Consider the following 94,398-nt stretch of genomic DNA (forward strand, 5'->3'; position numbering starts at 1 on the left):
CGCCGCGACGGACATGGCAAGGGCCAGGCGGGATCTCTTGAGCATGGGACGAGACCATACTCCGTTCAACGAAGCATGGTCAATCCAGGCAGTGCCGTCGCTGCCGCAGCGGCACGAACGCGGCGGCCGTCGTCAGCAGGACGAGGATGCCCGCGTAGGCGAGGTGCTGCCGGCCGAGCTGCTGGACGTGAAAGGCCAGCTCGCCGAGGACCACGAGCAGATAGATCCCCGACGCCATCGCCCACCGGTGGTCGCGCGCCAGGTAGCCGCCCGTCACCGCCAGCCCGAGCGCCACCGCCTCCACGGCCATCCTGCTCAGGCTGATCGGGTGCTCCGTCCCCTCCGCCATCCACGCGGGGCCCGCCCACGCGACCGGTACGACCGCCGCCCACCACCACCACGACCTGGCCCGCGCCGGCCGCCGCAGCGACGCCAGCACCACCAGGCCGATCAGCACGATCGCGTAGCCGGCGGCCACCAGGAACGGATCGCTGTCCTGGAACAGCGCCCGCCCGGAGAGCCCGCCCGGGTGCACCGGCAGCACGGTCACGTCGAACCACTGCCGGCCCGAGGCGAGCGCGACCGCCTTCACGGCGGTGAGCAGCGTGAGCGCGAAGGCCGTACGCAGCCGTCCGCGCAGGATCGCGAGCAGCGCCGACGCCGACAGCAGCGTCCACAGCGGCAGCTCGCGCGCGTACGGGAGCAACGCGGCCAGGTTCGCCACCGCGACGGCCGTGACGCCCAGATGCAGGCCGTCCTCCCAGGCGCTGCCGGTCGCCTGGTGCGTGACGCGGCTGCGTAAGCCGCCCGTCAGCAGGCCCCACGCCTCCCGGAGCACGGGCATCCTCCTGCCGGGGGCGGCGTCCTCCAGCAGCACGTCCAGCAGCTCGTCGCCGTGCGCCCGCCGGTAGGGGCGCGGGTAGGCCAGCAGCAGCCTGCGGTAACGCCGTTCGAGCGGGTCGCCGGGCGCCGTCATGCGCCGGACGGGCGCAGGACCAGGGCGGCCGCCTCCTGCATCCGCCTGGCCTCGGCCTCCACCAGCGCCTGGCCCTCGTCGGTGATCCTGAAGTAGCGCCGGTTGCGGCCGTTGACGGTCTCCTCGCGGTCCACGGCGATCACGCCCCGCTCGTTGAGCCGCTCCAGGATGCCGTAGAGCGTGCCGACGGACGGCTGGACCCGCCCGCGCGACAGCTCCTTGATCGACTTGCTGATCGCGTGTCCGTGCAGCGGGCCCGCACGCAGGGCCGTGAGCACGAAGTACATCGGCTCGCTGACTTCAGAGGTTCCCCTGGGCATGGGGCGACATTATTCCGTTCAACGGAGCGTCCGCAACGCCCAGGGGATCCGCCTGGCCTACCGGCAGCGCGCCCCATTGAGGTGGAACACCTCGGGCGCCGCATTCGGACCGGAGGTGTGCGTGCCGTTGAACCCGAACGTCACCTGCTGTCCGGGCTTGATCTTGCCGTTCCAGCTCAGCGCCTTGGCCGTCACCACCGGGCCCGACTGCGACAACGTCGCGCCCCAGACGTGCCCGGCCTCCTGACCGGCCGGGAACGCCCAGCGCAGGGTCCAGCCGTCCACCGCCTGCTTGCCGGTGTTCTCGATCACGACCTGCGCGGTGAACCCGCCCGGCCACGTGCCGTGCGCCGTGTACGAGACCCGGCAGTCCGAACGCTCGCCCCTGTCGGCAAGGAAGGCCGAGACCCAGGCCAGCGGCGAGTTCCAGTTGATGGTCAGCTCGTTCGTCGACCACGACTCGATGTGGTCGATGTAGCAGAACTGCGGCTTGCAGCCCTGCAGCAGGCGCTGGGCGACGGGGTCCTGGATGGCGGAGTTCGGGCCGCCGGCCAGCGTGCCGCGCGGCGGGTTCGGCAGGGCGGGGTCGAGCTGGTGGGCGTACCAGCGGCTGTGCTGGTTCTTGGAGGCGACCTCGCCATAGCCGGTCACGTACGACTGGTTGAGCGCGTTGCGGCCCAGGATGTAGTCCATGCCCTCGCGGACGGCCGCGCGGTACTTCTCCTGCCCGGTCAGGTCATAGGCGGTGGCCACGACGACCAGGTTGTTCAGCACCAGGTTGTTGGAGCCCCAGTCGTAGTCCGGCGGGTTGTAGGCCAGCCCGTACGGGTGCGCCCGCTGGATCGCCAGATACTTCTCGGCCCCCTCGACCACCGACTGCCGCACCCGCGCCCGGTCCGGCAGCGCGTTGGGCACCGTCGCCAGCTCCAGGCGGCCGAGCTGGGCCGTGTTGCCCCAGTCGAAGCCGCGATCGCGCCAGATGTCGCCGGTGTGGTGCGGCGAGGCCAGGACGAAGTCCTTGAACTCCTTCTCGCCGGTCGTGATGTAGAGCTCGGCCGCCGCCCAGTAGAACTCGTCGCTGACGTCGGCGTCGTTGTAGGCGCCGCCGCCGGTGCCGTCGGCAGGGTCGGCGTACCTGGCGGGCTCGGCCTTGGCCGCCGCCCACGCCTTGCGGGCCGCCGTCAGGTTCCGCGCCGCGAACGCGGCGTCGTACGGCGCGAACAGCCGGGCCGCCTGCGCCGCCGTCGCGGCCAGGTTCAGCGTCGCCGCCGTGGACGGCGGGTGCAGCTCGCGCGGCTGCGGATCGAGGTGCGGCAGCAGCGGCAGCCCGGTCCAGGCCCGGTCGTGGATCTTGTGGTGGGCCATGCCGGCCAGCGGCTTGCCGTCCGGCACCTGCATGCTCAGCAGGAACTCCTGCTCCCAGCGGGCCTCGTCCAGGATGTCGGGGCGGCCGTTGCCGCTCTCCGGGATCGCGAGCTGGCCGTCCTTGAAGGCCGCCCGGTCGCGCTCGTAGGCGGACATGAGCTGGTGGACGGAGATGCCGCCGTTGACGACGTACTTGCCGTGGTCGCCGGCGTCGTACCAGCCGCCCTTGACGTCGAGCGAGTAGTCGCAGACGCCCGGTTGGCAGGGGACGCTCACGTCGCCCTGGTTGGGCGCGACGCCGAGGTGGCCGGCCGGGCGGGCGTAGCCGGGGCGCAGGCTGCCCAGGATCTCGATGCCGCTGCGCTGGGTGTAGTAGAACTTCAGCGCGTCGGTCGGGAGCTGGTCGTAGAGGTCGGCGGCGATGTCGAACGGGCGGCTCGTCTCGCCGTCGGCGGTGATCGTGTAGCCCTCACCGGCCTTGCGGTAGGAGCCGAAGTCGAGCGTGTGGACGTTCTGGCCGGAGCTGGCGTCCACACCCCTGGGGGTGGTCCTGCCCTTGGCGACGGTCTCGTTGGCGGCGTTCTTGAGCTCCCAGTCCAGCGCGGCCGTGGCGGCGGTGACCACGGTGGCCTTCTTGGGGCCCGAGGGCAGGTAGCCGAGCATGTTCACGCGGACGCGGGGCCCGGTGTCCGGCTCGTAGACCTCGGGTTCCGCGCCGCCCTTCAGCGACACGTCGTCCATGCAGAACCTCCAGGGCTCGGCGCTGCCCCCGAGCTGGAACGCGACCTGCGCGTTCGGCAGCGACACGGGGGCGGTGAAGGTGTAGGAGTAGTCGTTGCCGGAGACGCTCATCTCGGGGGCGGCCGACAGATACTGCGTCCACGGGTCCACGGGGAGCTGGATCAGGGCGCGGCCGACCTTGGCGGGGGTGGCGGTGGCGAAGAACCCGAAGGCGTAGGTCTCGCCCTCGACCAGCGGGAGGTCGTTCTGGCCGATGATGACGTCCCACGGGTTGGCGGTGCCGCCGGGGATGTCGGCGCACAGGCGGCCGTCCTGGACGGTGGGCGTCACGTTTCCGGTGCTCCACCAGGGGGCGGTGCCGGTGTCGAAGGTGCCGTTCACGATCTGCTCGGGTCCCTCGTCGGCGGCGCGGGCGGACGTCGCGGGGGACAGGGCGACCATGGTGAGGAGGGCCAGTAAGGCGGCCCGGCATCGGGGCATGGAGGTCCTTTGGGGGAGGATTGGGAGCGCTCCCAATCCTGATGGGCCGGTAGGGCCGCGTCAACGGGGCCGCACCAACCATGATTCAGAACGGTGAAACTTTCACGCGCCCACTCACTCGGGCTCCCTGCCGTCCCCGACAGTGAACGCCGGGCCGTCCCCTGCGTAGACCCAGATCTGACGCTGACGTGTCTCTTACGCCCTTGAGAGATCCACTTGTCCTGGCCTCGGGTACGGGTGCCGTGATCACATTCAGGAGGCACCGGAGATGGCCGATTTTCCCATCGTCGTCGGGATCAACCGCACCCAGGACGGGTCCATCGCCGTCGCGGTCGGCGACGCGGGCATGTACAGCCTGCAGAAGGAGCGCATCACCCGGCGCAAGCACCACTGGGGCCGGCTCGGCGACCTGCCCGACCGCTACCTGCCCGCGATGCCGCTGCTCAAGGAGCCGGTGGACCTCGTGGTCGAGGGATACTCCTCCGACGCCGAGATCGAGAACCTGGAGGACTACCACGAGGAGCTGCGCGAGAGCCTGAGCCTCAAGGAGGACGCCCGGATCGTCCAGGTCTCGCACCACCTGAGCCATCTCTACAGCGCCTTCCACCCGTCGCCGTTCGAGCAGGCGGCCGGACTGGTCGTGGACAACCAGGGCAGCCCGGTCCGGCGTTTCACCGAGCCGTTCACGCCGCCGCCCGGCGCCTCCGGCGACCTGCTGGAGGTCGCCTCCTTCTACCGGTGCACCCGTGACGGCGTCGAATGCCTGGCCAAGCAGCTCTGGCACGGCGACTGGGCCGACCCGGCCGGGCTCGGCTGCTTCTACGCCCTGCTCACCAAGGCGCTCTGGCCCGAGGGCGAGGGCAACGAGGGCAAGGTCATGGGCCTGGCCCCGTACGGCGACCCGGACGCGCTCGGTCTGCCGGAGCTCGACGTGCGCGGGCACGAGGTGCTGATCCCGCCCGCGTGGACCGAGCTGTTCGCCCGGCGCGAGGACTTCCTCTACGAGCCGGGCGGCGAGCCGTTCCGCCGCGCGGCGAACCTGGCCGCCGCCGGCCAGCGCGCCTTCGAGCACGCCCTGGCCGCCCTCGCGGACTGGCTGCACGCCAGGACCGGCCTGGACAGGCTGGCCTTCGCCGGCGGCACGGCGCTCAACTGCTCGGCCAACGGCCTGCTCATCAGGCGGGGGCCGTTCCGCGAGGTGTTCGTGCCGCCGAGCCCGCACGACGGCGGCACCGCGATCGGCTGCGCGCTCTACGGGCTGGAGGCCGTCCTCGGCGTCCGCGGCCGGTGGCGCTGGCGCGACGACTTCCTCGGCCCCGACCCCGACGAGAGCGAGATCACCGCGGCCGTCGGCAGCCTGCCGGACGGCCTGGTCGCCGAGCAGCCGGATGACCTGATCGCGGCGATGGTGGCGCTGCTGGAGGACGGCCGGGTCGTGGGCCTGCACCAGGGCCGCAGCGAGTCCGGGCCGCGCGCGCTCGGCAACCGCAGCATCATCGGCGACCCGCGCAGGCCCGACATCCAGGACTACATCAACTACGAGGTCAAGGGCCGCGAGTGGTTCCGGCCGCTGGCCCCGCTGGTGCTCGCCGAGCACGCCCAGCGCTTCTTCGACGTGGACCGGCCCGCCCCGTTCATGCAGTACGCCACCGAGGTCCGCCCCGAGTGCCGCGAGCTGCTGCCCGGGATCACGCACGTGGACGGCACCGCCCGGCTGCAGACGGTGGAGCCCGAGCGCACGCCGTTCCTGCACGCGCTGCTCACCCGCTGGTACGCGCGGACCGGCCTGCCCGTGCTGATCAACACCTCGCTGAACGGCCCCGGCCGGCCGCTCACCGAGACGCCCGAGCACTCGATCGACACGCTGCGCACCACCGGCATGCACGCGCTGGTGATGCCGCCGTACCTGATCAGGAAGACGGACTGAGCGGCGGCTCGCCGAGGCGGTCGAGCACGTTCGCGGTGATGCGCGCGACCGCCGCCGAGCCGTCCAGCCCGCGCGGCCAGTCGGTGGTCGCGCCGGTGAACACAGTGCCGGTGAACGCGGTGCCCACCCTGGTGTGCAGGCCCATGGTGGCGGCCCTGTTGCCGAGCCCCCAGCCGGCCGCCGCGCAGTCGCCCACCGCCAGGATGGTGAACCCGCCCGGCGTGCCGTCCTCCCCGGTCGGCACGCGGGGCGGCCTGGCGGCCCGGTCGAACGCGGCCCCGTCGCACTCGTAGCCCACCAGGCACTCCTCCAGCCCGAACACGTCGCCGTCGCGCAGCCCCGTGCCCGCGTACACCCAGTGGTCGGCGTGCTGGACGCGGAAGCCGACCGGCTCGGGATGCTCGTCGCGGTCGCGCTCGCCGCCGTTGCGGAAGCTGACGCCGGTCAGCTCGTTCTCCGGGGGGCCGTGCTCGTGCCAGAAGCCGGTCCGCTCGAAGGTGACCGCGTCCCGGAAGGCGATCCGCCACCAGCAGGTGTTGCCGCCGAAGAAGGCCACGTTCCGCCCGGCCGCCACGTGCCGGGACACGGCGGCGCGCATGGCGTCGCTCCAGTACTCGTCGTGCCCCGCGCTCACCAGCAGCCGGTACGGCGCCAGCAGCTCCTCGCCGTCCCGGTGCAGGTCGAGGTCCGTGCAGTAGTCCACCGGGTAGCCGCGCCGGGCCAGCCAGGCCACGAAGCGGCCGTCCCAGTGGACGAACGTCTGGCGGGGCGTCGGGTCGTACGGGTCGAAGTTCGTCACGTCGTAGGGGGTGGCGCCGGTGCCGCCGCCCGGCCGGTGCAGCGACACCCCCGGAGCCCCCGGGACATCCCCAGGCTGTGGATGGTCGTACAGGCACCAGCCGCCCGAGACGTTGTAGGCGTGGTAGGTGAACAGCGGCAGCTTGTAGAGGATCCGGGCGGACGGGGCCGCCGGGCGCACCACGAAGAGCGCCTTCGCCTCCCGCCCGTCGGGCGTCGTACGGTCAGGGTCGGTGCGGTCGCCGTCGTCGTCGCCCTCGACCAGCACCGCCACGTACACCCCGGGCTCGGCCGGGGCGGGCAGCTCATGGCCCGGCCAGGCCGGCAGCGGCTCGCCACGGGCGCCGGTCCCGTCGCGGCCCCAGTCGTGCGCGGGCAGGTGCGGCGGCGCGTCCGCGCCGGGCAGCCACGGCGACTTCGCCGACAACGTCAGCCCGTCGCCGCACCGGTGGAACTCCACCCGGAAGCGCGGCGCGTCCGTCGCCGCCCGCAAGGTCAGCGTCCCGCCCGCACGAGGGCTCGGCTGCTCCACGTATCCCCTGATCACATCGCCAGGACTACCCGGTCGTACGACACGAAATAGCAGGTCAGCGTATGTATTGGGTTTGACGTCCCGCGGCGGGTAGCGTCGGCCGCATGCGTGCGTACCTGGTCACACTCACGCTCTCGGCCGTGCTCTCCGCCGCGTGCGGCGGCCCGGCCGCGCCCACCGCTGGGCCCGCCGCCGCGCCCGAGGCGGCGCCGCCCGCCTCGCCGGCCCCCACGCCCGCGGCGGCCCCGTTGCGGGGCAAGACGGTCGTCCTCGACCCCGGGCACAACGGCGGCAACGCCTCCCACCCGGTCGAGATCAACCGCCCGGTGGACGTCATCAACGGCACCAAGCCGTGCAACACGACCGGCACCCAGACCGACGCCGGCTACCCCGAGCACGCCTTCACCTGGGACCTCGCCGGCCGGCTCAAGCCGATGCTCGAACGCATGGGCGCCAAGGTCGTGCTCACCCGGCCCAACGACAAGGGCGTCGGCCCCTGCGTCACCGAGCGGGCGGCCATCGGCAACGAGGCGCGGGCGGACGCCGTGCTGTCCATCCACGGCGACGGGGCCGCGCCGCAGGGGCACGGCTTTCATGTGATCATGCCGGGCCTGCTGCCCGGCCACAACGAGGAGGTGATCGAGCCGTCGCGGCGGCTCGGCCACGCCGTACGCGACGCCTACCGCGCCGGCACCGGCATCCCGTACGCGAACTACGTCGGCAAGGACGGCCTGCAGACCCGTACGGACCTCGGCGGTCTCAACCTGTCGACCCGGCCGGCGGTCTTCATCGAGTGCGGCAACATGCGCAACCCGGGCGACGCCCGCAAGATGTCCAGCCCCGCTTTCAGGCAGCGCATGGCGACCTCACTTGCCACCGGCCTGCGCGACTTCCTGACCTGAACGGCCGCGTCAGACCTCGTGGGAGAGCGGTTCGCCGCCCACCACGCAGGCGATGTCGTCGAGTTGCACGCTGAGCAGGGTGCCGTTCATGCCGAGCACGAGCACGAGGTCGCGCCGTGAGGGGTGGGCCAGCATGACCCGGCCGACGACTCCGTTGTCCAAGACCACGGTGGGGCGGCCTGCCGCATAGTCCATGCCCTCGTGACTCCTCTCCGAGAGGGACCGGCCCCCGCCGGACCCTTCTCCCCCCAGCATGCACAGGCGAACGCCGTCACCGCATCGGCCATCCGGACCAATTTCTCGCCGGACTTCCTGACTTGGACTTCGGACCGAAGAAAGTCCGGCTGGTTGAGTAGGATGGCGATCACGTTGCCGCGTGGCTAAGGAGACGGCCTTCCGTGACCGACTTAGAACGCCTTCCGCCTGGTGTCGACCCGACGGTGCCCAGCTCGGCCCGCGTGTACGACTATCTCCTGGGCGGCAAGGACAACCTCGCCGTCGATCGCGAGGTCGCCGACAAGCTCCTCGCGGTCGCCCCCGACACCCGGCTCGTCGCGCGGGCCAGCCGCCACTTCCAGATCGAGGCCGTCCGCCATCTCGCCGGGCAGGGCATACGGCAGTTCCTCGACCTGGGCACCGGCATCCCGACCTCGCCCAGCATCCACGAGACCGTACGCCAGGTGCACCCCGCCTGCCGCGTGGTCTACGTCGACAACGACCCCGTGGTGCGCCTGCACGCGCAGGTGCTGCTGGCCGACGCGCCCGGCCTCGCCGCCGTCCAGGCCGACCTGCGCCGGCCCGCCGACATCCTCGACGATCCGCAGGTCACCGAGCTGATCGACTTCGACCGGCCGGTGTGCGTGGTGATGGTGGGCGTGCTGCACTTCATCATGGACGAGGAGGACCCGGCCGGCATCGTGGCCACCTTCAGGGACCGCATGGCGCCGGGCAGCCACCTGGTGCTCTCCCACGCGCTGGCGGAGAGCGACCCCCAGGCCGTCGGCCGGCTGCGCGCGTCCACCGACGGCACCTCGGCCCAGGCCGGGTTCCGCACCCGTGAGGAGGTGCTGTCGCTGTTCGAGGGGTTCGAGCTCATCGGGCCGGGGCTGGTGCCGGTCCACGAGTGGCGACTGGGCCCGGACGATCAGGAGGTCCCGCTCATCGACGGGGTGCCCCGCCTGCTCATCGCGGCCGGGGTGGGCCGGGTCAAAGCCTGATCCCCGCGACGATCCCGCTGAGCTGAGGGAGGATCGGCTCGGAGGCCATCACGGTGACGGCGACGCCCTCGCGCTCGACCCAGCCGACGTAGTTGCCGTGGCCGAGCGCGCCGTCGCCCTCCTTGAGCAGCACCTTACGACCGCCGATCTCTGCCTTCACCACGTCCCCCGAGAACGTGCCGAGCTGGAGCGGGGCCTTCAGCGCGTTCAGGCCGCGCAGGCCGGGGTCGCAGACCACGCGCACCCACAGCGAGCGGTGCTTGCGGTCCACGTCGTCGCGGTCGTCGGACCAGCGGTAGCCGTACTCGGTGAGGCCGTCGTGGCGGCTCACGGAGACCTCGCCGTACGCGAAGCCGCGCGGCAGGGCCTTGACGCGGACGCCTCTGATCGCGGTGGACCTCCTGGCCGGCCGGTCGATCGTCGAGTTCTTCGCGCGCTTGACCTCCGTCTTGGACGGCGTCGGGCAGGAGGGGCGTGTGGCCGCCCCGGCGGCGGGGGCGGCGAGCACGGTGGCGGCGAGCACGGCGGCGGACAGGGCCGCGAGGTGCCGGAATCTGTTCATGCCCGGGTTGGATGCCCTGCTGATCACAAAAGTTCAGTACGTCTTGAGCTCGATGTCGGTCGCGAACTTGTCGGTCATCTTCATCATCCAAGCGAGGAGGAAGCGGTACTTGAACATCCAGTTCCGCATCCGGATCCGCGACGGGCTCCCGGGTGCGAGGAAGGGGCCGGCGTTGCCGTTCTCGGAGATCTTGGCGTACGGGCGGAAGACGCGCTCGTACGCGTCGAACGCCGCACGGTGGTCGCCGCCCGCCGCCGCCAGCTCGCCCGCCAGCACGTACGCGCCCACGACGGCCAGGCCGGTGCCGAAACCGCCCAGCGTGTTGCCGTACGCCGCGTCCCCCAGCAGCACCACCCGGCCCCTGCTGTAGCGGTCCACGCGGACCTGGCTGATCGAGTCCAGGTACACACCGGGCGCGCGCCGCACCGCCGCCAGCACCTCCGGCACCCGCCAGCCCATGCCCGCGTACGCCCGCGCCAGGATGTCCTTCTGCTGCTCGGCGTCGTAACGGTCGTAGTCGAGCGGCTCGGAGGCGAAGACGAAGAACGCCGGCGCCTTCGGCCCGCCGACGGCCGCCATCCTGCCCGGCTCGTTGTACATCCGCCCGACCGGGCCGAAGTCCTGGTCGAGGTCGGCCAGGGCGTAGTAGTGGCCGAGGAAACGCACGCAGCCGGACTCGGGGCCGAAGGCGAGGCGGCGGACGTTGGAGTGGATGCCGTCCGCGCCCACCACCAGGTCGAACGTGCGGGGCGCGGCGCGCTCGAACGTCACGTGCACGCCGTCCGGGGTCTCGGTCAGCGAGGTGATCGAGTCGCCGAAGACGTACTCGCAGGCGGAGGCGGTGCGGTCGTGGAGGAGCCGGGCCAGGTCGCCGCGCTTGATCTCCAGCTCGCCGCCGGTGAACTCGCCGGGCATGACCGCGAGCGTGCGGCCTTCGGCGTCGATCAGATGCTGGTCGCTGCCGCCGGTCTGGAGCGCGCGTACGTCGTCCAAAATGCCCATCCTGGACAGGACCGTGCGGTGGGTCTCGCCCTTGAAGTCCACCGCCTGGCCGCCGGGGCGCGGCGCCGGGGCCTTCTCGACGACGGTGACGGCGCAGCCGTACCTGATCAGCCAGTGGGCGAGCGCGGGGCCGGCGATGCCGGCGCCGGAGATGAGAATGTTCAGGTTCTTCATGTCCAGTAGCCTCGCGACCTGCGCTGACAACCCGGCGACAATCGGCTGACAGCCCTCGGCCCCGCTGTCAGCCCGGGTTCGGGCCGCTCAGAGCGTCCAGGGCTGCCGCGTGGTCCATGGCGGCGCCCTTGGCGTACGCGGCCGCGAAGCCGTCCGGACCGAGGACGGCGGAGGCGCGGGCGGCGGTGGCGGCCACGTCTGGGTCGCCCGCGACGGCGATCCCCCGGAGCGCCGCCCCCACCCCGAGCAACATCCCCGCCCGCGCGGCGTCCTCGGCCGTGGGGCGGGGGGTGCGGTGCAGGGCGTGGCCGGCCAGGCCCTCGGCGACGGCGGCGAGGTCGGCGGTCATCGGGGAGCCGAGCGCGGCGGCCAGCGCCTCGCCGTGCCCGCGCGCCGCCTCCGCCGCGTCCCCCCGCGCCTCCGCGAGCCGCCCGAGCGCCGTCAGCACCTGCGACCTGATCCCGGGCGTGGTGAAGGCCCAGCTCCCCTGCAAGATCTCCAGCGCGGCCCCCAGCCGCCCGGCCACCTCCCCGACCCAGTCGACCCCGTCCCTGGCAGGACCGCCCCCCGCCACGTCACCTGTCGGCGGGAGGTGGGTGTGCTCGATGCGGGTGATCTCGCCGAGGCGCAGGTGGATCGGGGCCATCAGGCCGGGCCGGCCCGTACGGCGGGTCAGCTCCGCCGCACGTTCGCAGTCGGCGCGCGCGCCCCCCAGGTCGTCCGCGCGGCAGCGGGCCTCGGCGCGCCGGCAGAGGACGTCCACCAGCTCCTCCGCCGCGCCGAGCTCCTCCAGCAGCCCCACCGCGTCCTGCCAGAGGCGCATGGCCCGCGCCCGGTCGCCGCGCCAGCTCGTGATCAGCGCCAGCCAGTCGAGCGCCTGCGCCTTCCCCCAGCGCTCGCCCACCGCGCCGAAGTCGGTCAGCACGCTCTCCAGCTCCCGCTCGGCGGCCCCGATCCTGCCCCGCAGCACCAGGACGAGCGCTTCGCTCAGCCGGCCCAGCGCCCGGCTCCACGGGTCGGTGGAGAGGAGCCGCACCTGGTGCTCGCCGTCGCCGTCCGGCGGCCCGGCGACCATGCCCCACAGCGCGGGCCCCAGCCGGCAGCGCATCGGCCGCCCGAGCGACCCGGCGGCGGCCCGCGCCCGTTCCCAGTGCGGCGATCCGGCGTCGGGCACCGCGTGCAGCACGGTGAGGACGTACTCCTCGGCCAGTTCGGCGGGCGGATCGGCCCCCAGCGTGTCGAGCAGGCGGGCCGCGGGCGCGATGGCCTGGCCGCGCCGCCCGCTCAGCCACCAGTACATCGCCAGCGCCGCCACCAGCCGCCCCGCCGTCGCGGGGTCGTGCTCCACGCTCCAGCGCAGCGCCGCCCGCAGGTTGGCGTCGTCGGCCGACAGCCGGGCCAGCCAGTCGAGCTGTTCGGCCCGGTAGAGGTGGTCGTCGGCGCGCCGGGCCAGCTCCAGGAACCAGGCGGCGTGGGCGCGGCGCAGCCGTTCCTCCTCGCCCGCCTCGGCCAGCCGGTCGGCGCAGAACAGCCGGATCGTCTCCAGCATGTGGTAGCGCTCGCCGTCGGTCTCCACGAACGACTTGTCCACCAGGCCGGCCAGCGGTTCGGCGGCGTCCGCGCCGCAGACGCCCTCGACCGCCTCCAGCCGCGCGCCGCCCGCGAACACCGCGAACCGCCGGGCCAGCTCCCGCTCCTCCTCGGCGAGCAGGCTCCAGCTCCACTCGACGACGCCGTGCAGCGTCCGGTGGCGGGCGGCCGCGGTGCGGTCGCCGCGCGACAGCAGCGCGAAGCGGCCGTGCTCGGCCAGGCGGGCGGCGATCTCGGCGACGCCGAACGTACGCGTCCGGGCCGCGGCCAGCTCGATCGCCAGCGGCAGGCCGTCGAGCGCGGCGCAGATCCCGCGTACCGCGTCGAGGTTGTCAGGGCCGAGCGCGAAGCCCTGGCGGACGGCCGCGGCCCGGTCGGCGAACAGCCGGACGGCGGGCGTGGCCGGCAGCGGGGCGAGCGGGACGAGGTGCTCGCCGGTGATGTTCAGCGGCTCCCTGCTGGTGGCGAGCACGGTCAGGCGGGGGCAGGAGGTGAGCAGCCGGCGGGCCAGCGCGGCGGCCCCGGCGACGACATGCTCGCAGTTGTCCAGGACGAGGGTCAGCTCCTGCTCCGACAGCGCGGCCACCACGCGCTCGGCGGCGTCGCCCGCCCCTCCGGCCTCCGGGGCGCGCAGCGCGGGCTCGCGCAGCCCGAGCGCCCCGAGTACGGCCGCCGCCACCTGCCCGCCGGGCGCGGGATCGAGGTCCCCGTCCACGAGGGAGAGGTCCACGAAGCAGACCTCGCGCCGGGCGTCCGTGGTGGCCTCGACGGCGAGACGGGTCTTGCCGGTGCCGCCCGGGCCGACGATCGTCACCAGCCTTGCCTCCGCCAGGGAGCGGATCCTGGCCAGCTCCTCCTCCCGGCCCACGAAGCTGGTGAACGGCGTCGGCGGCCGGGTCCGGGTCACCGCGGCTCCGGTGGTGGAGCCGCGCAGGATCTCCAGGTGCAGGGCGGCCAGCTCGGCCGACGGGTCCGCGCCCAGCTCGTCGGCGAGCAGCCGCCGCGTCTCGTCGTACACGGCCAGCGCCTCGGCCTGCCGTCCGGCGGCGTGCAGGGCGCGCATGAGCAGCCCGCGCGCCCGCTCGCGCAGCGGGTGCGCGGCCACCAGCTCCCGCAGCGCCGCCACCGGGCTGGCCTCCGGCAGCGCCAGCTCGGCGGCCAGCAGGTCCTCCCGCGCCGACAGGCGCAGCTCCTCCAGCCTTCGTGCCTGCCCGGCGGCGAACGGCGCGTCGGAGACGTCGGCGAGCGCCGGGCCCCGCCACAGCTCCAGTGCGTCCCCGAGGACCGCCGCCGCCTGCGCCGACAGCCCGTGGGCGAGCAGCCGCCGCCCCTCCTGGGCGAGGCGTTGGAAGCGGTGGGCGTCGACGTCCTCCCGCTCGACGGCCAGCCGGTAGCCGGCCCCGTGGAACTCGATCAGATGGCCGGGCAGGACCCGCCGCAGGCGGGAGACCTGGGCCTGGACGGCGTTGGCGGCGCCGGCGGGCGGGTCGTCGCCGTACTGGCCGTCGATGAGGCGTTCGACGCTCACCGTGCGGCCGGCGTCGAGGAGCAGCAGGGCGAGCAGGGCACGCGGGCGCGGGCCGCCGACGGCGACCTCCCGGCCGGCCGCGTCGCGGACCACGAGCGGGCCCAGGATGCCGAACTGCACGTCCCGATTGTCGCCCATGCCGGTCGTACGAGGGTCAGCCCGGTGAGGCCGCCGTCGCGCGGCGTACCCAGGTGGCGAGCCAGATCGTGCCGAGGGCCGCGTACACGGTGAGCAGCGCGAGCGTCGGCGTCCCGGCCACCGCCGCGACGACGGCCGCCACCGCCAGCAGGAAGGTCCAGACGTACAGGGTGGCGCGGCCGTTCGGCGCGCCCGTGTGCGCCGCCTCCTGCACCGGCGTCACCAGGGCCATGACCGCCGCGCCCGCCATGCCCAGCGCCTCCGCGCCCAGGACGACGCCGAGCGCGAGCGTCGCGGCGCCGGCGGCGAGCAGCGCGCAGCAGAAGCCCGCCACCCTGGCCTCCGCCCCCTCGAACAGCAGCCGGGTCGCCCTCGCGCGAGCCAGCCGCAGCACCGTCACCGTCTCGAAGACCCAGGCCACCCAGTGCATCAGGGCGATGAGCACGAACACCGCGACCAGCGGCGGGACCGCCGGCAGCAGGAACAGCAGCCGCGCGCCGCCCCGGTGCCGCCGCCGCAGCTCCGACAGCTTGCGCTGCAGCGGGTTGCGCTGCTTCAGCGCCTCGACCAGCAGATCCCTGGCCGGGCCGAAACCGGGATCGAGGTGCAGCACCTCGCGGAAGTGCCCGGCCGCGGCCTTCGGATCGCCGAAGGCCAGCGCCGCCCGGCCGGCCGCCAGGTGAGCGGTGGTGCTCTCCGGATCGAGCCGGAGCGCGTACGCGGCCGTCGTGCGGGCCGGCTCGGCCTCGCCGAGACAGGTGTGCGCGATCGACAGCAGCGAGGCCAGATCCACGTCCTCGGGATCGACGGCCAGCCCGCTGCGGGCCGCGTCCGCCATCCGCCGCCAGCGGCCCGCGCCGGAGTGGGCGCGGGCCAGCAGCTCCCACACCGCCGCCTGCTCGGGGTCGTGCGCGAGCGCCGTCTCCGCGGCCCGCACCGCTTCGTCCGCCCGGCCCGAGCGGTGGTGCACCTGGCCGGCGACGTAGTGCGGGAACCAGTGGCCGGGAGCCAGCCGGACGCCCTCGCGCGCCTCCTCGGCGGCCTCCCCGGCCTTGCCCTGGCCTATGAGGGCGAGGGCCAGCAGGCAATGGGCGGTCTCCTGCTCCGGCTCGGCGGCGAGGACGCCGCGCAGCTCCCGCTCGGCGTCGGCGGGGCGGCTCAGCCTCAGCAGCGTCCGCGCCCGCTCCAGGGACTCGGCCGTCCTCACCACTTGGCCTTGACCCAGGGCAGCAGATCGTCCCAGGCGCCGGACTCGTTGGAGTGCAGGACGTAGTTGCGGGCCGTCGCCATCCACTCCCGTACGGCGGTGGGGCGGGCGGCCTTGGCGGCGGCCAGCAGGTCCATGGTGGTCATCGGGATCGGGTGGCCGGCCCGCATCGACTCGTGCAGCTTCACCTCCACCGCGCGGTCCACGATGCCCTTCAGATCCGCGCCCACCATGTGCTCGGTGGCCCGCGCCACCGCGTCGAAGTCCAGCTCGGCCAGCGGCTTGTCGCGGCAGAGGATGCGCAGGATCGCGGCGCGGGCGCCCGCGTCCGGCGGCGGCACGAACACGAGCTGGTCGAAGCGGCCGGGGCGGCGGAAGGCCACGTCGATGTACCAGGGGGCGTTCGTGGCGGCGAGGACGAGCACGCCCTCGTTGGCGTTCTGGTCCACGCCGTCCAGCTCGGCCAGGAACTGGTTGACGATCTGCCGGTTGTGGGTGTTGCGGGCGTCGGAGCGGCGGGCGGCGAGGGCGTCCACCTCGTCGAAGAACAGCACGCACGGGCGGTTGCGGCGGGCGAGGTCGAACGTGGCGCGCAGGTTGCGCTCGCTGGAGCCGATGTACATGTCCAGGATGTCGGCCAGGCCGACGTTGATGAACGCCGCTCCCAGCTCGCCGGCCGCCGCCCTGGCCAGATGGGTCTTGCCCGCGCCTGGCGGGCCGTACAGCAGGACGCCGCCGCCGGCGCGCTTGCCGTAGGCGGCGAAGAGCTCGGGCTGCTGGAGGGGGAGGAGGAGCTTGACGCGCAGGGACTCCTTGACCGCGTCCATGCCGGCGACATCGGCGAACGTCGCCCGCGCTCTCTCCACCTCCGCCGCCCCGTCCCCCTGCCCACCAGCACCGGGATGCCTCCACTGCTCCCCTGCCGCCCCCGACGGTCCTGAGGGGGAGGAGGCGGACGGTCCTACGGGGGAGGAGGCGGAGGGGCCTGCGGGAGAGTGGGCGGGCCTTCCTGCGGGGGAGGGAGCGGAGGGTCCTGCGGGAGAGGGGGCCGGCGGGGCCGGGGCTGCGGGCGGAGAGGCCGGCCCTGGCCCCGGCGAAGAGGCCGCGGGTGCGGCGGGGAGGGCTAGGGCGGAGGCGATCTCTGGGTCGGCGGCTGCTGGGTCGCGGGTGACGGCGTCGTAGTAGCGGTAGGCGGCGCGGCCGAAGTCGCCCTCGCCGAGCAGGGCGCGGGCCGCGACGACGCCCAGACGCGGCGGGTAGCCGGGCGTCGCGAGGAACGGCTCCAGCGCCGTCAGCGCCTCGCCGTACGCGCCCCGCCGTACGAAGGCCTCCGCGAGCACCGCCGTCACGTCCGGGTCCCGGGGGGCGAGCATGAGCGCGGCCCGAAGCTCCGCCTCGGCCTCGGCGAGGTGCCCCTTGGCCAGCAGTTGCTCGCCGAGGTGCCGCCGGAGCGGAAGATTGTCCGGGGACAGGCGCGCCGCCTCCCGGAGCGCCTGGAGGCCGGCGTCTTCGAGCACAGTCCCGGTCCCTTCTGTCGCAGAAACATCACTTTTGTACGGGACTAGGCAGGCTATCGAAGTCAGCCGGAGCGGCGGGTCCGCTTCCCGCGAGGCTGTGGAAAACCACAGGTCGATCCGGGCATCCGCATCATTCCGCCGCCATGGGCCGAATCCGTAGCGTTCCCGGACATGATCGGAAAGTTGATCGACGTCCCACGCCGGGCCGTGGCGGGCCTCTGCGCGGCACTGGTGCTGGCGTGCGCCGTCCTGCTGGCCGCCATGACGGACAGCACGATGCAGCCACTGCCCGCCTCCGCCCCGTCCGGCGAGTTCAGCGCCGCGCGGGCCCGTACCCACCTGGAGCGCTTCGCCACCGAGCCGCGTCCCATCGGCGGCGCCGCCGCCGAGCGGGCCAGGAACTACCTGGTGGCCCAGTTGCGCGCCGCCGGGCTGGACGTCGAGGTGCAGCGGGCCGTGGGCGCGAACGCCTCCACCGGGCTCGCCTCGTTCGGGCTGGTGCGCAACATCGTCGCCACCCGGCGCGGCGACGACCCGACGGGCACGGTCGTGATCGCCGCCCACTACGACTCGGCGGCGATGGGCCCCGGGGTCTCGGACGACGCCGCCGCCGTGGCCGCCATGCTGGAGACCGTACGGGCGCTCGGCGACGCGCCGCTCCGCAACGACCTCGTGCTGCTCATGAGCGACGGCGAGGAGGACGGCGTGCTCGGCGCGCAGGCGTTCGCCAGGGAGCATCCGCTCGGCCGGGCCGGCGGCGTGCTGCTGAACTGGGAGGCGAGAGGCGTCTCCGGGCCGTCGCTGCTGTTCGAGACCTCGCGGGACAGCGCCGGGCTGGTGGAGGCGTACGCGTCCGCCGCGCCGCGCCCGCGCGGCGACTCCACGATGGCGGCGCTGTACCGGCTGCTCCCCAACAACACCGACTTCACCCCGCTCACGGCGGCCGGCTTCCAGGGGCTGAACTTCGCCTACATCGAGCGCTCCTCGCACTACCACACGGCCGGCGACTCCCTCGCCAACCTGGACCCGGGCAGCCTGCAGCACCACGGCTCCACCATGCTGGCGCTGACCCGCGCGCTCGGCGCGGCCGACCTGCCCGCGTTGCGCACCGACCACGACGCCACCTACTTCCGCCTCTTCGGCGTCCTGATCACCTATCCGGACGCGCTGGTGTGGCCGCTCGCCGGGCTCGCCGTCGCGGTGGTCGCGGGGCTCGCGGTCGTGGCCCGGCGCAGGCGGCTGCTCAGCGTGCCGCGGCTGGTCGTGGCGGCGGTGTCGGGGCTGGTGCCGCTCGTGGTGTCCGCGCTGCTGGCGCAGGGGCTGTGGGAGCTGCTGGTGGCCTGGCGGCCCGCGTACGACGGGATGGGCGGGCTGCTGCACCGGCCGGACGCCTTCCGCGCGGCCGTGGTGGCGCAGAGCGGGCTCGCGGTGCTCGCCTGGTATCTGCTCCTGCGGCGGCGGCTCGGCCCGGCCGCGCTGGCGGTCGGCGGGCTCGCCTGGCCGGCGGCGCTCGGCGTGCTGTGCGCCGCCGTGGCGCCGGGGGCGTCGTTCGTGTTCGCGGTGCCCGTGCTGTTCTGCGCCCTCGGCGGGCTCGTGGCGCTCCTGGTGGGCCGGCCGCTCGCCGGGGCGGCGGCGCTGACGCTCGGCGCGGTGCCGGCCGCGATGCTGCTGTCCGGGCTGGCCCGGGTCGTCCTCGACGGGATGGGGCTGGCGCTCGGCGGAGCGGCCGCGCTGGTGACGGCGCTGCTCGCACTCCTGCTCCTGCCCCTCGCCGAGCTGCCCCTGCGCGAGCCGGGCCGGTCCACAGGGCGTCGGTACGGGCGGGGCGCGCCGGTCCGGGGGTTGCGTCCGGCGCTGACGGTCCTGATCGTTCCCGTGCTGATCGCCGCCGGTCTCGCCGACGACCGCTTCGACGCGCGCAACCCCGGGCGCACCCACCTGGCGTACGTCATGGACGCCGGCACCCGCACCGCGAGCTGGGTCAGCGCCGATCCGCAGCCACCGGCCTGGACCAGGAGGTACGTCACCGCCCGCGACACCACGGCACTGCCCCCCGGCTACGCGCGCGGCACCACGCTCTGGACCGGCCCCGCCCCCAGGATGGACCGGCCCGCCGAGCCCCGCCTGACGGTGCTGCGCCGCGACGGCGAGACGATCGAGCTGCGCGTGAGCGCGGGCCGGGCCGCCCGTTCGCTCACGCTCAGGATCGAACGTCCGATCACCGAGGCGACGGCGGTCACGGCCGGCGCGGCCCCGGTGACCGTCCGCGTCGCCGGCGCGCGGGCGAACACCTGGCCGGGCGAGGTCCGCTTCCGCGGCCTGCCGGACGCGGGGGCCCGGATCACCCTGCGCGTCCAGGGCGCGGACAAGGTACGGATCACCGCGATCGCCGAGACGGACGGCCTGGCCGCCGTGCCCGGCTTCGTGCCCCGGCCGCCGGAGCTGGTGCCGGCCACCCGGGAGGACGGCGAGCTGATCGCGATCACCCGTACCTATGTCGTCTGACCGGCCCCGGCCGGGTCAGGAGCAGGCGGCGTTCTGCGGGTTGCCCGCCGGGCCGTTGGCGGTGAAGCCGACCACCACGGACGCGCCGGGCGCGAGCGTACGGGCGTAGTCGGGCCCCTTGGCCGTCCACGTCGTGCCGGACTGGGTGACGACCGCGTTCCAGCCGTTGACCAGCGTGACGCCCGACGGGTACGTCCAGGTGGCGCTCCAGGCGCTCATCGGCGAGGAGCCGGTGTTCTTGACGGTGACCTCGCCCTGGAAGCCGCCCTGCCAGGAGTTCACCTGCCGGTAGGCGACGGTGCACGAGCCGGGCGGCACCACGGTCGGCGTGCTCGACGGCGTGCCCGACGGCGTGCTCGTGGGGCCGCCGACCGGCGGGATCAGGTACGGCTGCAGGATGTCCTGCTTGGCCTGGTTGATGGTGGTCCAGTCGTCGTTGACGATGCCGCCGGTGTCACCGGAGTTCGGGTTCCACGACCAGTACGTGAACGACATCCCGTTGACCCCGGTGCCCATGTACTTCATGAGCTCCTGGAGCCAGATCTTGTCGACGTTCGAGGCCAGCGTGGTGCCGAACTCGCCCAGCATGATCGGGGCGATGTTCTGCCTGTAGAGGTAACCCCAATATTTGTCCCAGATGGCGGGCATGTTCGCCGGGTAGGAAGGGTCGTCGAACCAGCTCTGGTGGTAGACCGAGGTGGCGTACTCGTGGGGTGAGTAGACCAGGCGGTTGGCCACGTTCAGCCGCACCGGGAACTGGCCGGCCTTGGACAGGTTGCCGCCCCACCAGCCGCAGTCCTCGTCGTTGCTCGGGTCGCCGTCCCAGATGTTGGGCTCGCCGCCGCTCGGGCAGCTGACGCCCTCGACGAAGATCAGCCAGTTGGGGTTGACGGACAGGACGGCGTTCCCCGCCCGCTCGGCGGCGAGCCGCCAGTCGCGGGCCTGGTCGCCGCAGCCCCAGCAGGCGCCGGTGGCGTTCGGGTTGGTGCCCTGCGCGTGGGGCTCGTTGTGCAGGTCGGCGCCGATGACCGTGGGATTGCCCGCGTAGTGCTGGGCGAGGGCCTTCCAGTCGTTGATCCAGGTGGTCTCCGGGGTGGCGGGGACGTACCAGAGGGGTGACTGGCCGGCCGAGGTCGGGCGGTGGCGGTCGAGGATGATCCGCATGCCCTTGGTGCCCGCGTAGTCCACGACCTTGTCCAGGATCTGCATCGGCGACAGGCCGATCAGGTCGGGGTTCACGTAGTCGTTGATGCCGGTGGCCGCGGCCCCGGGCTTCAGCGCGTCGTTGGAGTAAGGCACCCGCAACGTGTTGTAGCCGAGCCGGGCCATCAGGTCGATCTGGCTCTTCCACGGATTGCTCGACCACAGGCCGTGGAAGGTCTTGTTGTCGGTCTCCATCCCGAACCAGTTGATGCCGGTCAGGCGCACGGTCGCGCCCGTACTGTCGACGATCTTGTTGCCGCTGGTGCGGAGATAGCCGGTGCCTGTGCCGGCGGCCGCTCCGGCGGGAGCTGCCGTGGCCAACGCGACCGTCACCGCCGCGCCCGCCACGAGCGCGGCCAGGGCGGACGCCGCCACCTTGGACAAGTGCATGGGGGTGCCCTTTCGAGGAGGGGAACGCGGGCGTCATGCTCGCCACCGTCCTCGCCGACCGTCAATGCGCAGACCCGCCACCCTGGCCCTGACCTGCGCGGATGCGTGAAACTTTCACTTGGCCGGCGGCGGCGCCACCGGTCGGCGTGATCAACCCCACCTGCGATGTCCGACCAGCCGCCGGGGGTGCGACACTGAACGCATGGTGGATGACGAGCATCGCCCCCTGATGCCGAACATGCGGCTGGACGAGTTGCTGTCGGAGCTCCAAGTACGGCTCAACGCCGTGCTCGCCACCCGCGACCGCGTGCACGCCCTGCTGGAGGCGGTCGTGTCGGTGGGCAGCGACCTCGACCTGGAGACCGTGCTGCGCACCATCGTCGAGACCGCGACCAAGCTGGTGGACGCCAGCTTCGGCGCGCTCGGCGTGGTCGGGCAGGAACAGACCCTCCTGCAGTTCATCCCCGTGGGGCTGAGCGACGAGGAGATCGCGGCCATCGAGCACTGGCCCCACGGGCTGGGCCTGCTCGGCCTGCTGATCAAGGACGCCCGGCCGCTGCGGCTGGGCCGGATCTCCGACCACCCCGAGTCCTACGGCTTCCCGCCCGGCCACCCGCCGATGGGCACCTTCCTCGGGGTGCCCATCCGGGTCCGGGACGAGGTGTTCGGCAACCTCTACCTGACGGAGAAGCGCGGCGGCGGCGAGTTCGACGAGGAGGACGAGGCCATCGTGATCGCGCTGGCCACGGCCGCCGGCGTCGCCGTCGAGAACGCCCGGCTCTACGAGGAGTCGCGCCGCCGCGAGGCGTGGCTGGAGGCGTCCACCGAGGTGACCACCCGGCTGCTGTCGGGCGGCGGCACCCGCGAGGTGCTGACCATGGTGGCGGCGCGGGCCCGGCAGATGACCGACGCCGACCTGGTCCGGATCCTGCTGCCCGACCCGACGGGCGAGCGGCTGCTGGTCGAGTTCGCCGAGGGCACGGCCGAGGGCGAGCTGACCGAGATGTCGTACGCTCTCGACGCGACGGCGGCCGGCGAGGTCTTCCGCGAGGGGCGGACGCTCCACTCGCCCGAGCCGCTCGACGCCGACTCCCGGCTGCGCGAGCTCGGCTACGGCCCGGAGCTGCTGCTGCCGCTCGGCGCCGGCGACTCGGTACGCGGCGTGCTGGCCCTCGCCAAGTGCGTCGGCCGCATGCCGTTCAGCGCGGGCGACATGCGGGCGCTGGAGGCGTTCGGAGGGCAGGCGGCGATCGCGCTGGAGCTGGCCGACACCCGCCGCGACGCCGAGCGGCTGAGCCTGCTGGAGGACCGCGACCGCATCGCGAAGGACCTGCACGACGTGGTCATCCAGCGGTTGTTCGCCACGGCCATGACGCTGATGAGCACGGTCCGGCTGGTCGAGCACCCGGAGGCGTCCGGCCGCCTCCAGCACGCGATCGACGAGCTGGACGAGACCATCAGGCAGATCCGTTCGACCATCTTCGCCCTCCAGAACGTCAGGGAGAGCGCGGCCCCGAGCCTGCGCGCCCAGATCGTGGAGCTGGTGGAGGGCGCGCGGGGTCACCTCGGCTTCATGCCGGGGCTGCGCATGGAGGGCCAGCTCGACGCCAGGATCTCCGACGACCTCGCCGAGCAGCTGCTCGCCGTCCTGCGCGAGGCGCTGTCGAACGTGGTCCGCCACGCCAAGGCCACCAGGGCCGACGTGGCGGTGGAGGTGACGGGCGACCAGCTCGCGCTGTCGGTCCGCGACAACGGCGTGGGCCTGCCGTCCGGCGGCCGGCGCAGCGGCCTGCGCAACCTGGAGGAGCGCGCGACGCGGCTCGGGGGCTCGTTCACGGCCGGGCCGGGGGAGCAGGGCGGCGCCGTGATCAGATGGAGTGTGCCCCTGTGATCCGGCGTCCGGTGATGTGCTCCAGGCTGACCCGGATGTAGTGGTCGAGATCGCCCGGCACCCAGGGGTCGAGCGGCAGCTCGGCCAGCCGGGCCGTCTCGGCGGGGTCGGTGATCGCGCTCGCGTGCCCGACGACGCTCACCGACCAGCCGGTACGCAGCACGGGATCGTAGTCGTCCACCTCGAACGCGACCACCGCCCGCCGGGTGGCCGCCGCCAGCTTGGAGCCGACGCCGGTGCGGATGACGATGCCGTCGCCGTCGAGGCAGAACGCGACCGGCTGCACCGCGGGCAGCGCCCGGTCGGTGAAGACGATCCGCCCGATGGGCGTCGAGGTGAGCAGGCGCAGGCACTCCTCGTCGGTGAGCACCTGGAGTCCGGACGAATCGAGTCGCATGCCTGCCAGCATCGCCGCCGGACCGGGCGGATGCTTAGGGACGAAAGTCCCTTCATCTCCGCCGTTCCGCCAGGACCTGACGCGGGGGGCGGGTCGGTTAGAGGCGGCGTTCGGTGCGGAGGCGGGCTGCCAGGGCCGCGGCCTGGGTGCGGCGCTGCATGTTGAGCTTGGACAGCAGGTTGGAGACGTAGTTCTTGACCGTCTTCTCGGCCAGGAACAGCCGCTCGCCGATCTGCCGGTTGGTCAGCCCCTCGCCGATGAGGTCGAGGATGTGCCGCTCCTGCTCCGACAGCGCCGCGAGCGGATCCTTCCTGGCCGCCTGCTCGCGCAGCCGCTGCAGCATGGCCGCCGTGGTCTGCGGGTCGAGCAGCGACTGCCCGGAGGCGACCGTGCGCACCGCGCCGACCAGGTCGGAGCCGTGGATCTGCTTGAGCACGTAGCCGGAGGCGCCGGCCATCACGGCGTCGAACAGCGCGTCGTCGTCGGCGAACGACGTCAGCATCAGGCACGCCAGCCCCGGCACCCGCGAGCGGACCTCGCGGCACACGTCGACGCCGTTGCCGTCGGGCAGGCGTACGTCGAGCACGGCGACGTCCGGCTTGAGGGCGGGGATGCGCGCGATCGCGGACTCGGCGGTGCCGGCCTCGCCGATGACCTCGATGTCGTCCTCGGAGTCGAGCAGGGCGGCCACGCCCCTGCGCACGACTTCGTGATCGTCGACAAGGAACACGTGAATCATGCCTCCACGCTAGCCGCCGACCGGCCCCCTCAGGTAGTGACCTAGGTCCCGGATCGGGATCCGGGGGTCACCGCCGCGAGCTGACCCAGCTCCCGCTTGAGTATCTTGCCCGTGGGGCTCGTCGGCAGTTCGGCCACGAACGTGATGTGCCGGGGATACTTGTACGCCGCCACCCGCTCCCGTACGAACCCGCGCAGCTCCACCCCGCTCACCGGCGTCCGCACCGCGACCACGGCCGCGATCTCCTCGCCCAGCTCCGGGTGCGGCACGCCGAGCACGGCCGCCTGCCGCACCGCCGGGTGCTCGTACAGCACCTCCTCGACCTCGCGCGGGTAGACGGTGTAGCCGCCCCTGATGATGACGTCACGGCGGCGGTCCACCAGGAAGAAGAAGCCGTCGTCGTCCACCCGGCCGAGGTCGCCGGTGTGGAACCAGCCGTCGCGCAGCGCCTCGGCGGTGGCGGCGGGGTCGTTCCAGTAGCCCTTCATGACGTTGGGGCCGCGTACCACGATCTCGCCGATCTCGCCCCGGGGCAGCTCGCGGCCGTCCTCGCCGACCACCTTCATCTCCACGTCCCTGATCGGGCGGCCGATCGAGCCGGGGCGGCGGCCGGGCCCGCCCCGGTTCGCGGCGGCGACGGGCGAGGTCTCGCTCAGCCCGTAGCCCTCGACGATGCGGCAGCCGACGCGGGTCTCGTACGCGCGCAGCACGTCGAGAGGCAGCGCCGCCCCGCCCGAGGTGCAGACCCGCAGCATCGACAGGTCGGACACGCCGGGGTGGTCGAGCAGCGCGATGAACATGGTCGGCACGCCCTGGAACACCGTCACCCCGTCGCGCCTGATGACCTCCAGCGCCCGGCCCGGCTCGAAGCGCGGCAGCAGCGTCAGCCGCGCGCCCGCGTGCACGGTGGCGTTGAGCGAGCAGGTCTGGCCGTAGGTGTGGTAGAGCGGCAGCGCGCCGAGCACCACGTCGTCCACGCCGAGCGCGTGCATGCGGGCCACGGCCTCGGCGTTGCCGGCCAGGTTGGCGTGGGTGAGCTCGACGCCCTTGGGCCGGCCGGTGGTGCCGGAGGTGTAGTGGAGGACGGCCGTGTCGTCGGCGCGCGTGCCGGCAGGCACCCGCTCGGGGGGCACGGCCCGCAGCAGCCGCGGCAGCTCGCCGGGCACCACGAAGAAGCAGTCGGCCGCGGTGCCCGCCGTCCCCACCTCGGCGGTCTCGGCGAAGGCGTGCCAGGCGAGCAGCAGCCGCGCCCCGCAGTCGCCCAGGTAGGCGGCGATCTCGCGGCGCCGGAGCAGCGGGTCCAGCGGGACCACGACGGCCCCGGCCCGCAGCACGCCGTAGTAGACGACGCCGAACTCCGGCACGTTCGGCAGCATGACGGCGACCCGGTCGCCACGGCCGATCCCGCGGCGGAGCAGCAGCCCGGCCAGGCGGGCGCTCAGCTCGTCCAGCGCGCCGTAGGTCAGCGCCGCCCCGTCCAGCGTGAGAACCGCTCGGCCGCCGAGCCGCCCGGCGGCGTGGTGGAGCCGGTCAGCGAGGTTCATGGGAGGACCGTACGTCGGCTCGCCGCCGCCCCTCATCGGTCACGGCGGCCAGTCTTTCCCGGCCGTCGTTGGTGGGAACCGCGTCCTGCAGCGCGATCGCGACGAGCAGCTCGACGAGGTCGTTGATCGAGCGCAGGCTGCGCCCGGTGCGTTGCTGGATGCGGCGCATCCGGTATTGGGCGGTGTTGGGGTGGATTTGGAGGCGTTCGGCGGCGGTGCGCAGGTTGAGGTCGGCGGCGGCGAACGCCCGGATCGTCGCGGTCAGCACGCCGCCGCGCGCCCGGTCCTCCTCCAGCAGCGCCGTGATGCGCGGGTCCACCAGGTGGCGGGCGGTGTCGTCGGCCCGCAGCGCCAGGTACTGGAACGGGGTGAGCCTGGGCAGCGCCGCGACCCCGCCCTCCTCGGCCACGAAGTCCAGCACCGCCCTCGCCTCCTGGTACGCCTGCGGGATCCGCGCCGGCCCGGCCACCGGCGTGCTGACCCCCAGGGCGAGCCTGATGCCCTCGCCGGCGAGGCTCCCGACCACGGCCTGCAGCCGGTCGCACAGCTCCCCGGGCTCGGCGCCCGGCCCGAGCACGGGCACCGCCACGATCTCCGACTGGCGCACGACCGACAGCGTGCGGGCCCCGTTGCCGACGGTCCTCGCGAGGGCGGCGCAGGCCGCGTGCCGGGCCTCGGCGTCCCTGTTGAGCCCGGCGGCCTCCGTGACGGGGGCCTCGACCAGCATCGCGACCGCGACGAGCAGCGGCGTGCGCGCGTCGGGCGCGAGGCCGTGCGCCTGGGCGGCGGCCAGCTCCCTGCCGCGCGTGGGGGTGCCGCCGGCCAGCAGGGTCTCCAGCAGGCCGCGGCTCTCCCGTACGGACTCAGCGGCGGCGTACTGCTGGAACTCCATGTAGGCGTACGCGGCCTGCGTGCTCGCGAAGTCGCAGTAGCGCATCTGGGCGACCGCCAGCGACAGCGCCGCCTCCCGCCCGGCGGGTGTCGGGCCGGCCCGCTCGACCAGCGACTCCCAGAAGAGGCGCTGGCCGATCCGGTAGGCGTTGATGTAGTCGGCGAGCGGCACCCCGGCGCGGGCGCGGCGCATCGCCGCCCGCCGGACGAAGGCGATGTCGGCCGCCGTGACGGGCCGCTCCTCCAGCAGCACGGCGAGCTTGGCGCGGTAGTGCCGGACGACCTGGTCGCGTACGTCGGCGTGGAAGTCGCCGCCCTGCGCCGCGTACGTGGGCACCTCGGCCCGGATCGCCGCCGCTCCGGCGTCGGCCAGGTCATGGACGTTGTCCAGCAGCTCGGCGAGGATCCGCGCGCGCTGCGCGCGGACGGCCTCGGTGCCAGTGAGCGTTTCTGTGCTGAAACGACCGGACATGCCGGGATGATCCATGCCCGTGGCCGGGCGGTCAACGGGTCGTGACCGGGATGAGACCGTCGCTGTGCTCCGCGGACAACATGCCGGGGACATCTTGGGTCACCGTGCCCAATGCGGCCCCTGACGAGCGGATCCTACGCTGAGCGAACGCGTCAGAACAATGTTCTCCAGGAGGCCGGATGCTGGAGGTGCGCGATCTCACCGTCCGCTTCGGCGGCATCACCGCGCTGCACGGCGTGAGCTTCGCGGTGGCGCGCGGCGAGATGGTGGGGCTCATCGGGCCCAACGGCGCCGGCAAGACCACGCTGTTCAACTGCCTGACCCGCCGCTACGAGGCCGACTCGGGCGTCATCGCCTACGAGGGGACGGACCTGCGGACGGTGGCCCCGCACGCGATCGTGCGGCTCGGCATCGCGAGGACCTTCCAGAACCTCGGCCTGTTCCCGCGCATGTCCGTCCGCGACAACGTGCTGGCCGGCGCGCACCACCGGGGGCGCGCCGGTTTCCTGACCGCCGGGCTCCGGCTGCCCGGCGTGCGGCGCGAGGAGCGCGAGCTGCGCCACGACGCCGACGCCGTCCTCGACCGGCTCGGCCTGACCGGGGTGGCCGGGCATCCGGCGAGCGGGCTGCCGTTCGGCACGCTCAAGCGGGTCGAGCTGGCCCGCGCGCTGGTCGCCCGCCCCCGGCTGCTGCTCCTCGACGAGCCGGTCAACGGGCTGAACGCGGCCGAGGTGGCCGAGTTCGCCGGCACCCTCCGCGAGCTCAAGGACGCCTACGACCTCACCGTGGTCGTGGTCGAGCACCACATGGGCTTCGTGATGGGCGTCTGCCGGCGCATCGTCTGCCTGGACTTCGGCCGCAAGATCGCCGAGGGGTCGCCGGCCGAGGTGCAGCGCGATCCCGGCGTCATCGAGGCGTACCTGGGGACGGCCGTATGAGCTTCCTGGTGGTGGAGGGCCTGGTCGTCGGCTACGGCGAGGCCCGCGTGCTGCACGGCGTGGACCTCAGCGTGGCCGAGGGCGAGATCTGCGCCATCCTCGGCCCGAACGGCGCGGGCAAGACCACGCTGCTGCGCGCCCTGTCCGGCATGGTACGGGCGCGCGGCGTGATCAGGCTCGGCGGGACCGCGCTGACCGGCCGCCCGCCCGACGCGGTGGCCCGGCTGGGCGTGGCGCACGTGCCCGAGGGACGCGGCACGTTCATGCCGCTGACGGTCGAGGAGAACCTGCGGCTCGGCGCGTTCGTCCGGCGCGGCGGACGCGAAGTCGAAGACGACCTCGACCGCGTCTGCTCCTGGTTCCCGCCGCTGCGCGACCGGCTCGGGCAGGTCGCGGGCAGCCTGAGCGGCGGCGAGCAGCAGATGCTCGCGCTCGGCCGGGCGCTCATGCTGCGGCCCAAGGTGCTCCTGCTCGACGAGCCGTCGCTGGGCCTCGCGCCGCTGGTCACCCGGGAGCTGTTCCGCATCGTCCAGGCCATCAACCAAGAGGAGCGGACCACCGTGGTCGTCGTGGAGCAGAACGCCCACCTCGCGCTCGGCGTCGCGCGGCAGGCGCACGTCCTGGAGACCGGGCGCATCGTGCTGTCCGGCACGGCCGAGCGGATCAGGGCGGACGAGCAGGTCGCGCAGTCCTACCTCGGATACCGGGTGTAGCCGATGGCCGGGTTCCTGCAGCAGGTCGTGGAAGGGCTCGGGGCGGGCGCGGTGTACGCCAGCCTGGCGCTCGCCCTGGTGCTGATCTACCAGTTCACCGGGATCGTCAACTTCGCCCAGGGCGAGCTGGCCATGTTCTCCGCCTATGTGGCCTGGCAGGCCATGGCGGCGGGGCTGCCGTTCTGGGCGGCGCTGGCGCTCACGCTGGCGGTGTCGTTCGCGGGCGGGATGCTCATCGAGCGGATCGTGATCAGGCTGGTCGAGGGCGCTCCCGAGCTGACCCTGGTGATCGTCACCGTCGGGCTGTTCATCTTCGTCAACGCCGCCGCCGGCTGGATCTGGACGTTCCTCATCAAGGACTTCCCGAACCCGTTCCCGCGCGGCGCGCTGGAGGTCGGCGGGGTGAGCGTCGGCTTCTCGACGCTGGGCGTGCTCGGCGTCGTGGCGCTGGTCATGGGCCTGCTGTACCTGCTGTTCCAGCACACCAAGATCGGGCTCGGCATGCGGGCCGTGGCAGCGAACCCCGACTCGGCCCGCCTGGTCGGCATCCGCGTGGGCCGCACGCTCGCGCTCGGCTGGGGCCTCGCCGCCACCGTCGGCGCGGTGTCCGGCGTGCTGGTCGCGCCGCTGCTGTTCCTGGAGCCCAACATGATGGGCGGGGTCCTCATCTACGCGTTCGCGGCGGCCACGCTCGGCGGGTTCGACAGCCCGGCGGGCGCGGTCGCCGGAGGCGTGATCGTCGGCGTGGCGGAGACGCTGGCCGGGGCGTACGTGCCCGCCGTCGGCTCCGACCTCAAGATCGGGGTGCCCCTGGCGATCATCCTCGGCGTGCTCCTGGTACGGCCACGCGGGCTGTTCGGCCGAGCGGTGGTGGAACGCGCATGACCCAGGTCGAGGACGCCGGCGTGGACGCGCGCCCCGAGCGCCGCCGCCCCCGATGGACCCCCACCGGGCGGCGCCGGGCGGCGGTGGCCGCGCTGCTGGCCGCCGCGCTCTACGCGCCGTTCCAGCTCGTCCCCTTCCACGTCTTCCAGCTCACGATGGTCCTGGTGTACGCGGTCGCGCTGCTCGGGCTGAACCTGCTCGTCGGGCACGCCGGGCAGATCTCGCTCGGGCACGGGGCGTTCTTCGCCGTGGGCGCGTACACGGCGGCGGTCCTGACGCACGGGCCCGGCCTGCCGTACCCGCTGACGTTGCCGGCCGCGGCGGTCGTGGCGTTCCTGCTGGGGCTGGCGTTCGGGGTGCCCGCGGTACGGCTGCGCGGGCTCTACCTGGCGCTCGTCACGCTGGCCATGGCGATCTTCCTGGTGCCGCTGCTCAAGCGGTTCGAGGGCGTCACCGGCGGCTCGATGGGGCTGACGCTGCCCAAGCCGGGCCCGCCGGCCTGGAGCGGCCTCGCCGAGGACCAGTGGCTGTACTTCCTCGCGCTCGCGGTCGCCGTGGCCTCGTTCGCGCTGGTGGGCAGCCTGCTGCGGTCGCGGGTGGGGCGGGCGCTGCACGCGCTGCGCGACGACGAGGGCGCGGCCGAGGTCATGGGGGTGCGGCTGCCCGCGTACAAGACGCTGGCCTTCGCGTGGAGCGCGATGTTCGCCGGCGTGGCCGGCTGCGTCTACACGTGGGTGATCGGGTTCGTCTCGCCGGACTCGTTCACCGTCAACCTGTCCATCACCCTGCTCGCCGGCCTGGTCGTCGGCGGGCTCGGCTCGACGGCCGGGCCGGTGCTCGGCGCGCTGTTCGTGATGTTCGTCCCCAGCATCGCGCAGGACCTCAACGAGGCCGCGCCGGGCGTCATCCTCGGCCTGCTGATCATCGCGGTGATGTACGTGGCTCCCACGGGCCTCGCCGGGCTGGCCGGCCGCCTGATCAGGAAAATCCCCCGGAAGGAGTGAGAGGGATGCGTGTATCTGCGATCGGCTGCGCGGCGCTGCTCCTGGTCGCCGTCGGCGCCTGCGGGGGGCGCGAGAGCGGCGGCGAGGCAGGGACGGCCGCCTCCGGCCAGTGCCAGGGCCAGCAGACGACCGGCATCACCGACAAGAGCATCAAGCTGGGCGGCATCTACCCGCTGTCCGGCCCGGCCTCGGCCTACGGGGACATCCCCAAGGGCATCAAGGCGTACTTCGACTACGTCAACGCCGAGAAGGGCGGCATCGGCGGGCGCACGGTCGAGTTCATCGTGCGCGACGACGGCTACCAGCCGCCGAAGGCCGTCGAGGAGGCCCGCAGGCTGGTGGAGCAGGACCAGGTCTTCGCCCTGTTCCAGACGCTCGGCACCCCCTCCACCACCGCCACCTGGGACTACACCAACCAGCGCAAGGTGCCGCAGGTCTTCGTCGCGACCGGCGCGTCCAAGTGGGGCACCGACGGCGCGCACCCGTGGACCATCGGCTGGCAGCCGAACTACGTCTCCGAGGCCCGCGTCTACGCGCAGTACCTGAAGGCCGAGAAGCCGTCGGCCAAGATCGCGGTGCTCTACCAGAACGACGACTTCGGCAAGGACCTGCTCGGCGGCTTCAAGAAGGCCATCGAGGGCACCCAGCTCACGATCGTCGCCGAGCAGAGCTACGAGGTCACCGACCCCAGCATTGACCCCCAGATGCGCAACCTCGCCGGCTCGAAGGCCGAGGTGTTCCTCGACATCACCACGCCGAAGTTCGGCTCGCAGGCGCTGGCCGCCGACGTCAGGAACACCGGCTGGAACCCGCTGCACATCATCAACAACGTCGCCGCCTCGATCACCGTGCTCAAGCCGGTCGGCTTCGACAACGTGCAGGGCGTCGTGTCCAGCTCGTACTACAAGGACCCGAACGACCCGACCTGGGCGACCGACGCCGAGATGACGCTCTACAAGCAGAAGGTCAAGCAGTACGCGCCCGGAGCCGACCCGAACATCCCCTACCTGACCTTCGGCTGGGCCGTCGCCAACAGCTTCCACAAGGCGATGGACGCGGCCAAGTGCCCGACCAGGGAAGGGCTGCGGGATTCGGTGCGCGACCTGCGGAACGTCCCGATCGACATGCTGCTGCCCGGCGTGACGCTCAGCACCGGGCAGGGGGACGCGTTCCCGATCGAGTCGATGCAGTTGATGACGTTCAAGGGGCAGCGGTGGGAGCTGTTCGGGCAGGTCATCGACACGCGCAAGGAGTTCGGGCCGCTGACCGGCTGACCGCCCGCCGCCGTCCACACCCTGTGGACGGCGGCCTTCACACGGTGATGGTGCCCATCCGCACCAGCCGATCGACGGCCTCCTCGATCGCTTCCAGCGCCTCGTAGCGGGGCCGGTGGCCGAGCAGCCGCTCCGCCTTCGCCATGCTGCAGTGCGGGCTGTACATGATGTGGTCGTACGTGACCGCCGCGTCCTCCTCGGACACCGTGGCCCGCCACTGCTCCCACGGCAGGTAGGTCAGCCGCGCCTCCCGCCCGAACCACCCGGCCACCGCCTCGGCGTAGCCGCGCAGCGTGAGCGCGCCCGCCGCCACCGAGTGGAAGCTCTCGCCGACCGACGCCGACGGCGTGGCCAGCGCGTCCATGAACAGCCTGGCCACGTCGTCGGCGTGCACGTGCTGCACGGTCTCCATGCCGAAGTTGGGGAGCGCCAGCTCCTCCCCGTCGGCCAGGGTCTGGAAGACGGCCGGGTTGACGTTGCCCGCCGGGTTGACCGGCACCCAGCCGGGCCCGGTGATGTGGCCGGGATGGACGATCGTGGCGGGGAACCCGTCGCGGTGCGCCCGCTCCAGCAGGTATGCCTCGATCGCGGCCTTGCGTTTGCCGTACTCGCCGAGCGGACGCTTCGGCCGGTCCTCGGTCGTCGGCACCCGCGCGCTCGGGCCGTGCGTCCAGATCGTCCCGCAGTGCAGGAAGTGCCGGACCCGCCCGGTCAGCGCCTCGGCCAGGTGGCGGGCGCTCGCCTCCTCGAAGCAGATGAGGTCGATGACCGCGTCGCCCTCCAGGTCGGCGATCCGCCGCCCGAACGTGCCGTCCGCGTCCTCCGCGTCCCGGTCCGCCGAGACGGCGGTGACCCGCCGCCAGGCGCCGTGCGGGGTGTAGGGCTCCCGCTTGCCCCTGCTCACCGCCACGACGTCGTGGCCCGCGTCCACCAGCCTGGGGACGAGATAGGTGCCGATATGGCCGCTCGCGCCGATCACCACTACACGCATGGACGCAGCGTAACCCGGAAGCGAAGGGACTCAACGCGGGCTCGACGCCGGCTCAACACCGCGCGACCTACCTTCACCTCGGAGGCGGAATCCGGCCCCATTCATCAGCAGAAAGGCCGACATCATGCGACACGCAAGCTTCGCCCTCGCCCTCGCCACCACCGGCCTGGCCCTCGCCACGGCCGCGCCGGCCCTCGCCGCGCCGGCCGCGCAGAGCGCGGCTTCGACCGCCACGACCGTGTCTGCCATGGCGAGCTGGCGCACCCTCCGGCACGAGGCGCTGCCCCCGCAGAAGGGCTACTTCTCCACCCACACCTGGAACCGGCCCGCGGGCGCCCGGGTGATGCAGGTCAAGGCCCGCTGCTGGGGCAACGACTCGAACCTGAAGGTCAACCTCTGGTTCCTGCGCAAGTGGGGCGCAGGCGAGAAGATCGCCAAGTCCGGCAGGTGGCGGTGCAACGGCAAGTACGGCATCGTGCGCATCAGCAACGCCGGGCACTCGCTCTACTGGGCGACCTTCTCGCTGAGCAAGAAGCACACCGTCGAGTACTGGGTGCAGTACTACAAGTAGCGCGCGCGGGGCTACCAGGCGACCGGCAGCGAGGACAGCCCGTACACGACGCTGAACGAGCGGAACACCGGCTCGGCGCCGTCGGCCACCCGCAGCCCCGGGAAACGCTGGAACAGCGCGGGGAAGGCCATCTTCAGCTCCATCCTGGCGAGCGGCGCCCCCAGGCAGTGGTGGATGCCGTGCCCGAACGCGAGATGGCCGTGGTCGCCGCGCGTCAGGTCGAACCGGTCGGCGTCCGGCACCGCACCGGAGTCCCTGTTGGCCGTGGGCAGGGAGCAGATCACCAGGTCGCCGGCCGCGATGACGGTGTCGCCGAGCCGGGTCTCCGTGGCGGCGACCTTGGTGGTGCCGGAGTGGACGATGCTGAGCCAGCGCAGCAGCTCCTCCACCGTCGCCTCGATCCGCTCGGGCTCCTTGCGCAGCAGGTCGAGCTGTTCCGGGTGGCGGAGCAGCGCCAGCGTGCCGAGCGAGAGCATGTTGGAGGTCGTCTCGTGCCCGGCGAACAGCAGCAGGCTGCCGATGCCGATCAGCTCGTCCTTGGTGAGGTCGTCGCCGTGCTCGCGGACCAGCATGCCGAGCAGGTCCTCGCCGGGGTCGGCCTGGATGCGGCCGACCAGGTCCTCCATGTACGCCCGCCCCTGGAACTGCAGCGCCACCCGCTCCTCGGCGGGCACCGTCACGTCGAGCATCCGGCTGGTGCGCTCCTGGAACCCGGCGCGGTCCTCGTACGGCACGCCGAGCAGCTCGCAGATCACCAGCGACGGGATCGGCAGCGCGAACGCCGGCACCAGGTCGACGCCGGCCCCGGCGGCCTCCATGGCGTCCAGGTGCTCGTCGATGATGGCCTTGACGCGGGGCTCCATGCGCCGCATGCGCCGGAGCGTGAACTCGGGGGTCAGCATGCGCCGCAGCCGGGTGTGCTCCGGCGGGTCCTGGCCGAGCAGGTTGCCCGCGTTGATCTTGGCGAGCTGCTCGGGGGTCATCTCCGGGGCTCCGGGCAGCCGCGCGATGGTCTGCTTGGCGATCGGGAACCGCTCGGCGTCGCCCAGGACCTCGCGGACGTAGGCGTGCCGGCTGACCAGCCAGGCGTCGGCGCCGAACGCGGTCTTGATCCGGGTGACGCCCGATTCCTCGCGGGCCGCGGCGAGGTCCGGCGCGGGGTCGAACTGCGCGCGCCGCATGTGCAGCGGCATCACCGAGGACTCGGACATGGGTACCCCTGAATGATCGGCGTTGGTGTGCCGTAACCGTAACAACGCGGGAGGGGTGCCTCTAGTGTGATCTTCAATCAGTTATGGGTTCGTACCGCGCTTGATCACCTTTCCGCGATCCAGGGCCCCCGCGGGCGCCTTGACGGTGGCGACGGGACGCCAGGAGCATGCCCGTAACTTCCGAGGACGATTGGGGACGGTGGAGATGGAGAAGGCGGGCGTGCCCGAGCAGGTGCCCGTGCTGGTCGCCGGAGGCGGGCCCGTCGGCCTGGCGACCGCCGTGGAGCTGGCGCACCACGGCGTGCGGAGCCTGGTGGTCGAGCCGCGGGAGACGGTGTCGTGGCTGCGCCCACGCGCCAAGACCACCTCCGCCCGGACGATGGAGCTGCTGCGCCGCTGGGGCCTCGCCGAGACGTTACGCGCCCGCGCCCCGCTCGCGGTGTCCTGGTCGGACCAGGCGGTGTTCGTCAACAGCCTGCTCGGCCGCGAGATCGCCAGGATCGGCGGCTGCTTCGGCCTCGACCTGGTCGGCTCCGACCTCGCCGCCGAGCCGGGGCAGCAGGCCCCCCAGCCGCTGGTCGAGGAGATCCTGCGGGAGGCGGCCGGCGACGCGCTGCTCACCGGCTGGCAGGTGGCCGGGCTGACCGAGGACGGCGACGGGGTCACCGTGCGGATCGTGTCGGGCGAGGGCGAGGAGCGCGAGGTCAGGGCCGCGTACGTGGTCGGCTGCGACGGCCCGCGCAGCGTCACCAGGGCCGCCATCGGCGCCCGCTACGAGGGCCGCCAGGACGCCCGCCCCAACTTCAACATCGTCTTCCGCGCCCCCGGCCTCGCCGAGCGCGTCCCGCACGGCCCCGCCGTCCACTACTGGGTGCTCAACCCCGCCCAGCCCGGCCTGACCGGCCGCCTCGACCTGAAGGACACCTGGTGGTGCATCGCCCAGGGCGTACGGGCCGAGGACGCCGACCCGGTGCGGCTCGTCCGCAACCTGGCCGGCGACGACGACCTGGAGGTCGAGATCCTCGCGACCGACCCGTGGACCGCCCGCATGCTGCTGGCCGACCGTTACGCGACGGCGCGCGTGTTCCTGGCCGGTGACGCCGCCCACCAGAACCCGCCCTACGGCGGCCACGGCTTCAACACCGGCATCGGCGACGCGGTCAACATCGGCTGGAAGCTCGCCGCCGTGCTGAACGGCTGGGCGCCGGCCGCGTTGCTGGGCACGTACGAGGCCGAGCGCCGCCCGATCGCCGCCGACACCATCGAGGCAGCCGCAGCGAACATGGCCACCCTCGCCCCCGAGCTCGCCGACCCGGCGCTGATGGGCGACGAGACCGAGTTCGAGAAGGTGCGCCCGGCGGTGGCCGAGGCCGTGCTGCGCACGAAGCACAGCGAGTTCCACAGCCTGGACCTGGTGCTCGGCTACGTCTACACGGGCTCGCCGATCGTCGCCGACGGCGCCGGCGAACGCCTCCCGCACCGCTGGCTCGCCCCCGGCGTCTCCCTTTACGACCGCCTCGGCCGCGGCTTCACCCTCCTCGGCGACCCGGACGCGCCCGGCGTCAAGACCCTGGAGGCCGAGGCCCGCGACCTCGGCGTCCCCCTGGAGGTCGTCCCGCTCCCGGGCGAACCCCTGACCCTGGTCCGCCCCGACCAGCACGTGGCCTGGCGCGGCGACACCCCGGAAGGCGTGCTCGGCCGCGCGCTGGCCATGAGCTGACCGTCAGGCGCGGCTCGCGGTGCCCGCCCCGAACCATCTCCCGGCCGCCTCGGCCAGCCCGTCGGCGCCCGCCCACGCCACGTAGCCGTCGGGCCTGATCAGCAGCGCGTCGGCGGGCGGTCGCACGCCGGCGGCGTGGACGACCTCGATCCAGTCGTCGTCGCCCGTCAGGCCGTCCGTGCCGCCGCCGAGGTCGAGCAGCACCGGACGGCCGCTCCGCAGCAGCTCGGCCACCCGCCGCCCGTCCGCCAGCTCCAGGTCGGGCACGAAGCCGCCGGCCGGCGGACGGGCGTCCGGGGCTCCGGGGGCGTAGCGCACGCCGGAGTCGTACAGCAGCCCGGCCAGGTGGCGGACCGGCTCCTCGAAGGCGAACACCTCGCCGAGCAGCTCGCGCAGCGCGTCGCCGTCCTCGCCAGCCAGGAACACCCGGCCCGCACGGTAGCGCTCCGCCAGCCGGGCCTGCGCGACGGTGGTCGACAACCAGATCGGCTCGCCGAGCGGCAGCTCGCGGCCGAGGTGCCGGCGCAGTGCCGTCTGGAACATCTCCAGGGTCACCGGACCGCGGGGCGGCGCGCCGCGCTCGCGGACCCCGGCGACGAGCACGCCCTGCTGGAGCGAGGTCAGCAGGACGCGGCCGTGGCGGGTGCGGTTCCAGCCGGGCTCCATGCCCGCCGGCGCGATCTCCTCCAGCGGCCTGGCACCGGTCTTGAAGTGGCCGATGATCAGCCTTTCCTCGTCGGTGTCGCCGGGGAAGCCGATGCCGGCGGCCTCGCGTACGCGGCTGTGGCCGCCGTCGCAGCCGACGGCGTACCGGGCGCGCAGCTCGCCCTGGCCGGTGGTCAGTGTCACCCCTTCCGCGTCCTGGGCGAGCGCGAGCACCTCGCATCCGCGCCTGATGTCGGCTCCGAGCTCCAGCGCCCGCTCGGTGAGCAGCCGTTCGAGGCGTGGCTGCTGGATGACCAGGACGCGCAGGGGGATGTCCGGAACCCCCTCGAAGCGCAGCGGCACGGACGCGAACGGGAAGCCGGGCGCGGGCCCCGCGTACGGGCTGCCGGCGCTGAAGCGCTCCAGCAGGCCGCGGTGGTCAAGGGTCTCGACGATCTGCCCCACCAGGCCGTTGGCCTTGGGCAGGTCGCCGATCCCCGGGTTCTTGTCCAGCACGATGGGGCGGACGCCGGCCAGGCTCAGCTCGCACGCGAGCATGAGCCCCACGGGTCCCGCCCCCACGATCAGCACGTTCTCCATGTTTGTCAGGCTAGATTGACAGAATCGTGGCTGTCAATCTAGCCTGACAAGCGTGGACGTCACAGAGTTGTCCGAGCGCATCAGATCGAACGACCCGGCCATGGGCCTGCGGGCGGTCGGCGCGCTGCACCGGCTGGCCGAGCAGGTCGAGGCGGTGTCGGTGGCGCTGGCCAGGGAGCAGGGCTGGACCTGGGAGCAGATCGGCGACGCGCTCGGCATGTCACGACAGTCGGTGCACGCCAAATACGGAAAGTGAGGCATCCAGGATGTTCGGCTGGGAGAAGAGCGCCTTCGGGGTGATCGTGAAGGCGGCCGTCCAGGAGGCGAGGGAGCGCGGCGACCGGCGCATGGGCACCGAGCACCTGCTGCTCGGCCTGCTCCACCACGAGCCCGTCGCGCGGGCGCTGGACGTGGACGTGACCAGGGCCCGCGCCGCACTCGGCGACCTCGACCGCGAGGCGCTGGGGATGCTCGGCGTGGACGTCGGCGCGGACCTGTCGGCGAGGCCGCGCAAGCACCCGCCGCTCGGGGGCGGCTCGCTCACCTCCAACGCGCGCGCCGTGGTCGACCGGGCGGTCAAGGGCACGACGATGCGCAGCAGGAGCGAGGCGCCGAGGATCATGGCGCTCGCCCTGCTCGACCGCGAGCGGCCGGACCCGGTCGCGCAGCTCATCGACAGGCTCGGCATCGACCGAGTGGCCGCCCGCGCCCGCCTCACCTGACCGGGATCCGGCACGCACAGGACTGGAAAGCCGTTCAGTGGGAAGAGCGGCAGGAGCACTGGGTGACTCCTGTGGCATCGACAGCGCTTAAAGGGATCAGGAAGGGCCCGGCGGGGACGCGGCGCACGTCTCCCCGCCGGGCCCTTCCGCTGCGCGCCCCGCCCCTCTGTAACGGTATGAACACTGACAGTTACTATGTGTCAGGTTCATGCGTATAAGCATCACACATCCCAGGGGGCTGGACATGGACGAGAACAGGGCCGACACCTCACAACTCGACTTCGACGACGAGGCGACGCTGTTCCAGGCGCAGGACGACCCGTTCGCCGCCGCCGCGGTGGACCTCGCGGTCGAGACCGAGCTGCTGCGGGAGGACGACCTCGCCGACCGCGCCGCCGCCGAGGCCGAGTGGCTGGCGGCACGGCACGAGAGCGAGCGCCGCATCGCCGAGCTGGACGCCCGGGACCAGGACCGCGTACGCCACCTCCAGGGCGAGCTGCGCGCCACCGGCGCCGAGGTGTGGCCCGTCGCCCGCTGGTGGGGCTTCGAGATCCACCTCAACGAGGTGGCCGCCTCCCGCGCCGCCGAGCTGGCGTCCCTGATCGGGGAGACCTCGGGCGCGGTGCTCGGCGGCTGGCTGGCCCCGATCGTCGAGTGGTCGGCCAGGAACAAGGCCCGCTGGATCGGCTCGGTCGCCCGCCCGTACGGCGCCCGCCTGGTCTCGCCGTGGACCGCGCCGGCCTCGCTCGTCCCGGCCCGCCCGGCCGCCGTGGCGGCCGGCGACGCGCGCCTGTGGTGGGCGGTCCACGAGCCCGGCGAGGGCTGGAGCGAGGACCAGCGCTTCGTCGACCACTTCACCGCCACCGGCGCGGCCCTCGCCGAGTACCGCGACCGGCTCTACGTCGCCCACCGTGGCAGCGACGGCGACGCCGCCCTGTGGTGGGCCGTCTACGACGCCGAGCAGGGCTGGAGCGAGGACCAGCGCTTCCCCAAGCACTTCAGCGCGAAGGCCCCGGCGCTCGCCGTGTACGACGGCCAGCTCTACTGCGTGCACCGCGGCGCCGGCCAGGACACCGCCCTGTGGTGGTCCCGCTGGGACGGCGCCAAGTGGAGCCCGGACGCCAAGCTGCCCGACCACTTCACCGTGAGCAGCCCGGCCCTCGCCGCCTACGACGGCAAGCTGTGGTGCGTGCACCGCGGCGCGCACGACGACCGCCTGTGGTGGACCGTCTGGGACGGCAGCAGGTGGAGCGCGGACAACTGCTTCCCCGACCACGCCAGCCGGTCCAACCCGGCGCTGGCCGTCTTCCGCGGTCAGCTCCACTGCGTGCACCGCGGCGCGGGCGAGGACACGGCGCTCTGGTGGACCCGCTGGGACGGCTCCTCCTGGAGCCGCGACGAGCGGCTGCCCGACCACTTCTCGGCGGAGGGCCCGGCCCTCACCGTCTACAAGGACCGCCTCTACGTCGTGCACCGTGGCGCGGCCGACCAGAGCCTCTGGTGGGCCTCCTTCGACGGCGCGAGCTGGAGCGCCGACGAGCGGCTGCCCGGCCACCTCAGCGCCGAGGCCCCGGCCGCCATCGCCTTCCGCGACAGGAACGCCACCCGCGACCAGCTCGTGGTGCTGCACCGCGGCAGCCGCTGACCGGCAGGAGGGGCGCCGGACCGGCGCCCCTCGTCCCTCCTCACCAGCCCGCGAGCTGGTCCACGAACCACTCCACCAGCGTCCGCGACACCGCCCCGTGGGGGGTGTTGCCGCTGTCGCAGCAGTACGCGTCGAGGAACGTCTCGTCCTTCTGCAGCTGCCGCAGGTCGGTGTAGAGCTCCGACGGCCACGTCAGCGGGTCGCGCGCCAGCGCGATCGCGCTCACCGACGGCACGAAGCAGGTGCCGCGGAAGCGGTCCTCGATCGGCAGCCCCATCGCGTCCGCGACCCGGCCGAAGGCGTCCATGGTGCCGCCCGGCGCCCCGTCGAAGGCCGCCACGTACGAGGTCGCGCTCGTCCACACCGGCTCGCCGAAGCCGATCGCGCCGACGTTGCGCAGCTCGCCCTGGTCCGGCTGGATCCTCGCGACCAGCCGCAGCGGGCCCTCGCCCAGGTCCAGCACCGGCGTGCCCGGCCGCAGGTCAGGCCCGCGCCCCTCCCCGGAGCCGTTGGCGAGGCCCAGCTTGTAAGGCCGCATCGGGAACCAGCCGATCCGGCGCAGGTCCGCCAGCAGTTCCTTGCGCAGCGGGCTGGAGTCGGTGACCCGGCCCGAATAGCTGGTGCCGGGCAGCCAGCCCCACAGGAGCTGCTGCGCCGCCGGGCTGCGGATCAGCTCGGCCTGCCCGGCCCCGTCGGGGCGCGGCTGGATCGTCTCGTGGAGGTAGGCGAGCTGCTGGAGCACCAGCGGGATCCACGCCCCGAGGTGGGGGGTGTCGTAGGAGAAGTACTTGTCGGTCTGGTGGTCCACGCCCTCGCTCTCCATGCGGGCCAGCGCGTACCTGGTGATCATGCCGCCGGCGCCGACGCCGCCCACGATCAGCGGCGTGTCGCCCCGCCGCGTCTCCAGCACGCGCCGCAGGCAGGTCACCGCGACGGCCGCGTTCGCCTGCACGTACGCCTGCCGCTGGTCGAAGCCCAGCAGGATGACGTCGAGCCCCATCTCGAGCAGCTGGTCGAGCAGCCCGGGGACGCCCGGCTCGTACGGCGTGTTGAAATGCCGCCACATGCCCGCCAGGTCGCTCGGGCCGTAGTTGAAGCCGTCAGCGAAGATCAGCGGCCGGACCGGCGCGGTGCGCCCCTTCACCAGGTGGACGTGGGCCCGGCCGGTCGCCACGAGGCCGCGGTGGGGTTTGTCCGCCACCAGCTCCCATACGAGGTCGGGCTCGGCCGCTTCACCCTCGCGCACCGGCGGGGTGGCGAACCAGACCCCCGGGTCGCCGAGCACGCTCGCGATGCGCTCGATCTGCTCCGGGGCCAGGCTGCTCTCGACGGTACTGGTCTTGCTCTCGACGTCGATCCTCGGTTCCTGTGCCATGGTGATCCCCTCCTTACGCGATCACTCACAGTAATCGAAGCAGGTGGGAGAGGTGGTGGCGGCGCGCGTGCGCCCGCCAAGCGCGGTTCACCGGAGTGTCAGGAAACGGCGCTTCGCCGAGTTTGCTGATGAACGCCGGGTAGGGACGCGATGAACCAGATGAGCAGGAACGATGATGTTCCTGCCGTTACGGAGGTGAAAGTGATGGCACTTCCCGCCAGGCGGCACAGAGCACCAGCGCAGTGGGGCGACCCGAGCTGGCCGGCCCGCTCATGGGACCCCTTCACGGAGTTCCAGCAGCTCTGGGACCAGATGGGCCGGCTGTTCGAGCAGGGCGCCGAGATCGACACCGCCGCCTGGCGGCCGGTCGCCGAGACCGAGGAGACGTCGGAGGCGTACATGGTCCGCGCGGAGCTCCCCGGGCTGCGGCGGGACGAGATCAACGTCGAGGTCGAGGGCAACGAGCTCCGCGTCTCTGGCGAGGTCTCCGAGGAGGAGCGTGGGCCCAAGCTGAAGCGGCGCACCGGCGCGTTCGTGTACCGGACGATCCTGCCGTCCGACGCCGACCTCGACAAGGTCGGCTGCGAGCTCAGCGACGGCGTGCTGACGGTACGCGTGCCCAAGACCGAGCAGGGCCGCTCGCGCCGCATCTCGATCAAGGGCTGACCGGGCGAGGCGGTCATGGCCGGGACCCAGGCGTTCTGGATCGACGCGGCCCACGAGGGCGCGCAGACCCGCTACGGGGAGCAGTTGCGCAGGTGGCGGCAGTTGTTCGCGGCGGTCGAAGGGGAGCCGGGCGCGTCCGGCGTCACCTTGGACCCGCTGCGCTTCGCGCTCGGCGCGTGGGAGGCCGCCATGCGCCCGATCACGGACCTGCCCTACGTACGCTGCCATCCGCGCGTGCTCGACGCGGCCTGCCACCGTCCCGAGGAGGCGCGCGGCCCGCTGGCCGTGGTCGAGCTGGCCGTGCCGACGCCGGTGCCGCTGCCCGCCGGCTGGCACACCTGGCACCGGCCGGACGGTGACGAGGGCGCGTACGCGGCGCCGCCGTACGAGCGGCCGACCGCGCTGACCACGCTGGAGCTGCGGACGCCGCTCTCGCCCGACCGGCTGCCCACGCCCACCCACGCCCGCGCCGCGGGCCTGCCCAATCTGGACGACGCCCAGGCGTCGCTGGAGGCGCTGGTGGCCGAGCTGAACGCGGTCGTCGCGCCCTTCCTGCACGCCCTGGAACAAGACCCGAGGTGAACCCCCATGAACAGACCCGCAGGCGACCCCGACGACGAGTTCTTCGCGCCCGTGTTGCGCCAGCCGCCGCCTCCCGAGGCCGAGTCGGCGACAGGGAAGGTGAGCGACACCGGCGTGCCCGGCGTCTCCGGAGGCGGACACGGCGACCCGGTGGAGGCGCCGCCGCCGCGCAGCGCGCTCGGCTACCGGCTGCTCGCCGTCGCCCTGGCCCTGCTGGCCGGGGTGGTGCTGGCCGTGTGGGCGCTGCTGGCCGGCAACCCGGCGCTGGCGATCGTGCCGGCCGTGGTGGCGCTGGCGGCGGCGGTGTACCTGGTGGTGTTCGGCGTGCGCAGGGCGCGCTCGGACGGCGGACCGCCCACGTTCGGCTGACCATGGGCAGGGCAGGGGGCCCTGCCGGAGCGAGAAGGAGACCCGACCATGAAGAACGAGCGAAGGGGCGCCGCCGGCACCCAGCTCATCGACCGGGAGTGCGTGCGCGCGCTGCTGGAGTCCGACCGGGACGACGCGACGCTGGTCTACGTACGCGGCGAGTGCGTGGTGCTGCCCGACGCCGAGGTGGACGAGGCGCACCGGGGGCTGGTGATCGCCCGCCGTGACGAGCTGCTGGCCAGGATGCCCGGCGAGAAACCGACCGACGAGGTGCTCGACAGCCTGGCGCACCGGCTGGACAACATCGTCCGCGATCTGGGCGCCTGACGTCTGGTGCCGCGCCCCCTGCCGGGGTTTGATCGAAGCACCCACGACCAGGGAGGCGGATCATGGCATTCCAGCTCATCGTGCTCTACAACCACCCCGAGAGCGCCGAGGACTTCGACAAGCACTACGACGGCACGCACGCCCCGCTCGCCGCGCGGCTGCCGGGGCTGCGGTCCTACACGGCGCTGCGGCCCGCGGGGGACCGGCCGCCCTACCATCTCGTCGCGGTCCTGACCTTCGACGACGAGGCGGCGTTCAACGCGGCGATGGCCAGTGAGGAGGGCCAGGCGACGGCGGCCGACCTGGCGAACTTCGCCGGCGCCGGCGTCGAGATGCTGATGGGGCCCGCGGGCACGATCGTCTGAGCCCGGCGCGGGTGAGGGCGGCCCGCGCGGCCGCCCCGACGCCCGCGCCCCGGGAAGAAAAGAGCCGGGGTAAGCATCACCTGTCCGTCGGGCTACTCCGCCGAACGTGTTCGGATGAATACGTTCGGTGACGAGGAGCCGGCGATTGCGAGGGATGATGCCTGCGGACCCCACCCCACAGCGGCTGAGCCTGGACACCAGGGCCGCCCGCACCCTGGCCACGACCACCAAGACCCGCCCCCAGATGCAGGCGATCACCTCCAGGTGGCTGCTGCGCATGCTGCCGTGGGTGGACGTGCGCGGCGGCACCTACCGGGTCAACCGCCGCCTCACCCACCGGGTGGGGCGCGGGCGGGTGAGCGTGGTGCGGGAGGGGGCCGGCGACGTCCGCGTCATCCCCGAGACGCTGGCCGAGCTGCGGGCGCTGCGCGGCTACGACGACCTCGACGTGCTGGCCGCGCTCGCCGCCACGTTCACGCCGCGCGAGGTCGCGCCCGGAGAGGTGATCGTGGCGGCCGGCACGCCGGTCACCGAGACCTACATCGTCGCCCACGGCCGCCTGGAGAAGCAGGCCGTCGGCAAATACGGCGCCACCGAGGCACTCGGCGTCGTCACCGACGGCGACCAGTTCGGCGACGAGGCACTCGGCCAGGACGACCCCCGCTGGTCGTGCACGGTCAAGGCGGCCACCGCCGGCACGATCCTGGTCTCGCCGTGGGCCGCCTTCCAGCGCGTCCTCGCCCGCGCCCCCGGCCTGCGCGCCCACCTCGACCGCTATCTCGACAGCACCCGCAGGCCCGTCAACAAGCGCGGCGAGGCGGCGGTCGAGATCGCCGCCGGCCACGTCGGCGAGCCGGTCATCGGCGGCACCTTCGTCGACTACGAGCTCCACCCCCGCGAGTACGAACTGAGCGTGTCCCAGACCGTCCTCCGCGTCCACACCCGCGTGGCCGACCTCTACAGCCACCCGATGAACCAGCTTGAGGAGCAGCTCAGGCTCACGGTCCACGAGATCCGCGAGCGCCAGGAGTGGGAGCTGCTCAACAACCCCGACTTCGGCCTGCTCCACAACGCCGCCTACGACCAGCGCCTGTCCACCTGGTCAGGGCCGCCCACCCCCGACGACCTGGACGACCTCATCAGCATGCGCCGCAAGACCCGCCTGCTGCTGGCCCACCCCAAGGCGATCGCCGCCTTCTTCCGCGAGTGCAACAGGCGCGGCCTGGTGCCGGGCAGCGCCGAGGTCAACGGGCACGAGGTCCCGGCCTGGCGGGGCATCCCGATCTTCCCCTGCGGCAAGATCCCCGTGAGCGCGCAGCAGACCACCTCGATCATCGCCATGCGGGTGGGCGAGGACGACCAGGGCGTGGTGGGCCTCCACCAGACCGGGCTGCCGGAGGAGCACGAGCCCGGCCTCAACGTGCGCTTCATGGGCATCGACGACAAGGCCGTCATGTCCTATCTCGTCAGCGCCTACTACTCGGCCGCGATCCTGGTGCCCGACGCGATCGGGATCCTGGAGAACGCCGCCGTCGCCGCGCCGCGCTCCTGACCCTCCCCTCCTCTTCCCCCTGGTCCCGTTCGTCCGCGAGGAGCGTCATGCCCGCCGACCGGCTCCCTGTCCTGCCCACCGGCCTCGGAACGTCCGCGCTCAGCCTGCGCACCGCCGCTCCCGTCCCCCTGCGGGAGGAGGGCGACGGGCACGAGTCCGGCCCCGCGCGGCCGTCCCCGCACGTCAGCCTGGCCCCGCTGCCCTACCGCGAGCGGCCCTGGGGCGACGGCTCCTACCCGCCCCTGCTGTGCCCCGAGACCGTCCGCGTCGACGACGGCCTCGGCGCGGAGGTCGACCGGCGGCTGCTCGCCTGGGCCGAGCGGGTGGGCCTGCACGAGGGGCGGCTGGAGGAGTTCGGCCGCACCGGCTTCGGCCGGCTCGCCATGCTGACCCACCCCGACACCGACGACCCCGACCTGCTGCTGGTCGCCGCCCAGATGAACGCCGCCTGGTGGGCGGCCGACGACTACTACGCCGACGAGAGCGACCTCGGCGCCACCCCGACCGAGCTGCCGCCCCGCCTGGCGCTGGTGATGTCCGCCATGGACCCGCCGCCGCCGGCCGGCGACTACACCCGGCAGCTCGAGGAGACGATCACGGCCGACCCCGTGCTGGTGGCGCTCCGCTCGGCCACCTCCCACCTGAGCAGGCATGCCCTGCCCTCGCAGGTGATGCGGGCGTGCGGCGTCACGTTCCAGATGTACGTGAGCTGGTGCGCCTACGCCGCCTGGCGCTACCTGAAGACGCCGCCGCCGGTCTGGCGCTACCTCGCCGCCCGCCAGCACGACAGCTTCTACACCTCGATGACCCTCATCGACGTCGCCGGGGGCTACCACCTGCCCGCCGACCTGTTCCACGACCGCCGCTTCCACACCGCGCTCATGCAGGCGGGCACCGCCAGCGTGCTGGTCAACGACCTGCACTCGGTGGCCAGGGAGGCGGCCGACGAACTGCCCGACAGCAACGTGATCCTGCTCATCGCCGCCGAGGAGGGCTGCTCGGTCGAGGAGGCGACCGAGCGGGCCGTACACCTGCACAACGACTTCGTCCGAGGATTCGAGGCCGGCCGGCAGGCGCTGGCCGGCGTGCCGTCGCCGGAGCTCAAGCGGTTCCTGCGCGGCGCGCAGGCGTGGATGGCCGGATGCCTCGAATGGCACGGCAGCAGCGCCCGCTACCAGTCATGACCGTCAGCAGAAAGGACTTCGCCCGCGTGACCACCACGAACGCGCACAACTCCGTGCTCGGCAGCCAATACCAGCGATCCGTCGCCGACTACTGGAACGCCGAGCGCAACCCCGTCAATCTCCGGCTGGGCGAGGTCGACGGCCTCTATCACCACCACTACGGCATCGGCCACGTCGACTGGTCGGTGCTGGAGGGTCCCGAGGAGACCCGCGAGCAGCGCCTCGTGGCCGAGCTGCACCGGCTGGAGACCCAGCAGGCCGAGACCCTGGTCGGCCACCTCGGCGCGCTGGGCGCCGGCGACCGCGTCATGGACGCGGGCTCGGGCCGGGGCGGCTCCAGCTTCCTCGCCAACCTGCGCCACGGCTGCCAGGTCGACGGCGTGTCGATCTCCGAGGAGCAGGTGTCCTTCGCCAACGAGCAGGCCCGGCAGCGCGGCGTCGCCGACCAGGTGCGCTTCCACTTCCGCAACATGCTCGACACCGGCTTCGAGACCGGCGCCTACTCCGCGATCTGGAACAACGAGAGCACCATGTACGTCGAGCTCTCGCTGCTGTTCGCCGAGCACGCCCGGCTGCTGCGCCGCGGCGGGCGCTACGTCTGCATCACCGGCTGCTACAACGACGCCTACGGCCTGCCGTCCCGGGCCATCAGCCAGATCAACGCCCACTACATCTGCGACATCCACTCCCGCAGCACCTACTTCAAGGAGCTGGTGGCCAACCGGCTCGTGCCGTGCAGCGTCATCGACATGACGGCGGCCACCATCCCCTACTGGGAGCTGCGGGCCCAGAGCCACCTGGCGACCGGCATCGAGCAGGCGTTCCTGGACGCCTACCAGAACGGCAGCTTCCAGTACCTGCTCATCGCCGCCGACCGCGTCTGAGCCTTCCCCCACCGGCCGGGCCGCCCACGTGGGCGGCCCGGCCTCCCCTACTTCTGCTCCTGCATGGTGGCGGTGACGACGTTCTCCTTGCCGTCCCGCAGGTACGTGATCCGCACCTGCTGCCCCACCGTGAACCCGCGGACCTGCCCCACGACCGTGTCCCCGCCGGCGACCGGCGTGTTGCCGATCCTCGTGATGAGGTCGCCCTGCTTGAGCCCGGCCTTGGCCGCCGGGCTGCCCTCGGTCACCTGGCGGATCAGCGCGCCGGGCACGTCGCCGGTCGCGTCGGTGACGCTCACGCCGAGGAAGGCGTGGCTCACCTTGCCCTTGCTGATGAGCTGCTCGGACACCTGCTTGGCGGTGTTCACCGGGATGGCGAAGCCGAGGTTGACGCCTTGAGCGGAGACCGCGCTGTTGATGCCGATCAGCTCGCCGGCCGCGTTGACCAGGGCGCCGCCGGAGTTGCCCGGGTTGATCGCGGCGTCGGTCTGGATCATGCCGCCGAGCGTGGTCGTCCTGCTCTGCTGCTGTTGCTGCCCCCAGGGGAACTGCTGACCGCCGCCGCCGTCGCCGGCGGTGACCGTACGGTCGAGCGCGCTGACGATGCCGGCGGTCACCGTGCCGTCCAGGCCGAGCGGGCTGCCGACGGCCAGCACGTCGTCGCCCACCCTGAGTTGGTCGCTGTCCCCGAGCGTGGCCTTGGCCAGGCCCGACACGCCTTCGGCCCGGATGACCGCGAGGTCCGTCGCCGGGTCGGTGCCGACCACCTTGGCCTTGGCCGTCCTGCCGTCGTTGAACTTGACGGTCAGCGCGCCGCCCTGCCCGTCCACGACGTGGTTGTTGGTGAGGATCAGCCCGTCCTCCGACAGCACCACGCCGGAGCCCTCGGCCGACTGGCCCTGGATCATCACCACCGACGGCTGCACCTTCGCCGCCACCTCGGCCACCGTGAGCTGGTCGGCCACGGTGCGGAAGGCCGGGCTCGGCGCGCTCGCCGTGGCGACGGCGACCGGGCGGTCCGCCCCGGCCAGGTACGCCCCCACCGCCCCGCCGCCGAGCGCCGACGCCCCGAGCGCGGTCACGGCCGCCAGCGCCAGCCCCGCGATGGCCTTGCGGCTCAGCGCGAACACCGGCTTGCGCGACGACGGCGGAGGCGGCGGCGGCAGCGCCGGGCCCACCGGCTCCTTCCTGGGGAACCCGCCCACCGAGGGCGGCGTGTCACCGAACTGGGTCCAGCCGCCGGCGGCCTGCTCGCGGGGGTCGTTCGCGTCCATGTGTCATCTCCTAGCGTCCCGATGACACAAGACTGATCAATGCCCGGTAAGAGCTGGTTAAGGGAAAGATTGGGTCGCTTGTCGCGCCCTGATGCCGGCCTTATCGCCGCTGGCCGGGCGTAGGGGGAGAGGCCGGAAATTTGTCGAAATTTCCGGCAGGAGGCGCCGCGTCAGCCGGCTTCGAGCACGAAGAACAGGAAGCTCAGGAACCGCAGGCCGGGCCGGTCGCGGAACTCCTCGGGGAACACCTCGCGGGCCTCCGGCACGGCGGGCGGCTCGCTGATGACGCTGATGCGGAAGCCCGCCGCGGTGAAGGCCTCGGTCATCGCGTGCAGCGGCCGGTCCCAGAAGCTCAGCGTGGTGGTCTGCCCGCCCATGACCCATTCTTCGGTCCGGTTACGGACCTCGAAGTACTTGGGCTTCTCCCCGGCCGCCTGCTGCATGAGCGTGATGACGAAAGGATGGTCGACCGAGACCAGCAGCCGCCCGCCGGGCTTCAGCACGCGCCTGATCTCGGCCAGCGTCGGTCCCCAGTCCTCCAGGTAGTGCAGCACCAGGGAGGCGACGACGTCGTCGAACGTGTCGTCGGGGAAGGGCAGCGGGCCGGCCAGGTCGACGACCCGCAGATCCGCGTCGGCGCCGAGCCGCCGCCGGGCCAGCTCCAGCATCCCGGCGCTCGCGTCGACGCCGGTCACGACGGCGCCTCGCTCGCGCAGCTCGGCGAACAGGGGGCCCGCGCCGCAGCCGGCGTCGAGGATGCGTCGGCCGGTCACGTCCCCGGCGAGCTCCAGCATCGCGGGCCGCTCGTAGTAGGCGTTCACGAGGCTGGTCTCGTTCTCGGCCGTGTAGCCCTCGGCGATCGGGTCGTAGTCGTAGGAAGTCTTGACAGACATCCGGCCATTCTGACCCATCCGTCACGAAGCCGCTCAGGCTTCGGTGAGGGTTCTCTCCGGGGCGTTGGCCTGCTGGAGAGCGGCGATCACGGCCTGCTCCACCGTCTCGTGCACGTGCAGGACGGTGTTCGCCTGGGTCAGCTCCATCAACCCGGCGATCTTGGGATGCGGCGCGGCCAGATGCAGCACGCCGCCGTGCTGTCGGGCGAAGGCGTGGGTGTTGAGCAGCACCCGCAGCCCCGCGCTGGCGAGGAAGGTGACCTCGCTGAGATCGACCACCACGTGTTCGCCCGGCGCGCGCCGGTTGCGTTGGATGTAGAGGTCGAACGCGCGAGCCGTGGCGGAGTCGATCTCCCCCGCGACGGAGATCACGCACACGCCCGGCAGATTCTGCACGGCGAACGTGAGATCCAGCATGCAATGCCCACCGATCGGAATTCGAGTGCGAATTCTCAGAGAACAGGGACAAGGCGTGGCCCGCCTTTACCGCACGATAGCCGGGTGCCGCCCGACTTAGAAGATGCGGCTGTCGAATTCTTACCCTGCCGGAGGGGAATGACATGCGCTAGTGTAAGGCTTGTAATTGCTCTACAACGGTTACAGGGGAGAGCGCCCGTGGACATCCCGATCGCCGGTTACGCCACCGGGGTGGCGGTGGCGAACGACCTGGTCAGCACCTCGCCGACGGTGCGGGGCGCGGCCGGGGACGCGCTGCCCCGCCCGGCCGCGCTGGCGGGCCTCCTGGCCGGGCACGGCCTCGTCCTCGACGCCCCGCCGCCGGACGACGCCGCACTCCACGAGGTGCACCTGCTGCGCCGCGAGACCCGCGGCGTCATCGAGACCGAGACCGAGGAGCAGGCCGTGGCCGGGGCCATGGTGCTGGCCGGGCGCGCGGGCCGCTCCCCAGTCCTGCGGCGCGACGACGCCGGCGCCTGGCAGTGGCACGTGCCCACCGCGCCGGGCGCTCCGCTGGCCGCCGAGCTGGCCGCCGTGATCGGCATCGGCCTGCTCGGCGCGGTGCGCACGCTCGGCCACTCCCGCTTCCGCCCGTGCGCCGCGCCCGGCTGCCGGGGCGTGTTCGTGGACGTCAGCAGGGCGGGGCGGCGGGCGTACTGCATGCCCGACCGGTGCGGCAACCGGGTCAACGTCGCCGGTCACCGCGCCCGCCTGCGGAGCGCGAACTGATGGCCGCGCTGGAAGGGGCGGTCCGGCTGCCGGACGGCCTCCCCGTACGGGGCCGCGGCCTGCGCCGCCCGCTCCCGCCGGGCCCGCGGCCCGACTTCGGGCTCTACCTCGGCTCCGACCGGCTCCGCCGCCGCCACGACGCCGCGCTGACCTGGCCGCACGAGTGGATCGACTGGCCCGACTTCCTGCTGCCGCGCGACCGGGACCTCGCCGTACGCCGCATCGGGGAGCTGCGCGAGCGGGCGCGGGCGGGCCAGGCGGTCGAGGTGGCCTGCGGAGGCGGCGTCGGGCGCACCGGCACCGTGCTCGCCTGCCTGGCGGTGCTGTCCGGCCTCGACCCGGCCGCCGCGCTCGCCTGGACCCGGGAGCACCACCACCCCCGCGCGGTCGAGACCCCCTGGCAGCGCCGGTGGGTCGCCCGCTTTCCCCTATGATGCCGAGCGACCTCACGAAAGGCGATCTCACGAAAGGTCATCGCCCGTGACGCACTCCGACGCCGTCATCCGCCCGGCCGTCCCCGCCGACCTGGCGGCCGTGACCGCGATCAACGCCCACTACGTCGCCAACACCGTCATCACCTTCGAGGAGACCCCGCCCACGGTGGCGGACTGGCAGGCGAGGCTCGCCGACCTGACGGCCCGCGGCTTCCCCTTCCTCGTCGCCGACGTCGGCGGCGAGGTGGCCGGCTACGCCTACGCGGGACCCTGGCGGCCCAAGCCCGCCTACCGGCACACCGTGGAGGACAGCATCTACCTGGCTCCAGGCCACTCCGGGCGCGGCCTCGGCGGCGCGCTGCTGGGCGCGCTGATCGACGGCGCCACGGCGGCCGGGCTGCGCCGGATGATCGCCGTCATCGCCGACGCGGGCGACGACCGCTCGATCGCCCTGCACCGCAGGCACGGTTTCACCGAGGCCGGGCGGCTGACCGAGGTCGGATTCAAACTCGGCCGCTGGGTGGACACGACGCTGATGGAACGTCCGCTGACCTGAGGTTTCTTCGGCGGCTGGCGGGTAGCCGGACTCCATACGAGCGGATGGAGCAGACAGATGCGTTCGTCGTTCCGGTTGGGCCGCATCGGCGGGGTCGTGGTCGGGCTCAACGTCAGCGTGCTGGTGATCGTGGTGATCCTGGTGGCCGGGCTGTCACTGGGGCAGTTCCCGCAGACCTTCCCGGGATACCCCACGGTGGCGTACGTGCTGGCCGGCGTGGGCGCCGCCGTCCTCTTCATGGCCTCGCTGCTCGCCCACGAGCTGGCGCACGCCCTGGTCGCCCAGCGCAACGGCATCGAGGTGCCGCGGATCACGCTGTGGCTGCTCGGCGGCGTGGCCGAGCTGCGGAACGAGCCCCGCACGCCGGGCGCCGACCTGCGGATCGCGGTCGTGGGGCCGGTGACCAGCTTCGTGTGCGCGGTGGTGTTCGGGGCGCTGGCGCTGGTGACCGGCGCCGTGCCGCTGGTGGCCGGCATGTTCGGCTACCTGGCCGCGGTCAACGTGCTCCTCGCCGTCTTCAACCTGATCCCGGCCGCGCCGCTGGACGGCGGGCGGGTGCTGCGGGCCGCGCTCTGGTCCCGCTGGGGCGACCGGGTACGCGCCGCCGTCACCGCCGCCCGCGCCGGCCGCGTCTTCGGCTACGTGCTCATCGCGCTCGGCTTCCTCCAGGTCGTCTCGGGGCTGGGCTTCCAGGGGCTGTGGCTCGTCCTCATCGGCCTGTTCCTGGTGAACGCGGCGAGCGCCGAGGAGCAGCAGGCCCAGCTCGGCGCGACGCTGCACGGGGTGCTGGTCGGCGAGGTCATGTCGGCCAGGCCCGTCACCGCCTCGCCGGACGAGACCGTCGCCGGGCTCATCGACCGGCTGGTGATGAGCCGGCGGCTGTCGACGTACCCGCTGGTGGCGGCCGACGGGCGCTTCCTCGGGCTGGTGACGCTCAACCGGCTGCGCCAGGTGCGGCCGGAGGCGCGGGAGACCACCCGGCTCGCCGACATCGCCTGCCCGCCCGACCAGGTGCCGAAGGCGGTCCCCGACGAGCCGCTGCTCGGCCTGCTGCCGCGGATGAACGGCGCCGCCGACGGCCGCGCCGTGGTGCTGGGCCCGTCCGGGCAGCTTCTCGGGCTGCTCACGCCGAGCGACATCAGCCGGGCGATCCAGACCGCCGGCCTGCACCACCACGACCCCTATCCGCACCCGCGCGGCGCCGACCTCGCCGTTCCGCCGCAGCGCCTGCCCGAGCCCGAGCCCAAGCCCGGGGAACGCGCGCAACGCCGCACCGAGGTCTGACCCCCGGTCACGGCCGTCGTACGCCGAGCGCCGGTGCCGCCGAGGACGGCAGCGGCAGCACCGCGTGTATCCGGTAGCCGCCGTCCTCGCGGAGCCCCGCGTCCATGGCGCCGCGGAAGAGCGCCACCCGCTCCCTGATGCCGGTCAGCCCGTCGCCGGCCGGCACCGGGTCGGGCCGGCCGTCGCGCGGCCACTCGCCGGTGATCTCCAGGCGCAGCTCGGCGTCGCCGTGCGTGACCCGGACCAGGGCCTGGGTGGGGCCGGCGTGCCTGAGCACGTTCGCGAGCGCGTCCTGGGCGATGCGGTAGGCGGACAGGTCCAGGCCCGCGGGCAGGGGCCGGGGCGTGCCCTCGATCCGCAGCGCCACGTCCAGGCCCGCCGAGCGCAGGTGCGCGACCAGCTCGGCCAGCCGGTCGAGGGTGGGCTGGGGGGCCGTCCCGCCGGCGTCGGGGGCCGTGCGCAGCAGGTCCAGCGTGCGGTGCAGCTCCTCCACCGCGCCGCGCCCGGTCTCCTCGATCAGGGCCAGCGCCTCGCGCTCCTGCCGCAGCTCGTGGGGCAGGAGCAGCCGTACGCCGCCGGCCTGGAGCACCATGACGCTGACGTTGTGGGCGACGAGGTCGTACAGCTCGCGGGCGATCGTGGCGCGCTCCCGCGCCACCGCCGTCACGTCGGGGGGTTCAGGAGCGGCCGGCGGCTCGTCGTGGGCGCGCCGGCGGCGGACCGTCACGCCCGCGATCCCGGCGACGAGGGCCAGCGCGCCGGCGACCAGGTGCTCCCCGACCGCCGCCGGTTCGGCGAGCACCAGCCCCGACAGGAACAGCGCGCCCATCCCGACCCCGGCCAGCCCCCGCGTGCCGCCCGCCGGGGCCTTGCTGAGCACGGTGAACAGCAGCAGCAGCGCGGTGTGCCACTGCCAGGCCACCGGCGGCCGGCCGGCCAGCAGGTACGCCACCAGGCTGATCCCGGTGAACACGCCCATCACCGCGACCGGCCGGCGCCGCCGCACCAGCACCAGGGCCGCGGCCGGCACCGCCCCCACCGCCCAGAGCGCGGGGACCGCCCCGCCGGCGGCCCGCAGCTCCTCGGCGAGCGCCAGCAGGCCGATCACGGCGGCCGGCAGCCAGTCGATCGGCTCCGGCCACGTCGTGGTGCGGTGATCACGGGAAACGTCGGGCATGGAGCGCAGCCTAGGAGCGGGAGGTGGGGCGGTCATCAGCCCAGCGCCGCACGCGGGGTCCCCCTCCGGGGTGATTCGCGGGCGGCGGCCGGCCCCGCTGAACCGCCGCCGCCCGCTTTCCGTACCTCGTGGTGAGAACGCCGAGCGGGGAGGTCGGGACGTTGCGGCACCGGATCACGAGCGCGGCCGGCGGGCTGCTGCTGTCGATGGCCATGATCGCCGGCCCGGCGGACGCCCACGGCGCGCTGGAGAGCCCGCTCAGCAGGGCCGCGGCCTGCGGCGGGACGGACACGTACGCCGCCTGCCGGGCCGCCGCCAAGGTCGCGGGCTCGGTCCTGCCCGGCGAATGGGACAACCTCAGGGTGGCGAACGTCGCGGGCAGGGACCGCCGGGTCATCCCGGACGGCAGGCTGTGCAGCGGCGGCCTGCCGGGCTTCCGGGGGCTGGACCTCGCCCGCAAGGACTGGCCCGCCACCAAGCTGCGGCCCGGCGCCGGCTTCACCTTCCGCTACCGGGGCACGATCCCGCACAAGGGCACCTTCCGCCTGTACGTCACCAAGCCCGGCTACGACCCGGCCGAGCCGCTGCGCTGGTCGTCACTGGAGCGCGAGCCGTTCCTCACGGTCACCGACCCGAAGCTCGCCGACGGTTCGTACGCCTTTAAGGGCAAGCTCCCCACCGGCCGGACCGGCCGCCACCTGATCTATACGATCTGGCAGAACTCCGACACGCCGGACACCTACTACTCCTGCTCCGACGTCGTCTTCACCGCCGCCGTCCGCAAGGGCAACGCTCCCGCGCTCCAGCCGCCGGCCCAGGGCCCGGCCGCGCCGGTCGGCGTCCCGTGGCAGCTCGGCGTGGGTGTCCTGCTGACCGCCGGGGTGGGAGCGGCCGCCTTCGTGGGCCTCCGGGCCGGTCGCCGCCGCGGATGACCGGAAGCCGTCTGATCACACTCGCCTCACGTTGTATTAACTTAGGCTTGCCTTAGTCGTACGACGTTGGGAGGCGACCATCAGCCGCGCGCAGCACACCCTCTACGGCCCGGCCACCACCTCCGTCCTCGCCGCGTTGCCCGCCCGCCCCGAGCCCGCCGACCTCGACGCGCTCCTGGCGGAGGGCGGGCCGGTGCTGACGGAGTCGGCCGCCGACGGCCAGACCGAGGTGACGTTCGTGACCACCGGGGACCGGGCCCCGCTCTCGCTCTGGATCCAGGGCGTCCGCCAGGCGCTCCCGCAGCGCATGCGCCGCCTCGGCGCCGACGGCCGGGGCCGCCAGGTGTGGGCCTACGGCGCCCGGTTCCCGTCCGACAGCACGCTCACCTACTGCTACGTCGAGCGCGATCCGCTCGCCAGGCTCGGCCCGCTCCGCCGGGCCCGGCTGGCCGCCTCGGCCGCCGCCCGCGACGAGCTGATCGAGACCCTGCTGTCGCGCTCCTTCCCCGACCCGGCCGCCCCGCGCCGCGTGCCGAACGTGCTCGGCCTGCTCGGCCGGCAGAAGGCGCCGATCCCCGCGACGGTCAGTGACTGGGTGACGCCGCTGGCCCTGCCCGGCGCGCCCGGCCAGGACTGGCGCCACCGCCCGGTCCGCCTCGGCCGCCTGGTGACCGAGCGCCCGGGGACGGGCCCGCTGTCCCGCCCGGTCACCGTCTACCGTCCGCCCCGCCGGGGCGAGGCCGGTGACCTGCCGCTGGTGGTGGTCTTCGACGGCGAGGCGTTCGCCTGGCTGGCCGGCGAGCTGGACGAGGCCATCGCGCGGGGCCGGATGCCCGCCTTCCTCGTCGCCTACGTGCACAACCTGTCCAGGCGGCGCCGGATCGAGGAGCTGTCCGGCGACCCCGGCCTCGTCGCGGCGCTCGTGTCGGAGATCGTGCCCTGGCTGCGGGCCCGCTACGACGCGGCGGCCGACCCGGCCCGGGTGATCGTGGCGGGGGCCGGGCTCGGCGGGCTGGCCGCCGCCCGCCTGGCGCACCAGCGTCCCGACCTGTTCGGCGCGGCGCTGGTGATGTCCGGCTCGCTCTGGTGGGAGCCGCGCGGGCGCGCCGGCCGTCCGGCCGGGCTCGACCTGCTGGCCCGCCTGGCCCGCGAGCGCCGCCACCGCTGGCCGGTCCGCCTGTGGATGAGCTACGGCACCCTGGAGGCCGACGTCGGCGACCGCCGGCTGACCCTGCTCGGCGCCGTCGAGCGCTTCGCCCGCGCGGCCCGGCCGCACGTGGACGAGCTGACGGTGCGTGAGTTCCCTGGCGGCCACGACACGCCGTGCTGGCGGCCGGCGCTCCGCGACGGGCTGCGCCATCTCACGGCCCGCTGGAGGTCCTTCTAGACTCCTCTGGCATGACCGTGATCGACGAACAGGGCCGTCCTGAGCCCCCCATCGCCGCCGGCGAGACCGCGACCCTCCTCGGCTACCTCGACTACCAGCGCTCCACCCTCGCCTGGAAGTGCTCGGGCCTGGACGAGGCCGGCCTGCGGGCCACCGTCGGCGTCTCGTCGATGACCCTCGGCGGGCTGCTCAAGCACATGTCCTACGTGGAGGACCACTGGTTCTCCCGCGCCCTGCACGGCAACGACCCGCAGCCGCCGTGGGACACCGTGGACTGGTCGGCCGACCGCGACTGGGACTGGAACTCGGCCGCCGCCGACTCCCCGGAGCAGCTGCACGCGATGTGGCAGGGCTTCGTGGCCCGCTCCCGTGAGCTGACCGAGAAGGCCCTGGCCGACGGCGGCCCCGACCGCCTGGCCAAACGGGGCTGGCCCGACGGCACGACCCCGTCACTCCGCTGGATCCTCTGCCACATGATCGAGGAGTACGCCCGCCACAACGGCCACGCCGACCTCATCCGCGAGTCCGTGGACGGCGTCACCGGAGAGTGAGCGCACCGGCCGGCGGGGTGGTCAGAGCAACTGGTCGTGGCGGGCGTCGGCCTCCTGCCGGACCGCGACGATGAAGGCGCGGCGCAGCTTCTGCCGGCGCGGGCCCTGCAGGCTCAGGCCGCCGCCGGGCTGGTTGGTCCGGATGTGCCGCTCGTAGAAGCGCCAGCAGCTCTGGACGCCGTGCAGCAGGTTCTCCAGCAGGTCGGGGGCGGGGCGGCCGGGGTCGAGCGGGGTGAGGGGCAGGTGCACGGTGTCGGCGCCGACGGCGAGCTCGGGATGCTCGGCGTGGACCTCGCCGATGAGGCGCTCGGCCGCGTTGATGCGGTGGCGGGCCTCGATGATGCCGAGCAGGTGCCCCTCGCCGACGTGCAGGGCGTTGCGGACCAGGGTCATGACCACCTGACGCGGGCGTACGCCCGCCCCGAGCCCGCTGACGACCTCGGTCAGGCTCTCGAACGCGAGCGGCTTGAACGGCTGGTCGGCGGCGGCCACGATCTGCGCCGGATGGGCGCGTGTGTGCCGGGAGGTGGCGACGACCGCGGCGTGCAGCCAGTGGGCGGCGGCGATGGCCGCGGCGGTGGGGTCGAGCCGGGTGAACAGCGCGTCGCAGCCGAACGGGTGCCGGCGCAGCAGCCGGTCGGCCTGGACCACCTGCAGCGGCGAGGCGTCCTCGCGGCTGAGGGCGACGGCCTGCCCGGCCCGCTGCGACAGGTCGCCCAGCTCGGCCCGTTCGACGGCGTCGAGCTCGGTGGCGACCTCGCCGGCGATCCGCGTGGTCAGGTTGGGCCGGTCGAGGAAGGCGAGGGTGCGGCCGACCGTGTGGGCGGCCTCCTGGACCCTGGTGCCGATCTCCGCCCAGGCGGTCCGGTCGGCGGAGACGACGAAGTCGTGGACCGTTCCGAAGGCGTCGCGCTCCTGCTGCCGCTGCCGGCCGAGGCTGCCCGGCCCGTAGTGGTCGGCGACGCTGGCGGGATGGGTGTAGCAGCGCCAGCAGGCCAGCGAGAGCTGGGTGAGCCCGGCGGCCAGGCGCAGCAGCTCGTGGTGGGGGAGTGCGGAAGGTAGGTCGGCCACGGTGGTGGCGGTCTCGCCGATGCCGGTGCTCCATTGAGCGATGAGCGCGCCTCGGGCGCGGTCGATGGCGTACCGAGTCACAGAGACTCCTTCGACGGGGGGACTGAGCGGGCAGAGAGCCGTGCTCAGTGAGCGTGACCGCGCGGGTGGTCGGCCACGTGCAGAATGCTAATGAGGACCCCGGTCGGTGCGGAGGATATTTTCACGAGGCGCGCATTCCTGGCGGCGGCTTAATAACCGATAAAAAGGTATATGCCGTGCTCGGCGGGGTGGATATTTTGCCACGGGGAATGCCGCCCGGCGGCTGAGCGGCCGGGCGGCGTCCGCGTTTTGCGAGGGTTTTACAAGGGTCAGGGCGCCGGATAGTCCGTGACGTACACCGGTGCGCCCGTCCTCGTGGCGTCGGCAGCCTCGCCCACGCCGTTGACGACGTGGTCGATGGTCCCGGCGCTGAGGTTGACGGTCATGACGTGGTGCAGCCGGACGCCGGGGGTGCGCGGCACCTCGAAGCCGTTCTCGGTGTGGATGTCGGGGTTGTTCTGGTTGAAGACGTAGACGCCGGCCCCGTACAGGCGGTGCGTCCGCACCCGGTCGCCGACCTTGTAGCCGGCCCAGCCCTTGACCTTGCCGTTCATCCAGTCGGCCTGGGTGGGCGGGTCGTACGGCAGCTCGTTCTGGTAGAGGATCGTGGTGCCCGCCTCGCCGTTCCAGACCGTGTTGTACTGCTGGAAGTGCTCGACGAACAGGCCCGTCGCGGTCACCCGGTCGCCGTTGACGACCACGCCGGTGCGGCCGAGGTTCGTGTTCCAGCGCTGGGTGTCGGTCAGGCCCTCCACGCCGTGGTCGGCGCGCCACACCCAGGTGTGGTCGATCAGCACGTCATCGCTGTTGACCTCCAGGGCGACGTCCGTGCTGCCGACGTGCGGGCCGCCGACCCGGAAGTACACGTCGGACAGCGTCGTCGGGTTGGCCGCCGAGCTGTGGCCCCGCCCGTTCGGCTTGCCGACCCGCAGCAGGACGGGTGACTTGCGCTCGCCCGCGTCGATGGTCACGCCGGCCACGATCACGCCGGGGACGTCGGCGACGTCGAGAGGCGTCGAGCCGTTCACCGCCGTGAGCGTGGCGTGGCCGAGCCCGAGCACGACGGTGTCCGGGCGCTTGACCTCGATGCCGCGCGGGATGTCGTACACGCCGGGCGTGAGCAGCAGGTGCTTGCCGCGGGCGAGCTGGCTGTTGATCACCTGCACCGGGTCCGACGGCCGGGCCACGAAGAAGTCGCCGATCGGGATCGTCCGGCCGGGCGTCAGGCCGCCGGCCCAGGAGACGCCGCGGGTGTTCCTGCGGGCGGCCGGGACGCGCACCTGGTAGCGCCCGCGCGCGTCCGTGTAGAGGAACGGCTTCTCCCTGCTGACCGGGGTGGTGTCGAGCGTCGTGTACGGCGGGTCGGGGAACGCCGACTCCGCGGGCGCCCCGGCGACGCCGGAGAAGACCTGGTTCCAGACCGCGTTGGACCAGCCGGCGACCTCGCTGTCGCGGGTCAGCCACTGCTGCTGGGAGCCGTTCGTGACGGCAGGCAGCCGGGAGTCGGCGATGAAGCCGCCGCTCGCGTACTGCGGGCCGGCAGTGCAGTAGTCCATGAGCGACAGGGTGCCGCCGGTGACGTCGAGCCGGCGCAGGGAGACCGCCTGGGAGACGGCCCAGAAGTTCGCCGAGGACCGGCAGCCGTCCTGGCCGGCGGCGTTGATGTTGATGGACAGGTTGGACAGGGTGCGCCAGAAGTTGACGAGGGCGAGGCAGTTGGCGGTGCCGCCGTCGGCGAGGCAGCGGTTGTAGACCTCGACCTTGCCGTTGATGACGACGTCCGTGGGGGAGGCGCCGAGGCCGGCGATCTCGGTGTAGTAGCCGACCTTGATCTGGAGGGGGTGCTCGGCGGTGCCGTACGTGCCCGGCCTGAACAGGTAGGCGTGCCTGGCGGTGCCCATCTCGGCGTCGACCTGGGCGGCATGCGCCGCGTCGAGGGTGGCCTGGATGTCGGCGACCGGCATGCCCGGGTCGAAGACGGTGACATTGGGACCGAGGTCGGGAGCGACCGGTCCGTGCGGTGACGCGCTCGCGGGCAGGCCGGTGGCCCCGGCCGTCATGACGGCGGTGGCCAGCACGACGCCTAACGCCATCGCCCGGCCGGTACGCCGGCGCCCGTCAGGTTGCTGGATGGTCATGGGTGCGGTCCTTTCGACGGACGGCCGGCCGGTGTGAGAGAGCGCTCTCTCGGGTCGTTTGTACCGCGCCGCCCGCTCCGTTCACAAGGGCGCGTAGGGGCCGTGAGGGCGCGGAAAACAGGGGTTGGCGGCAGACCCAAGATCGTGTTGTCTGGAGGCACCCCCCAAGATCGCGAGGATCAGCCGATGCCCCAGCCGAGAGCCGCCCTGCCCGCGCTCGCCGCGGCCGTGCTCGTGTCCGCCCTCGTGACCGCCGCTCCGGCCGGTGCGGCGGCGGACCTGCCCCTGACCTCGGCGATCTTCGCGGCCACGCACAACAGCTATTCGGGCGACCTGGACGGCGCCAGGGGCTCGATCGTGCGCCAGCTCGACGAGGGCGTGCGCTTCATCGAGCTCGACATCCACGACAACGGCTACGCCACCGCCCGCGACTACGCGATCGGCCACGACTCCCCCGGCGACGCCGTGGACCACACGGGCAACCCCGCCTCGAACCTCCTGCGCGACTGGCTCACCACGATCAACGCCTGGTCGGCGGCCCACCCCACCGCCGCGCCCGTCACCGTCGCCCTCGACATCAAGGACGACCTGACCGACAACACCTCCTACGCCGCGGGCAACCTCGCCGCGCTCAACCAGGAGCTCACCTCCGTCTTCGGCGCCCGGCTGCTGCGCGCCTCGGACTACCCGGCCGCCACGCCGACCGTGGACGCCCTGCGCGGCCGGGTCCTCGTGCTGCTCTCCGGCGACGGGCGGACGCGCACGCTCTACAAGCGTGACGCCGGCACGAGCCCCGCCGTCGCCATGAACGCCCGCGGCCAGGTCGTCGAGGTGCACGACTCGGGGTCGGGCGACCTCTGGTACTGGAGCGGCACGTACGGCCCCGACGGCACGGTCACCTGGCTGCGCCACGGCCGCTACGACAGCGGCGTGACCCCGGCCGTGGCGCTCAACGACGCCGGCGACCTGGTCGAGGTCCACCAGTCCCAGAGCGCGACCACGCTGTGGTACCGCGTCGGCCGCCTCGCCGCCGACGGCGAGATCACCTGGTCGGCGAGCCGTCAGTACGACAACGGCGTCCTGCCCACCGTCCGCTTCACCGACGCCGCGGGCACCCGGCTGCACGAGATCCACCGCAGCCAGAGCAACAGCCAGAACTGGACCTGGACCGGCGCCCTCGACGCCGCCGCGCGCACGGTCTCCTGGACCGGCAACGCGAAGACCTCCGACGCCCGCCCCGACAAGACCACCGCGGTCAGCGGCACGTCCCGGGTGCGCGTCTGGACCGGCGCCGACGGCCCGACCCCGGCCACGACGCTGCGCGTGGACACCGACCGGCGGGCCGGCGACCGTATCCGCTACCCGCAGGTCGCCTTCACGGAGTTCCAGCAGGGCAACAGCGCCGAGCTCCAGCAGGACGCGCTCTACTACGCCGCGCCCGCCACGCAGTCGTCGTTCATCGTCTCCGCCCGGCAGGCGGGGAAGCTGGCCCGTGGCTGGGACTTCGACTCGGCGTCCCGGGCGAGCGACCCCCTCGCCAATTACCCGGCGACCAACCGCCCGTACGACACGTGGTACCGGAACCTGCTCACGCAGGCGGGGGCCGTTCGCTGAACAGGGTTCGGCGTGTTTCACCTGGGTGAAATTATCTGAACAGCCTTGTCCTTTATGCCCGCTTACCGGTAGAACAGCAGGCAACGAGCAGGGCTTAAGCCGGTGAACCGGCTTGATGATGCGTTCATGAACGGAATGCGTGACTGAACACGCCGTCCCTTCCGTCCCCCAGGAGGACACATGGCCGGATTCGCGCGCCCGGACGCCGCCACGTCTTCGCCGCTGTCGCGCAGGTCGGCGCTGCGCCTCGGCGGCAGCGTGGCGCTGCTGTTCGCGGCCGGCTGCGCCGCCGGGACCAAGGCGGGCGGCGAGACCCAGCCGTCGGGCGCCGCGACGGGCACGGCGTCCGGCGGGACGGGCGCGGCCGGTGGAACGCTCCGAATCGCGGTGAGCAGCTACATCAGCAGCTGGGACCAGGACTTCGTGGGCTTCGACCTCACCGCGCTGATGCTCTACAAGAACGTCTTCCCGTACCTGATCGACTACGGCGTCAAGGACGTCGGCGGCTCGCAGATCCTCGACAGCGAGAACATCACCCCCACCTTCGCCGAGTCGTTCGAGCCCGACGCCGACAACAAGGTCTGGACGCTCAAGCTGCGCAAGGGCGTCAAGTTCGCCGGCGGCAACGAGATGACCGCCGCCGACGTCAAGTGGTCCAAGGACCGCGCGTTCGCCGCCCAGGCCAACGTCGCCGGCGTCTACCGGCTGATCGGGCTCACCAAGGCCGACCAGGTCAAGGTGGTGGACGACTACACCGTGGAGTTCCACCAGGCGTTCCCGAGCGCGCTCACCCGCCAGATCCAGGCCATCTCCCTCTACGTCTTCGACTCCGCCGAGGCCAAGAAGCACGCCACCGACGCCGACCCCTGGGCCAAGGAGTGGTTCGCCAAGAACCCGCCGACGGGCGGCTACTTCAACGTCGCCAAGGCCGTCCAGGGCCAGGAGATCGAGCTCGCCGCCAACACCGGCTACCCCGGCCCCGACCCCGCCAAGCTGGGCACGATCCGCCTCACCGTCGTCCCCGCCGCCGCCAACCAGCGCCTGCAGCTCCAGGCCGGCGACGTGGACCTCGCCCTCGGCATGAGCCGGCGCGACATCGCCGACCTCAAGAACGCCCAGGGCATCAAGGTCATCTCGGCGCCGAGCAACAACCAGGTCGCCATCCAGATGTCGGTCACCTCCGCGCCCTTCGACGACGTCAAGGTCCGCCGGGCACTGGCCTGCGCGGTGCCGTACGAGCAGATCATCGCCAACGTCTACGGCGGCGACGCCCGCCCGACGAAGAGCCTGGTGCCGCTCGACATGCCGGGCTACGCCGAGACCGGCTACCCCTACGCCTACGACCTGGACAAGGCCAAGTCCCTGCTGGCCGAGGCCGGCAAGCCGGCGATCAGCTCCGAGCTGGTCTTCGAGGCCGACAACGGCGAGCAGCAGCAGATCGCCGTGCTCGTGCAGAGCGAGGCGAGGAAGGCCGGCATCGAGCTCAAGCTCGTCCCGCTGGACCCGGCCACGCTCGGCGAGCGCCGGTCGAAGAAGAACATCCCGCTGCAGCTCACGGCCGGGCAGCTCTGGGTCAACGACGTCGAGTACATGCTCGGCACCAGCTTCACCAAGGGCGCCAGCCTCAACTACTCCAACTACGTCAACGACGAGATCGAGAAGATCTTCGACAAGTCCCACACCACGGTCGAGGACGCCGACCGGCTCAAGCTGTGGGCCCGCGTGCAGGAGATCCTCGCCGAGGACGTGCCCTGGGCGGTCATCTGCCAGCCGAACTTCACCCTCCCTGTACGGGAGAAGGTCGCCGGCTGGGTGCAGCCCATGGACGGGCTGGCCCGCCTGCGCTACCTGGGCGGGGTCTGACCCGTGCGGATCGCCCGGTTCGCCGCCCGGCGCCTGCTCCAGGCGGTGCCCGTGCTGCTCGGCGTCATCGTGGTGACGTTCGTGCTGGTCCGCGTGCTGCCCGGCGATCCGATCCGGACCATCCTCGGCCCCAACGCGACCGAGGCCGACGCGGCGGCGGCCCGCGCCCGCTACGGGCTGGACCAGCCGCTGTGGCGGCAGTTCCTCGACTACGTGGGCGGCCTGTTCAGCGGCGACCTCGGCACCTCCATCCAGAGCGGCGCGTCCGTGGCGAGCGAGATGGCGGTCCGGGTCGGGCCGACGATGGAGCTCGTCGTGCTCGCCGTGGTGATCGCGACGCTGCTCGCCACCGTGCTCGGCATCTGGTCGGCGCGGCGGGCCGGCCGGGCCGGTGACCACACGCTGCGGGTGCTCGCCCTGGTGGGCAACTCGCTGCCGGAGTTCTGGCTCGGCCTGGTGCTGATCCTGCTGGCCTACAGCGTCCTCGGCTGGGTGCCCGCGCCGAGCGGCCGGGTCGATCCGGACACCGACCTGACGCTGATCACCGGGGCGGACCTGCTGGACGCGGCGCTCACCGGCAACGGCCCCGCGTTCGCCTCGGCCGCCGGGCACCTCGTGCTGCCGGTGCTGACCATGGTCGTCGTCATCGTCGCGCCGCTGCTGCGCAGCGTGCGGGCCTCGGCGCTGGAGGTGCTGGGGTCGGAGGCGTACCAGGCGGCGGCCGCGCACGGCCTGTCCGAGCGGACGCTGCTGCGCGGCTACCTCACCCGGGCCGCGCTGGTGCGGCTGCCCGCGCTGGCGGCGCTCGTGTTCGGCTTCGCGATCGGCTCGACGGTGCTGGTCGAGTACGTCTTCTCCTGGCAGGGCTTCGGGCAGTGGGCGCTGCGCGGCCTGCTGTACCGGGACTACCCGGTGGTGCAGGCGTCCGTCGTGGTGATCGCGCTCTGCTACACGCTGATCTTCCTGATCGCCGACGTGGTGCACGCCGTGCTCGATCCGAGAGTGAGGATCTGATGGCCGACCTGACCACCGCGGCCGACGCCGGCCCGCCGCGCGCCGCCGCGGACCGCCGCTTCGCGACCACGCTGATCAGGGCGGGATCGGCGCTGCTCGGCCTGGTCGCGTTCGCCGTGCTGGTCGGCCCGCTGCTGGTCCGCTGGGGCCCCGAGGAGATCGACCCGGCGGCCTCGCTGGCTCCGCCCGGCGGGGCGCACCCGCTGGGCACGGACGTCAACGGCATGGACATCCTCAGCCGGGTCCTGCACGCGGGCCGCCTCGACCTGGGCGTGGCGATCGCCTCCGTGGCGCTCGCCGTGGTGCTCGGCACCGCGCTCGGGCTGCTCGCCGGCTACCGCGGCGGACGGGTGGACGACGTGCTCATGCGCGTCCTGGACGTCTTCCAGGCGTTCCCCGCGTTCATCCTGGCGCTCGCGGTCGCGGCCCTGCTCGGCGGCGGCGCGGGCAACCTGGTCCTGGTGGTCGCCCTGGTCAACGCCCCCGCCTACGCCCGCCTCGTACGGGCCGAGGTGCGCACGGTGCGCGAGCTGCCGTTCGTGGAGGCGTCGCGGACCGCGGGCGCGTCCGGGCTCGGCACCCTGTGGCGGCACGTGCTGCCCAACAGTCTCACCCCGGTCCGCGTCATCGCGCCGCTGAACTGCGGCTGGGCCATGCTGACCCTCGCCGGGCTGTCCTTCCTCGGCCTCGGCGTCACCGTGCCCGCCGCCGAGTGGGGCGCCATGATCAGTCTCGGCACGGGGGACGTGGTCGCCGGGCGCTGGTGGACCTCGGTGCCGCCCGGCCTGTTCCTGCTGGTCAGCGTGCTCGGGTTCAGCCTGCTCGGCGAGGGGCTGCAGGAACGGGCGGGGGTCGTACGGTGAGCCTGCTCGACATCAGGGACCTGCGGGTCACCATCGGCGACGTCCAGGCGCTCAAGGGCGTGGACCTCACGGTCGGCCGCGGCGAGGTCGTCGGCCTGGTGGGGGAGAGCGGCGGCGGCAAGAGCATGATCGCCCGCTCGATCGTCGGCCTCCTGCCCGGCGCGGCCCGCGCCACCGGCGAGGTCCTGTTCGACGGCGCGGACGTGCTGACGATGGACGCCGCCGCGCTCGCGGCGCACCGCGGCGGCGGCGCGGCGATCTGCTTCCAGAACCCGCGCGGCGCGCTCAGCCCGACCCGCTCCATCGGCCGCCAGCTCACCGACCGCCTGACCACACACCAGGGCGTGGCCGCCGCCGAGGCCCGTACGGCGGCGGTCGCCCTGTTCGAGAGCGTCGGCATCCGGTCGGCGGCCCGGCGCTTCGACCACTACCCGCACGAGCTGTCCGGCGGCCAGGCCCAGCGCGTCATGATCTCCCTCGCCACCGGCTGCGCCCCCGGCCTGCTCATCGCCGACGAGCCCACGACCGGCCTGGACGTCACCCTCACCCGCGAGATCCTGCGGCGCTTCCGCGAGGCGGCCGACGAGGAGGGCAGGGGCGTGCTGCTGATCTCCCACGACCTCGCCTCCATCGCCCGCGTCTGCGACCGCCTGGTGGTGCTGAACGCGGGCGCGGTCGTCGAGCACGGCCCGGCCGCCGACGTCCTGGCCGCCCCCGCCGATCCCTACACGCGCGCGCTGCTGGCCGCCGTCCCCGACGTCACCAGACCGGTCGCCCGCACTGCCGCCACCCCCGGGGGCGAGGTGGTGCGGATCGAGGACGCCCACGTCGTGTACGGCAGCCGCTTCGGCTCCGGCGGCCACCACGCGCTGCGCGGCGTCAGCCTGACCGTGCGCGCCGGGGAGACGGTCGGCGTCGTCGGCGAGAGCGGCAGCGGCAAGAGCACCCTGGCCCGCCTCATGCTCGGCCTGATCACCCCGTCGCGCGGCACGGTCACCCTGGCCGGGCGCGAGCCGTCCCGCCTGCGCGGCCGGGAGCTGCGCGACCTGCGACGGCGGGCCCAGCTCGTCTTCCAGGACCCGATCGGCTCGCTCAGCCCGCGCCGCACCGTCGCCGACGCCGTGGCCGAGCCGCTGCGCGCCGCCGGGGTCAAGGCGCCCGAACGGGCCCGCCGGGTCACGGCGGCGCTGGAACGCATGGGCCTCGACGGCACGTACGCGACCCGGCGCCCGCACGAGCTGTCCGGCGGCCAGGCGCAGCGCGTCGGCATCGCGCGGGCGCTGGCCGGCGAGCCCGACCTCGTCGTCTTCGACGAGCCCACCTCCGCCCTCGACGTGACCGTGCAGGCGCAGATACTCAAGGTGATCGGCGAGGTGACGGCCGAGCGGGGCCGCGGCTCGGTGTTCATCTCGCACGACCTCGCCACCGTACGCGGCGTCTGCGACCGGGTCGTGGTGCTCTACCTGGGGCGGATCGTCGAGGAAGGGCCGGTCGAGGAGGTCTTCGCGCGGCCCCGGCATCCGTACACGAAGGCGCTGCTCGCCGCCGCCCCCACCCTCGCCGGGCGGGCGGACGGCGCGGGCGTGAGCCTGACCAAGGACCCCGAGGAGGCCGTCCCCGGCGCGGGGTGCGCGCTCGCGCCGCGCTGCCCGTACGCGGAGGACGCCTGCCGCGCCGAGGAGCAGGAGCTGCGGACCCTCGGCCCGGTCCGCGTCGCCTGCCGCCGCGCCCACGAGCTCCCGGACCCGCCGGACCGAGAAGGACCAGAGAGGTGACGCATCCCATGCCCGCGATCAGGCTGGCCGTCGACATCGGCGGCACCTTCGTCGACGCCATGGAGCTGGACACGCGCACCCACGCGGTCCGCTTCCGCAAGTCCCCGACGACGCCCGCCCGCCCCTGGGAGGGGGTGCTCGCCGCCGTCGGCCTGCTCGGCACCGACCCGGCGGAGGTGGAGCTGTTCATCCACGGCACCACGCTCGGGCTGAACGCGGTGCTGGAGCGGCGCGGCGAGGCCACCGGCATCATCGCCAACGCGGGCTTCCGTGACGTCTTCCTGCTGGGCCGCGGCAACGTGCCCGCCGACCACATGTACGACTTCCAGTACCAGCGCCCCGAGAGCCTGGTCCGCCGGGCCGCCACGATCGGCGTGCGCGGGCGGCTCGACTACAAGGGCCGCGTGGTGGAGGAGCTGGACCCCGACGACGTGCGGGAGGCGGCCAGGATCCTGGTGGAGGAGCAGGGGGTGCGCACGATCGCCGTCTGCTTCCTGCACTCCTACCTCAACCCGGAGCACGAGCGGCGCGCGGCCGAGCTGGTGCGGGAGGCGTACCCGGAGGTCACCGTGTCGGTGTCCACGGACATCGTGCGCGAATACCGCGAGTACGAGCGCACCAGCACCACCGTGCTCGACGCCTACATCCGCCCCATCTTCGAGCGCTACGTGGACCGCCTGGAGTCCGGCCTCGCCGAGGACGGCTTCGCCGGCCGGTTCCTCATCATGCGCTCCGGCGGCGGGTCGATGACCTCGGCCGTGGCGAAGACCTCGCCCATGCACACCGTGCTGTCCGGCCCGGCCGGGGGGATCGCCGGGGCCGCGTACGTGGCCGCCGCGCTCGGCCGCGACAACCTGCTGACCTTCGACATCGGCGGCACCTCGCTCGACACCTGCGTGATCGAGCGGGGTCAGGCCGTGGCCGCGTACGAGGCCAAGCTGGAGCAGTTCCCGCTGCTCATCCCCGCCTACGACATCCGCACCATCGGCGCGGGCGGCGGCTCCATTGCCTACCTGGACCGGGGCCTGCTCAAGGTCGGCCCGCAGAGCGCGGGCGCCGTCCCCGGCCCGGTCTGCTACGGCCGGGGCGGCGACCGGCCGACGGTCACCGACGCCGCCGTCACCCTCGGCTACGTCGACCCCGACCGGTTCCTCGGCGGCGACATGCGCCTGCACGACGAGGCGGCCAGGGACGCGCTGCGCGAGCAGATCGCCGAGCCGCTCGGCCTCGCCGTCGAGGCGGCCGCGGCGGGCGTCTTCGACGTGCTGCTGGCCAAGACGGTCGGCGCGGTGCGGCAGATCACGGTCGAGCGGGGCCACGACCCGCGGGTGTTCTCGCTGCTGGCGTTCGGCGGCGCGGGGCCGCTGCTGGCTCCGCTGCTCGCCCGCGAGATGGGCATCCCCGAGGTGATCGTGCCGTTCGCGCCGTCGGGGTTCTCCGCGTGGGGCATGCTGACGGCCGACATCGTGGACGACGTGTCGCGTACGGTCATGACGACGCTGGACGACGCCGACCTGGACGCGCTGGAGGCGGTGTTCGCCGAGGCGGAGTCGGCCGCGGCGGCCTCGCTGGCCGCGCAGGCGATCCCCGCCGGGCAGGCCGTGCTCGAACGCGCCATGGAGGTGCGCTACCTCGGCCAGGAGCACTCGCTGACCGTGCCCGTCGGGCGCGACCTGCGGCCGGACGCGGTGCGGGCCGCGTTCGAGGAGCTGCACCACGCGCGCTACGGGCACGTCATGGACAACCGGCTGCAGATCCTCAACCTGCGGGTGCGCGGCATCGGCCGGATCGACAAGCCGGAGCTGCCCGCGTACGAGCCGGGCGACGGCGACCCGGCGCGGGCCCGCGTCGGATCGCGCGACGCCTTCGACTTCGGCGCCCGCGAGGTGACGGCCTTCGCCGTGTACGACCGGGCCAAGCTGGAGCCCGGCGACACCCTGGACGGCCCCGCCCTGATCGACGAGGGCACCTCCACCACGGTCGTGCACTCCGGGCAGCGGGTCCAGGTGAACCCCTTCGGCCACCTGCTGGTCACCCTCACCCCGGAGGTGCGCTCATGAGCGAGGCGAACGTGCGGCTGGACGGCGCGACGGCCGAGGTGGTGCGCAGCTACCTGCTGGCGGCGGCCGAGGAGATGCGCGCGACCCTGATCCGCACCTCGTTCAACCCGGTCATCTACGAGGTGCACGACTTCGGCCTGTCGATGTACGACGCCGACCTGCGGCTGATCGCCGAGGCGACCGGGCTGACGTTCTTCCTCGGCGCGAACGACTTCTCCCTCGCCAAGGGCGTCGAGTACGTGGGCAGGGAGAACCTGCACCGCGGCGACGTGGTGCTGCTGAACTACCCGTACTGGAACGCGGCCCACGCCTACGACGCGACGCTGTTCGCGCCGGTGTTCCAGCCGGACCCGGCGGACGCGGCGGCCGACGGCACGCTGGTCGGTTTCCTGTGCGTACGGGCCCATTGGATGGACCTGGGGGCCAAGGATCCCGGCTACGTGCTGGACTCGACGGACATGCACCAGGAAGGGCTGATCTTCCCGGGCACGAAGGTGTTCTCCCGTGGCGAGCCCGCCCGTGACATCCACGAGCTGATCCGCTTCAACTCCCGCATGCCGGACCTGGTCATCGGCGACCTGAACGCCCAGGTCGCCGCCCTGCGCACCGGCGAGCGCCGGCTGCTGGAGATCATCGACAAGTTCGGCCGGCCCACCGTGGACGCCGCCGTGCAGCGCATGATCGAGGACGGCGAGGCCCGCACCCGCGCCGCGCTCGCCGCGCTGCCGCACGGCACCTGGACCGCCGAGGACTGGGTGGACGACGACGGCATCACCGAGGACCCGGTGAAGATGCGGGTCACCGTCACGGTCACGGACGACCGCTTCACCGTGGACTTCGCCGGCTCCGCGCAGGCCACCCCCGGCCCGATCAACATGCCCTTCGGCGCCACCGTCGCACTCTGCAAGGTCATACTCAAGTCGCTGACCTCGCCCGACGAGCCGTCCAACCACGGCACGACGGTCCCGCTGGAGGTGCTGGCCGAGCCCGGCACACTGTTCCACGCCGTCTACCCGCAGCCCACGTTCACGTTGTGGACCGGCATCGTGGCGGTGGAGCTCATCCTGAAGGCGCTGGCGCAGGGCATGCCGGACCGGCTGCCCGCCTCGTCCGGCGGCGACGTGCCCGGCTTCATGATGGTCGGCACGCACCCGGACTCCGGCCGGCTCTTCGCGGTCAGCAACAACGACCTGGTCGGCTGGGGCGCCACGCCGGAGCACGACGGCATGAACGCCGCCACCCACGTCTCCGGCAGCGCCGGGCGGAGCACCCCGATCGAGGTGCTGGAGGCGCGGACGGGGATGTTCTTCGAGCGGTTGGAGCTGCGTACGGACTCGGGCGGCGCGGGCCGCCACCGGGGCGGGGTCGGCTTGCGGCGGGACATCCGGTTCACGACGCCGGGCGAGTTCCTGTCGGTGATCAAGAAGACCAGGTCGCGGCCCTGGGCGCTGGACGGCGGCCTGGAGCCGGACCCCAACCAGGTGATCGTCTTTCCCGGCACCGACCGCGAGGCCCGGGTCAGCACCAAACGGGTCAAGGTCGAGCCCGGTGACCGGGTGACGCTGCTGACGGCGGGCGGCGGCGGGCACGGCGACCCGCGCGAACGCGACCCCGAGGCCGTACGCCGCGACGTCGCCGAGGGCTACGTCTCGCCCGAGGCGGCCCGCGACATCTACGGCGTGGACGATGCCTGACCTCACGCTGGACGGCGCGACCGCCGAGGTCGTGCGCTGCCACCTGGTCTCGGTCGCCGAGGAGATGCGGGCCACGCTCGAACGCACCGCCTTCAACCCCGTCATCTACGAGGTGCGCGACTACGGCATCTCGGTCTACGACGCCGACCTCCGGCTGATCGCCGAGGCCACCGGGCTGAGCCGGTTCCTCGGCGCCAACGACCACTCCATCCGCAAGGGCGTGGAGTACGTGGGCCGCGACGACCTGCACCCCGGCGACGTGGTGCTGCTGAACTACCCGTACTGGAACGCGGCCCACGCCTACGACGCGACGCTGTTCGCGCCCGTGCACGGGGAGTCCGGGCTGCTGGGCTTCGTGTGCGTACGGGCCCACTGGATGGACCTGGGGGCCAAGGACCCCGGCTACGTGCTGGACTCGACGGACATGCACCAGGAAGGGTTGATTTTTCCGGGCACGAAGGTGTTCTCCCGTGGCGAGCCCGTCCGTGACATCCACGAGCTGATCCGCTTCAACTCCCGCATGCCGGATCTGGTCATCGGCGACCTGAACGCCCAGGTCGCCGCCCTGCGCACCGGCGAGCGCCGCCTCGCCGAGCTGCACGCCCGCTACGGCACCCCGCTCGTCGAGGCCGCCGTGGACCGGGCCGTCGAGGCCGCCGCCCGCTCGGCCGCCGACGCCGTCGCCGCGCTGCCGCAGGGCACCTGGACCGCCGAGGACTGGCTGGACGACGACGGCGTCACCGACGAGCCGGTGAGGATGCGGGTCACCGTCACGGTCGCCGGCGGCCGGTTCACCGTCGACTTCGCCGGCTCCTCCGGGATGACCCGGGGGCCGGTCAACCTGCCGCTCGGCGCCACCATCGCCACCTGCCGCGTCGCGTTCAAGGCGATCACCACCCCCTGGGAGCAGACCAACGCGGGCCACTTCGCGCCGCTGGAGGTGCGCGCCGAGCCCGGCACGCTGTTCCACGCCGTCTACCCGGCGGCCACGTTCACGCAGTGGACGGGCACGGTCGCGCTGGAGCTGATCTACAAGGCGCTGGCGCAGGGCATGCCGGACCGGCTGCCCGCCTCGTCCGGCGGCGACGTTCCCGGCTTCATGATGGTCGGCACGCACCCGGACACCGGGCGGCTCTTCGCCGTCAGCAACAACGACGCCGTCGGCTGGGGCGGCACGCCCGCCCACGACGGCATCGGACCGGCCAACCACCCGGCCCAGACGCAGGCCCGCAACACGCCCGTCGAGGTGCTGGAGGCGCGGACGGGCATGTTCTTCGAGCGGTTGGAGCTGCGTACGGACTCGGGCGGCGCGGGCCGTCACCGGGGCGGGGTCGGCTTGCGGCGGGACATCCGGTTCACCACGCCGGGCGAGTTCCTGTCGGTGATCAAGAAGACCAGGTCGCGGCCCTGGGCGCTGGACGGCGGCCTGGAGCCGGACCCCAACCAGGTGATCGTCTTTCCCGGCACCGACCGCGAGGCCCGGATCAGCACCAAACGGGTCAAGGTCGAGCCCGGCGACCGGGTGACGCTGCTGACGGCGGGCGGCGGCGGGCACGGCGACCCGCGCGAACGCGACCCCGAGGCCGTACGCCGCGACGTCGCCGAGGGCTACGTCTCACCCGAGGCCGCCCGCGACATCTACGGCTTGGCGGATCTGGAAGGAGCACGATGAACACGGTCGTCATCACCGGCTGCACCGTGGCCGACGGCCGGGCGGCCACGGGCGCGGACCCCGTCCCCGACGCCGGCATCCTCGTCAGGGGCGAGCGCATCGTGGACGTGGGCCGCCGCGAGGACGTCCTCGCCGCCGCCGGCTCCGTGCCCGGCGAGGTGACCCACCTCGACCTCGGCGGCGCGTACGTCACCCCCGGCCTGGTCAACATGCACACCCACCTGTCCCTGTCCCTCCCCGGCACCGCCGGCGACCAGGTCAAGGACATGAACCCGCACGAGCTGGCCCTCTACATGGCCGACGGCGCCCGCCGCACCCTCGACTGCGGCGTCACCACCGTCCGCTGCGTGGCCGAGAAGGACCACGCCGACTTCGCGCTGCGCCGCGCCATCGAGGCAGGCCGGGTGCCCGGCCCCCGCATCTTCACCGCCGGGCGGGCGCTCGTCTGCACCGGCGGGCACGGCCACGAGGGCACCGACACCCTGGAGTGCGACGGCGCGGACGGCCTGCGGCGCGGCGTCCGCTCCCAGATCAAGGCCGGGGCCGACCTCATCAAGGTGATGATCTCCGGCGGCATCGCCGGGCGGCACGAGTCGATCGACACGCCGCAGCTCTTCGCCGACGAGATGGCCGCGGTGATCGAGACCGCGCACGCCTGGGGCCGCAAGGTCACCGCCCACGCCGGGCCCGCCGCCGTGATCGCCCAGGCCGTGGCGCTCGGCCTCGACTGCGTGGAGCACGGCTACCAGCTCACTCCCGAGGTGGCCGCCCAGATGGCCGCGCGCGGCACCGCGCTGGTGCCCACCCTGCTCGTCACCCGCTGCAAGGAGTTCTTCGACGAGCTGGGCGTGCCGGAGTGGATGCAGTGCCGCTCGCTCAACGCCGGGCCCGAGCACCTGGAGAGCTTCGCCACCGCCGTCGCCGCCGGGGTGGAGGTGCTGCTCGGCAGCGACATGCCGCCGTTCTGGGGCTTCGAGGGCACCAACGCGACCGTACGCGAGCTGGAGCACATGGCCGAGGTCATCGGCCCCGCCCGCGCCCTGTACGCCGCCACCCTCGGCCCCGCCCGCTGGCTGCGCGCCGAGGCCGACATCGGCACCGTCGAGCCCGGCCGCTACGCCGACCTCGTCGCGATGGACGAGGACCCGCTCGCGTCGGCGTCGGCGTACCGGGGCGTCCGCTGGGTGATGAAGGGCGGCCAGGTCGTCCGCTCGGAAAGGAAGGCACCATGACCCTGGTCCAGGGCGCCGCGGCGGCCATCGCCGCCGCGATCGACGACATGTACGCCGCGTTCGTCGCCGGCGACCGCGCCCGCTTCGACTCCCACCTGCACCCCGACGTGACCACCTGGGAGACCCACCTCCCCGGCCCGCTGCGCACCCGCGCCGAGCTGGACGCCTACCGCGACGCCCGCGACGGCGCCGGCCACCGCCCGGTCATGGACACGCTCACCGCCCGCGACAAGCGCATCGACGTCTGGGGCGAGGTCGGCGTGGCCAGGTACGTCCTGGTCGCCGAGCCGCACGGCGGGCCCGCCCAGCACACCAGGGTCACCGACGTGCTCCGGCACACGCGGGGCCGCTGGCTGATCGCCCACCACCACGCCGAGCTGGTGGGGGAGCCGTGAGCGGCGCGGGTCCCGAGCCGGACATGGAGCTGTACGACCTGCGGGTCACCGTCGACGCCATCGAGGGCCGCTCGGTCTGCGGCATGGCCGTCGGCGACTACTTCGAGCTGGAGAACAGCGCCCACCTGCGGCTGCCGGAGGGCCGGCACTTCTGCGTGTGGGCCCTCGCCAGCGTCCTGCCGTTCCTCGCGGCCAAGCAGCGCGACCTCGGCGCGGGCGACTGGCTGGAGCGCGACACCCTGTTCTGCTGCCCGGACCCGGAGGAGCGGCTGACGATGCGGGTCGAGCGGGTCCGGCGCCGCCCGATGAACTCGGCGGACCTGACATGAGCGGGCCCGGGGACTTCGAGATCGGCATCGGCCTGCAGAGCGACAAGCGGGCCGGGGACTACGCCCGGCTCGGGCGGCTCGCCGAGGAGCACGGCATCGACGTGGTGTCAGTGTTCGGCGACCTGATGTACCAGCCGCCGATCTTCCCGCTGCTGGAGATCGCCGCCGCCACCTCCCGGGTGCGGCTCGGCCCGGCCTGTCTCAACCCGTACTCGATGGCGCCGTACGAGATCGCCGGTCAGCTCGCCGCGCTCGACCTCGCCTCCGACGGGCGGGCCTACCTGGGGCTGGCCCGGGGGACCTGGCTGGGCGAGGTCGGGATCGCGCAGCCGCGCCCGCTCACCGCGCTGGCCGAGTGCGCCGAGGTCGTGCGGCGGCTGCTCGCGGGCGACACGTCGGGCTTCGCGGGCGAGCTGTTCAGCCTCGCGCCCGGCACCGCGCTGCGCTACCCCGTGCGGCGGGCCCGGCCGCCGCTGCTCATCGGCGCCTGGGGGCCGCGCGGCGCGGCGCTCGCCGGGCGCGTCGCCGACGAGATCAAGGTCGGCGGGAGCGCCAACCCGGCGATGGTGCCGGTCGTGCGGGAGCGGCTGCGCCCGGGGGCCGAGGAGGCGGGGCGGTCCGTGGACGACGTCGGGATCGTGCTGGGCGCGGTCACCGTCGTCGCCGCCGACGGCGCCGCCGCCCGCGCGAGGGCCCGTAGGGAGGTCGCCATGTACCTGGCGGTCGTGGCCGAGCTGGATCCCACGGCCGAGGTGCCCGCCGACCTGCTGACGCGGGTCAAGGCCGAGGTCGCGGCCGGGCGGGACGACGCGGCGGGCCGGCTGATCCCGGACGACCTGCTGGACCTGTTCGCGTTCTCCGGCACTCCCGAGCAGGTGGCGGCGCAGGCGCGGCGGCTGATCGACGCGGGGGTGCGGCGGGTCGAGTTCGGCACCCCGCACGGGCTCACCGACGATGATGGGGTCCTCCTGATCGCCACGGAGGTCGCGCCGATGCTGAGGAAGGCGGCACGATGACCGACCCGACGCCCGATCGCCCGCGGGTCGCCGGGGCCGCGGAGGCCGCCGGGGTCGCCGCGACCGCACGGGCCGCCGTGACCGTGGTCGTCGCGGGCGGGCTGGCGGCGGATCGTGAGCTGCTGGCGGAGCTGGCCGGGCGGGAGTTCGCCGCGCTCGGGGTCGCCGGGCGGCTGGTCGAGCCCCCGGACGCCGCGTCCTTCGCGACCGCGCTGGACGCCGCCGCCGAGCCGGGTCACGGCGTCGTCGCCCTGCCCGGCGCCGATCCCGAGGTGCGCGCCCTGATGGAGCCGCCTCGGCCGTACCGTGAGCGGCTGGTCTGGCTGGACCTGGCGAGAACCGGCCCGCACCCGGCGGGCGGGGCCCTCCACCTGTACGGCCGCGGCGTCAACGGCCTCACCTGGGCCGTACGGGCCGCGGCGCACCGCGCGACGTGCCGCCCCCGCCGCGTCACCTACGGCCCTCACCCCGACCAGTACGCGGAGCTGCTCCTGCCGGACGCCCGGCCCGCGCCGGTCGCGATGCTGCTGCACGGCGGCTTCTACCGGACGCGCTGGGCCGCCGACCTCATGGACGCGCTCGCCGCCGACCTGGCCGCCCGCGGGTTCGCCGCCTGGAACGTGGAGTACCGCCGCCCGGACCGGCACGGCTGGGACGCCACCGTGTCGGACGTCGCCGCCGCGTACGCCGCGCTCCGGACCCTCGGCGCGGACGTCGACCAGGACCGGGTCGCGGTGATCGGCCATTCGGCGGGCGGTCAGCTCGCGCTGCGCCTGGCCGCCGACCTGTGGGCGGCCGGGCGGGGCCCGGCGCTCGCCGTCTCCCTGGCCGGCCTCGTGGACCTGGTGGAGTGCGACCGCCGCGACCTGAGCGGCGGCGCGACGGCCCTGGCGCTCGGCGGCTCATGCACCGAGATCCCCGAGGTGTACGCGGCGTCCAGCCCGCTCGCCCGGCTCCCGCTGGGCGGCCCGCAGCTCGTCGTCCAGGGCGCCGGCGACGACCCGGACCTCGTGGACTTCAACCGCCGCTACGTCCGCGCCGCGACCGGCGACCCGGTCACCTACCTGGAGGCGCCTGGCGACCACTTCTCGGTGATCGACCCGGCCGCCCCCATCTGGGCGGAGACCGCCGCCCGCGTCGAGGAGGCGCTCAGGCCAGCGGGGTGACCGGCCGCCACGCCACGGGGCTGGACAGCACCATCGTGCTCGACGGCCGCCCGTAGTGGGACAGCCCGTCGATCAGCCGCTCGAAGTGCGCCATCGAGTCCAGCGCCACCACGAGCAGGCAGCAGGTGTCGCCGGTGACCCGGTACACCTGGACGATCTCGGGCTGGGTCAGCACCTCCTCGTGGCGCAGCACGCAGCGGGCTCCGTAGCAGTCCATCCGGATCAGCGCCCGCACCGTGCGCCCGGCCCGGCCGAGGTCCACGTGGGCGTGGTAGCCGGAGATCACCCCGGTCTCCTCCAGCCGCCTGACGCGCTCGGCCACGGCCGGGGCGGACAGGTGCACCCGCCGTGACAGCTCGCTGTAGGAGAGCCGGGCGTCGGCCTGCAGCTCGCCGAGGATCGCCCAGTCCATCGCGTCCATGGCACCCACCCGTCACTCTCGGCAGCGGCGAAAGGCAAATCGGAGATCGCCTTCCGAACGTAAACCCATCCCGCCTCATCACCTTTGTCTCGCTATTTCAGCATAGTTCGTCGTGAGTGAACATTGAGGTGAACGAGGAGGAGTGATGGCAGCCCCGAGACTGCGCTTCGCAAACGCCACGCCTTACGACGAGTACATCGGCACCGCCGTCCTGCGCGAGCTGCCTGGCCCGCGCACCGCCGTGCCCGAAGAGCCTGCCTTCCTGGTCACCACGCAGGTCATGGAGCTGTACTTCGGCCTGGTGCGCACCGAGCTGCGCCTGGCGACCGAGCTGCTCGGCGGGCCGGGACCGGCCCCGGCGACCGCCGTGATCGGGCGCGCGGCGGCGTACCTGGACGTGGTGAACGCGGCCTGGCGACCGCTGAACCGGCTCACGCCGCGCCAGTTCAACGCCTTCCGTCCGGCGCTCGGCGAGGGCTCGGGATTCCAGTCGGCGCTCTACCGCGAGGTGGAGTTCCTGCTGGGGGACAAGAACCCGTCCCTCGTCCAGGTCCACCGCGGCGACCCCGAGGCCCACGCCGCGCTGCTGGCGGCCCTGCGCGCGCCCAGCCTGTACGACGCCGCCCTGTCCGCCCTGGCCCGCCACGGGCACGACCTCCCCGAGGCCGTGCTCACCCGCGACCCGGCGCAGCCGTACGAGCCCGACCCCCAGGTGGAGAAGGCGTGGTCCCGCGTGTACGCCGAAGAGGGCCCCGGCGACGAGCTGTGGGAGCTGGGCGAGGCGCTGACCGACCTCGCCGAGGGCTTCATGGGATGGCGGACCCGCCACCTGATGGTGGTCCGTCGCGCGATGGGCGCGAAGATGGGCACCGGCGGGTCGAGCGGCGCGAGCTGGCTGGAGCGGTCGCTGCGCCGCGAGATCTTCCCCGAGCTCTGGTCGGCCCGCACCCTGGTCTGACGTGCCGACACCCTGGCCTGATGGAGAACGCGTGAACACCCACCCCGAGCAGGACGCCCTGGCCGCCGACGCCGCCGATCCCGGCCGCCGCGCGGAGTTCCTGATCCCGCCGGCCCCGGCCGGCGCCCCCTACCCGGAGACCGCCTACTTCGCCGGCAACTCCCTGGGCCTGCAGCCGAGGGACGCCGCCGCGGCCGTCCAGGCCGAGCTGGCCGAGTGGTCCGGCCAGGCCGTCGAGGCGTGGTTCGCCGCCGAACGGCCGTGGGTGACCTACCCGGCGCTGCTCCGCGAGGACATGGCCGCCCTGGTGGGCGCGCGTCCCGAGGAGACCGTGGTCATGAACGCCCTCACGGTCAACCTGCACCTGCTGATGGCCACGTTCTACCGCCCGGAGGGGGAGCGCGTCCGGATCCTCATCGAGGACACGGCCTTCCCTTCCGACTCCTACGCGGTCGCCGGGCAGGCCGCCTGGCACGGGCTGGACCCGGCTCGCGCCGTCGTCCGGCTGCCCGCCGCCGACATCCCGGCCTACCTGGCGGCCGAGGGCGGCACGGTCGCCCTGGTCCTGCTCGGCGGGATCAACTACCTCACGGGCGAACTGCTGGACATCCCCGGCATCACCGCGGCCGCGCACGAGGCGGGAGCCGTGGCCGGCTGGGATCTCGCGCACGCCGCGGGGAACGTCCCTCTCTCCCTGCACGACTGGAACGCCGACTTCGCGGTCTGGTGCACGTACAAGTACCTCAACGGCGGCCCCGGAGCCCCCGGGGCCTGCTTCGTGCACGCCCGCCACCTGAGCGGCGGCGCGGACCCCGCCCTGCCGCGCCTGACCGGCTGGTGGGGCACCGACGAGCGGGTCCGCTTCGAGATGCGCCCCGACCGCGACCACGTGCCCGCCGCCGACGCCTGGCAGGTCTCCACGCCGCCCATCCTCGGCCTGGCCGCGCTGCGGGCCGCGCTCGCCGTGCACGCCAAGGCCGGGATGGCCGAGCTCTCCGCCCGCAGCCGCCGGCTCACCGGCTACCTGGAGTCGCTGCTCGCCCCGATGAGCGGCGGCCCGATCGAGCTGATCACGCCGTCCGACCCGGCGCGGCGCGGAGCCCAGCTCTCGGTGCGGGTGGCCGCCGGCGACGCGGCCGGGCTGGCCGGGCGGCTGCACGCCCGGCACGGGGTGCTCGCCGACGTGCGCAACCCGGACGTGATCCGCTTCGCCCCGGTGCCGCTGTACTCGACGTACCACGACTGCTGGCGGGCCGCCCAGGCCCTCGCCGCCGAGTCGGTCTAGAAGAGCCGCGGGGTGACCACCGACACCACGGTGGTCACCTGGTCGGTGTCGTTGTACATGCCGTGCGGCACCGTCGAGCGCAGATGCACGCTGTCGCCGGGGTAGAGCCGGTGCTCCACGCCGTCCACCTCGTACAGCAGCTCGCCGCTCAGCACGTACGCGAACTCCTCGCCGGCGTGCCCGTACGCGGGCTCCCGCCGCCCGCCCGGCGCGATGTGCACCAGCAGCGGCTCCAGCACCAGGCTGGGGCCGCGCGCGGACAACATGCGGTACGTCTGCGCGCCGGACACGTACTCGGTGGCCGCCGTCTCCGCCCGGGTGAGCGTGAAATGGGTCGGCAGCCGGTCGGCGTCGCGCCCCGGCTGGCGGCCGGGGGAATCGTCGAAGAACTCCGACACCCCCCGTTCGAGTGCCGCCGCGACGCTGTTCAGCGCCACCAGCCCGATCGTCGAGATCCCGCGCTCCACCTGGGACAGGAACCCGATCGACAGCCCCGACCTGGACGCCAGGTCGCGGAGCGTCATCCCGCGCTCCTTGCGGAACTCGCGCATCCGCGCGCCCACGAGCTCCTGCCGGGGCTCGTCCGCGCGCCGGTCCTCCGACGCTGCCACCGGGACCTCCATGTCAGTCGGGGGGTTGTTCAGCAGCATGAACATATTTCACGCAACGTCCCCCGGCCAACTTCGAGGTCGGCGGCGTCACCCGGCCGGGGTGGCGTGCCAGACGACGTAGGAGATCCTGAGCGGCGCGTCGCCGTTCGCGGGGATGGCGGGGAACCGGATGCCCACCAGGTTGCCCTCGGCGGTCCGGGCGCAGGCCCAGTCGCCGGGCGACAGCTTGCCCACCTCCACCTGGTCGTAGTCCCGGGCGGCCAGGGCCCGCGCGCAGGCTTCGGCGTCGGGGCGGGCGTCGACGGGTGTGATCGGGTATTCGCCGCCGCCGGCCGTCCACAGGGAGCGGTAGGGGCTGACGTACCAGAGGTCGCTCTCCCCGGGCACGACCGTGCCGATGCGGCCGGACTCGACGTCGAGGTAGTCCTGGTCGTGCAGCGTCGCCTCCGCCTCGCGGATCTTCTCCCCTGCGGAGGGCGAGGGGGAGGCGGAGGGGGAAGGGGAAAGCGAGGGAGACGGTGAGGGCGGTGGTGTGGACCGGGGCGGCGTGATGGCCGGGTTCGCGGCGACGTCTGCGGGCTGCGGAGGGGGAGCGGCGGTCGCGTCGGCGTAGTAGCGCTGAGCCATCGCGCCCACCAGCCCCGCGCCCACGGCGATCAGCGCGACCATCACCAGGGCCCGCTTGCGTATGGGCTGCCCGTAGAGCTGGATCAGCCCCAGCGTCCCGGTGACCACCGACAGCAGCCCGGCGACCAGCACCCCTTGCCGCGACTCGGTGGTGAGCAGTTGCGCGACCGCCGCCACGTCGGCGACCGACCCGAGCCCCGCCAGCGCGGTGGCCCGGCGGACGGCGCCCCGGCCGGGCCCGCCGTCCTGCTCTCCCGACGCGTGCGCCGGCTTCTCCGCGGTGTCCACCCACGACCTCCGTACGCCGGAATCCGTGCCCGTTGAAAGCGGACCACAGTGTCCCAGGAAAGAGGCCGGACCCGATATACGAAGAAGTTCGTAGTGCCTTTTCCGCGCTGTTCCTGTTCGGCCTGCGAAACGGCGGCCCGTTGCCGCAAACTTGGTGGTGAAGAGCCCCCCGAGCAGCAGAAAGTCGCCATGAACCTCCCGAAAATCGGCGATCCCTCAGAATACGGAATAACCCCCCGAGAAATGGCGGTCCTGGCGCTTCTCGGCGAAGGGCTGACCGCGCACGCCATCGGCAGCAGGCTCAGGATCGCGGAGAGGACCGCGATCAAGCACAAGGAGAATCTCTACCGCAAACTCGGCGTGCACGACCGGGTCACCGCGCTCAACAAGGCACGAGCCCTCGGCCTGCTCCCCGCGGAGCAGGCCGAGGCCGTCAGGCCAGCCGGAAGGTGAACTCCACCCGCCGCCACGGCCCCGGCCGCCCGTCGGGCGCGGGTCCGTCCTGCTCGGGGAAGGGCACGATGATGGGCTCCTTGACGCCGAACACGGCGTCGGAGTCGAGATAGTCGCCGCCCTCGACGAAGAGCTGGGTGACCAGCGTGCGCCGCCCGGGGGCCGCGATCATGAAATGCAGGTGCGGGGCGCGCATCGAGTGGCGTCCGGCGGCGGCCAGCAGCTCGCCCACCGGCCCGTCGTCCGGGATCGGGTACGGCGCCGGCAGGATCGTCCAGAACGTCAGCCGCCCGGCGGCGTCGGTGCGCAGCCGCCCCCGCAGCACCGGCCCTTCCTGGTCCGGGAGCTGGACGTCGTAGTAGCCGTCCTTATTCGCCTGCCACACGTCCACCACGGCGTCGGCGACGGGGACGCCCGCGGTGTCGGTGATCGTGATGTCCGCCAGGACCGGCTCGCCGTCGAGTCCGCAGGAGACGTCGGCGCCCTGCGGCAGCTCCGGCGGGCCCTCGACGTAGAAGGGGCCGAGCACGGCCGACGGCGTGGCCCCGGCGGCGCGGGCGTTGCCGAGGATGTCGACCAGGCTGCTCACGCCGAGGACGTCCGAGAGCAGGATGAACTCCTGCCGGACGTCGCTGGTGATGTGCCCGGTCCTGGTGAGGAAGCCGATCGCGTGGCGCCACTCCTCGTCGGTGACGTCGTTCTCGCGCACGAAGGCGTGCAGGTGGGAGACGAGGCCCTGGGCGAGCGTACGCAGCCGCTCCGGCGCGCCCTCGAAGCTCGCCAGCACCGTACGGGTGAGCTCGTCCGCCGCCTGCTCGACCGCCGGGTCGGGGGTCGTGGTCATCGTGGTCCTCCGATCATTTGCCCGGTGAGCGCCCGGCGCAGCAGGTCCGCGACGCCGTCGCGGGTGACCGGGCGGGGGTTGGGGTAGGGCCGCTCGGTCGCGAGTCCGGCCGCCCGGTCCACGTCGGCCGCGTCGAACCCGAGCCCGGCCAGGTCGGCGGGCGCGCCCAGGGAACGGGCGAACCGCTGCAGCCCGGCCGGGGCGTCCGCCACGCCGAGGGCGCCCGCCACGGCCCGCATCGCGTCCGGCGCGGCGGGCGCGTTGTAGTCCATCGCGTACGGCAGCACCACGGTGTGCAGGGGCGCGTGCGGCAGGCCGAAGGAGCCGCCGAGCGTGTGGCACAGCTTGTGGTGCAGCCCCATCCCGACCGCGCCGAGGCAGAGCCCGGCCAGGTAGGCGCCGTACAACAGCTCGGCCCGCGCCTCCTCGGGGTCGCCGGGCAGCCGCCGCAGGCCGGTGGCCAGCGCGGCGATCGAGCCGGTCGCCATCCGGTCGGTCGCGCCGGTCCGGCCGGGCGCGTACAGCGCCTCCACGGCGTGCGCCATCGAGTTGACGGCGCTGGTGACCGTCACCGGCCAGGGCAGCCCCATGGTCAGCGACACGTCGTAGATCACGGTGTCGGGCCGGATCGCGGGGTCGGTCGTCGTCGTCTTCCGTCCCCCGGAGGTCTCCCCGAGCACGGGCGTGACCTCGGACCCCGCGTACGTCGTCGGCAGCACGACGTGCGGCACGCCGAGCCGGTGCGCGACCGCCTTCCCGAGACCGGTCGTCGTCCCGCCGCCGGCCGACACCACCGAGTCGGCGCCGAGCTCGGCGGCCCGCGCCAGCCCGGCCTCGGTCACCTCCACGGGCGTGTGCATGACAGCACCATCGAACACCCCGGCGGCGGCCCCGCCCAGCCCGGCCACGACGCGGGAGACGAGCTCGCCGCGCCTAGGCGTGGACAGCACCAGCGCCCGCCGGCCGCCGAGCCGGTCGAGCTCCTCGCGGAGCCGGGCCAGCGTGCCCGTGCCGAACACCACCCGCAGGCCGCCGTCGTCGCACTCGAACGCGCGCACCCCCGGCTACCTGACCGGCTCGCGCCCGGCCGCGACGACCGGAGCCGCCGCCGCGCCGGCTTCGGCGACGCACACGTTGCGCATGCGCCCGATGCCCCCCACCCAGGACTCCACCACGTCGCCGGGCTGCAGGAACCGCTGCGGGCTGCGGCCCGCGCCCACCCCGGCGGGGGTGCCGGTGAAGATCAGGTCACCCGGCATGAGCGGCAGCGTGTGGGACAGCCTGGAGATCAGCTCAGGGATGGAGAAGACGAGGTCGGCGGTGCTGCCGCTCTGCACGATCTCGCCGTTGACCGAGCAGCCGAGCGTCAGCCGGTCGCGGTCGGGCAGGCTGTCCGCGGCGACCAGCCACGGCCCGATGGGACCGAACGTGGGGAACGACTTCGCCAGGCTGAACTGCGGCATGGGGCCCGCGGTCTGCCGCGAGCGCTCCGAGATGTCCTGACCCACGGTGAGGCCCGCGACGTGGTCCCATCCCCGCTCGGCGGGCACCTGGTAGGCGTGCCTGCCGACGACCGCGACGACCTCGACCTCCCAGTCGCAGGAGCCGTCGATCAGCCTGATCGGCTCGTACGGCCCGCTCAGGCACGACAGGTACTTGGTGAAGACGCTCGGCGACTGCGGCGGCTCGCTGCCGATCTCGTCGGCGTGGTCCAGGTAGTTCATGCCGATGGCGAACACCTGGCGGGGCTCGTCCACCGGCGCGCGCAGCAGCGCGGGATCGAGCGGCCGGCCCGCCCCCAGCTCGGCGTTCTCACTCCACTCCCGGAACGCCGCCCAGTCCTCCAGGACCGACCGCGGATCCGGCCCGAACCGGCCCGACGACTGCTCGGCGATGTCGACGTACGCGGAGTCGTCGACGATGATCGACGCCCGTCCGTCGACGTTGGCGATGCGCAACAGACTCAAACCCTTCAGAAGGAAGCTCGTGGACGTACGGCGTCAGTGCCGGTATCCGGTGTACCCGGGGGAGCAGCCGGGCGTCGCCGCGGTCCGCCCGCCGTCCACCGGCAGCAGGACGCCGGTGACGTAACTGGCCGCCCGCGAGGCGAGGTAGAGCACGGCGGCGGCGTACTCGTCGGGCTCGGCCACCGGGCGGAGCGGCGTGGCCCGTCCGAGCTCGGCGACGATGTCGGTCTTCAGCGGCATGGCCGACGAGCCGGCCCGCGAGATGCCGTTGACGCGGATGCCCGAGGAGGCCAGCTCGGCGGCGAGGACGTGCACCAGGCTGTGCACGGCGCCCTTGGAGGCGGAGTAGCTGACGACGTTCGGGTTGCCGTAGGTGCCGTCGATCGACCCGGCGTGCACCATCGACGCCCGCGAGGACCGCTTCAGGTGCGGCAGGAACGCCTGGGAGGCGGCGTAGACGCCGGTCAGGTTGATCCGCACGGTCTCCTCGAACTGCTCGATCGACAGGTCGGGGAAGCGGCCGAAGTCGTTGGCGAAGTGGTGGGTGACCAGGGTGTCCACGGTGTCCCACCCCTCGGGCAGGTCGGCCGCGAGCCGCTGGGGGCCGTACGGGTCGCGCGGGTCGTGGACCACGACGCGGGGCTCGCCGCCGGCCTCGCGGATCGCCTCCGCGGTGGCCTCGGCGGCCTCCTTCGTGGCCTGGGCCACCAGGACCTCGGCGCCGCACCGGGTGAAGGCGGCGGCGGAGGAGGAGGCGACGTCCTCGGGGCCGTTGACGCCGATGCCGGTGCCGATCAGGACCACCTTGTAACCGGTGAAGTCGAAGGCTTGCGCGATGTCCATCTGTTCCTCGTGCTCTCTTGTCGGTGCCGGCTTCATTCGGGGACGGCCGCGAGTTCCCTGTCGGGGGCCTGGTACTGCCACAACCACGCGCTGACCTGGGAGTCGGTCGCGCCCTGGGCGACGGCCCTGTCGCGTTCGCGCTGCTCGGGCCCGTCGGGCAGGTGGAAGGTCGTCGCGTTGGCGGCCGACAGCGCCTGCACCCGGTTGGCCCGCCGGACCCGCAGCGACTCGAAGGCGCGGAACGCCTCCTCCGGCTCCTGGCGGGCGGCGAAGGCCGCGCCGAGCGCGTGCCCGTCCTCGATGGCCTGGGCGGCGCCCTGCCCGAGGTAGGGCAGCATCGGATGGCAGGCGTCGCCGAGCAGGGTCACCCGCCCGGTGTGCCAGGTCTCCAGCGCGGGCTGGGTGTAGATGTCGTAGCGGGTCACCCCGTTGCCCTTGGTGATCAGTCGGCGCAGCGGCTCGTGCCAGCCGTCGAGGTGGGCCAGGGTCTCCTCCAGCTCGACGGGGGCCGCGGTGGCGCCGGAGGCGATGGCAGGGGCCTCGATGCAGGCGGTGATGTTGATCATCGAGCCGCGCCGGAAGGGGCAGTGCACGACGTGCGCGCGCGGGCCCAGCCACGACTCGAAGCCGTTGCGCTCGACGAACTCCGCCAGCTCGGGATCGTCAAGCAGCCGCTCGGACGGGACCTGGGTGCGGAACCCGCTGTGCCCGGCGTACTCGGGCTCGGCCGCGTCGAAGAGCCGCCTGCGGACGACGGAGCGGATGCCGTCCGCGGCCACGACCGCATCGGCCGTGAACCGTTCCCCGTCCGTGGCCGTGACCGTGCCCGTCTCCGGGTCCACGTCGGCGATGCGCCGGCCCAGCAGCACCTCCACGGGCCTGCCCGGCTCCGCCGGGTCCCGCGCCGCGTCGAGCAGCGCCCGCTGGAGGTCGCCGCGGTGCGCGAACCAGAACGGGTGACCGTACGTCTCCTCCACGGTCCCGGCGAGCGGAGCCTTGAACAGCTCGCGCCCGTCCTGCCAGCGCCGCCGGGTGGTCCAGGTCGGGAGCGCGACGTCCGCGGCCAGCCGGGGCGCGAGCCCGAGGGCCGTGAGCGCGCCGACCGCGTTCGGCCCGAGACCGATCCCGGCCCCGACCTCGTTGATCCGCGGCGACTGCTCCAGCACGGTGACGCCGGCCCCGGCCCGCCGCAGCGCCACGGCCGCGGCGAGCCCGCCGATGCCCGCGCCGATGACGATCGCTTGCATGGTGATGTCTCCGCTCCCTTCAGATGATCGTGGTCTCGCCGCTGGGCTCGGCGTCCACGGGGGTGAACAGCGAGGCCACCGAGGGGTCGCCGGTCGTGATGCCCTGCTCGCGGGCGTAGCGCACGATCAGCTCCATGGCGCGCACGTTCGCCGGGGTCAGGCCGTACTGCCACGGGTCGCGGCCCATGAGCTCGTCCTGCTCCCGCCACACGTCCTGGACGAAGGCCAGCGGCAGCGTACGCGGGTTGCGCAGCCGCTCCATGGCGGCCCGGCGGGCGGCGGTGAAGGCCGCCGTCAGGCTGGCCGGGACCCAAGGATGCCGGTCGACGACCTCCTGCCTGATCGTGACCACGTGCATGACGGGGAACACGCCGGTCCGCGCGTAGTACTCCCGCTCGACCCGGGGGAAGTCGGGGAACAGCCGCGCCACCGCCGGGTCGCCGGCGAGGAACGACGGCGGGTTGTAGGCCGACACGGTGGCGCTCACGCCGCCCGTGGTCAGCAGGTCGTCGATGCGGTGCCGGGCCGCGCTGTCCGTCGGGAGCAGGGGCGCGTCCTGGCCGTCGGGGAGGCGGCCGAAGGTGCCGAAGACGTCCTGCCAGTCCACCTTGTCCAGGTTCAGGCCGTGCTCGTCCTGGAGGATGCCGCGGATCCACACGGCGGCGGCGGGCTCGTACCCGCCGATGCCGACCGCGCGGCCCTCCAGGTCGGCGACGGTGCGGATGCCGCTCGCGGTGTTCACGAAGATCGAGCCGTGCCGGAAGCGGCGGTGCGGGAACACCGGGATCGCGGTCAGCGGCTCGCCGCGCTCCCTGGCCCGCAGGTACTGCACCACGTTGAACTCGGCGACGTCGCACTCGGACCGCCGGTCCAGCCGGAAGATCCGCTCCTTGTCGGACGTGAGCACGTGCAGGTCGATGCCGTCCGGCCGGACCTGCCCGTCCGCGAGGGCGCGGGTGATCTCGTAGTCGCCGCACGCCAGCGACAGCGTGAGCCGGCTCACTGGTGGTGCCCCAGAGCGGTGAACACCGAGGCGCGCAGCCGGCCGAACTCGTCCAGCGCCTTGGTCGCGATCTGGTCGCGGGGCCGCGGCAGGTCCACCGGCATGACCTCGCGGATGGTGGTCGGCGTCCGCGTCAGCACCACGATCCGGCCGCCCAGGTAGATGGCCTCGTCGATGTCGTGCGTGACGAACGCGATCGTCATGTCCCGCTCCGCCCACAGCCGCAGCGTGAGGTCCTCCAGCTCGACCCGGGTCTGCGCGTCCACGGAGGCGAACGGCTCGTCCATCAGCAGCAGCCGAGGGTGGTAGGCCAGCGCGCGGGCGATCGCCACGCGCTGCTGCATGCCGCCGGAGAGCTGCCACGGCTTCTTGCGCGTGTGCGCGGCCAGGCCGACCGACTCCAGCGCCTCGGCCGTACGCTCCTCGGCCTCCTTCTTGGAGATCGGCTTGTAGCGCAGCGGCAGCCGGACGTTGTCGGCCACGCTCAGCCACGGCAGCAGCGAGCGGCTGTAGTCCTGGAAGACCAGCCCGAGGGTGTCGGGCGGGCCGGTGACCTCCTCCCCGGCGATCCGCACCGTGCCGCCCTCGTGCGGCAGCAGCCCGGACAGGCAGCGCAGCATCGTGGTCTTGCCGCAGCCCGAGGGGCCGACGATGGACACCAGCTCGCCCTCGAAGATGCGCAGCGTGATGTCCTCCAGGACCAGCTCGCTGCCGTAGCTCTTGCGCAGGCCGTCGACCTCCAGGATCGCGACGCGGTCGTCCTTGTCGGGGCTGCTCGGGGAGGTCCGGCTCAGCCCTGCCGTCTCAGTCATGTGCGTTCTCACCGAATTTCTTGTCGAGCCGGCGGCCCGCCACGGCGACCAGCGTGTTCAGCACCACGCCGATCAGGCCGAGCAGGACGACCGCCGACCACATGTCCGCCAGGCGGAAGCTCGTGGAGGTCTGGGAGACGAAGTAGCCGATGCCGTTGACGCTGGAGTAGTACTCGGAGGCCACCATCACCACGAACGCGATGGGCAGCGCGGCCCGTACGCCGCTCCAGATGTGCGGGACGGCGGTCGGCAGGATCATCCAGCGGAACCTGGCCCGCCAGGGCAGGCCGAAGACGCGGCCCATGTCGTCGCGCACCGGCTCCAGCGAGCGCACGCCGTCCACGGTGGCCAGCAGGATCGGCCACACCGCGGAGGCGGCGATGACGCCGATCTTCATGCCGTCGCCGGTGCCGAGCACCAGGATCATCGGCGGGAGTATCAGGATGGGCGGCAGCGCCCGCATGAACTCGAGCTGCGGCTTCACGTACGGCTCCGCGCGGCGTACGGACCCGATGGCCGCGCCCACCCCGACGCCCGCCACGATCCCGATGAGCATGCCGAGGCCCACCCGCCACAGGCTGGGCAGCACCATCGACGCGAAGTCCGCGGAGAGCCAGTTCGTCGCGAACGCGGACAGGATGTCGCGGAGCGGCGGGAAGAACAGCGACGTGGAGGAGGCGCTGAGCACCCACCACAGCCCGGCGACGGCCAGCGTGACCAGCGCGGGCACCACGACCCCGTACATCAGACGCTTCATCGGGCGGCCCTCCGCGAGGAGTGCCACGACAGCAGCCGGTCCTCGATCGGCACGAACACGAAGTTGACCAGCAGGCCGAGCAGTCCGGCCGCGATCGTGTAGGCGTAGACGCCGGCCTTGTCGCCGTTCTGCAGCGACGCCTGCACGTCCTTGCCGAGGCCCGGCATGCCGCCGAGCAGCTCCACCGTGATGGCCACGACCAGCGCGACCGAGGCGGCGATGCGGATGCCGGTCAGGATGAACGGCAGCGCGCTCGGCAGCACCAGCCGCCAGACCCGCGCCAGCGGCGGCACCCCGAACGACACCAGCGTCTGCTCCGCCACCGGGTCGGTCGCGCGGGCGCCGCGGATGGCGAGCACGAGCACCATCCACAGGCTGGACAGGCCGGTGAGGATCACCGAGCCGCTCATGCCGACGCCGGCGGTCAGGATGACGAGCGGCAGCAGCGCGATCGAGGGGATCGGCCGCAGGAACTCGATGATCGGCCGTACGGCCTGCTCGGCCGGCGCGAACCGGCCGAGCAGCAGTCCCAGCGGCACCGCGACCGCCGTGCCGAGCGCCAGGCCCAGCATCGCCTGGCCGAGGCTGTCACCGACGCTCACCCAGAAACCGGCCCCGGTGACCAGCTCGCCGAGCCGCACCAGCACCTCCGAGGGCAGCGGGAAGCTGTCCCTGCTGAGCAGCCCGGTCACGCTCAACGCCTGCACGAGCAGCAACGTCACGAGGATCGACAGGAGCTGCCGCCAGCCCGGAAGGCGCCGCCAGGTGAGTACGGATCTCACTTGTCGTCCACCAGGAGCTGTGAGATGTCCACCTTCTTGGTCGCGAACCCGGCCTCCGCCATGAGATCGGCCACGGCCTGCAGCTTCTCGACGTCGATGGCGGTCGGGAACTCGTAGGCCGGCACCTTCGCGGCCAGCTCGGGCGTGAGCTTGGTGTAGGTGGTGACGAAGTCCCGGTAGGACTTGCTGGTGTTGAGCTGCTCGGCGGCCTCGGCCATCGACGCCTTGAACGCGGCCACCGCCTTCGGGTTCTGCTTGACGAACGCCTCGCTCATGACGTAGCCGGCGATGGGGGAGCCGGCCAGGCGGCCCGCGTACGGGTCGAGCAGCAGCTTCGCCTTCTTGTCCTCGGCCTGGACGGAGAACGGCGGCACCAGGTAGGCGGCGTCCACCTTGCCCGCCACCAGCGCGTCCGCCATCGTGGCCAGCGGCAGCACCTGGAACTGCACCTTGTCCACGTCCACGCCGGCTTCCTGGAGCGCCACCCGCGAGTTCAGCTCGAAGTTGGCCTTCGGCTGGTTGATGGCGACGTTCTTGCCCTCCAGGTCCTTGACGGAGGAGATCCCGCTGGACGGCATCACGTAGATGCCGGTCTGGGTGTCGGCGGCGCCGTTGATGCCGGGGAAGATCGCCCGCAGCGGCACGCCCTGCGCGCTGGCCTGGATGAACGTGGCCCACGCCATCGACACGGCCTGGTAGCTGCCGGAGATGAGCGGCGGCACCTCGGAGGCGCCCTTGGGATCGATCGTGACGTCCAGCCCGTTCTTCGCGAAGATCCCCTTTTCCTTGGCGTAGTAGATCGGCGCGAAGTCGCCGACCGGCGTCACGCCCACCTTCATCGCCGTCGTGCCGGACTCCCCGGACCCGCCGGAGTCTCCGGACCCGCCAGAGCCACCCGAGCCGCCGCACGCCGACAGCCCGACGGTGCAGGCGAGTGCCACCACGCCCAGGACGGCCGCCCGGCTTCTGCCCTTACCCAAAGCAACCACGCCGCTTCCTTTCTCACGGTAAGTCGCGCCCTCACACCGCTACGGCCCCCTGTCGAACAGGAGTTCGGGTCTCACTTCTCACGTGCTCATTTGGTGCGTTGTCCGAAACCGGACATGTTCGTAACTTCGAGCACGAGGTAGGAGGAAGTCAAGAGATTTCGAAAATTTCCTACGATCTCCGAGTCTTGACCGATCCTTGGTGCTACGCTCCTCGTGTGTCACAGAGACGCGAACCGACGCGCCCCACACGGGGGGAAGTCATCCTCCGTGCCCTGCGCAACGACATCCTCAACGGCTACCTGGTCCCCGGCTCACCCCTGGGCTTCGCGGACCTCGGAGCCCGCTACCAGGCGAGCACCGGCGTGCTGCGCGAGGTGCTGCCGCGCCTCGTCGAGCAGGGCCTGGTGACCGTGGTGCCGCAGATCGGCTACCGCGTCGTCGAGGTCAGCGTTCAGGACCTCGTCCACCTCACCGAGGCCCGGGCCGCCATCGAGACACAGGTCCTGGCCCAGTCCATCAGGGACGGCGACCTCGACTGGGAGTCGTCCGTGGTGGCCGCGCACCACCGGCTGAGCCAGCTCTCCACGATCCGCGACGACGGCGAGATCAACACCGACTGGCTGCACGCCCACCGCCGCTTCCACCAGGTCCTCCTGGAGGGCTGCCCCAACCTGCGGCTGCGCGAGGTCGCCGAACGGCTCAGGGACATCAGCGAGGTCTACCGCTGCTGGTCGGTGCGCAACACCGAGCAACTCCAGCAACGGGACGCCGAGCACGCGCGGCTCGCCGCGCTCGCGCTGGAACGGGATGTGGAAGGGGCGAAGAAGGAGCTCACCGACCACATCCACCGCACCACGGAAGTCCTCCTGGCCGCCCAGAAGGACGCCACGCGGACCACTTCCTAGCGTCAGCCGCCTGACCCGCCCGCCATGGACAAATCCTGGCCCAGTCGTACGATGAATGCCTTCGTGCCGATGGAGGGGGTTTTCATGAGCACGCAACCAGAGGGCGGGCCGGGGGGATTAAAACCGTTCAAAAGCATCCCGGCGGGCTGCACCGAATTCATGGGTGATTCCCCGCCCATACGAAAAGAGCTGACCGCCGCCGTCACCGAGATGCTGCAGTATCACACGACTCACCCCAGCGCCGACAATCCCGTCTACCAGAACTGCAAGGACGAGCTGGCGGCGATCAAAGAGATGCTGACCAAGCCGTATCTCGTGCCCGCGGGGACGCTCCTTTCCCTGGTCACGAAGCACGACGGCAAAGTCCAAGGCATCGCCGTGGTGAGCAGACTCGCAGGATCGCTCAGAATCGACCAGGCGTCCGTCGCGCCGTGGAACATCGTCCGCCCGGCGGTCAATGAGGCCGCCGCGCCGAACCCCTTCCTCGGGGTCGGCTGGCAGATAGTGGATGTCGGGCTCACGCACTGCGGGGTGGTGGACCTGACCGCCGCGACCGACCAGTCCGCCGAGAGCTTCACCAAGATGGGCTTCCTCACTCCCGAGGGCGCCCCGCTGAAAGGCGGGAGCTTCGGGGTGTTGAAAGGGGACCGAGCCGAAGCCTTCAAAGAGAAAGTGGCGAACTTCCGGAACAAGTGAGCGCGGGATTTCATCACAAAACCGACGAGCATCCACGGTTCGCGAATAGCGCCGGCCCGCGTTCGTGCTGATACCGGTTCGGGTTGAGGGCGGACCGTGGGTGCTGTTACCTTCGCACGGTGGACGACAGGCGTGCACGGGCGGAGGCGATCGAGGGCTTCGCGGCGACCTTGCGAGAATTGCGCAACGCTGTCGGCAACCCGCCTTACCGGGAGATGTCCGGCCGGTCAGGGGCGATTTCCCACACGACGCTCCACGAGGCCACGAAAGGCAACCGGCTCCCGAGCTGGGAGACCACCGTCGAGTTCGTCAAGGCGTGCGACGCCGATCCGGCCGCCTACCGCGACCGCTGGGAGCAGGCGAACCGGGTGGTCCGATCGGCGACCGCCGGGGAGCCCGCGCCGCGCGCCGACAGCCTGACGGAGCAGCCGTCCGCCGGAGCGGCGCGCCCGACCGAGGGGGCGGCGCGTCCGACTGCTGCGGCGGCGCGTCCGACCGCCGGGCTCGCGGCCGCGGCGGCCGACCTCGGCGCTCAGCGGCTCGCCCTCGCCTCGCAGGCGCCCCCATCCCTGAACGACGCCCCGCCGCTCTCATCCGGGGACGACGCTCCGCCGTCCTCATCCGGGGACGTCGCCCCGCCGTCCTCATCCGGGGACGTCGCCCCGCCGCCCTCTTTCACGGGCGACACCCGGCCGCCCGCATCCGCGGGCGACGCTCCGCCGCCTCCCGCGCCCCCATCCGCGGGCGACATCCCGCCGCCCCCTCCCGCGCCGCCACCCGGCAAGGGGCGGTCCCGGCCGGCCCGAGTCGCCGCCTTGGCGGCGGGGGTGCTGGTCGTCGCCGGGGCGGTGGTCGTCGTCGTGACCGTGCTCAACAGCGGCGCCGCGACCGACGAGCCCGGCCCGGCCCCCACCGGGCCGGGCTCGTCGGCCGCCGCGCTGTCCCCGGCCGACTGCCCCGTACGCTCGACCAATCCGCCCTGGGCCCCGCCCCTGCACCCGGGCGACGCGGCCCAGTTCGTCGAGGACGTCACGCTCCCCGACTGCGCGCGCGTCGACGCCGGCAAGACCGTGACCAAGGTGTGGCGGCTCAAGAACGCCGGGACCGTGCCGTGGACGGGCTATTCGCTGCGCCGCCTCGACTTCGCGCAGCAGGCCGATCAGTGCCAGACCATCTCGGACGTGCCGATCAAGGACACGCCGCCTGGCGGGACGGTCGACGTCGAGACCGTCGTCACCACGCCCAGGAAGCCGGGCCTGTGTTACGTGCGGTTCAAGATGGTGGACGCCTCGGGGGCGATCCTGTTCCCAGGGAGCCGGCCGATCAACTTCCAGATCATCGTGGACGCACGCTAGCTCCCCGCCGCGCGGCACGCGACGGGGAACCTAGGGGGCGGCGGCTCAGGAGCCGAGCGTGATGCCCGTGTAGTAGTGCTGGAGGATCCTGGAGTAGCTCCAGCCCGCGTTGGCCTTGTCGCGGGAGCCGGTCTGCGACATCCAGTCGCCGTCGACCCAGTTGCCGCACGCCGTCGTCGTGGCGCAGTACTGCGCCCGGAAGATCTTCCCGCTCCTGGTCAGCCGGGTGCCCCAGGTCGCGTCGACCGCGGCGCTCGTCGTCGCCTTCGCCGAGCCGGGCTTGTAGACCTGGCTGGAGGTGTGGTCGTAGACGTCGAAGCACTCACCGCTCGGCGTCTTGCGGTTGGAGTGCAGCGCCCAGTACCAGCCGAAGTTCTTCACGGCGAGCGCCCCGGCCTTGAGCGACTCGCCCGGCCAGCTCGACACCCACTCGTTGGGCAGGACGTCCTTGACGTACGTCTTGAAGTCCACCCGCTCCACACGGTCCAGGGACGTGCGGTACACGAGGATCGTCGTGGGCAGTTTGGTGTCCGTGCCGTCGGTCTTGCACCCGGTCGGCCCCGTGGAGCTCAGGAACTGGTGCGAGGCGTTCTGGTTCTTCAGCGTGGCGTTGAGGTTGGCCTTGGCGCCGGCGGCGAAGTCCTGGTAGCTGCCGGCGTAGCCGGTGT

Annotated in this window: 89 protein-coding genes (1 of these 89 running past the window's edge); 49 read left to right on the forward strand and 40 right to left on the reverse strand. The window is 73.1% G+C overall.

Going from position 1 to position 94,398, the window contains the following annotated elements; translation table 11 throughout:
* The 4 genes in view from BMW85_RS14495 to BMW85_RS14510 are tightly spaced (at most 57 nt apart) and all read right to left on the reverse strand, a layout consistent with a single transcriptional unit that may run on beyond the window.
* A protein-coding gene (locus BMW85_RS14495; RefSeq protein WP_091081490.1) for a hypothetical protein crosses the window boundary here: on the reverse strand, positions 1-45 show its start. It extends 861 nt beyond the left edge of the window; only the first 45 of its 906 coding nucleotides appear in the window; the start codon lies at positions 43-45; the stop codon falls past the left edge of the window.
* A 34-nt stretch (positions 46-79) separates the two neighbouring features.
* Positions 80-976: a hypothetical protein gene (locus BMW85_RS14500; RefSeq protein ID WP_091081492.1), complete on the reverse strand. Its 897-nt coding sequence runs from the start codon at positions 974-976 to the stop codon at positions 80-82.
* Entirely contained in the window at positions 973-1,296 is a 324-nt protein-coding gene (locus BMW85_RS14505; protein ID WP_091081493.1) for a PadR family transcriptional regulator, read from the reverse strand. The genes BMW85_RS14500 and BMW85_RS14505 overlap by 4 nt, the downstream gene beginning before the upstream one ends.
* A gap of 57 nt (positions 1,297-1,353) precedes the next feature.
* Positions 1,354-3,882 (reverse strand): glycoside hydrolase family 9 protein, encoded by a 2,529-nt coding sequence (locus BMW85_RS14510; RefSeq protein WP_091081495.1) that lies wholly within the window; start codon positions 3,880-3,882, stop codon positions 1,354-1,356.
* 268 nt (positions 3,883-4,150) lie between these two features.
* Between BMW85_RS14510 and BMW85_RS14515 the strand changes: the two genes are divergently transcribed.
* Positions 4,151-5,809 (forward strand): carbamoyltransferase family protein, encoded by a 1,659-nt coding sequence (locus tag BMW85_RS14515; protein WP_091081496.1) that lies wholly within the window; start codon positions 4,151-4,153, stop codon positions 5,807-5,809.
* Here the strand turns inward: BMW85_RS14515 and BMW85_RS14520 are convergent.
* Entirely contained in the window at positions 5,793-7,154 is a 1,362-nt protein-coding gene (locus BMW85_RS14520) for a N,N-dimethylformamidase beta subunit family domain-containing protein (protein WP_218155776.1), read from the reverse strand. The two genes, BMW85_RS14515 and BMW85_RS14520, sit on opposite strands and share 17 nt — an antisense overlap.
* An 89-nt stretch (positions 7,155-7,243) precedes the next feature.
* Between BMW85_RS14520 and BMW85_RS14525 the strand changes: the two genes are divergently transcribed.
* Positions 7,244-8,041: an N-acetylmuramoyl-L-alanine amidase gene (locus tag BMW85_RS14525; RefSeq protein ID WP_091081498.1), complete on the forward strand. Its 798-nt coding sequence runs from the start codon at positions 7,244-7,246 to the stop codon at positions 8,039-8,041.
* 9 nt (positions 8,042-8,050) lie between these two features.
* Here the strand turns inward: BMW85_RS14525 and BMW85_RS14530 are convergent, their stop codons facing one another.
* Positions 8,051-8,236, reverse strand: coding sequence for a hypothetical protein (locus BMW85_RS14530; protein ID WP_091081499.1), 186 nt, complete (start codon positions 8,234-8,236; stop codon positions 8,051-8,053).
* A 203-nt stretch (positions 8,237-8,439) separates the two neighbouring features.
* On the opposite strand from BMW85_RS14530, the gene BMW85_RS14535 reads away from it, so the two are divergent.
* Positions 8,440-9,258, forward strand: coding sequence for an SAM-dependent methyltransferase (locus tag BMW85_RS14535; RefSeq protein ID WP_091081501.1), 819 nt, complete (start codon positions 8,440-8,442; stop codon positions 9,256-9,258).
* Here the strand turns inward: BMW85_RS14535 and BMW85_RS14540 are convergent.
* From BMW85_RS14540 to BMW85_RS51040, 5 genes are all read right to left on the reverse strand, one after another.
* Positions 9,248-9,820, reverse strand: a complete 573-nt coding sequence (locus BMW85_RS14540) for a hypothetical protein (protein ID WP_091081502.1) — start codon at positions 9,818-9,820, stop codon at positions 9,248-9,250. The genes BMW85_RS14535 and BMW85_RS14540 overlap by 11 nt on opposite strands.
* A 33-nt stretch (positions 9,821-9,853) precedes the next feature.
* A complete protein-coding gene (locus BMW85_RS14545) occupies positions 9,854-10,996 on the reverse strand; it encodes an FAD-dependent monooxygenase (RefSeq protein ID WP_091081506.1) in 1,143 nt (380 codons plus the stop codon).
* 67 nt (positions 10,997-11,063) lie between these two features.
* Positions 11,064-14,234 carry an AfsR/SARP family transcriptional regulator gene (locus tag BMW85_RS14550; RefSeq protein ID WP_245774793.1) on the reverse strand — a complete coding sequence of 1,057 codons (3,171 nt, stop codon included), beginning with the start codon at positions 14,232-14,234 and terminating at the stop codon, positions 11,064-11,066.
* A gap of 34 nt (positions 14,235-14,268) precedes the next feature.
* Positions 14,269-15,459: a tetratricopeptide repeat protein gene (locus BMW85_RS14555; protein ID WP_177240681.1), complete on the reverse strand. Its 1,191-nt coding sequence runs from the start codon at positions 15,457-15,459 to the stop codon at positions 14,269-14,271.
* A complete protein-coding gene (locus BMW85_RS51040) occupies positions 15,456-16,976 on the reverse strand; it encodes an ATP-binding protein (RefSeq protein ID WP_245774794.1) in 1,521 nt (506 codons plus the stop codon). The genes BMW85_RS14555 and BMW85_RS51040 overlap by 4 nt, the downstream gene beginning before the upstream one ends.
* 171 nt (positions 16,977-17,147) lie before the next feature.
* Here BMW85_RS51040 and BMW85_RS14565 point away from each other — a divergent pair, with 171 nt between their 5' ends.
* On the forward strand, positions 17,148-19,481 hold the full coding sequence (locus BMW85_RS14565; protein ID WP_091081511.1) for a M28 family peptidase: 2,334 nt from the start codon (positions 17,148-17,150) through the stop codon (positions 19,479-19,481).
* A 15-nt stretch (positions 19,482-19,496) separates the two neighbouring features.
* Here the strand turns inward: BMW85_RS14565 and BMW85_RS14570 are convergent, their stop codons facing one another.
* On the reverse strand, positions 19,497-21,074 hold the full coding sequence (locus tag BMW85_RS14570) for a cellulase family glycosylhydrolase (protein WP_091081513.1): 1,578 nt from the start codon (positions 21,072-21,074) through the stop codon (positions 19,497-19,499).
* 202 nt (positions 21,075-21,276) lie between these two features.
* Here BMW85_RS14570 and BMW85_RS14575 point away from each other — a divergent pair, with 202 nt between their 5' ends.
* Positions 21,277-22,965 carry a GAF domain-containing sensor histidine kinase gene (locus BMW85_RS14575; RefSeq protein WP_091081515.1) on the forward strand — a complete coding sequence of 563 codons (1,689 nt, stop codon included), beginning with the start codon at positions 21,277-21,279 and terminating at the stop codon, positions 22,963-22,965.
* Here BMW85_RS14575 and BMW85_RS14580 read toward each other — a convergent pair.
* From BMW85_RS14580 to BMW85_RS14595, 4 genes are all read right to left on the reverse strand, one after another.
* On the reverse strand, positions 22,943-23,362 hold the full coding sequence (locus BMW85_RS14580) for a pyridoxamine 5'-phosphate oxidase family protein (RefSeq protein ID WP_091081922.1): 420 nt from the start codon (positions 23,360-23,362) through the stop codon (positions 22,943-22,945). The genes BMW85_RS14575 and BMW85_RS14580 overlap by 23 nt on opposite strands.
* A 97-nt stretch (positions 23,363-23,459) precedes the next feature.
* Positions 23,460-24,101, reverse strand: coding sequence for a response regulator transcription factor (locus BMW85_RS14585; RefSeq protein WP_091081517.1), 642 nt, complete (start codon positions 24,099-24,101; stop codon positions 23,460-23,462).
* A gap of 41 nt (positions 24,102-24,142) precedes the next feature.
* Positions 24,143-25,645 (reverse strand): long-chain-fatty-acid--CoA ligase, encoded by a 1,503-nt coding sequence (locus BMW85_RS14590; protein ID WP_091081519.1) that lies wholly within the window; start codon positions 25,643-25,645, stop codon positions 24,143-24,145.
* Positions 25,632-27,008 (reverse strand): PucR family transcriptional regulator, encoded by a 1,377-nt coding sequence (locus BMW85_RS14595; protein ID WP_091081521.1) that lies wholly within the window; start codon positions 27,006-27,008, stop codon positions 25,632-25,634. The genes BMW85_RS14590 and BMW85_RS14595 overlap by 14 nt, the downstream gene beginning before the upstream one ends.
* Positions 27,009-27,187: 179 nt before the next feature.
* Here BMW85_RS14595 and BMW85_RS14600 point away from each other — a divergent pair, with 179 nt between their 5' ends.
* From BMW85_RS14600 to BMW85_RS14620, 5 genes are read left to right on the forward strand one after another with little or no spacing between them, the layout of a single operon-like run.
* The gene (locus tag BMW85_RS14600; RefSeq protein WP_091081522.1) at positions 27,188-27,946 is read left to right on the forward strand and encodes an ABC transporter ATP-binding protein; all 759 of its coding nucleotides are present in this window, start codon (positions 27,188-27,190) and stop codon (positions 27,944-27,946) included.
* Entirely contained in the window at positions 27,943-28,659 is a 717-nt protein-coding gene (locus BMW85_RS14605; protein WP_091081524.1) for an ABC transporter ATP-binding protein, read from the forward strand. Before BMW85_RS14600 ends, BMW85_RS14605 begins: the two co-directional genes overlap by 4 nt.
* A 3-nt stretch (positions 28,660-28,662) precedes the next feature.
* Positions 28,663-29,544, forward strand: a complete 882-nt coding sequence (locus tag BMW85_RS14610) for a branched-chain amino acid ABC transporter permease (RefSeq protein ID WP_091081526.1) — start codon at positions 28,663-28,665, stop codon at positions 29,542-29,544.
* A complete protein-coding gene (locus BMW85_RS14615; protein WP_091081528.1) occupies positions 29,541-30,548 on the forward strand; it encodes a branched-chain amino acid ABC transporter permease in 1,008 nt (335 codons plus the stop codon). Before BMW85_RS14610 ends, BMW85_RS14615 begins: the two co-directional genes overlap by 4 nt.
* A 5-nt stretch (positions 30,549-30,553) precedes the next feature.
* Positions 30,554-31,822, forward strand: coding sequence for an ABC transporter substrate-binding protein (locus BMW85_RS14620; protein WP_091081529.1), 1,269 nt, complete (start codon positions 30,554-30,556; stop codon positions 31,820-31,822).
* 37 nt (positions 31,823-31,859) lie between these two features.
* Here BMW85_RS14620 and BMW85_RS14625 read toward each other — a convergent pair whose 3' ends face one another.
* Complete coding sequence (locus BMW85_RS14625) at positions 31,860-32,813, reverse strand: NAD-dependent epimerase/dehydratase family protein (protein ID WP_091081531.1); 954 nt, start codon at positions 32,811-32,813, stop codon at positions 31,860-31,862.
* Positions 32,814-32,937: 124 nt separating this feature from the next.
* Here BMW85_RS14625 and BMW85_RS14630 point away from each other — a divergent pair, with 124 nt between their 5' ends.
* Positions 32,938-33,384, forward strand: a complete 447-nt coding sequence (locus BMW85_RS14630) for a hypothetical protein (protein ID WP_091081533.1) — start codon at positions 32,938-32,940, stop codon at positions 33,382-33,384.
* 11 nt (positions 33,385-33,395) lie between these two features.
* On the opposite strand, the gene BMW85_RS14635 is transcribed toward BMW85_RS14630, so the two are convergent.
* Positions 33,396-34,595, reverse strand: a complete 1,200-nt coding sequence (locus BMW85_RS14635; protein ID WP_091081535.1) for a cytochrome P450 — start codon at positions 34,593-34,595, stop codon at positions 33,396-33,398.
* A gap of 205 nt (positions 34,596-34,800) precedes the next feature.
* Here BMW85_RS14635 and BMW85_RS14640 point away from each other — a divergent pair, with 205 nt between their 5' ends.
* Entirely contained in the window at positions 34,801-36,315 is a 1,515-nt protein-coding gene (locus tag BMW85_RS14640; protein WP_245774817.1) for an FAD-dependent monooxygenase, read from the forward strand.
* A gap of 3 nt (positions 36,316-36,318) precedes the next feature.
* Here the strand turns inward: BMW85_RS14640 and BMW85_RS14645 are convergent, their stop codons facing one another.
* Positions 36,319-37,560, reverse strand: coding sequence for an FAD-dependent monooxygenase (locus tag BMW85_RS14645; RefSeq protein WP_091081537.1), 1,242 nt, complete (start codon positions 37,558-37,560; stop codon positions 36,319-36,321).
* Positions 37,561-37,612: 52 nt separating this feature from the next.
* Here BMW85_RS14645 and BMW85_RS14650 point away from each other — a divergent pair, with 52 nt between their 5' ends.
* The 3 genes from BMW85_RS14650 (at position 37,613) to BMW85_RS49565 (ending at position 39,927) form a co-directional block, all read left to right on the forward strand.
* Complete coding sequence (locus BMW85_RS14650; RefSeq protein WP_170223733.1) at positions 37,613-37,816, forward strand: helix-turn-helix domain-containing protein; 204 nt, start codon at positions 37,613-37,615, stop codon at positions 37,814-37,816.
* Positions 37,817-37,826: 10 nt separating this feature from the next.
* Positions 37,827-38,282, forward strand: a complete 456-nt coding sequence (locus BMW85_RS14655; protein WP_091081538.1) for a Clp protease N-terminal domain-containing protein — start codon at positions 37,827-37,829, stop codon at positions 38,280-38,282.
* A 244-nt stretch (positions 38,283-38,526) separates the two neighbouring features.
* Complete coding sequence (locus BMW85_RS49565; protein WP_177240682.1) at positions 38,527-39,927, forward strand: PLL family lectin; 1,401 nt, start codon at positions 38,527-38,529, stop codon at positions 39,925-39,927.
* Positions 39,928-39,967: 40 nt separating this feature from the next.
* Here BMW85_RS49565 and BMW85_RS14665 read toward each other — a convergent pair whose 3' ends face one another.
* On the reverse strand, positions 39,968-41,302 hold the full coding sequence (locus BMW85_RS14665; protein WP_091081540.1) for a hypothetical protein: 1,335 nt from the start codon (positions 41,300-41,302) through the stop codon (positions 39,968-39,970).
* 204 nt (positions 41,303-41,506) lie between these two features.
* Here BMW85_RS14665 and BMW85_RS14670 point away from each other — a divergent pair, with 204 nt between their 5' ends.
* From BMW85_RS14670 to BMW85_RS14705, 8 genes are all read left to right on the forward strand, one after another.
* A complete protein-coding gene (locus BMW85_RS14670; protein ID WP_091081541.1) occupies positions 41,507-41,968 on the forward strand; it encodes an Hsp20/alpha crystallin family protein in 462 nt (153 codons plus the stop codon).
* Positions 41,969-41,983: 15 nt separating this feature from the next.
* Entirely contained in the window at positions 41,984-42,550 is a 567-nt protein-coding gene (locus BMW85_RS14675) for a hypothetical protein (RefSeq protein ID WP_091081543.1), read from the forward strand.
* Positions 42,551-42,556: 6 nt separating this feature from the next.
* On the forward strand, positions 42,557-42,919 hold the full coding sequence (locus BMW85_RS14680) for a hypothetical protein (RefSeq protein WP_091081544.1): 363 nt from the start codon (positions 42,557-42,559) through the stop codon (positions 42,917-42,919).
* A 48-nt stretch (positions 42,920-42,967) separates the two neighbouring features.
* Entirely contained in the window at positions 42,968-43,246 is a 279-nt protein-coding gene (locus tag BMW85_RS14685; RefSeq protein WP_091081546.1) for a hypothetical protein, read from the forward strand.
* Between the two features lie 62 nt (positions 43,247-43,308).
* The gene (locus BMW85_RS14690; RefSeq protein ID WP_091081548.1) at positions 43,309-43,611 is read left to right on the forward strand and encodes an EthD family reductase; all 303 of its coding nucleotides are present in this window, start codon (positions 43,309-43,311) and stop codon (positions 43,609-43,611) included.
* A gap of 157 nt (positions 43,612-43,768) precedes the next feature.
* Entirely contained in the window at positions 43,769-45,163 is a 1,395-nt protein-coding gene (locus BMW85_RS14695; RefSeq protein ID WP_425434336.1) for a family 2B encapsulin nanocompartment shell protein, read from the forward strand.
* A 47-nt stretch (positions 45,164-45,210) separates the two neighbouring features.
* Positions 45,211-46,347, forward strand: a complete 1,137-nt coding sequence (locus BMW85_RS14700; RefSeq protein WP_218155777.1) for a family 2 encapsulin nanocompartment cargo protein terpene cyclase — start codon at positions 45,211-45,213, stop codon at positions 46,345-46,347.
* Complete coding sequence (locus BMW85_RS14705) at positions 46,344-47,231, forward strand: geranyl diphosphate 2-C-methyltransferase (RefSeq protein WP_091081550.1); 888 nt, start codon at positions 46,344-46,346, stop codon at positions 47,229-47,231. Before BMW85_RS14700 ends, BMW85_RS14705 begins: the two co-directional genes overlap by 4 nt.
* Positions 47,232-47,278: 47 nt before the next feature.
* Here the strand turns inward: BMW85_RS14705 and BMW85_RS14710 are convergent, their stop codons facing one another.
* From BMW85_RS14710 to BMW85_RS14720, 3 genes are all read right to left on the reverse strand, one after another.
* Complete coding sequence (locus BMW85_RS14710) at positions 47,279-48,505, reverse strand: S1C family serine protease (protein WP_091081551.1); 1,227 nt, start codon at positions 48,503-48,505, stop codon at positions 47,279-47,281.
* Between the two features lie 170 nt (positions 48,506-48,675).
* The gene (locus BMW85_RS14715; RefSeq protein ID WP_245774795.1) at positions 48,676-49,398 is read right to left on the reverse strand and encodes a class I SAM-dependent methyltransferase; all 723 of its coding nucleotides are present in this window, start codon (positions 49,396-49,398) and stop codon (positions 48,676-48,678) included.
* Positions 49,399-49,431: 33 nt separating this feature from the next.
* Entirely contained in the window at positions 49,432-49,815 is a 384-nt protein-coding gene (locus tag BMW85_RS14720; RefSeq protein WP_091081554.1) for an STAS domain-containing protein, read from the reverse strand.
* Between the two features lie 198 nt (positions 49,816-50,013).
* Between BMW85_RS14720 and BMW85_RS14725 the strand changes: the two genes are divergently transcribed.
* From BMW85_RS14725 to BMW85_RS14740, 4 genes are read left to right on the forward strand one after another with little or no spacing between them, the layout of a single operon-like run.
* Positions 50,014-50,583: a CGNR zinc finger domain-containing protein gene (locus BMW85_RS14725; protein WP_091081556.1), complete on the forward strand. Its 570-nt coding sequence runs from the start codon at positions 50,014-50,016 to the stop codon at positions 50,581-50,583.
* Positions 50,583-51,017, forward strand: a complete 435-nt coding sequence (locus tag BMW85_RS14730; protein WP_091081557.1) for a phosphatase domain-containing protein — start codon at positions 50,583-50,585, stop codon at positions 51,015-51,017. The genes BMW85_RS14725 and BMW85_RS14730 overlap by 1 nt, the downstream gene beginning before the upstream one ends.
* 46 nt (positions 51,018-51,063) lie before the next feature.
* Positions 51,064-51,573, forward strand: a complete 510-nt coding sequence (locus BMW85_RS14735) for a GNAT family N-acetyltransferase (protein WP_091081559.1) — start codon at positions 51,064-51,066, stop codon at positions 51,571-51,573.
* A 57-nt stretch (positions 51,574-51,630) separates the two neighbouring features.
* Positions 51,631-52,857, forward strand: a complete 1,227-nt coding sequence (locus BMW85_RS14740) for a site-2 protease family protein (protein WP_091081560.1) — start codon at positions 51,631-51,633, stop codon at positions 52,855-52,857.
* Positions 52,858-52,864: 7 nt separating this feature from the next.
* On the opposite strand, the gene BMW85_RS14745 is transcribed toward BMW85_RS14740, so the two are convergent.
* Positions 52,865-54,034 (reverse strand): sensor histidine kinase, encoded by a 1,170-nt coding sequence (locus BMW85_RS14745; RefSeq protein WP_143082282.1) that lies wholly within the window; start codon positions 54,032-54,034, stop codon positions 52,865-52,867.
* A gap of 131 nt (positions 54,035-54,165) precedes the next feature.
* On the opposite strand from BMW85_RS14745, the gene BMW85_RS14750 reads away from it, so the two are divergent.
* The 3 genes from BMW85_RS14750 (at position 54,166) to BMW85_RS14760 (ending at position 56,904) form a co-directional block, all read left to right on the forward strand.
* A complete protein-coding gene (locus BMW85_RS14750; RefSeq protein ID WP_245774796.1) occupies positions 54,166-54,966 on the forward strand; it encodes a lytic polysaccharide monooxygenase auxiliary activity family 9 protein in 801 nt (266 codons plus the stop codon).
* 136 nt (positions 54,967-55,102) lie between these two features.
* Positions 55,103-56,353 (forward strand): alpha/beta hydrolase, encoded by a 1,251-nt coding sequence (locus BMW85_RS14755; RefSeq protein ID WP_091081565.1) that lies wholly within the window; start codon positions 55,103-55,105, stop codon positions 56,351-56,353.
* An 11-nt stretch (positions 56,354-56,364) separates the two neighbouring features.
* The gene (locus BMW85_RS14760; RefSeq protein WP_091081567.1) at positions 56,365-56,904 is read left to right on the forward strand and encodes a DinB family protein; all 540 of its coding nucleotides are present in this window, start codon (positions 56,365-56,367) and stop codon (positions 56,902-56,904) included.
* Positions 56,905-56,925: 21 nt separating this feature from the next.
* On the opposite strand, the gene BMW85_RS14765 is transcribed toward BMW85_RS14760, so the two are convergent.
* Complete coding sequence (locus tag BMW85_RS14765; RefSeq protein WP_091081568.1) at positions 56,926-58,056, reverse strand: hypothetical protein; 1,131 nt, start codon at positions 58,054-58,056, stop codon at positions 56,926-56,928.
* A gap of 269 nt (positions 58,057-58,325) precedes the next feature.
* Complete coding sequence (locus tag BMW85_RS14770; RefSeq protein ID WP_091081570.1) at positions 58,326-60,194, reverse strand: pectate lyase-like domain-containing protein; 1,869 nt, start codon at positions 60,192-60,194, stop codon at positions 58,326-58,328.
* Positions 60,195-60,380: 186 nt separating this feature from the next.
* Here BMW85_RS14770 and BMW85_RS14775 point away from each other — a divergent pair, with 186 nt between their 5' ends.
* The 13 genes from BMW85_RS14775 to BMW85_RS51045 all read left to right on the forward strand — a co-directional run bounded on the left by BMW85_RS14775 (position 60,381) and on the right by BMW85_RS51045 (position 76,887).
* On the forward strand, positions 60,381-61,808 hold the full coding sequence (locus BMW85_RS14775; RefSeq protein WP_091081571.1) for a phosphatidylinositol-specific phospholipase C domain-containing protein: 1,428 nt from the start codon (positions 60,381-60,383) through the stop codon (positions 61,806-61,808).
* Between the two features lie 180 nt (positions 61,809-61,988).
* Complete coding sequence (locus BMW85_RS14780) at positions 61,989-63,671, forward strand: ABC transporter substrate-binding protein (protein WP_091081573.1); 1,683 nt, start codon at positions 61,989-61,991, stop codon at positions 63,669-63,671.
* Positions 63,672-63,674: 3 nt separating this feature from the next.
* On the forward strand, positions 63,675-64,685 hold the full coding sequence (locus BMW85_RS14785; protein ID WP_091081575.1) for an ABC transporter permease: 1,011 nt from the start codon (positions 63,675-63,677) through the stop codon (positions 64,683-64,685).
* Positions 64,685-65,548 carry an ABC transporter permease gene (locus tag BMW85_RS14790; protein ID WP_091081576.1) on the forward strand — a complete coding sequence of 288 codons (864 nt, stop codon included), beginning with the start codon at positions 64,685-64,687 and terminating at the stop codon, positions 65,546-65,548. Before BMW85_RS14785 ends, BMW85_RS14790 begins: the two co-directional genes overlap by 1 nt.
* Complete coding sequence (locus BMW85_RS14795) at positions 65,545-67,323, forward strand: dipeptide ABC transporter ATP-binding protein (protein WP_218155778.1); 1,779 nt, start codon at positions 65,545-65,547, stop codon at positions 67,321-67,323. Before BMW85_RS14790 ends, BMW85_RS14795 begins: the two co-directional genes overlap by 4 nt.
* Positions 67,320-69,383 carry a hydantoinase/oxoprolinase family protein gene (locus tag BMW85_RS14800; protein ID WP_218155779.1) on the forward strand — a complete coding sequence of 688 codons (2,064 nt, stop codon included), beginning with the start codon at positions 67,320-67,322 and terminating at the stop codon, positions 69,381-69,383. Before BMW85_RS14795 ends, BMW85_RS14800 begins: the two co-directional genes overlap by 4 nt.
* Complete coding sequence (locus tag BMW85_RS14805) at positions 69,380-71,077, forward strand: hydantoinase B/oxoprolinase family protein (RefSeq protein ID WP_091081578.1); 1,698 nt, start codon at positions 69,380-69,382, stop codon at positions 71,075-71,077. Before BMW85_RS14800 ends, BMW85_RS14805 begins: the two co-directional genes overlap by 4 nt.
* Entirely contained in the window at positions 71,070-72,749 is a 1,680-nt protein-coding gene (locus BMW85_RS14810; protein WP_091081579.1) for a hydantoinase B/oxoprolinase family protein, read from the forward strand. The genes BMW85_RS14805 and BMW85_RS14810 overlap by 8 nt, the downstream gene beginning before the upstream one ends.
* Positions 72,746-73,981 (forward strand): amidohydrolase family protein, encoded by a 1,236-nt coding sequence (locus BMW85_RS14815; protein WP_091081581.1) that lies wholly within the window; start codon positions 72,746-72,748, stop codon positions 73,979-73,981. Before BMW85_RS14810 ends, BMW85_RS14815 begins: the two co-directional genes overlap by 4 nt.
* Positions 73,978-74,376: a DUF4440 domain-containing protein gene (locus tag BMW85_RS14820; RefSeq protein WP_091081582.1), complete on the forward strand. Its 399-nt coding sequence runs from the start codon at positions 73,978-73,980 to the stop codon at positions 74,374-74,376. The genes BMW85_RS14815 and BMW85_RS14820 overlap by 4 nt, the downstream gene beginning before the upstream one ends.
* Complete coding sequence (locus BMW85_RS14825; protein WP_218155780.1) at positions 74,373-74,705, forward strand: TIGR04076 family protein; 333 nt, start codon at positions 74,373-74,375, stop codon at positions 74,703-74,705. The genes BMW85_RS14820 and BMW85_RS14825 overlap by 4 nt, the downstream gene beginning before the upstream one ends.
* A complete protein-coding gene (locus BMW85_RS14830; protein WP_091081584.1) occupies positions 74,702-75,721 on the forward strand; it encodes an LLM class flavin-dependent oxidoreductase in 1,020 nt (339 codons plus the stop codon). The genes BMW85_RS14825 and BMW85_RS14830 overlap by 4 nt, the downstream gene beginning before the upstream one ends.
* Entirely contained in the window at positions 75,718-76,887 is a 1,170-nt protein-coding gene (locus BMW85_RS51045; RefSeq protein ID WP_091081586.1) for an alpha/beta hydrolase, read from the forward strand. Before BMW85_RS14830 ends, BMW85_RS51045 begins: the two co-directional genes overlap by 4 nt.
* Here the strand turns inward: BMW85_RS51045 and BMW85_RS14840 are convergent.
* Positions 76,871-77,308, reverse strand: a complete 438-nt coding sequence (locus BMW85_RS14840) for an Lrp/AsnC family transcriptional regulator (RefSeq protein ID WP_091081587.1) — start codon at positions 77,306-77,308, stop codon at positions 76,871-76,873. The two genes, BMW85_RS51045 and BMW85_RS14840, sit on opposite strands and share 17 nt — an antisense overlap.
* Before the next feature lie 145 nt (positions 77,309-77,453).
* Here BMW85_RS14840 and BMW85_RS14845 point away from each other — a divergent pair, with 145 nt between their 5' ends.
* Both BMW85_RS14845 and kynU read left to right on the forward strand, forming a co-directional pair.
* Complete coding sequence (locus BMW85_RS14845) at positions 77,454-78,266, forward strand: tryptophan 2,3-dioxygenase (protein ID WP_091081589.1); 813 nt, start codon at positions 77,454-77,456, stop codon at positions 78,264-78,266.
* Positions 78,267-78,297: 31 nt separating this feature from the next.
* Complete coding sequence (gene kynU / locus BMW85_RS14850; protein ID WP_091081590.1) at positions 78,298-79,551, forward strand: kynureninase; 1,254 nt, start codon at positions 78,298-78,300, stop codon at positions 79,549-79,551.
* Here the strand turns inward: kynU and BMW85_RS14855 are convergent.
* Both BMW85_RS14855 and BMW85_RS14860 read right to left on the reverse strand, forming a co-directional pair.
* Complete coding sequence (locus tag BMW85_RS14855) at positions 79,548-80,162, reverse strand: helix-turn-helix domain-containing protein (protein ID WP_218155781.1); 615 nt, start codon at positions 80,160-80,162, stop codon at positions 79,548-79,550. The two genes, kynU and BMW85_RS14855, sit on opposite strands and share 4 nt — an antisense overlap.
* A gap of 87 nt (positions 80,163-80,249) precedes the next feature.
* Positions 80,250-81,077 carry a hypothetical protein gene (locus BMW85_RS14860; RefSeq protein WP_091081592.1) on the reverse strand — a complete coding sequence of 276 codons (828 nt, stop codon included), beginning with the start codon at positions 81,075-81,077 and terminating at the stop codon, positions 80,250-80,252.
* A 243-nt stretch (positions 81,078-81,320) separates the two neighbouring features.
* On the opposite strand from BMW85_RS14860, the gene BMW85_RS14865 reads away from it, so the two are divergent.
* Complete coding sequence (locus tag BMW85_RS14865) at positions 81,321-81,530, forward strand: response regulator transcription factor (RefSeq protein ID WP_218155782.1); 210 nt, start codon at positions 81,321-81,323, stop codon at positions 81,528-81,530.
* On the opposite strand, the gene BMW85_RS14870 is transcribed toward BMW85_RS14865, so the two are convergent.
* From BMW85_RS14870 to BMW85_RS14915, 10 genes are read right to left on the reverse strand one after another with little or no spacing between them, the layout of a single operon-like run.
* On the reverse strand, positions 81,511-82,374 hold the full coding sequence (locus BMW85_RS14870) for a dioxygenase family protein (protein ID WP_091081596.1): 864 nt from the start codon (positions 82,372-82,374) through the stop codon (positions 81,511-81,513). The two genes, BMW85_RS14865 and BMW85_RS14870, sit on opposite strands and share 20 nt — an antisense overlap.
* The gene (locus BMW85_RS14875) at positions 82,371-83,432 is read right to left on the reverse strand and encodes a maleylacetate reductase (protein ID WP_091081598.1); all 1,062 of its coding nucleotides are present in this window, start codon (positions 83,430-83,432) and stop codon (positions 82,371-82,373) included. Before BMW85_RS14875 ends, BMW85_RS14870 begins: the two co-directional genes overlap by 4 nt.
* 6 nt (positions 83,433-83,438) lie before the next feature.
* Positions 83,439-84,332: a fumarylacetoacetate hydrolase family protein gene (locus tag BMW85_RS14880; protein WP_091081600.1), complete on the reverse strand. Its 894-nt coding sequence runs from the start codon at positions 84,330-84,332 to the stop codon at positions 83,439-83,441.
* A 42-nt stretch (positions 84,333-84,374) separates the two neighbouring features.
* On the reverse strand, positions 84,375-85,184 hold the full coding sequence (locus tag BMW85_RS14885; RefSeq protein ID WP_177240683.1) for an SDR family NAD(P)-dependent oxidoreductase: 810 nt from the start codon (positions 85,182-85,184) through the stop codon (positions 84,375-84,377).
* Positions 85,185-85,216: 32 nt separating this feature from the next.
* Positions 85,217-86,431, reverse strand: coding sequence for an FAD-dependent monooxygenase (locus BMW85_RS14890; RefSeq protein ID WP_091081604.1), 1,215 nt, complete (start codon positions 86,429-86,431; stop codon positions 85,217-85,219).
* A gap of 19 nt (positions 86,432-86,450) precedes the next feature.
* A complete protein-coding gene (locus BMW85_RS14895; RefSeq protein WP_091081605.1) occupies positions 86,451-87,434 on the reverse strand; it encodes an ABC transporter substrate-binding protein in 984 nt (327 codons plus the stop codon).
* Positions 87,431-88,246: an ABC transporter ATP-binding protein gene (locus BMW85_RS14900; protein ID WP_091081607.1), complete on the reverse strand. Its 816-nt coding sequence runs from the start codon at positions 88,244-88,246 to the stop codon at positions 87,431-87,433. The genes BMW85_RS14895 and BMW85_RS14900 overlap by 4 nt, the downstream gene beginning before the upstream one ends.
* Positions 88,239-89,003 carry an ABC transporter permease gene (locus BMW85_RS14905; protein WP_143082283.1) on the reverse strand — a complete coding sequence of 255 codons (765 nt, stop codon included), beginning with the start codon at positions 89,001-89,003 and terminating at the stop codon, positions 88,239-88,241. Before BMW85_RS14905 ends, BMW85_RS14900 begins: the two co-directional genes overlap by 8 nt.
* Complete coding sequence (locus BMW85_RS14910; protein ID WP_091081610.1) at positions 89,000-89,785, reverse strand: ABC transporter permease; 786 nt, start codon at positions 89,783-89,785, stop codon at positions 89,000-89,002. The genes BMW85_RS14905 and BMW85_RS14910 overlap by 4 nt, the downstream gene beginning before the upstream one ends.
* The gene (locus tag BMW85_RS14915) at positions 89,782-90,774 is read right to left on the reverse strand and encodes an ABC transporter substrate-binding protein (RefSeq protein WP_143082284.1); all 993 of its coding nucleotides are present in this window, start codon (positions 90,772-90,774) and stop codon (positions 89,782-89,784) included. Before BMW85_RS14915 ends, BMW85_RS14910 begins: the two co-directional genes overlap by 4 nt.
* A 215-nt stretch (positions 90,775-90,989) precedes the next feature.
* Here BMW85_RS14915 and BMW85_RS14920 point away from each other — a divergent pair, with 215 nt between their 5' ends.
* From BMW85_RS14920 to BMW85_RS14930, 3 genes are all read left to right on the forward strand, one after another.
* The gene (locus tag BMW85_RS14920) at positions 90,990-91,679 is read left to right on the forward strand and encodes a GntR family transcriptional regulator (RefSeq protein WP_091081613.1); all 690 of its coding nucleotides are present in this window, start codon (positions 90,990-90,992) and stop codon (positions 91,677-91,679) included.
* Between the two features lie 51 nt (positions 91,680-91,730).
* Positions 91,731-92,375: a hypothetical protein gene (locus tag BMW85_RS14925; RefSeq protein WP_143082285.1), complete on the forward strand. Its 645-nt coding sequence runs from the start codon at positions 91,731-91,733 to the stop codon at positions 92,373-92,375.
* A gap of 119 nt (positions 92,376-92,494) precedes the next feature.
* Complete coding sequence (locus BMW85_RS14930) at positions 92,495-93,730, forward strand: NBR1-Ig-like domain-containing protein (RefSeq protein ID WP_143082286.1); 1,236 nt, start codon at positions 92,495-92,497, stop codon at positions 93,728-93,730.
* Positions 93,731-93,775: 45 nt separating this feature from the next.
* Here BMW85_RS14930 and BMW85_RS14935 read toward each other — a convergent pair.
* Positions 93,776-94,398: SpoIID/LytB domain-containing protein (locus BMW85_RS14935; RefSeq protein WP_218155783.1), on the reverse strand; the 623-nt coding region annotated here is incomplete at its 5' end.

This window comes from Nonomuraea wenchangensis (assembly GCF_900111685.1).
Lineage (GTDB): Bacteria > Actinomycetota > Actinomycetes > Streptosporangiales > Streptosporangiaceae > Nonomuraea > Nonomuraea wenchangensis.

Excerpts from the sequence above, each read along its gene's own strand:
- BMW85_RS14500 (WP_091081492.1), bottom strand. The coding sequence starts at position 976 with ATGACGGCGCCCGGCGACCCGCTCGAACGGCGTTACCGCAGGCTGCTG.
- BMW85_RS14505 (WP_091081493.1), bottom strand. The coding sequence starts at position 1,296 with ATGCCCAGGGGAACCTCTGAAGTCAGCGAGCCGATGTACTTCGTGCTC.
- BMW85_RS14510 (WP_091081495.1), bottom strand. The coding sequence starts at position 3,882 with ATGCCCCGATGCCGGGCCGCCTTACTGGCCCTCCTCACCATGGTCGCC.
- BMW85_RS14515 (WP_091081496.1), top strand. The coding sequence starts at position 4,151 with ATGGCCGATTTTCCCATCGTCGTCGGGATCAACCGCACCCAGGACGGG.
- BMW85_RS14525 (WP_091081498.1), top strand. The coding sequence starts at position 7,244 with ATGCGTGCGTACCTGGTCACACTCACGCTCTCGGCCGTGCTCTCCGCC.
- BMW85_RS14530 (WP_091081499.1), bottom strand. The coding sequence starts at position 8,236 with ATGGACTATGCGGCAGGCCGCCCCACCGTGGTCTTGGACAACGGAGTC.
- BMW85_RS14540 (WP_091081502.1), bottom strand. The coding sequence starts at position 9,820 with ATGAACAGATTCCGGCACCTCGCGGCCCTGTCCGCCGCCGTGCTCGCC.
- BMW85_RS14545 (WP_091081506.1), bottom strand. The coding sequence starts at position 10,996 with ATGAAGAACCTGAACATTCTCATCTCCGGCGCCGGCATCGCCGGCCCC.
- BMW85_RS14565 (WP_091081511.1), top strand. The coding sequence starts at position 17,148 with ATGATCGGAAAGTTGATCGACGTCCCACGCCGGGCCGTGGCGGGCCTC.
- BMW85_RS14570 (WP_091081513.1), bottom strand. The coding sequence starts at position 21,074 with ATGCACTTGTCCAAGGTGGCGGCGTCCGCCCTGGCCGCGCTCGTGGCG.
- BMW85_RS14575 (WP_091081515.1), top strand. The coding sequence starts at position 21,277 with ATGGTGGATGACGAGCATCGCCCCCTGATGCCGAACATGCGGCTGGAC.
- BMW85_RS14580 (WP_091081922.1), bottom strand. The coding sequence starts at position 23,362 with ATGCGACTCGATTCGTCCGGACTCCAGGTGCTCACCGACGAGGAGTGC.
- BMW85_RS14585 (WP_091081517.1), bottom strand. The coding sequence starts at position 24,101 with ATGATTCACGTGTTCCTTGTCGACGATCACGAAGTCGTGCGCAGGGGC.
- BMW85_RS14590 (WP_091081519.1), bottom strand. The coding sequence starts at position 25,645 with ATGAACCTCGCTGACCGGCTCCACCACGCCGCCGGGCGGCTCGGCGGC.
- BMW85_RS14595 (WP_091081521.1), bottom strand. The coding sequence starts at position 27,008 with ATGTCCGGTCGTTTCAGCACAGAAACGCTCACTGGCACCGAGGCCGTC.
- BMW85_RS14600 (WP_091081522.1), top strand. The coding sequence starts at position 27,188 with ATGCTGGAGGTGCGCGATCTCACCGTCCGCTTCGGCGGCATCACCGCG.
- BMW85_RS14605 (WP_091081524.1), top strand. The coding sequence starts at position 27,943 with ATGAGCTTCCTGGTGGTGGAGGGCCTGGTCGTCGGCTACGGCGAGGCC.
- BMW85_RS14610 (WP_091081526.1), top strand. The coding sequence starts at position 28,663 with ATGGCCGGGTTCCTGCAGCAGGTCGTGGAAGGGCTCGGGGCGGGCGCG.
- BMW85_RS14615 (WP_091081528.1), top strand. The coding sequence starts at position 29,541 with ATGACCCAGGTCGAGGACGCCGGCGTGGACGCGCGCCCCGAGCGCCGC.
- BMW85_RS14620 (WP_091081529.1), top strand. The coding sequence starts at position 30,554 with ATGCGTGTATCTGCGATCGGCTGCGCGGCGCTGCTCCTGGTCGCCGTC.
- BMW85_RS14625 (WP_091081531.1), bottom strand. The coding sequence starts at position 32,813 with ATGCGTGTAGTGGTGATCGGCGCGAGCGGCCATATCGGCACCTATCTC.
- BMW85_RS14630 (WP_091081533.1), top strand. The coding sequence starts at position 32,938 with ATGCGACACGCAAGCTTCGCCCTCGCCCTCGCCACCACCGGCCTGGCC.
- BMW85_RS14635 (WP_091081535.1), bottom strand. The coding sequence starts at position 34,595 with ATGTCCGAGTCCTCGGTGATGCCGCTGCACATGCGGCGCGCGCAGTTC.
- BMW85_RS14640 (WP_245774817.1), top strand. The coding sequence starts at position 34,801 with ATGGAGAAGGCGGGCGTGCCCGAGCAGGTGCCCGTGCTGGTCGCCGGA.
- BMW85_RS14645 (WP_091081537.1), bottom strand. The coding sequence starts at position 37,560 with ATGGAGAACGTGCTGATCGTGGGGGCGGGACCCGTGGGGCTCATGCTC.
- BMW85_RS14655 (WP_091081538.1), top strand. The coding sequence starts at position 37,827 with ATGTTCGGCTGGGAGAAGAGCGCCTTCGGGGTGATCGTGAAGGCGGCC.
- BMW85_RS49565 (WP_177240682.1), top strand. The coding sequence starts at position 38,527 with ATGGACGAGAACAGGGCCGACACCTCACAACTCGACTTCGACGACGAG.
- BMW85_RS14665 (WP_091081540.1), bottom strand. The coding sequence starts at position 41,302 with ATGGCACAGGAACCGAGGATCGACGTCGAGAGCAAGACCAGTACCGTC.
- BMW85_RS14670 (WP_091081541.1), top strand. The coding sequence starts at position 41,507 with ATGGCACTTCCCGCCAGGCGGCACAGAGCACCAGCGCAGTGGGGCGAC.
- BMW85_RS14675 (WP_091081543.1), top strand. The coding sequence starts at position 41,984 with ATGGCCGGGACCCAGGCGTTCTGGATCGACGCGGCCCACGAGGGCGCG.
- BMW85_RS14680 (WP_091081544.1), top strand. The coding sequence starts at position 42,557 with ATGAACAGACCCGCAGGCGACCCCGACGACGAGTTCTTCGCGCCCGTG.
- BMW85_RS14685 (WP_091081546.1), top strand. The coding sequence starts at position 42,968 with ATGAAGAACGAGCGAAGGGGCGCCGCCGGCACCCAGCTCATCGACCGG.
- BMW85_RS14690 (WP_091081548.1), top strand. The coding sequence starts at position 43,309 with ATGGCATTCCAGCTCATCGTGCTCTACAACCACCCCGAGAGCGCCGAG.
- BMW85_RS14695 (WP_425434336.1), top strand. The coding sequence starts at position 43,769 with ATGCCTGCGGACCCCACCCCACAGCGGCTGAGCCTGGACACCAGGGCC.
- BMW85_RS14700 (WP_218155777.1), top strand. The coding sequence starts at position 45,211 with ATGCCCGCCGACCGGCTCCCTGTCCTGCCCACCGGCCTCGGAACGTCC.
- BMW85_RS14705 (WP_091081550.1), top strand. The coding sequence starts at position 46,344 with ATGACCGTCAGCAGAAAGGACTTCGCCCGCGTGACCACCACGAACGCG.
- BMW85_RS14710 (WP_091081551.1), bottom strand. The coding sequence starts at position 48,505 with ATGGACGCGAACGACCCCCGCGAGCAGGCCGCCGGCGGCTGGACCCAG.
- BMW85_RS14715 (WP_245774795.1), bottom strand. The coding sequence starts at position 49,398 with ATGTCTGTCAAGACTTCCTACGACTACGACCCGATCGCCGAGGGCTAC.
- BMW85_RS14720 (WP_091081554.1), bottom strand. The coding sequence starts at position 49,815 with ATGCTGGATCTCACGTTCGCCGTGCAGAATCTGCCGGGCGTGTGCGTG.
- BMW85_RS14730 (WP_091081557.1), top strand. The coding sequence starts at position 50,583 with ATGGCCGCGCTGGAAGGGGCGGTCCGGCTGCCGGACGGCCTCCCCGTA.
- BMW85_RS14740 (WP_091081560.1), top strand. The coding sequence starts at position 51,631 with ATGCGTTCGTCGTTCCGGTTGGGCCGCATCGGCGGGGTCGTGGTCGGG.
- BMW85_RS14745 (WP_143082282.1), bottom strand. The coding sequence starts at position 54,034 with ATGCCCGACGTTTCCCGTGATCACCGCACCACGACGTGGCCGGAGCCG.
- BMW85_RS14760 (WP_091081567.1), top strand. The coding sequence starts at position 56,365 with ATGACCGTGATCGACGAACAGGGCCGTCCTGAGCCCCCCATCGCCGCC.
- BMW85_RS14770 (WP_091081570.1), bottom strand. The coding sequence starts at position 60,194 with ATGACCATCCAGCAACCTGACGGGCGCCGGCGTACCGGCCGGGCGATG.
- BMW85_RS14775 (WP_091081571.1), top strand. The coding sequence starts at position 60,381 with ATGCCCCAGCCGAGAGCCGCCCTGCCCGCGCTCGCCGCGGCCGTGCTC.
- BMW85_RS14780 (WP_091081573.1), top strand. The coding sequence starts at position 61,989 with ATGGCCGGATTCGCGCGCCCGGACGCCGCCACGTCTTCGCCGCTGTCG.
- BMW85_RS14790 (WP_091081576.1), top strand. The coding sequence starts at position 64,685 with ATGGCCGACCTGACCACCGCGGCCGACGCCGGCCCGCCGCGCGCCGCC.
- BMW85_RS14805 (WP_091081578.1), top strand. The coding sequence starts at position 69,380 with ATGAGCGAGGCGAACGTGCGGCTGGACGGCGCGACGGCCGAGGTGGTG.
- BMW85_RS14810 (WP_091081579.1), top strand. The coding sequence starts at position 71,070 with ATGCCTGACCTCACGCTGGACGGCGCGACCGCCGAGGTCGTGCGCTGC.
- BMW85_RS14815 (WP_091081581.1), top strand. The coding sequence starts at position 72,746 with ATGAACACGGTCGTCATCACCGGCTGCACCGTGGCCGACGGCCGGGCG.
- BMW85_RS14820 (WP_091081582.1), top strand. The coding sequence starts at position 73,978 with ATGACCCTGGTCCAGGGCGCCGCGGCGGCCATCGCCGCCGCGATCGAC.
- BMW85_RS14830 (WP_091081584.1), top strand. The coding sequence starts at position 74,702 with ATGAGCGGGCCCGGGGACTTCGAGATCGGCATCGGCCTGCAGAGCGAC.
- BMW85_RS51045 (WP_091081586.1), top strand. The coding sequence starts at position 75,718 with ATGACCGACCCGACGCCCGATCGCCCGCGGGTCGCCGGGGCCGCGGAG.
- BMW85_RS14840 (WP_091081587.1), bottom strand. The coding sequence starts at position 77,308 with ATGGACGCGATGGACTGGGCGATCCTCGGCGAGCTGCAGGCCGACGCC.
- BMW85_RS14845 (WP_091081589.1), top strand. The coding sequence starts at position 77,454 with ATGGCAGCCCCGAGACTGCGCTTCGCAAACGCCACGCCTTACGACGAG.
- BMW85_RS14865 (WP_218155782.1), top strand. The coding sequence starts at position 81,321 with ATGGCGGTCCTGGCGCTTCTCGGCGAAGGGCTGACCGCGCACGCCATC.
- BMW85_RS14870 (WP_091081596.1), bottom strand. The coding sequence starts at position 82,374 with ATGACCACGACCCCCGACCCGGCGGTCGAGCAGGCGGCGGACGAGCTC.
- BMW85_RS14885 (WP_177240683.1), bottom strand. The coding sequence starts at position 85,184 with ATGGACATCGCGCAAGCCTTCGACTTCACCGGTTACAAGGTGGTCCTG.
- BMW85_RS14890 (WP_091081604.1), bottom strand. The coding sequence starts at position 86,431 with ATGCAAGCGATCGTCATCGGCGCGGGCATCGGCGGGCTCGCCGCGGCC.
- BMW85_RS14900 (WP_091081607.1), bottom strand. The coding sequence starts at position 88,246 with ATGACTGAGACGGCAGGGCTGAGCCGGACCTCCCCGAGCAGCCCCGAC.
- BMW85_RS14905 (WP_143082283.1), bottom strand. The coding sequence starts at position 89,003 with ATGAAGCGTCTGATGTACGGGGTCGTGGTGCCCGCGCTGGTCACGCTG.
- BMW85_RS14925 (WP_143082285.1), top strand. The coding sequence starts at position 91,731 with ATGAATGCCTTCGTGCCGATGGAGGGGGTTTTCATGAGCACGCAACCA.